The organism is Thioalkalivibrio sp. ALE14 (assembly GCF_000376845.1).
Classification (GTDB): Bacteria; Pseudomonadota; Gammaproteobacteria; order Ectothiorhodospirales; family Ectothiorhodospiraceae; genus Thioalkalivibrio.
The window spans coordinates 112965-224502 of the sequence record NZ_AQXY01000031.1 but is presented as its reverse complement, the minus strand read 5'-3'; the positions used below and the strand labels follow the sequence as shown (position 1 = coordinate 224502).

The 111538-nt window shown below is 66.0% G+C and carries 109 protein-coding genes, 3 tRNA genes and 2 pseudogenes (1 of these 114 running past the window's edge); 58 read left to right on the top strand and 56 right to left on the bottom strand.

The features are described from left to right. The 10 genes from F572_RS0113930 to mgtE (F572_RS0113885) all read right to left on the bottom strand — a co-directional run. Positions 1-165: the 5' portion of a CcdB family protein gene (locus tag F572_RS0113930; RefSeq protein WP_017942081.1), read on the bottom strand. Its footprint begins 150 nt before the window's first position; the window shows 165 of its 315 coding nt (coding positions 1-165); the start codon lies at positions 163-165; its stop codon lies beyond the left edge, outside the window. After that, positions 165-446 carry a type II toxin-antitoxin system CcdA family antitoxin gene (locus tag F572_RS0113925; RefSeq protein WP_017942080.1) on the bottom strand — a complete coding sequence of 94 codons (282 nt, stop codon included), beginning with the start codon at positions 444-446 and terminating at the stop codon, positions 165-167. Before F572_RS0113925 ends, F572_RS0113930 begins: the two co-directional genes overlap by 1 nt. Before the next feature lie 347 nt (positions 447-793). Continuing rightward, positions 794-1216: a type II toxin-antitoxin system VapC family toxin gene (locus F572_RS0113920; RefSeq protein ID WP_017942079.1), complete on the bottom strand. Its 423-nt coding sequence runs from the start codon at positions 1214-1216 to the stop codon at positions 794-796. Continuing rightward, positions 1216-1458, bottom strand: a complete 243-nt coding sequence (locus F572_RS0113915) for a type II toxin-antitoxin system Phd/YefM family antitoxin (protein ID WP_017942078.1) — start codon at positions 1456-1458, stop codon at positions 1216-1218. Before F572_RS0113915 ends, F572_RS0113920 begins: the two co-directional genes overlap by 1 nt. 260 nt (positions 1459-1718) lie before the next feature. After that, complete coding sequence (locus F572_RS0113910) at positions 1719-2228, bottom strand: pilin (protein WP_017942077.1); 510 nt, start codon at positions 2226-2228, stop codon at positions 1719-1721. 386 nt (positions 2229-2614) lie between these two features. Beyond that, on the bottom strand, positions 2615-3133 hold the full coding sequence (locus F572_RS0113905) for a pilin (protein ID WP_017942076.1): 519 nt from the start codon (positions 3131-3133) through the stop codon (positions 2615-2617). A 385-nt stretch (positions 3134-3518) separates the two neighbouring features. After that, complete coding sequence (locus tag F572_RS0113900; protein WP_017942075.1) at positions 3519-3941, bottom strand: putative toxin-antitoxin system toxin component, PIN family; 423 nt, start codon at positions 3939-3941, stop codon at positions 3519-3521. Next, the gene (locus tag F572_RS0113895) at positions 3934-4182 is read right to left on the bottom strand and encodes a type II toxin-antitoxin system Phd/YefM family antitoxin (protein WP_017942074.1); all 249 of its coding nucleotides are present in this window, start codon (positions 4180-4182) and stop codon (positions 3934-3936) included. Before F572_RS0113895 ends, F572_RS0113900 begins: the two co-directional genes overlap by 8 nt. Positions 4183-4783: 601 nt before the next feature. Then, entirely contained in the window at positions 4784-6142 is a 1359-nt protein-coding gene (gene mgtE, locus F572_RS0113890; RefSeq protein WP_017942073.1) for a magnesium transporter, read from the bottom strand. A gap of 283 nt (positions 6143-6425) precedes the next feature. Next, on the bottom strand, positions 6426-7784 hold the full coding sequence (mgtE, locus tag F572_RS0113885; protein ID WP_017942072.1) for a magnesium transporter: 1359 nt from the start codon (positions 7782-7784) through the stop codon (positions 6426-6428). Between the two features lie 482 nt (positions 7785-8266). On the opposite strand from mgtE (F572_RS0113885), the gene F572_RS0113880 reads away from it, so the two are divergent. The 3 genes from F572_RS0113880 to F572_RS0113870 all read left to right on the top strand — a co-directional run bounded on the left by F572_RS0113880 (position 8267) and on the right by F572_RS0113870 (position 12785). Further along, positions 8267-8983: an ABC transporter ATP-binding protein gene (locus tag F572_RS0113880; protein WP_017942071.1), complete on the top strand. Its 717-nt coding sequence runs from the start codon at positions 8267-8269 to the stop codon at positions 8981-8983. After that, a complete protein-coding gene (locus tag F572_RS0113875) occupies positions 8980-11523 on the top strand; it encodes an FtsX-like permease family protein (protein WP_017942070.1) in 2544 nt (847 codons plus the stop codon). The genes F572_RS0113880 and F572_RS0113875 overlap by 4 nt, the downstream gene beginning before the upstream one ends. A 119-nt stretch (positions 11524-11642) precedes the next feature. Beyond that, positions 11643-12785, top strand: coding sequence for a lipocalin-like domain-containing protein (locus tag F572_RS0113870; RefSeq protein ID WP_017942069.1), 1143 nt, complete (start codon positions 11643-11645; stop codon positions 12783-12785). Between the two features lie 283 nt (positions 12786-13068). On the opposite strand, the gene F572_RS0113865 is transcribed toward F572_RS0113870, so the two are convergent. Then, complete coding sequence (locus F572_RS0113865; protein ID WP_017942068.1) at positions 13069-13269, bottom strand: hypothetical protein; 201 nt, start codon at positions 13267-13269, stop codon at positions 13069-13071. A gap of 216 nt (positions 13270-13485) precedes the next feature. On the opposite strand from F572_RS0113865, the gene msrP reads away from it, so the two are divergent. Together msrP and F572_RS0113855 are read left to right on the top strand one after the other, a co-directional pair. Then, positions 13486-14454 carry a protein-methionine-sulfoxide reductase catalytic subunit MsrP gene (msrP, locus tag F572_RS0113860; protein WP_017942067.1) on the top strand — a complete coding sequence of 323 codons (969 nt, stop codon included), beginning with the start codon at positions 13486-13488 and terminating at the stop codon, positions 14452-14454. A gap of 12 nt (positions 14455-14466) precedes the next feature. After that, positions 14467-15114 carry a sulfite oxidase heme-binding subunit YedZ gene (locus tag F572_RS0113855; protein ID WP_017942066.1) on the top strand — a complete coding sequence of 216 codons (648 nt, stop codon included), beginning with the start codon at positions 14467-14469 and terminating at the stop codon, positions 15112-15114. A gap of 164 nt (positions 15115-15278) precedes the next feature. Here F572_RS0113855 and argF read toward each other — a convergent pair whose 3' ends face one another. The 3 genes from argF to F572_RS0113840 form a co-directional block, all read right to left on the bottom strand. Continuing rightward, entirely contained in the window at positions 15279-16208 is a 930-nt protein-coding gene (gene argF, locus F572_RS0113850; RefSeq protein ID WP_017942065.1) for an ornithine carbamoyltransferase, read from the bottom strand. Beyond that, complete coding sequence (locus F572_RS0113845) at positions 16205-17401, bottom strand: acetylornithine transaminase (protein WP_017942064.1); 1197 nt, start codon at positions 17399-17401, stop codon at positions 16205-16207. Before F572_RS0113845 ends, argF begins: the two co-directional genes overlap by 4 nt. A 103-nt stretch (positions 17402-17504) precedes the next feature. Further along, a complete protein-coding gene (locus tag F572_RS0113840; protein ID WP_017942063.1) occupies positions 17505-18086 on the bottom strand; it encodes a superoxide dismutase in 582 nt (193 codons plus the stop codon). 161 nt (positions 18087-18247) lie between these two features. Here F572_RS0113840 and F572_RS0113835 point away from each other — a divergent pair, with 161 nt between their 5' ends. Both F572_RS0113835 and F572_RS0113830 read left to right on the top strand, forming a co-directional pair. After that, positions 18248-19756 carry a DASS family sodium-coupled anion symporter gene (locus F572_RS0113835; protein WP_017942062.1) on the top strand — a complete coding sequence of 503 codons (1509 nt, stop codon included), beginning with the start codon at positions 18248-18250 and terminating at the stop codon, positions 19754-19756. Between the two features lie 177 nt (positions 19757-19933). Further along, positions 19934-21844: a methyl-accepting chemotaxis protein gene (locus tag F572_RS0113830; RefSeq protein ID WP_017942061.1), complete on the top strand. Its 1911-nt coding sequence runs from the start codon at positions 19934-19936 to the stop codon at positions 21842-21844. A 422-nt stretch (positions 21845-22266) separates the two neighbouring features. On the opposite strand, the gene F572_RS0113825 is transcribed toward F572_RS0113830, so the two are convergent. The 3 genes from F572_RS0113825 to F572_RS0113815 all read right to left on the bottom strand — a co-directional run bounded on the left by F572_RS0113825 (position 22267) and on the right by F572_RS0113815 (position 24427). Beyond that, a complete protein-coding gene (locus F572_RS0113825; RefSeq protein ID WP_017942060.1) occupies positions 22267-23094 on the bottom strand; it encodes an amidohydrolase family protein in 828 nt (275 codons plus the stop codon). 28 nt (positions 23095-23122) lie between these two features. Beyond that, a complete protein-coding gene (locus tag F572_RS0113820) occupies positions 23123-23557 on the bottom strand; it encodes a glutathione S-transferase N-terminal domain-containing protein (RefSeq protein ID WP_017942059.1) in 435 nt (144 codons plus the stop codon). A 306-nt stretch (positions 23558-23863) separates the two neighbouring features. Then, a complete protein-coding gene (locus tag F572_RS0113815) occupies positions 23864-24427 on the bottom strand; it encodes a DsrE family protein (protein ID WP_038034417.1) in 564 nt (187 codons plus the stop codon). A gap of 257 nt (positions 24428-24684) precedes the next feature. Between F572_RS0113815 and F572_RS0113810 the strand changes: the two genes are divergently transcribed. Beyond that, the gene (locus F572_RS0113810) at positions 24685-26580 is read left to right on the top strand and encodes a sensor domain-containing diguanylate cyclase (protein WP_017942057.1); all 1896 of its coding nucleotides are present in this window, start codon (positions 24685-24687) and stop codon (positions 26578-26580) included. A gap of 59 nt (positions 26581-26639) precedes the next feature. Here the strand turns inward: F572_RS0113810 and phoU are convergent, their stop codons facing one another. From phoU to F572_RS0113770, 8 genes are all read right to left on the bottom strand, one after another. Continuing rightward, positions 26640-27362 carry a phosphate signaling complex protein PhoU gene (gene phoU, locus F572_RS0113805; RefSeq protein ID WP_017942056.1) on the bottom strand — a complete coding sequence of 241 codons (723 nt, stop codon included), beginning with the start codon at positions 27360-27362 and terminating at the stop codon, positions 26640-26642. Positions 27363-27388: 26 nt separating this feature from the next. Continuing rightward, positions 27389-28219, bottom strand: coding sequence for a phosphate ABC transporter ATP-binding protein PstB (gene pstB, locus F572_RS0113800; protein ID WP_017942055.1), 831 nt, complete (start codon positions 28217-28219; stop codon positions 27389-27391). A gap of 216 nt (positions 28220-28435) precedes the next feature. Beyond that, complete coding sequence (gene pstA, locus F572_RS0113795) at positions 28436-30103, bottom strand: phosphate ABC transporter permease PstA (protein ID WP_017942054.1); 1668 nt, start codon at positions 30101-30103, stop codon at positions 28436-28438. Between the two features lie 27 nt (positions 30104-30130). Beyond that, a complete protein-coding gene (locus F572_RS0113790) occupies positions 30131-32401 on the bottom strand; it encodes an ABC transporter permease subunit (RefSeq protein ID WP_017942053.1) in 2271 nt (756 codons plus the stop codon). A 256-nt stretch (positions 32402-32657) separates the two neighbouring features. Next, positions 32658-33623, bottom strand: a complete 966-nt coding sequence (locus F572_RS0113785; protein ID WP_017942052.1) for a PstS family phosphate ABC transporter substrate-binding protein — start codon at positions 33621-33623, stop codon at positions 32658-32660. Between the two features lie 422 nt (positions 33624-34045). Next, positions 34046-35368, bottom strand: coding sequence for a phosphate regulon sensor histidine kinase PhoR (gene phoR / locus F572_RS0113780; protein ID WP_017942051.1), 1323 nt, complete (start codon positions 35366-35368; stop codon positions 34046-34048). Positions 35369-35383: 15 nt separating this feature from the next. After that, a complete protein-coding gene (gene phoB / locus F572_RS0113775; RefSeq protein WP_017942050.1) occupies positions 35384-36073 on the bottom strand; it encodes a phosphate regulon transcriptional regulator PhoB in 690 nt (229 codons plus the stop codon). A 108-nt stretch (positions 36074-36181) separates the two neighbouring features. Then, positions 36182-36967, bottom strand: coding sequence for a 3',5'-cyclic-nucleotide phosphodiesterase (locus F572_RS0113770; protein ID WP_018158513.1), 786 nt, complete (start codon positions 36965-36967; stop codon positions 36182-36184). A 248-nt stretch (positions 36968-37215) separates the two neighbouring features. On the opposite strand from F572_RS0113770, the gene F572_RS0113765 reads away from it, so the two are divergent. After that, a tRNA-Ala gene (locus F572_RS0113765) sits at positions 37216-37291 on the top strand. A 48-nt stretch (positions 37292-37339) separates the two neighbouring features. On the opposite strand, the pseudogene F572_RS14840 reads toward F572_RS0113765, so the two are convergent. From F572_RS14840 to F572_RS0113720, 9 genes and pseudogenes are all read right to left on the bottom strand, one after another. After that, positions 37340-39792: pseudogene (locus tag F572_RS14840) on the bottom strand (putative bifunctional diguanylate cyclase/phosphodiesterase). Positions 39793-39922: 130 nt separating this feature from the next. Then, a complete protein-coding gene (cynS, locus tag F572_RS0113755; protein WP_017942047.1) occupies positions 39923-40369 on the bottom strand; it encodes a cyanase in 447 nt (148 codons plus the stop codon). Positions 40370-40407: 38 nt separating this feature from the next. After that, on the bottom strand, positions 40408-41331 hold the full coding sequence (locus F572_RS0113750) for an ABC transporter ATP-binding protein (RefSeq protein WP_017942046.1): 924 nt from the start codon (positions 41329-41331) through the stop codon (positions 40408-40410). A gap of 28 nt (positions 41332-41359) precedes the next feature. Beyond that, positions 41360-42208, bottom strand: coding sequence for a nitrate ABC transporter permease (gene ntrB / locus F572_RS0113745; RefSeq protein ID WP_017942045.1), 849 nt, complete (start codon positions 42206-42208; stop codon positions 41360-41362). 3 nt (positions 42209-42211) lie between these two features. Further along, entirely contained in the window at positions 42212-43666 is a 1455-nt protein-coding gene (locus F572_RS0113740; RefSeq protein WP_017942044.1) for an ABC transporter substrate-binding protein, read from the bottom strand. Between the two features lie 186 nt (positions 43667-43852). After that, positions 43853-45502, bottom strand: a complete 1650-nt coding sequence (locus tag F572_RS0113735) for a sigma-54-dependent Fis family transcriptional regulator (protein WP_017942043.1) — start codon at positions 45500-45502, stop codon at positions 43853-43855. 186 nt (positions 45503-45688) lie between these two features. Further along, positions 45689-46528, bottom strand: a complete 840-nt coding sequence (locus tag F572_RS0113730) for an ABC transporter permease (RefSeq protein ID WP_017942042.1) — start codon at positions 46526-46528, stop codon at positions 45689-45691. Continuing rightward, entirely contained in the window at positions 46525-47808 is a 1284-nt protein-coding gene (locus F572_RS0113725) for an ABC transporter substrate-binding protein (protein ID WP_017942041.1), read from the bottom strand. The genes F572_RS0113730 and F572_RS0113725 overlap by 4 nt, the downstream gene beginning before the upstream one ends. A 43-nt stretch (positions 47809-47851) precedes the next feature. Further along, positions 47852-48712 carry an ABC transporter ATP-binding protein gene (locus F572_RS0113720; protein ID WP_017942040.1) on the bottom strand — a complete coding sequence of 287 codons (861 nt, stop codon included), beginning with the start codon at positions 48710-48712 and terminating at the stop codon, positions 47852-47854. Positions 48713-49125: 413 nt separating this feature from the next. On the opposite strand from F572_RS0113720, the gene F572_RS0113710 reads away from it, so the two are divergent. From F572_RS0113710 to F572_RS0113695, 4 genes are read left to right on the top strand one after another with little or no spacing between them, the layout of a single operon-like run. Beyond that, entirely contained in the window at positions 49126-49674 is a 549-nt protein-coding gene (locus tag F572_RS0113710) for an OsmC family protein (protein ID WP_017942038.1), read from the top strand. Positions 49675-49707: 33 nt separating this feature from the next. Then, positions 49708-50847 (top strand): acyl-CoA dehydrogenase family protein, encoded by a 1140-nt coding sequence (locus tag F572_RS0113705; RefSeq protein WP_017942037.1) that lies wholly within the window; start codon positions 49708-49710, stop codon positions 50845-50847. Positions 50848-50905: 58 nt separating this feature from the next. Beyond that, complete coding sequence (locus F572_RS0113700) at positions 50906-51286, top strand: DUF302 domain-containing protein (protein ID WP_017942036.1); 381 nt, start codon at positions 50906-50908, stop codon at positions 51284-51286. Then, complete coding sequence (locus tag F572_RS0113695; protein WP_017942035.1) at positions 51286-52719, top strand: FAD-dependent oxidoreductase; 1434 nt, start codon at positions 51286-51288, stop codon at positions 52717-52719. Before F572_RS0113700 ends, F572_RS0113695 begins: the two co-directional genes overlap by 1 nt. A gap of 62 nt (positions 52720-52781) precedes the next feature. Here the strand turns inward: F572_RS0113695 and F572_RS15825 are convergent, their stop codons facing one another. Both F572_RS15825 and F572_RS0113685 read right to left on the bottom strand, forming a co-directional pair. After that, entirely contained in the window at positions 52782-52946 is a 165-nt protein-coding gene (locus tag F572_RS15825) for a hypothetical protein (protein WP_017942034.1), read from the bottom strand. 3 nt (positions 52947-52949) lie between these two features. After that, complete coding sequence (locus F572_RS0113685; RefSeq protein WP_017942033.1) at positions 52950-53996, bottom strand: folate-binding protein YgfZ; 1047 nt, start codon at positions 53994-53996, stop codon at positions 52950-52952. Between the two features lie 176 nt (positions 53997-54172). Between F572_RS0113685 and sdhC the strand changes: the two genes are divergently transcribed. From sdhC to F572_RS0113650, 7 genes and pseudogenes are all read left to right on the top strand, one after another. Beyond that, the gene (gene sdhC / locus F572_RS0113680) at positions 54173-54553 is read left to right on the top strand and encodes a succinate dehydrogenase, cytochrome b556 subunit (RefSeq protein WP_017942032.1); all 381 of its coding nucleotides are present in this window, start codon (positions 54173-54175) and stop codon (positions 54551-54553) included. Continuing rightward, on the top strand, positions 54550-54888 hold the full coding sequence (sdhD, locus tag F572_RS0113675; protein ID WP_017942031.1) for a succinate dehydrogenase, hydrophobic membrane anchor protein: 339 nt from the start codon (positions 54550-54552) through the stop codon (positions 54886-54888). The genes sdhC and sdhD overlap by 4 nt, the downstream gene beginning before the upstream one ends. Before the next feature lie 10 nt (positions 54889-54898). Then, positions 54899-56674, top strand: coding sequence for a succinate dehydrogenase flavoprotein subunit (sdhA, locus tag F572_RS0113670; protein WP_018158512.1), 1776 nt, complete (start codon positions 54899-54901; stop codon positions 56672-56674). Positions 56675-56906: 232 nt separating this feature from the next. After that, positions 56907-57269, top strand: a pseudogene (locus tag F572_RS14835) (TraR/DksA family transcriptional regulator). 56 nt (positions 57270-57325) lie between these two features. Next, the gene (locus tag F572_RS0113660; protein WP_017942027.1) at positions 57326-58027 is read left to right on the top strand and encodes a succinate dehydrogenase iron-sulfur subunit; all 702 of its coding nucleotides are present in this window, start codon (positions 57326-57328) and stop codon (positions 58025-58027) included. A 136-nt stretch (positions 58028-58163) separates the two neighbouring features. Then, positions 58164-58418, top strand: coding sequence for a succinate dehydrogenase assembly factor 2 (locus F572_RS0113655; protein ID WP_017942026.1), 255 nt, complete (start codon positions 58164-58166; stop codon positions 58416-58418). Positions 58419-58425: 7 nt separating this feature from the next. Continuing rightward, complete coding sequence (locus F572_RS0113650) at positions 58426-59328, top strand: NifU family protein (RefSeq protein ID WP_081602022.1); 903 nt, start codon at positions 58426-58428, stop codon at positions 59326-59328. 19 nt (positions 59329-59347) lie between these two features. Here F572_RS0113650 and F572_RS0113645 read toward each other — a convergent pair whose 3' ends face one another. Further along, entirely contained in the window at positions 59348-60274 is a 927-nt protein-coding gene (locus F572_RS0113645; protein WP_017942024.1) for an AraC family transcriptional regulator, read from the bottom strand. 193 nt (positions 60275-60467) lie between these two features. Between F572_RS0113645 and F572_RS0113640 the strand changes: the two genes are divergently transcribed. The 4 genes from F572_RS0113640 to F572_RS0113625 all read left to right on the top strand — a co-directional run bounded on the left by F572_RS0113640 (position 60468) and on the right by F572_RS0113625 (position 63150). Further along, positions 60468-61088 (top strand): DoxX family protein, encoded by a 621-nt coding sequence (locus F572_RS0113640; protein ID WP_017942023.1) that lies wholly within the window; start codon positions 60468-60470, stop codon positions 61086-61088. Positions 61089-61162: 74 nt separating this feature from the next. Next, the gene (locus tag F572_RS0113635; protein WP_017942022.1) at positions 61163-61513 is read left to right on the top strand and encodes a hypothetical protein; all 351 of its coding nucleotides are present in this window, start codon (positions 61163-61165) and stop codon (positions 61511-61513) included. Further along, on the top strand, positions 61503-62387 hold the full coding sequence (locus F572_RS0113630; protein WP_017942021.1) for a DUF692 domain-containing protein: 885 nt from the start codon (positions 61503-61505) through the stop codon (positions 62385-62387). The genes F572_RS0113635 and F572_RS0113630 overlap by 11 nt, the downstream gene beginning before the upstream one ends. Continuing rightward, positions 62380-63150 (top strand): DUF2063 domain-containing protein, encoded by a 771-nt coding sequence (locus F572_RS0113625; RefSeq protein WP_017942020.1) that lies wholly within the window; start codon positions 62380-62382, stop codon positions 63148-63150. Before F572_RS0113630 ends, F572_RS0113625 begins: the two co-directional genes overlap by 8 nt. Before the next feature lie 60 nt (positions 63151-63210). Here the strand turns inward: F572_RS0113625 and F572_RS0113620 are convergent, their stop codons facing one another. Further along, the gene (locus F572_RS0113620; RefSeq protein ID WP_017942019.1) at positions 63211-64230 is read right to left on the bottom strand and encodes a serine/threonine protein kinase; all 1020 of its coding nucleotides are present in this window, start codon (positions 64228-64230) and stop codon (positions 63211-63213) included. Positions 64231-64290: 60 nt separating this feature from the next. On the opposite strand from F572_RS0113620, the gene F572_RS0113615 reads away from it, so the two are divergent. The 11 genes from F572_RS0113615 (at position 64291) to F572_RS0113560 (ending at position 74068) form a co-directional block, all read left to right on the top strand. Then, the gene (locus F572_RS0113615) at positions 64291-64995 is read left to right on the top strand and encodes a TVP38/TMEM64 family protein (RefSeq protein WP_026143028.1); all 705 of its coding nucleotides are present in this window, start codon (positions 64291-64293) and stop codon (positions 64993-64995) included. Positions 64996-65157: 162 nt separating this feature from the next. Further along, on the top strand, positions 65158-66141 hold the full coding sequence (locus F572_RS0113610; protein ID WP_017942017.1) for an MBL fold metallo-hydrolase: 984 nt from the start codon (positions 65158-65160) through the stop codon (positions 66139-66141). 150 nt (positions 66142-66291) lie between these two features. After that, positions 66292-68208 carry a threonine--tRNA ligase gene (gene thrS, locus F572_RS0113605; protein ID WP_017942016.1) on the top strand — a complete coding sequence of 639 codons (1917 nt, stop codon included), beginning with the start codon at positions 66292-66294 and terminating at the stop codon, positions 68206-68208. Positions 68209-68229: 21 nt separating this feature from the next. Then, a complete protein-coding gene (infC, locus tag F572_RS0113600; protein ID WP_081602021.1) occupies positions 68230-68748 on the top strand; it encodes a translation initiation factor IF-3 in 519 nt (172 codons plus the stop codon). Between the two features lie 102 nt (positions 68749-68850). Then, positions 68851-69048 carry a 50S ribosomal protein L35 gene (rpmI, locus tag F572_RS0113595; RefSeq protein ID WP_017942014.1) on the top strand — a complete coding sequence of 66 codons (198 nt, stop codon included), beginning with the start codon at positions 68851-68853 and terminating at the stop codon, positions 69046-69048. Between the two features lie 20 nt (positions 69049-69068). Beyond that, entirely contained in the window at positions 69069-69428 is a 360-nt protein-coding gene (rplT, locus tag F572_RS0113590; protein ID WP_017942013.1) for a 50S ribosomal protein L20, read from the top strand. A gap of 183 nt (positions 69429-69611) precedes the next feature. Next, positions 69612-70640: a phenylalanine--tRNA ligase subunit alpha gene (gene pheS, locus F572_RS0113585; RefSeq protein WP_017942012.1), complete on the top strand. Its 1029-nt coding sequence runs from the start codon at positions 69612-69614 to the stop codon at positions 70638-70640. After that, positions 70640-73000, top strand: coding sequence for a phenylalanine--tRNA ligase subunit beta (pheT, locus tag F572_RS0113580; protein WP_017942011.1), 2361 nt, complete (start codon positions 70640-70642; stop codon positions 72998-73000). The genes pheS and pheT overlap by 1 nt, the downstream gene beginning before the upstream one ends. A gap of 3 nt (positions 73001-73003) precedes the next feature. Then, positions 73004-73303 (top strand): integration host factor subunit alpha, encoded by a 300-nt coding sequence (locus F572_RS0113575; protein ID WP_017942010.1) that lies wholly within the window; start codon positions 73004-73006, stop codon positions 73301-73303. Then, positions 73287-73643: a MerR family transcriptional regulator gene (locus tag F572_RS0113570; RefSeq protein ID WP_017942009.1), complete on the top strand. Its 357-nt coding sequence runs from the start codon at positions 73287-73289 to the stop codon at positions 73641-73643. Before F572_RS0113575 ends, F572_RS0113570 begins: the two co-directional genes overlap by 17 nt. Positions 73644-73991: 348 nt before the next feature. After that, a tRNA-Pro gene (locus F572_RS0113560) sits at positions 73992-74068 on the top strand. 71 nt (positions 74069-74139) lie between these two features. Here F572_RS0113560 and F572_RS0113555 read toward each other — a convergent pair. From F572_RS0113555 to flgA, 4 genes are all read right to left on the bottom strand, one after another. Further along, positions 74140-74856: a flagellar brake protein gene (locus F572_RS0113555; protein ID WP_017942008.1), complete on the bottom strand. Its 717-nt coding sequence runs from the start codon at positions 74854-74856 to the stop codon at positions 74140-74142. An 83-nt stretch (positions 74857-74939) separates the two neighbouring features. Beyond that, positions 74940-75425 (bottom strand): flagella synthesis protein FlgN, encoded by a 486-nt coding sequence (locus F572_RS0113550; protein ID WP_017942007.1) that lies wholly within the window; start codon positions 75423-75425, stop codon positions 74940-74942. Positions 75426-75735: 310 nt separating this feature from the next. After that, positions 75736-76050 carry a flagellar biosynthesis anti-sigma factor FlgM gene (gene flgM, locus F572_RS0113545; RefSeq protein WP_017942006.1) on the bottom strand — a complete coding sequence of 105 codons (315 nt, stop codon included), beginning with the start codon at positions 76048-76050 and terminating at the stop codon, positions 75736-75738. A 106-nt stretch (positions 76051-76156) separates the two neighbouring features. Next, positions 76157-76849: a flagellar basal body P-ring formation chaperone FlgA gene (flgA, locus tag F572_RS0113540; RefSeq protein ID WP_017942005.1), complete on the bottom strand. Its 693-nt coding sequence runs from the start codon at positions 76847-76849 to the stop codon at positions 76157-76159. A 305-nt stretch (positions 76850-77154) separates the two neighbouring features. Here flgA and F572_RS0113535 point away from each other — a divergent pair, with 305 nt between their 5' ends. The 14 genes from F572_RS0113535 (at position 77155) to F572_RS0113470 (ending at position 90994) form a co-directional block, all read left to right on the top strand. Beyond that, positions 77155-78093: a chemotaxis protein gene (locus tag F572_RS0113535; protein WP_017942004.1), complete on the top strand. Its 939-nt coding sequence runs from the start codon at positions 77155-77157 to the stop codon at positions 78091-78093. Positions 78094-78297: 204 nt separating this feature from the next. Further along, positions 78298-79113, top strand: a complete 816-nt coding sequence (locus tag F572_RS0113530; RefSeq protein ID WP_026143027.1) for a protein-glutamate O-methyltransferase CheR — start codon at positions 78298-78300, stop codon at positions 79111-79113. Positions 79114-79331: 218 nt separating this feature from the next. Further along, positions 79332-79739 (top strand): flagellar basal body rod protein FlgB, encoded by a 408-nt coding sequence (gene flgB / locus F572_RS0113525; protein WP_038034406.1) that lies wholly within the window; start codon positions 79332-79334, stop codon positions 79737-79739. Between the two features lie 297 nt (positions 79740-80036). Continuing rightward, positions 80037-80456: a flagellar basal body rod protein FlgC gene (flgC, locus tag F572_RS0113520; protein WP_026143084.1), complete on the top strand. Its 420-nt coding sequence runs from the start codon at positions 80037-80039 to the stop codon at positions 80454-80456. Between the two features lie 11 nt (positions 80457-80467). Continuing rightward, the gene (locus F572_RS0113515) at positions 80468-81142 is read left to right on the top strand and encodes a flagellar hook assembly protein FlgD (protein ID WP_017942429.1); all 675 of its coding nucleotides are present in this window, start codon (positions 80468-80470) and stop codon (positions 81140-81142) included. Between the two features lie 37 nt (positions 81143-81179). Beyond that, a complete protein-coding gene (gene flgE / locus F572_RS0113510; RefSeq protein WP_017942430.1) occupies positions 81180-82427 on the top strand; it encodes a flagellar hook protein FlgE in 1248 nt (415 codons plus the stop codon). 32 nt (positions 82428-82459) lie between these two features. Further along, on the top strand, positions 82460-83200 hold the full coding sequence (gene flgF / locus F572_RS0113505) for a flagellar basal-body rod protein FlgF (RefSeq protein WP_017942431.1): 741 nt from the start codon (positions 82460-82462) through the stop codon (positions 83198-83200). A 45-nt stretch (positions 83201-83245) separates the two neighbouring features. After that, positions 83246-84034 (top strand): flagellar basal-body rod protein FlgG, encoded by a 789-nt coding sequence (gene flgG / locus F572_RS0113500; RefSeq protein WP_017942432.1) that lies wholly within the window; start codon positions 83246-83248, stop codon positions 84032-84034. Between the two features lie 4 nt (positions 84035-84038). Beyond that, on the top strand, positions 84039-84737 hold the full coding sequence (gene flgH / locus F572_RS0113495; protein WP_018158511.1) for a flagellar basal body L-ring protein FlgH: 699 nt from the start codon (positions 84039-84041) through the stop codon (positions 84735-84737). Between the two features lie 123 nt (positions 84738-84860). Continuing rightward, a complete protein-coding gene (locus tag F572_RS0113490) occupies positions 84861-85982 on the top strand; it encodes a flagellar basal body P-ring protein FlgI (protein WP_017942434.1) in 1122 nt (373 codons plus the stop codon). Further along, complete coding sequence (gene flgJ, locus F572_RS0113485; protein WP_017942435.1) at positions 85982-87010, top strand: flagellar assembly peptidoglycan hydrolase FlgJ; 1029 nt, start codon at positions 85982-85984, stop codon at positions 87008-87010. The genes F572_RS0113490 and flgJ overlap by 1 nt, the downstream gene beginning before the upstream one ends. Before the next feature lie 62 nt (positions 87011-87072). Further along, complete coding sequence (gene flgK / locus F572_RS0113480; protein WP_017942436.1) at positions 87073-88950, top strand: flagellar hook-associated protein FlgK; 1878 nt, start codon at positions 87073-87075, stop codon at positions 88948-88950. Between the two features lie 21 nt (positions 88951-88971). Next, a complete protein-coding gene (flgL, locus tag F572_RS0113475) occupies positions 88972-90228 on the top strand; it encodes a flagellar hook-associated protein FlgL (RefSeq protein ID WP_017942437.1) in 1257 nt (418 codons plus the stop codon). Positions 90229-90304: 76 nt separating this feature from the next. Beyond that, positions 90305-90994 carry a hypothetical protein gene (locus F572_RS0113470; RefSeq protein ID WP_017942438.1) on the top strand — a complete coding sequence of 230 codons (690 nt, stop codon included), beginning with the start codon at positions 90305-90307 and terminating at the stop codon, positions 90992-90994. A gap of 380 nt (positions 90995-91374) precedes the next feature. Here the strand turns inward: F572_RS0113470 and F572_RS0113465 are convergent, their stop codons facing one another. From F572_RS0113465 to F572_RS0113455, 3 genes are all read right to left on the bottom strand, one after another. Further along, positions 91375-92124, bottom strand: a complete 750-nt coding sequence (locus F572_RS0113465; protein ID WP_017942439.1) for an SIMPL domain-containing protein — start codon at positions 92122-92124, stop codon at positions 91375-91377. A gap of 12 nt (positions 92125-92136) precedes the next feature. Then, on the bottom strand, positions 92137-93321 hold the full coding sequence (locus tag F572_RS0113460; RefSeq protein WP_017942440.1) for an SUMF1/EgtB/PvdO family nonheme iron enzyme: 1185 nt from the start codon (positions 93319-93321) through the stop codon (positions 92137-92139). Between the two features lie 283 nt (positions 93322-93604). Beyond that, complete coding sequence (locus F572_RS0113455; RefSeq protein WP_017942441.1) at positions 93605-94387, bottom strand: class II glutamine amidotransferase; 783 nt, start codon at positions 94385-94387, stop codon at positions 93605-93607. Positions 94388-94470: 83 nt separating this feature from the next. Here F572_RS0113455 and egtD point away from each other — a divergent pair, with 83 nt between their 5' ends. From egtD to F572_RS0113435, 4 genes are read left to right on the top strand one after another with little or no spacing between them, the layout of a single operon-like run. Further along, positions 94471-95493 (top strand): L-histidine N(alpha)-methyltransferase, encoded by a 1023-nt coding sequence (egtD, locus tag F572_RS0113450; protein WP_017942442.1) that lies wholly within the window; start codon positions 94471-94473, stop codon positions 95491-95493. Between the two features lie 5 nt (positions 95494-95498). After that, on the top strand, positions 95499-96011 hold the full coding sequence (locus F572_RS0113445; protein WP_017942443.1) for a histidine phosphatase family protein: 513 nt from the start codon (positions 95499-95501) through the stop codon (positions 96009-96011). Continuing rightward, positions 96008-97513, top strand: coding sequence for a Ppx/GppA phosphatase family protein (locus F572_RS0113440; protein ID WP_017942444.1), 1506 nt, complete (start codon positions 96008-96010; stop codon positions 97511-97513). Before F572_RS0113445 ends, F572_RS0113440 begins: the two co-directional genes overlap by 4 nt. A 34-nt stretch (positions 97514-97547) precedes the next feature. Next, positions 97548-98138, top strand: a complete 591-nt coding sequence (locus tag F572_RS0113435) for a hypothetical protein (protein WP_017942445.1) — start codon at positions 97548-97550, stop codon at positions 98136-98138. A 286-nt stretch (positions 98139-98424) separates the two neighbouring features. Here F572_RS0113435 and F572_RS0113430 read toward each other — a convergent pair whose 3' ends face one another. Further along, positions 98425-99636, bottom strand: coding sequence for a response regulator (locus F572_RS0113430; protein ID WP_017942446.1), 1212 nt, complete (start codon positions 99634-99636; stop codon positions 98425-98427). Positions 99637-99765: 129 nt separating this feature from the next. Then, entirely contained in the window at positions 99766-101850 is a 2085-nt protein-coding gene (gene ppk1 / locus F572_RS0113425) for a polyphosphate kinase 1 (protein WP_017942447.1), read from the bottom strand. 495 nt (positions 101851-102345) lie between these two features. Between ppk1 and F572_RS0113420 the strand changes: the two genes are divergently transcribed. Continuing rightward, on the top strand, positions 102346-102963 hold the full coding sequence (locus F572_RS0113420) for a hypothetical protein (protein WP_017942448.1): 618 nt from the start codon (positions 102346-102348) through the stop codon (positions 102961-102963). 49 nt (positions 102964-103012) lie between these two features. Further along, a complete protein-coding gene (locus F572_RS0113415; protein ID WP_081602044.1) occupies positions 103013-103333 on the top strand; it encodes a DUF2007 domain-containing protein in 321 nt (106 codons plus the stop codon). Position 103334: 1 nt separating this feature from the next. Here F572_RS0113415 and F572_RS0113410 read toward each other — a convergent pair whose 3' ends face one another. Next, a complete protein-coding gene (locus F572_RS0113410) occupies positions 103335-104114 on the bottom strand; it encodes a lytic transglycosylase domain-containing protein (protein WP_017942450.1) in 780 nt (259 codons plus the stop codon). Between the two features lie 74 nt (positions 104115-104188). Here F572_RS0113410 and F572_RS0113405 point away from each other — a divergent pair, with 74 nt between their 5' ends. Genes F572_RS0113405 through F572_RS0113395 form a run of 3 tightly spaced genes read left to right on the top strand, consistent with a single transcriptional unit; the run spans position 104189 to position 105976 of the window. Beyond that, positions 104189-104995, top strand: a complete 807-nt coding sequence (locus tag F572_RS0113405) for a biotin--[acetyl-CoA-carboxylase] ligase (protein ID WP_026143087.1) — start codon at positions 104189-104191, stop codon at positions 104993-104995. Beyond that, on the top strand, positions 104988-105767 hold the full coding sequence (locus tag F572_RS0113400) for a type III pantothenate kinase (RefSeq protein ID WP_017942452.1): 780 nt from the start codon (positions 104988-104990) through the stop codon (positions 105765-105767). The genes F572_RS0113405 and F572_RS0113400 overlap by 8 nt, the downstream gene beginning before the upstream one ends. Beyond that, on the top strand, positions 105755-105976 hold the full coding sequence (locus F572_RS0113395; protein ID WP_017942453.1) for a hypothetical protein: 222 nt from the start codon (positions 105755-105757) through the stop codon (positions 105974-105976). Before F572_RS0113400 ends, F572_RS0113395 begins: the two co-directional genes overlap by 13 nt. A 7-nt stretch (positions 105977-105983) precedes the next feature. Here the strand turns inward: F572_RS0113395 and F572_RS0113390 are convergent, their stop codons facing one another. The 8 genes from F572_RS0113390 to F572_RS0113350 form a co-directional block, all read right to left on the bottom strand. Further along, positions 105984-106511 (bottom strand): DUF2062 domain-containing protein, encoded by a 528-nt coding sequence (locus F572_RS0113390; RefSeq protein ID WP_017942454.1) that lies wholly within the window; start codon positions 106509-106511, stop codon positions 105984-105986. 13 nt (positions 106512-106524) lie between these two features. Continuing rightward, positions 106525-106878 (bottom strand): ArsC family reductase, encoded by a 354-nt coding sequence (locus tag F572_RS0113385; RefSeq protein WP_017942455.1) that lies wholly within the window; start codon positions 106876-106878, stop codon positions 106525-106527. Further along, positions 106871-107692, bottom strand: a complete 822-nt coding sequence (dapD, locus tag F572_RS0113380) for a 2,3,4,5-tetrahydropyridine-2,6-dicarboxylate N-succinyltransferase (protein ID WP_017942456.1) — start codon at positions 107690-107692, stop codon at positions 106871-106873. The genes F572_RS0113385 and dapD overlap by 8 nt, the downstream gene beginning before the upstream one ends. Before the next feature lie 38 nt (positions 107693-107730). Continuing rightward, a complete protein-coding gene (gene dapC, locus F572_RS0113375; protein WP_017942457.1) occupies positions 107731-108924 on the bottom strand; it encodes a succinyldiaminopimelate transaminase in 1194 nt (397 codons plus the stop codon). Between the two features lie 84 nt (positions 108925-109008). Then, a complete protein-coding gene (locus F572_RS0113370; protein WP_017942458.1) occupies positions 109009-109743 on the bottom strand; it encodes a glycosyltransferase in 735 nt (244 codons plus the stop codon). A 13-nt stretch (positions 109744-109756) separates the two neighbouring features. Further along, positions 109757-110077, bottom strand: a complete 321-nt coding sequence (locus F572_RS0113365; protein ID WP_026143088.1) for a rhodanese-like domain-containing protein — start codon at positions 110075-110077, stop codon at positions 109757-109759. Between the two features lie 560 nt (positions 110078-110637). Further along, positions 110638-110714: transfer RNA gene (locus tag F572_RS0113355), tRNA-Arg, on the bottom strand. 81 nt (positions 110715-110795) lie between these two features. After that, complete coding sequence (locus F572_RS0113350; protein ID WP_017942461.1) at positions 110796-111503, bottom strand: MBL fold metallo-hydrolase; 708 nt, start codon at positions 111501-111503, stop codon at positions 110796-110798. Positions 111504-111538 lie beyond the last annotated feature (35 nt).

The window sequence follows — 111538 nt, the reverse complement described above, 5'->3', positions numbered from 1 at the left end:
CGGGTTGAGGATGCGGGCGGGACGACCAAACGCCTCAGCGTCTACGAGTGGGGCGACCACCACCGTGTCCAGTTCGGAGAGCAGATCGTCCTGAAGTACGAGCAGATAGGGTATCCAGCGCGCGGTGGCTGCGTGCGGGTTGCGATGTACCGCGAACTGCGCCATCAGAAGCGCCGCATCTGATCGCCAAAGCTGCCCTGTTTGGCTACGCGCTGGTTGTATTCTTCGAGGGCCTCCCGATTCTCGGTCAGCCATGCGTCGCGACGGGCGTCGCGCACGGCACGCGCCAGCGATTCCTCGAACAGGCCCGAGAGATTGATGCCGAGCTCTCGCGCCTGGGCCAGAAGGTCGGTATTGACGCTGAGGTTGGTGGCCTTGCGCGGTGCGTCTGTGTTGTACGGGGTCTGGTACACAAAGGCCTCCTGATGCTGCCGATGATAGCGCATATCGTATGCGCATCAGTGATGCGCATCAAGAAGATCTGCTTGGCGACCATCGAGGATGGCATGACAAAGGGCGACAAAGTGGGGCTCGCAGAGAACTCTCCTGGTCTTGATGGCACCGAGTGTCTGCGAATCCCGGCCGTTGGCGTCTGTATGGCGGTCAACGGTGTCAGGCCGCAGGATTGCGGAAGAGCTTGCGGGCGGCCCCGATGCCCCGCAAATAGCGGGTCTGGCGCGCGTCGCACCGTGACAAAGTGGGTGTCCCGGAGAGTTTGGTGTCCCGGAGAGTTTTAGCGCACGAGGCCGATTTTCGGGACGGGGAAAATCAATCTGTCCCCGGTTTCGATTGATTACAGCAGCGTCGCATTCACGCCCATGGGTTCTGCAGCAGCCATGAGCGTCTTGTCGAGTGAGCAAAGTTCCACGCCGTGGTTGTACGCAATGGCCAGGTGAAGTGCGTCGCCCGCGCGCAACCCGGAGGCATGATCGTCGGCGAAGAGGGCAGCGGTGTGGTAATCGATAGACGAGACCGGCACGGTCGAGAGTGACGATTCCCGCAACGCCGCAAATGCACCAAGCACGGTCGCCCGTTCCCGGGGTGTCAGGATCTCCATTCGAACCTTCATGGACAAGGCTGCGGAGAACTCCGTAAGCACCCAGTCACTGATGCATAGCGAATCGGCGCCCTGTGCCGCTAGCCAATCTTGCATATCTGCGGTGCGGGGCTCGCGGGTGAGCGCCGCGACCAGGATGCTGGTGTCCAGATAGCGCATCAGTAGCGAGCGTTGTCGCGGATGTGCCGCATGAAGGTCTCATCGGAACCGTGTTGCTGGGCATCGGTGACTGCACGGAGCGCATTTGCATCAATGGGTTTTTTGGGTGCCGTGGCGCTGGAAAGGCGTACGACGGCCTTGCCTCGCTTGGTGATGAGAATGGATTCACCTGCAGCAGCTCGTTCCGCCAGTTCGCTCAGGTGGGCTTTGGCGTTCGCCAGGCTAACCGTCGGCTCGGGCATTTCGCACTCTCCTGACCATGTAGATGGTCATATCATACCCTGGCCATAACCGTTGCGGAAATGGCCTGGCGCGAGGGACGGGGTGCAGATGCGGGGCTTGAGGCCGATTGCGGCGGCGAATCCGGCTTATCAACAACGTGGGTGTCCCGACGCTATCGGACAGACTCGTGCCCCTGCAAAACGGGGTCGTCTGGAAGGACGTAGCCGCGGCAACAAAGTGGATGTCCCGGCCGACAAAGTGGGTGTCCCAGAGGATTCCCTTAGATTTCGCTGCACCCGGATGGAGTAAAGCTTTCTTTCCATCCGGCTGGAGTGTCCGCGATTTCACATAACCATTGGCCATTGGGCTGCCGGCGCAGTGACAGCATGACACCATTGACGCCTGGACCCACGCGGGCGCTCGCGCCTTCGCCAAGGGTCATGGTGAGGACGAACTCGGTTCCATTGCCAGCCGCGTTGTTATCCTTTGATATTTGACCGAAAGAGGTGTCGACGGTCTGGTCGGACGGTGCCGCACCCGGTACGCCCAGATCCGCCATGTCGGGTGAGTCGGCGCTGGTGACCTGGCCACGCGCGAGTGTATCTTCGACGGCGGTCTTGAGACCGGAGATTTCGTAGAGTGCTGAGTGGATCTGGCTGCGTGCGACATAATCCTGATACAGCGGGATTGCGATGGTGGCCAGGATGCCGATGATCGCAACGACAATCATAAGTTCGATGAGGGTAAATCCATGGGTGCTGTGTTTTGGGGGCATGGCCGGATCTCGCATTGCTTTTGAATCGTCCAGAAATCCTGCAAAATTCGAACCAAGTCAATGTAACATATGGATTTCCTCGGCGGTGCACCCGACCAAGTGATTGTCCGATAGTCGTGGCCCTGGGAACATCGGAATTAAAAAGCGGTTAAGAGATTGGGTCGCCCGTGTGGTAGATAAATCGGGACGTCCCATGGCTGCGACAAAGTGGGTGTCCTAGAGCTTCTCGGTTCCCCGAGCTAGACGCTCTTCAATCGCAAGGAAACTGGGTGTCCTGCAGGGCCTTCAGAGGATGTTCCGTCGGAAGGGTTTCTTTAACGAAAAAGCCCCGGCACGATGGCCGGGGCTCCAGTACTAGGTGGGTGTCCGTACCCGTTGTTTCCTTCGTTTCCTTTGCTCTTTTATACTTCTTCGCAGTTTGAGGGCGTGTAGTTGCTCTTCCAGCCCCCAGGGGTGTTGGAAATTTCGCAATCCCAGCCACCGTTTGTCTGACGCTGAAGAGTGATGATGGCCCCATTTACGGCCGGACCAACAGAGGCGTCAGCGCCGCCACCGAGGGTGATAATGAGTTCAAAGTTGTCGCCATTGTTGCCGTCATCATTGTCTTTAGAGATCTGGCCGAATTGCGTGTCGACGGTTTGCTCGCCAGCCGCTGCACCTGGGGCTCCCAAATCTGCCATGTCTGGGTCATCTGCAGCATCGACGCCGCCGCGGACGATAATTTCCTCAGCTGCCGTTCGGAGTGGAGTGATTTCAGCTAGAGCTGAGCTGACCTGAGATCGTGCTGTATAGTCCTGATACTGCGGAATCGCAATGGCGGCCAGGATGCCGATGATCGCAACCACGATCATCAGTTCGATCAGCGTAAAGCCCTGCTGGGCCTTCGGTTTGTTGATTCCGGTACGCATGGCTTGATGCATGGTGATACTCCCTTGATGTGATGAAAGCGGGGCCGGAGGCCCGGCCGCCCCGTGGGCAGCTGTCTGGGTAGATGCAATGGGTGTGCCAGGGCGAGGGGAATCCGAAGAAACGGCGCTGTGTGGCCATTCGGTGTGGGGTTTGGGTCACAACATGCGGGACATCCAGATGTGTCACGTGACAAAAATGGTCACCCCAAGTGACGCGGGTGGTCAGTTTCTATGGGGGTTTTGTCACTGAAGGCGACCCCGGCTCTTCGCAGCGCGGTGGCCGGTATGGGGGGGTGCGACGGGGTGGATTACGCGCTGGCCGGGGCTTCGCCGCCAAGGCGGCTCCTACAGGGTGGGCAACGCTCTGCCCGACAAGTGGATTGGGTGCGGGTGCGGTTCAGCGCCGGGTGAGGAGATCGGCGGGGCGGAGGATGCGGATGCCGTGGAAAGGATCGAGCTCGAGCAGGTCGGCGTCTCCGGTAACGATGGCATGGGCCTCGCCGTGGACGGCGACTTCGAGGAACTTGTCGTCTTTCGGATCGCGACAGGCCGTGATTGGGGTGGTGATCGTAACGAAGCGTGCAATGCCCCCCAGCAGGCGGATGAACTGCTGTCGCTCCGCCTGGCTGATGTAGGGATCGAATTTGGGGCGCGAGAGAACCTGGACGAGCTCGTCGAGGGTGGCCTCCGAGACCAGGAGGATGCCTCGGTCGAGAGCGTGGTCAACGGCCCGCGCCGCGGGGCCGGATGGAACCAGGAGGCGACTGACGAGCAGGTTCGTGTCCAGTACCCACCGACGCTGCCGGTTGGACTCAGTCATCCGCGAGCAGTTGGTCGAGCTTTTCCTGGGTCAGGCCGGCCGCTTCGGCCTTGCCGCCGATCTGGTCGCAGAACCGGCGGAACTCATTCACGTTCAGGTGGACCAGGCGCTCGTATTCTTCGGGCGAAAGGACCACGGCCACATCGCGTTTCTGGCGCTGGATGATGACGGGCTCCTTGCGCGCGGATTCGATGACGCCGGCCAGGCCCTGCTTGGCTTCGCTTGCACTGACGGTACGCATGCCGGTTTCCTTATGTCTATTAGGTACAGATTGTACAAAATAGTTAGGGGTGGCGCTATCGCCGGCGGTATCGGGTTCAGGCGGTCGGCTCGTGGATTGGACCGCTGATATGTGTCTCGGGGGCTGTTGCCGATTTGGTCGTTGTTCCGGGTGGTCCTCGGTGGTGGTCCGGGATGCGGTGGGTTTCGCTCACCGGTGGAGATCCCGGCTCTTCGCTTCGCTGCGGCCGGGATGACGTGGGCTGCCGGTATGAAGGGGGCAGGCTCGGGCTCGTCGCGGGCCTGGTGGGGCGGTGCTCGAGAGCGGTAACGCGGGGGTGGCGCGGTGCGGGTGTCACACTTTGGCGAGGGCTTCGCGGGCAGGCCTGCTCTCACGAAGGGCGCTCGCCCAGGGCTCTGCCTCCCCAGAGGTCGTTTGCACAGGGGCTTCTTCTACGGTGGTGCGGTGCTGGCATCGCACTCTGGCAGGGGCTTCGCGGGCAAGCCCGCTCCCACGAAGGGCGTTGCCAGAAGGGGGCGCCCGCGGGGAGGGTGATGTTTTGGTGCCGGCCAGGCGTTGGCAGGGGCTTCGCCTGCAAGCAGGCTCCTACGGAGAATGCGAATCAGAGGCCGAGGATGGCGACGGCGGTGGCGAAGTAGATGGTGATGCCGACGACGTCGACGACGGAGGTGATCAGCGGGGCGCTGGCGACGGCGGGGTCGACGCCGAAGCGGGTGAGGGTGAAGGGCAGCAGCAGGCCGAACATGGAGCCGAACAGGACGACCAGAAACATGCCCAGCGCGATGGCGTTGGCGACCTCGAAGCTGCCCAGCCAGTTGCCGGAGAGCCAGATGGCGCCGGCCAGGGTGGCGCCCAGCGCGGACGAGACGAGGATTTCCTTGCCGCCCAGGCGCCACCAGTCCTGGAGCTTGATGTCGTTGGTGGCGAGCGAGCGCACCACCAGGGTGGAGGCCTGGGCGCCCGCGTTCCCGCCGGAGGCGATGACCATGGGGAGGAAGAAGATCAGTGCGACCACGGTCTCGATGGCGGCCTCGAAGTGGGCGATGGCCATGCCGGAGAGGATGTTCACGGCAACCAGGATCACCAGCCAGCCGATGCGCTTGCGGTAGAGCAGCTGCATGCTGGCGTCGCGCAGGGAGAGCACGACGTCGCCGACCGCGGCCATGCGGTGGAAGTCCTCGGTGGTCTCCGCGCGCAACACGTCCATGACGTCGTCGACGGTGATGATGCCGAGGAGGTGGCCGTTGTCGTCCACCACCGGGAGGACGTCCAGGTCGTAGTGGGAGATGCGGTGGGCGGCCTCTTCGCGGTCTTCCTCCGCCGCGATGCTGACGACGTCCGTGTGCATGCGCTCGCGCACGCTGGTGCTGGGGCGTGACAGCAGGAGTTCCTTCAGGCGCACCCAGCCGAGCAGCTCGCCATTGGGCGTGGTCACGAAGATGGTGTTAATGGTCTCGGCGAGGTCGCTGTGTTCGCGCAGGTGGTCCATCGCCTCCGCCACCGACCAGTCTGGCTGCACCGTCGCGAACTCGGGTGTCATCAGGCGCCCGGCACTCTCCTCTGGGTAGCCGAGCAGGGTCTCCAGGGCCTCCTGGTCGTCGTCCGGGAGCGTCTCGAGGAGGGATTCGGCCTGGTCGTCTTCAAGCCCGTCGATCACGGAGACCGCGTCGTCGTAGGACAGTGCCGCCACCAGGCGGCTGGCGTTATCGTCGTCCAGCGCCTGGAAGACCCGCGACTGGTGGTCGGGTTCCAGGTGGGCGTAGATATCCGCCGTGCACTCGACGTCCAGGCGCTGGAAGAACGCCTCCATCTGCTCGGCCGGCAGCGCCTCCAGCGCGTCGGAGAGGTCCGGCGCGGCGTGGCTGGCACAAATCGCCTGCAGGACGTCCGCATCCGGTTCGTCCAGGGCGTCGGCAATGACCTGCCGCAGGGTGTCGAGATCGGGTTCGGTGGCGCTCATGCGCGGGTTCCCCTCAGGGAGACACTGCCCCATGTACACGCTCGCGCTCGAGTCGCTTTTGTGTGCGAACAAGGCGCGGTGACTGCCGTGCAGTCATTCTGCACAAGGGAACCGCAACGCCGTGCGCACGCAAAAGGGGCCGAGCCCCTTCGGGGTTGGCACCCCAGGTTCACCGATCCTGCGTTGCGGCCCTTGCCGGTAGAACCACTACCGGCTGCGCACCGCGCCTTGTCTCGGAAAACCTGGGGTGTCAACGCGAGCGTGTACATGGGGCAGTGTCTCCCTACGGAGTCGCCAGGCCAAGAATAGCCACGGCCAGCGAGAAGTAGATCAGGATACCGCCGATGTCGGCGAGCGAGGTGACCAGTGGGACGCTGGCCGTGGCCGGATCGAGACGGAGCTTGTTCAGGACCACCGGCAGAAGCATGCCGAGGATGCTGGCCACGGTGACGATGACGGTCATGGCCAGGGCGACCAGAAGTGCGATCTCCGGTCCGCCGCGCCAAAGGCCGACGAGTGACACGGCCACCCCCATGCTGACACCCAGGGTCACGGAGACGCCCATCTCCTTGGCCCACAGCTTGAGCCAGTCGCGGGCGGTGACCTCGCCGGTGGCCATGGCACGCACCATCAGCGTGGAGCTCTGCGCGCCGGCGTTACCACCGGAGGCGATCAGCAGTGGCAGGAAGAACACCAGCACCACCACGGCCTCGATGATGTCCTCGTACTGGGAGATCATCAGGGCGCCGATGGTGTTGAAGGCGACCAGGCCCAGCAGCCAGCCAATGCGCTTGCGATAGAGCAGGAACGGGCTGGCGTCCTGCGGCGACAGGGGCAGGGTGCCCACCGAACCCAGCTTGTGGAAGTCCTCGGTGGATTCGGCCTCGATCAGGTCCATCACGTCGTCCACTGTGACCACGCCCAGCAGCTCGCCGGTCTCGCCCACCACCGGGAGGGTCTCGAGGTCGTAGTGCTGGATCCGGCGAGCGGCTTCGACCGCGTCTTCGGAGACGGTGATGGTGATCGGCTCGGCCTCGCCCAGCAGCTCGCGCACCGGGCTGTCCGCACTGGCACGCAGGAAGTGGCGGATGGGGACGGCGGCCAGCAGGACGCGATCCGGGTCGACCACGAAGATCACGTTGTTGGAGTGCTCGTCGGCGTTGCGGCGGATGAACGCGAGCGCACGCTTGAGCGTCCAGTCCGGGTCCACGGCGACCACGTCCGGGGACATCACGCGACCGACCGAGTCTTCCGGGTAGTTGAGCTGCTTGAGCGCGCGGCGGATGGCGCGAAACGGCAGCAGGCGCAGGTAGCCGCGCAGGGTGTCCGGATCCAGGGTCTGCAGCAGGGCGGTGAGGTCGTCCGCCTCCATCTCGGAGAGGATGAAGCGGGCGTCGTCCTTTGGCGAGGCCTCCAGCAGGCGGATCTGGTGCCCGGTGTCGAGGTAGGCGAAGACGTCCGCCTTGCGCCCCGGGGGCAGCAGGTTGAAGACGGCGCACAGGTCCTCGTCGCCCAGCTCCATCAGCGCGTGGGCGATATCCTGCACGCGCATGTAGTCGAGCAGCTCGTGGAGCCCGTCGCGGTCGTCCAGACGCAACAGCTCCTTCAGCTCGATGATGGACTGTTCGAGGTGAAGCTCCATGCCCTTCTCCCGGCGGCATCGGGGCGCTACCAGTGGTCTGTGTTCAGGCACAGGCCCGCGTGGCGCCGCACGGATGCGGTGAATGGTCCAGGGTCGGGTCGGGCTGGTGAGGCCCGGCCGCTCCCGGCTCTTTGATCAAAGAGGCCTGACGGAAGCGACCGGTTGGGGAACGGGCGCTTGCCGCTAGGCGCGGATAGATCGACTGCGTGATCGACGTTTCAAGGCGCGTTCCCGTGTGTGGAGATGCGCCTTATTCTAACGGATGGCGGCCGTCAATCAACCGCTTGTGCAGGGTTTTGAAACATTCATCTACTCTTCATGGTCTGTGTTGGGCCGGAACGTGTGGGGCGTTCGGTGAGCGCTGTTCGCCTGCGAGCAGGCTCCTACAGGGGGCTTCCCCTGCCTTGTAGGAGCCTGCTTGCAGGCGAACAACTCGGCGTCTCTCTGACGCCACCATTGGTGTATCAATAAAGGCGTATACGATGGAGCAACAAGGCTCGGTAGAAGACGCGGTGTTGTCGCTGACCGATGTGGCGTTTGCCTACCCCGGCGAGGGCGAGGTGCTGCACGGCGTGGATTTCGAGCTGGGCGCCGGGGAGCGCGTGGCGATCGTCGGCGAGAGCGGGAGCGGCAAGTCCACCCTGTTGCACCTGGCGGCCGGCCTGGAGGCGGCGGATCGTGGCGAGGTGCACCTGGCGGGCGAAGCGCTCGCGGGCCTCGACGAGGCGGCGCGCACGCGGCTGCGGCGGGCCCGCGTGGGGATCGTGTTCCAGTCGTTCCACCTGATCCCGACGCTCACGGTGCTGGAGAACGTGATGCTGCCGCTGGAGCTGGCGACGAAGGCCGGCGCGGCCGAGCGCCGTGAGCGCGCCGCCCGACAGCTGGCGGCGGTGGGGCTTGCAGACAAGGAGGCGCGGTATCCGGAGGCGCTGTCCGGGGGCGAGCAGCAACGTGTCGCGATTGCCCGGGCGCTGGTGCACGAGCCGGCGCTGATCCTGGCGGACGAGCCCACCGGCAACCTCGACTCGCGCACCGGCGAGACGGTCTTCGCCTTGCTGCTGGAGCAGGTGCGGGCGACCGGGTGCTCGTTGTTGCTGGTGACCCACAGTCACGAGCTGGCGCGCCGGCTGGACCGGGTGCTGACGATGCGTGATGGCATCCTGCAAGCCGTGGATTCGGCGGAAGCGGCTTCGGCATGAGCGGTCTGGTTCTGCGCGCGTGGCTGCGCGACTGGCGTCGGCGGCCATTGCAGCGCTTGCTGACGTTGGTGGGGGTGATCATCGGCGTGGCGGTCGTGCTCGCGGTGGACCTGGCGAACCAGTCGGCCCAGCGGGCCTTCGACCGCTCGATGGACGAGGTGGCGGGGGCCGCCACGCACCAGGTACTGGGGCCGGCGAGTGGGTTCGACGAGGCCTTCTATCGCGATCTGCGCATGGCCGGGTGGCGGGACACGGCGCCGATCGTGGAGGGGCCGGCGCGGTTGCCGGATGGCACCACGATCTATGTGCTCGGGGTAGATCCCCTGGCCGAAGGGCCGTTTCGCGGGACCGCGTCGGATATCGGTGATGCGCCGGTGCAACGCCTGGTGACCGAGCCGGGGACGATCCTGCCGCCAGCGAGCTGGTTCCGCGACTCGGGGCCTGCACACGAGGCCCGTGTGACGCTGGAGGCGGCAGGCGGCACGCGCGAGGTGACCGTGATCGACCGGGCTGCTGAACGCGAGGCGCCGGACGCGGAGGAAGACAGGATCGCGGGCGGTTCGCTCTGGGTGACGGATATGGCCACGGCGCAGGTGCTGCTGGATCGGCTGGGGCGTCTGGACCGGATCGACGTGCGGTTGGCGGAGGCCGAAGTCGACGCGCTCCGCGACGCCCTGCCCGCCGAACTGGAGCTGGTGCCGGTGGAGAGTCGCGGGCAGGCCGCGCGCGAGCTGGCGCAGGCGTTTCGCATCAACCTGACGGCGATGAGTTTGCTGGCACTGCTGATCGCGGCGTTCCTGATCTACAACACGCAGACCTTTGCCGTACTCCGGCGGCGCGAAGTGATCGCCAGCCTGCGCCTGGTGGGTGTGGGCCGGCGGGCAATCTTCGGCGTGGTGCTGCTGGAGGCGTTGCTGGTCGGCGTGATCGGCACGCTGCTTGGCGCGTTGCTGGGTATTGCACTGGCGCAGGTGCTGGTCGCACAGGTGGCCCAGACGGTCACGGACCACTTTTTTGCGGTGGCGGTGACCGGGGTGACGCCGCGGCCGCTGGCCCTGGCGGCGGTGTTCCTGCTGGGGGTGGGGCTTTCGCTGGCGGCGGCGATGGCCCCCGCCTGGGAGGCGGCCCGCACGGCCGGCCCCGGCGGCAGTGGGCGCGGCGGGCTGGAGCGCCGCGCGCGTAGCTGGGCCGCATGGCTGGCACTGGTATCCCTCGTGCTGCTGCTTGCCGGGTCGGGCCTGATCGTTACCGGGGCGGGGGCGCTGGTTGGCGGCTTCGTGGCGCTGTTCCTGCTGATCGCCGGTTTTGTTCTGTTGCTGCCCTGGGTGCTGGTCTGGACCCTTCGTGGTCTGGCGGTGCTGGTGCGCGGGGTGACGCTGCCGCGTATTGCGGTGCGCAGTCTGGAGCGCAGCCTGTCGCGCAGTGCGCCCGCGACCTCGGCACTGACGCTGGCGCTGGCCGCCGCCATCGGCGTGGCGGTGATGGTCGGCAGCTTTCGCGGGAGCGTGGAGCAGTGGCTGGGGCAGGCGCTAACGTCGGATCTGTACGTGGTGCCCGCCGCGCCGGCATCGGCACGCGCCGGCGCGCGTCTGCCCCAGGACTGGACCGCCGACCTGGTGGCCCGGTCGGGGGCGGTGTCGGTGAGTACGGGTTCCAGCCAGGAGGTCGTCAGCGATCACGGGCTGGTCGATCTCTACGTGGTTCGTCCGCATGCCGACTGGCTGGAATACTTGCCGTTGCTGGAGGCGGAGGCGCCTCGCGAGCCGCTGGGGCACCGGCTGGCGACGGAGGACGCGGTGCTGGTGACCGAGCCATTTGCCGCGCATCACGGCGTGGAACCGGGGGATCGGTTGTCGCTGGCGGTGCCCGGTGGGCAACGCGCCTTCGAGGTTCCCGGGATCTACCGCGACTATGGCAATCCCAGCGGGACGGTGTTGATGACGCAGGCGGCCTTCGCGCGCGGGGGCGTGCCCCCGGACGGGGTGGGCTCGTTCGGGCTGCGCCTGCCGGACGGGGCCAACGCGGAGCAGGCGGTGGAGCAGCTGGAGGCGTGGCTGGCGGAGCAGGACCATGCGGCGCTGGTGACCCGGCCGGGGGATATCGAGCAGGAGTCGATGGCGATCTTCGACCGGACCTTTGCGATCACGCATCTGCTGCGGGTGATCACGCTGGTGGTGGCCTTCATCGCGATCCTGGGCGCCCTGATCGCGTTGCAGATGGAACGGGCGCGCGAATTCGCCACGCTGCGCAGCCTCGGGCTGTTGCCCGGGGGCGTGCGCGCCCTGGTGGTCCTGCAGGGCGGGGTGCTGGGGGCGTTTGCCGCCCTGTCGGCGATCCCGCTGGGGCTGGGGATGGGCTGGTTGCTGATCGAGGTGATCAACCGCGAGGCCTTTGGCTGGGGCATGGACCTGCGGCTGTCCTGGGCCGAGGTCGGGGAGACCGTCCTGCTGGGCGTAGGGGCTGCATTGCTGGCGTCGGTGATCCCCGCCTGGCGGATGGCGCGGATGCGGCTGGTGCCGGCGTTACGGGAGACGCCGTGATGCGGTGGTTGAATCCTGTAGGAGCCTGCTTGCAGGCGAATGTTTTGGGTCAGGGTCCAGCGCGGGCAGGGGCTTCGCCTGCAAGCAGGCTCCTACGGGGGCTGCGCCTGAGGGTGGTTATGGTGTTGATGATGGTGGGGGTGCTGGCCGCGTGCGGGGGTGGGGAGCCGCCGGAGTCGGATGATTCGGGGGTGACCGGACTGCGGGTGAGCGAGGCCCTCGGGGGTGAGGACACCACGGGCTTTCGCCGCGCGGATGCGCCGCGGGCCTTCGAATTTCCGCGCGATCACGGGCCGCATCCGGGGTTTCGCAACGAGTGGTGGTATGTGACCGGGAATCTCGACGGGCCGGAGGGCGAGCGCTTCGGGTTCCATGTGACGTTCTTCCGTGTGGGGCTCGCGCCGGGGCTAGCAGGGGATGCGGTCTGGCACGCGTCGGCCTGGGCCAGCCCCGATCTGTGGATGGTGCATACGGCTGTGCTGGACCGTGACGCGGGGTTTCACGCATCCGAGGAGCGGTTCGTGCGCGATGGCGGGGGGCTGGCCGGAGCCACCACGCCGGTAGGGCGTGTCTGGGCCGAAGACTGGGAACTGGCCGGGCTGGACGGGGAGCGCTGGACGCTGCGCTTTACCGTGGAGGACTACGTGCTGTCTCTGGAACTGGAGCCGGTTCGCGAGCCGGTGCTGCAGGGCGATGCCGGCCTGAGCCAGAAGGGGTCGGAGCCGGGCGATGCGTCCTATTACTACTCGATGCCGCGTATCGCGGTGGTGGGCGAGGTTCGCCGTGCGGCCGGGACGGAGCTGGACGTGACCGGGCAGGCGTGGATGGACCGCGAATGGAGCACCAGTGCGCTGGCGGAGGATCAGGAGGGTTGGAATTGGTTTGCGCTGCAGCTGGATGACGGGCTGGACGTGATGTACTACCAGTTGTGCCGGCCCGATGGCACGCCGCATGAGTTATCGAAAGGTCGCTGGATGCCGGCGGATGCCCGGGACGCCCTGCTGGAGCCGGAGCAGGTGCAGCTCGAACCCACCCGCTACGCGACCCAGCCGTCCGGCAACCGCTATCCGGTGGAATGGTCCATGCGCATCGAGCCTTCGGACGGCGGGCCTGTGCGGGAGTGGACCGTGGTTGCGGTGCGCGACGAGCAGGAGATGGACACCGTGGTCCGTTATTGGGAAGGGGCGGTGGATATTCTCGACGCGGATGGCGAGCCGATCGGCCGGGGCTTCGTGGAGCTGACTGGGTACGAGGGCAACTAAGCCGTTTTCACCACAGAGGACACAGAGGACACGGAAACAGCCAGGTCAAAATCGATTAACAGGAAGACGGGAAGCCTGGAAGGGTTGTTGTGGGGAGCCCGGGCACCCCCAGCGCCCGAGGGCTGAGCCTGCCTCCGACGCAGCACTGCCGGACCTAAAAAACCTTCCGATCTTCCAATCTTCCTGTGAATGCTTTTCGCTTCTGACCTGGCTGTTCTCCGTGTCCTCTGTGGTGCAACAGGGCTGCTTGCAGGAGAGGGGTGGCGCGAGGCCACCCCGGGGGTTACCAGTCGAGGGCTTCGTGGCTCGGGTCGAGGTCGAAGTCGTCCTGGGGGTGGGCGCGCAGGGCGCGTTCTTCCATCAGGCGTTCCAGAGTGCGGCGGGCGGCGTGACGCGCCGGGCCGCGGTCGTTGACGAGCTGGTTGTCGAACAGGCTGGCGATCTCGTCGGCACCATCGGCCGCGTAGTCGATCGTCGGATCCATTGTCGGGTCTCCTGACAAGCCGGCCGGGCCACCCCGGACTGCGGTATCAGAAAAGCCTTATATATCGTTCCGGCCGGTTCGCAAGCAGAAAATTCTTATTGTTCTGCGAATCGGCTTATGGTTCTCGGGTGGCGAACTCGGGCGTCCGTGGCTGGTCCATCGTGCACGAGTGGCGGCGCTTTCCGTCGCCACCAGAATCATTCGCGAGGGCAGGCCATGCTGATCCGCACCCGACGTCGTTCCGATTGTTCCCGCAGCGAGATTACCCCGCCGGAGGTCTACGCGCTCCGGCGCGAGTTCCTGCGCACGGGGATCGGGCTCGGCGCGGGCCTCGCGCTCGGGGGGCTGGGCATGGCGTTGCCGGCATCCGCTGCGCTGCGGGGCTATCCGCTGGAGTTCGAGGCCAGCGATTTCTCGACCGACGAGTCGAAGACCTCCTATGACGAGGTCACCAGCTACAACAACTTCTTCGAGATGGGCCCGGGCAAAGGAGATCCGAAGACCTACGCCGACCAGCTCAAGACCGATCCGTGGACGATTACGGTGGACGGGTTGTGCGACAACCCGGGTGAATACGCGGTGGAGGACTTCATCAGCCCGTGGTCGTTGGAGGAGCGCATCTACCGCATGCGCTGTGTCGAGGGCTGGTCGATGGTGATCCCGTGGATCGGCTTCGAGCTGAACCGCATCATCGAGAAGGCCGCTCCCCGAAGTGATGCGCGCTACGTGGCCTTCGAGAGCATCTACGACCCGGACAACCTGCGCGGCCAGCGCCGGCGGGGCAGTGGCGGGCTGGAATGGCCCTACACGGAAGGTTTGCGCCTGGACGAGGCGATGCATCCGCTGACTATCCTGTCGGTGGGCCTGTACGACGAGGTGTTGCCCAACCAGAACGGTGCGCCGATCCGGCTGGTGGTGCCGTGGAAGTACGGGTTCAAGAGCATCAAGTCGATCCAGCACATCCGGTTTGTCGAGGAGCAGCCACCGACGCTGTGGAATCAGGCGCAGCCCGACGAGTACGGCTTCTACAGCAACGTGAACCCGGACGTGGATCATCCGCGCTGGTCGCAGCGTACGGAGCGCCGTATCGGTGAATTCCGGCGTCGGCGCACGGAGATGTTCAATGGCTACGGCGATGAGGTGGCGTCGCTGTACGAGGGCATGGACCTGCGCGAGCATTTCTGACGGGATGATGGCATGACCGCCACAACCCGCCGGGCACGGGCCCGCCCGCCAACCGGCGTCTGGTGGGCGGTTCTGATGGTGGCGCTGCTGCCGGCCATGTGGATCGGCCTGCGAACCCTTGGCTGGTTTGGCGGACTGGGTGTGAACCCGATCGAGAAGCTGCTGGAGCTGTCCGGAACCCACGCGATGATTGCGCTGCTGGTGGCACTGGCGGTGACGCCAGTGCGACAGATGACGGGGGTCGTGTGGATTACCCGCCTGCGGCGGATGCTGGGGCTGGTCGCGTTCGGCTACGTGACTGCGCATGCCCTGATCTGGCTGGGCGTGGACCTTTTCTTCGACTGGGAGCTGGTGCTCTACGACCTGACGGAGCGCCCGTTCGTGATGGTCGGCTTCGCCGCCTGGGTGATCCTGCTGATGCTAACGCTGACTTCCACCGACGGTGCCCAGCGCTGGCTGAAGAAGCGGTGGGTGTGGCTGCACCGCGGGGTGTATATGGCCGGCGTGCTGGCGGTACTGCACTTCCTGTGGCTGGCGCGGGCGGACTATGCCGAGGTCGCGTTGTACGCGGCCATCCTGGCCTTCCTGCTCGGTTGGCGCATCGTCTACCGCTGGCAGACCCGCCGCCGTATTCACGCCCACCGCCGCGCGCCTGCCTGAAGGTCTAGGTCAAGGGCGTTTCACAGGAAGATGGGAAGACAGGAAGGTTTTGATTGCGGGGGCCGAGATTTCGCCCACCGCGCGATGCTAGCCGCCGCGCCGGGGATGCCACCTCACCAATAACCCTTCCTAACTTCCCATCTTCCTGTTAACGCTTTTCGCCCTTACGACGTGCGCTGGCCGGCGTTGAGGGTGATGAGGAACTCCAGCAGGGCCTTCTGGGCGTGGAGGCGGTTTTCAGCCTCGTCCCAGACGACGCTTTGTGGGCCTTCCAGGACGTCGGTGGAGACCTCTTCCTCGCGGTGCGCCGGCAAGCAGTGCATGAACAGGGCGTCGTTGTTGGCGAGCTGCATCAGGTCGGAATCGACGAAAAAGCCGGAGAAGGCCCGGCGCCGGGCGCTCTTTTCCTGTTCCTGGCCCATGCTGGCCCAGACGTCGGTTACGATCAGATCGGCGCCCTCGGCGGCGGCGCGGGCGTCCCGGGTCAGCTCGAAGTGCTCGCGGGTGGTCTCGACCACGCTCGGTTCCGGGTCGTAGCCCTCGGGGCAGGCGGCGACCAGCTGGAAGTCCAGCAGACGGGCGGCGTACATGTAGCTGTGGCACATGTTGTTGCCGTCCCCGATCCAGGCCACGCGCTTGCCGCGGATGTCGCCGCGATGCTCGAAGTAGGTCTGCAGGTCGGCCAGCAGCTGGGCCGGGTGTTCGAGGTCCGTCAGGCCGTTGATGACCGGCACCGTGGCGTGCTTGGCGAACAGCTCGATCTTCTCGTGCTCGTAGGTGCGGATCATCACGCAGTCGACCATGCGCGAGAGCACGCGGGCGGTGTCCTCGATCGGCTCGCCACGGCCCAGCTGGGTGTCGCGCGGGGACAGGAACAGGGCATTGCCGCCCAGCTGCTGCATGCCCACCTCGAACGACACCCGGGTCCGGGTGGAGGACTTCTCGAAGATCATGCCGAGCGTCTTGCCGCGCAGCAGGTCGTCGTGGTGCTCGCCGGCCTTCAGTTGCTGCTTGAGCTCGATGGCGCGCTGCAGCAGGGCCCGGGTTTCGTCGCCGGAGAGATCCAGGAACGAGAGGTAGTGGCGTGGATTCATGCGGAGACCTCGTTGGCTTGCGGGGATGCGAGGAAGGCATCCACCAGGTCGGCTACGGTGGTGGCGATCTGTTCCACCTGGTCGTCGTCGATGATCAGCGGCGGCAAGAGCCGGATCACCCGATCGGCCGTTACGTTCAGGATCAGGCCACGCTCCAGGGCCGCCATCACCAGTTCGCCGGCCGGACGGTCCAGCTCGACGCCGATCATCAGCCCGCGTCCGCGCACGGCGACCACGCCCGCGTGGTCCGCCAGCCGGTCGCGCAGGCGGTTGCGCAGGAGCTCGCCCTGGCGGGCGGCCTGTTCGCAAAGGGCCTCGTCCTGCATGACGTCGAGCACGGCCAGTGCCGCCCGGCATACCAGCGGATTGCCGCCGAAGGTGGTGCCGTGCATGCCCGGGCTGAACAGCTCGCGGGCCGCTCCGGCGACCAGATTGGCGCCGATGGGGATGCCGTTGCCGAGGCCCTTGGCCAGACTGACCACGTCCGGGGTGATGCCCTCGTGCTGGAAGGCGAACCAGTAGCCGGTGCGGCCGATGCCGGCCTGGATCTCGTCCAGTATCAGCAGCCAGCCGTTCTGGTCGGCCAGTTCGCGCAGGCGCCGCAGGTAGCCGGGCGGCGGCACGTGGATGCCGCCCTCGCCGGTGACCGGCTCGACCAGGATGGCGACCACGTCGGGGTCCTGGGCGAGGGCCTCGACTGCTTCGGCATCGCCGTGCGGGACATGCACGAAGCCGGACACTAACGGCTCGAAGCCCGCACGGACCTTCGCGTTGCCGGTGGCGGACAGGGTCGCCATGGTACGGCCGTGGAAGCTGCCCTCCATCACCACGATCTTCGGTTCGGCGATGCCGCGGGCGCGTCCGTGCAGGCGCGCCAGCTTGATCGCGGCCTCGTTGGCCTCGGCGCCCGAGTTGCAGAAGAAGGCGCGGTCCATGCCGGCGAGGGCGCACAGGCGGCGCGCCAGCTGCTCCTGCAGCGGGATGCGGTAGAGGTTGGAGGTGTGCACCAGGGTGCTGGCCTGGTCGCAGACGGCCTGGGCCACCTTGGGATGCGCATGCCCGAGGCCGCACACGGCAATGCCGGACAGGGCATCCAGGTAGCGCTTGCCGTCCGTATCCCACAGCCAGGCGCCTTCGCCGCGCTCGAAGGCAATGGGCAGGCGCTTGTAGGTGTTCTGCAGGGCATCGCTCATGGGGTTCTCCGAAACCAAAGAGCCGGCGGAGGACCGCCGGCTCGATGAAAGGCGCGGCCGCGTCATGCGGCCAAAGGCGCCAAGTATATCGCCGCTTGGGGCGTTACTTCATCTGCTGGGCCACAAAGTCCCAGTTCACCACGGCCCAGAAGTTCTCGAGGTACTTCGGGCGCGCGTTGCGGTAGTCGATGTAGTAGGCGTGTTCCCAGACGTCGCAGGTCAGCAGCGGGGTCTTGCCGTCACGCAGCGGGTTGGCGGCGTTGGAGGTGTTCACGATCTCCACCGAGCCGTCGTCGTTCTGCACCAGCCAGGTCCAGCCGGAGCCGAAGTTGCCGACTGCGGATTCGTTGAACTTCTCCTTGAAGGCGTCAAACGAACCGAAGGTGCTGTTGATGGCGTCGGCCAGCTTGCCGGACGGCTCGCCGCCCGCGTTCGGGGCCATGCAGTTGAAGTAGAAGGTGTGGTTCCAGACCTGGGCGCCGTTGTTGAAGATGCCGCCGGCCGGGGCCTTCTTGATGATGTCTTCCAGCGAGGCGTTTTCGAACTCGGAGCCCGGCAGCAGGCCGTTCAGCTTGGTCACGTAGGTCGCGTGGTGCTTGTCGTGATGGTATTCCAGCGTCTCGGCGGAGATGTGCGGTTCCAGCGCGTTCTTGGCGTAGGGCAGTTCGGGCAGTTCGTAGGCCATGAAAGACTCCTTGGACAGTGTCGTGAGAAACTGCAGCGGCGGCGCTCCCGGGTCGGGATCGCCGCGTAACGCGACAACGATAGTCACGTTGCCCGGGTGATGCAATTCCCGATGTTGCGGGTTGGTTTTAACCGGGCGAGCTCTTTTGAATGCAGGGGCCCATGGCGGATACCGAAGACACGGAACGACAACGCGACGCGGACGCGGTGAAGGCCGGGCCGGTGAACTGGCGCGGGCGCATCGGTCTCCTGCTGGGTCCGGCGATCTTCGCGCTGTTCCTGCTGCTGCCGGCGCCGGCGGGTTTCGAACCGGCGGCCTGGCACGTCCTGGGACTGACCCTGTTCATGGCGACCTGGTGGATCAGCGAGGCGTTGCCGTTGCCGGTCACGGCGCTGCTGCCGATTGCCATCCTCCCATTGCTCGGCGTCGTCTCGATGGACGACGCGACCGCGCCCTACGCCAATCCGATCATCTTCCTGTTCATGGGCGGCTTCGCCATCGCCCTGGCGGTGCAGCGCTGGGATCTTCACCGGCGTATGGCGCTGGCGATCGTGGCCCGCGCCGGCAACCGGCTGCATGTCCTGGTGGGAGCCTTCATGCTGGCCACGGCGGGGCTGTCGATGTGGGTGAGCAATACCGCGACCGCCGCCCTGATGCTGCCGATCGCGCTGTCCGTGCTGGGCCTGATCGAACGTGGCGCCCCCGCGCAGGGCCAGGGGGCAACCGCCGAGTCGCGTCGGCCCGCGCTGGCGCTGCTGCTGGGGATTGCCTTTGCCGCGAACATCGGGGGCATGGCCACCATCATCGGGTCGCCGCCGAACGCCTTGACCGCAGCCTATCTTGGGGATCGCCACGGGATGGAGATCGGCTTCCTGGAGTGGATGACCCTCGGGCTGCCCCTGGCCGCGATCCTGCTGGGCCTGGCCTGGTGGCTACTGACCCGCTGGGTATTTCCGGTGCACCGGGTGGAACTGAACGGTCTGCGCGCGCTGCTGGACGAGCAGCGTGTCACCGTAGGGCGCTGGTCGAGCGCGGAGAAGCGGGTCGCCGCGGTGTTCCTTCTGGTGGCGCTGGCCTGGCTGACCCGGCCGCTGCTGGAGGACTGGCTGCCGGTGACCCTGACGGACGCCGGTATCGCGATCCTTGGAGCCGGGCTGTTGTTCCTGATCCCCTCGGGCTCCGCGGATCAGCGGCGGCTGCTGGCCTGGGACAATACACGCGAGCTGCCCTGGGGGGTGCTCCTGCTGGTTGGAGGTGGGCTCAGCCTGGGCGCGGCCATCGAGTCCAGCGGGCTGGCGGAGCTGGCGGCGGACGCCCTGGTGGTCGCCCAGGCCTGGCCACTGATCCTGATCATGGCCGGTGTGGCCCTGCTGACCATGACCCTGAGCCACGTGACCAGTAACACGGCCACGGCGGCGACGCTGTTGCCGCTGGTTACCGCGTTTGCGCTGCGCATGGATGTGGCGGTGCTGATACTGGCGCTGCCCGTCGCCTTCGCGGCCTCGGTGGCCTTCATGCTACCGGTGGCCACCCCGCCCAATGCGATCGTGTTTGCCAGCAACCGACTGCGGGTGCTGGACATGGTGCGGGGCGGGGCGCTGCTTTCGGTGGTGGCGCTCGTCCTGATCAGCGTGGTGGTGTATGCCTTTGCCGAGCACCTGTTGCTGTAGCCGGTCCGGGGCCGCCTGCGACGGAGCAGGGCGGGGCGATGTTGTCCCCTGAGAACCTGTGGGGAAGACCGGGCTTCCGTATTCAAGTTTTAGGATTCGCCGCCGCTAGAAATGGCGAATGACCTGAATCTTGATTCCGAAGCCGGCGTTACCCGCCGCAGGGAAGGACGCGCAGACATGTTTGACAATATCCGGATTGGTGTACGGCTCATGGTGGGCATCATTGGCGTGGTGGTGCTCGCCGTGGTGCTGACGCTGGTCGTGGTGATGAATGCCCTGGACACGATGGCGGACCGCGCCGAGCAGCGCGAGTTGAACGACCTGGCCGGGCAATTGCTGGATCGGCTGGACCAGGAGGCGGCACGGGCCACGGCGATGGCCGAGACCGTGGCACGAATCCCCGACGTCCAGGAGGCCCTGGCCAATGGTGATCGCGATCGACTGGCCGCGATGACCGTGCCCGGTTTCGAGGCCCTGAGCACGGAGTACGGGGTTCGCCAGTACCAGTTCCATACGCCGCCGGCGACCTCCTTCCTGCGGGTACACCGCCCGGAACGCTTCGATGACGACCTCTCCGGTTTTCGCCAGACGGTCGTCGACACCAACAACAACCAGGCTCCGATCTCGGGCCTGGAGGAAGGGGTGGCCGGTCTCGGCATCCGGGGCGTGGTCCCGATTGCCTTCGAAGGCGAGCATGTCGGGTCGGTGGAGTTCGGCCTCTCGTTTGGTGACCCCTTCTTCGAACAGTTCACCGCGGAACTGGGTGCGCCGGTCGCGCTGTACCTTCGGGATGATGGCCGATTCAGCCGCTTTGGCGGCACCATCGAGGCCGATGCAACCTTCAGCGCCGCCGAGATGCGTCGGGTCCTCGATGGCGAGCATCTGGTCCGCAATGTGACCTACCAGGGCACGCCGATGGCGGCGATCGCACGGCCAGTTCGCGACTTTTCCGGCGACGCGGTGGGGGTCCTGGAATTGAAGGTGGATCGCAGCACCTACGTGGCCATGACTCGCAACGCGACCGGTACGGTCGTGATGGTGGGCGTGATCGCCGTGGTCCTGGGCGCGCTCCTTGCCTGGTTCCTGACCCGTAGCATCGTGCGGCCGCTGCGTCAGACCGTGGCACGGCTGGACGACATCGCCAGTGGCGAGGGCGACCTGACTCGTCAGCTGGAGGTGTCCGGCAGGAACGAGCTGGGCGACCTGTCCCTGGCCTTCAACCGCTTCGTCGAGAAGATACGCGTGCTGATCCAGCAGGTGGCGGCGGGCTCCGACCAGGTGGCGGCCGCGGCCAACGAGCTGTCCGCGACCAGCGAGGAGACCAACGAGCAGGTGCGGCGCCAGAAGGCCGAGACCGATCAGGTCGCCACGGCGATGAACGAGATGACCGCCACCGTGCAGGAAGTCGCGCGCAACGCGGCCGACGCGGCGGCCGCGGCCCAGACCACGGACCAGGATGCCAATGCCGGTCAGCAGGTGGTGCAGAAGACGGTCACCGCGATCAACGGCCTGTCTTCGCAGGTGGACAACGCCGCCGAGGTCGTCGGCCGCCTGTCGCAGGATGCCGAGGAGATCAACAAGGTCCTCGAGGTGATCGGCGATATCGCCGACCAGACCAACCTCCTCGCGCTGAACGCCGCCATCGAGGCCGCCCGCGCCGGCGAACAGGGCCGTGGCTTCGCGGTCGTGGCGGACGAGGTGCGCACGCTGGCCAGCCGCACCCAGGACTCCACCCACGAGATCCAGCAGATGATCGAGCGGGTGCAAAGCGGCACGCGCGAGGCCGTGCAGGCGATGGAGGACGGCCGCAACAAGGCCCACGAGAGCGTCGAGCAGGTGAATCTGGCCGGCGAGTCGCTGGTCGCGATTACCCAGTCGGTGACCCGCATCAGCGACATGAACACGCAGATCGCCAGTGCGGCCGAGGAGCAGTCCACGGTGGCCGAGGAGATCAACCGCAACGTGGCCAATATCACCGAGGTTCTGGATCAGACGGCGTCGGGCTCCGAGCAGATCCGAAACGCGTCCGAGGAGCTGTCCAAGCTCGCCTCCGAACAGCAGCAGCGCGTGGGCCAGTTCAAGGTCTGATCACGATCAGATGCCCGGAGCCGAGCCCGCCATCCCCTCGGGGTGGCGGGCTTTTGCATGCGTGTGTGGTTGAAAGGCTTGATTCACCACGAAGTGCACGAAGGCACGAAGAAGGGCTGGGTCGAGGGCGAAAACCGGTCTACAGGAAGCGGGGAAGATTGGAAGCGAGATTGATGGGGTAGTGGATCGGGCACGGTCTGACGGGGAGGGTTGGTCGGAGGGCTGGTGCTCGAGCGGACGCGGGCGGGGGCTTCGCGGGCGAGCCCGCTCCCACAGGGGGCTCGGCCGGCGGGCTGGACGGGTCACGGCGTCGGCTAGGCCCCGGGCGGTTTTAGCCGATTCATCCTTCGAATCTTCCGGTCTTCCTGTGAACCGCCCTTGTCCTGGCCTTTCTTCGTGCGCTTCGTGGTGAATCCAGGCCCTCACTGGGCGGGGAAGAGCCGTTCGCCGTTCTCGAAGGCGATGGCGCGAGCGACGTCCTCGGGGAGTTGTTGCAGCCAGGCGCGGGTTTCGTCCTTCAGGCGGGTGTACTGTTCCCAGCGGGTGCGCGTGAAGGTATCCACGCCGATCATGAAGCGGTCGGGGTGGGCCAGGAACAGCTCGAACCAGTCGTCGTCGATCTGCCCGCCGGCGTTGATCCGCGGGTTGCGCATGGAGACGTCCATGTTCATGTGCGGGTGGCGTTCGAGGTAGTCCTGCACCAGCGGCGGGTAGGCGTAGCTTCCGGCGTGCGCCCAGAGGATGCGGACCTCGGGATGGGTCGCGTAGGCGTGGTCGATCACGGCGGGGTCGCCGTGGATCATCACGGTCAGGTCACGGGCCACGGCCAGGTCCAGCAGCTGTTCGAACCCGGGGCCGAAACGGTCGTCGGCGAGGATGTGGAATTCGCCCAGCCCGCGCCACGTGATGTCGGATTCATCCAGCATCGCGGTGATGCGCTCGCCCAGATCCTCGACGTGCATCCAGTCCATCTTCTTGCCCAGACGGTTGGAGACCTCCAGGAACGGGACGATGCGGGTGTCGGAGCCGGCCTTCAGACGGCGGATCAGGTCGTCCTCCGGGGACATGACGATAGCGCTTCGGACCTCGTTGGAGGCCAGCGTTCGGGCCACATCACTGATGCCGAAGTGCTCGGCCACCGCTGGTCGGTAGTGCAGGTGGGCATCGAAGATCGGCGGCTCGGCGCTGGCGGCCGCGAAAGGCAGGGCCAGCACCAGTGCGAGCAGGGAACGACGGAGGCAGTGGTTCATAAGGGGCCCTCCCGAGGCGGGTCCGATATCAGGACCGCGGCGTGCTGCCGGTGGCGGCTGTCGCTTCGGCCTGTTGCGGATCAAAGCGGTCGCGCAGGTAGCGGATGATCGCGTCGGATTCGTACAGCCAGCGCACCGAGCCGTCGTCCTCCTCGATGCGCAGGCAGGGCACCTGGAGGCGCCCACCCTCATTCTGCAGTTCCTCGCGCCAGGGCCCGGCGGCCTGGGCATTGCGCAGTTCGATGTTCAGCGACAGGCGCTGCATCGCGCGCCGGGCCTTGATGCAGAACGGGCAGGCGGGGAAGTGGTAAAGCGCCAGCGCGCGGGTTTGTTCGTCGACCCGGGCCTGTTCGGCCGGGTCGCGCTCGATGCCGCGCGGGCGCGAGACGCGCTCCCCGATCAACATGAACGGGGTGAGGATCAGGCGTACGCCGCGGAAGAAGGTTCGGATCAGGAATCGCATCCGGAAAGCATGCCACAGGAGCCCGACGACGTTACAGCATCCAGATAACCCACGGCGTTAGTCATGCCGGAGCCAAGGGCGGTTTCACGATGAAATTCCAGGGCGTTTAACAGGAAGGTTTGAAGATGGGAAGGTTCTTGCAGTGGGGCGCCGGGAAGAACGAGGACGATGGAGGCCGCTGCGATGTCCCGGAGTATTTCCGGACCCCAATCAAGAAATCTTCCTGACTTCGCGTCTTCCTGTTACGGCTGTTGATCTGTCCTTTTTCGTGCTTTCGAGGTGAATAGCTTCCTGCATTAGGAAAGTTCAGGGAGTGTCGAAGTCGAACTCCCACGGGTCTTGCTCGGGCGCGTCGAGCAGGGAGGGACGCAGGCGGATGATTTCGAAGCCCAGTTCGCGGTAGTCATCGAGGCGATCCGGGGCGAGGTCGGCGACCTCCACGAAGTCGGCGAAGGCCTCGGCCTCGATGCCACGCCAGTCCGCGAAGGTGCCGCAGACGGACACGTCGACCCCTTCATTGCGCACCAGCGACTCGACCTCGGCGTGCAGGCCGGGATGCTGCCCGGCCTCGCCGCGAGTGAGAGTGAACTGCTCTGCGCCATGGGCGACCACGGCGACGGGGTAGTCCGGGTCGCGTTTGCGCAGGCGGGCAATGTTCGCGCGGAGCTCGGGTAACAGTGCGGAGAGTGCCGCGCGGTCATTCTCGATGATCTCGAAGACGACGCCCTCGGGGAGTTCGTCGCGCTCCAGCAGCTCGCGGACTTCCGTGGATGGCTCTCGCTGTGGTTCGCCACCCGAAGCGAACGAATGCGAGGCCGCGGTGGCCAGCATCAGGGATGTCACACACAGGAGCGGGATTAATCGCGTCATACATCTTTAAGGGTAGGCAATCGGGCGATGTGACGCATGAACGCACAGGCATCGTGGGGAGGGAATGTCGGCTATGGGATCAGGCGGGAACGGGTGCCTGGAGCGAGACCTTCATCACAGTCTCTGGTTTCATGCTAGGGTTTTCCGCCAAAATGTCGCGCTCCGAATGTGGCCCAGGGATGGGGTACGGTCGATAACGAGTGCACGGTTTGAGTGTTGCCAACCGGCGCGTTGCCGCCGTCGCGAGTCGTATCTCGATGATCCAGCCATCTTTCCGGTCCCAGCGGCGGCGTCTGCTGGGCATGGTGATCCTTGCGATCCTGATGACCGGCGTGCTGGTAACGCTGGTCACTGCGTGGCCCCTTTATCAGTCGTCGCGCGAGGCAATGGAGCGGGTCACGGTGGTCGCGACCTGGGCGCGTGGCGAGGCGATCGCCCGGCTGGAGGGGCAGTTCGAGTCGGTCGCCGAGCAGTTCACCAGCCGGACCGAGATCCGGCGACGCCTGGAGTGGTATGCGGATGGCGAGCTGTCGCTGGAGGAACTGATCGCATTCACGCGCCCGCGGCTGCTGGATGCAAAGGCCAGTGCCCCCGGAGTGGCCGGGATGATTCGCCTGGGACCGAACGGCGAGGTGGTGGTCCGCGAAGGCCTGACCGAGGACGCGGAGGGGGGCCCGAACCCGTCCGAAGGTACCGGAAACGGGATGGTGCGGGTGGGGGAGACCCTGCTGTGGCGGGCGGCGGCCCCCATCCGCGACCCGGAGGGCCGCCAGGTAGGGATTGATGTGCTGTATTTCGATCCGGTGCCATTGCGTGACCTTCTGCTCGAGGCGGAGGCGGTCGACGACGACCTGTTCGGTCCGGATGGTCTGGCGCTGCGTGCGCGACTGCTGGACCGGGTGCGGGAGTCGTTGCTGGAGGTAGGCTCTGGCGGGGAACTCGTGCAGCGACCGCTGGACGCCGGAATGGCCGCGGCCCTGGGGCGTTCCGAGTCTTCCCGGGCAGGATTTCTGGAACCGGAGGATTCGTTACGGGATCGGGTCGTTGCCTTTGCCCCGGTGGGCCAGGGCGACCGGCTGCTGCTGGTCGATGCCCCGTTCTGGGACTTCTACGGGGCGGCACTGCATCGCCTGGCCTGGCCGCTGGCCCTGGTCGTGTTGCTGCTTCCGCTGGTGAGCTGGATGGCGGGGCGCACCATGCGCCCGTTATTGCGCCGACTGGTAGCCCAGGCCGAGACGCTGGAACACCAGTCCCAGGAGTTGCGTCTGGCGGCCAGCGTGTTCGAGGGTACCGGCGAAGCAATCCTGGTGACCACGCCGGATCACCGGGTGGTGCGCGCGAATGGCGCCTTCCAGCGCCTGACCGGGTATGACATCGAGCAGGTGGTCGGGCAGGTGTTGCCGGAGTTCTTTGTCAGCCTGCAGCCGGGTGAGCTCGACGGCATTTGTGACCGGGTGCGCCGCGACGGGAACTGGCACGGCGAGATCGACTACGGTACCCGCAGTGGAGAGCGTCTGACGGCCCTGCAGGGCATTACCGAAGTGCGCGATGCGGAAGGCCGTCCACTACACTACATTCACATCCTGCACGATGTGACCCGGCGCAAGGCGCAGGAGCAGAAGATCCGTCACCAGGCGCTGCACGACCCGCTGACCGATCTGCCGAATCGTGCCGAGCTGACCCGGCAGCTCCAGCAGGCGATTGACCGTGCCGCCGACGAGTCGACCTCCCTGGCGCTGCTGTTTCTGGACCTGGATCGGTTCAAGGAGGTGAACGATAGCCTCGGGCATGCGCTGGGTGACGAACTGCTCTGTCAGGTCGCCGAGCGTCTGGATGCCCTGTTGCGTCACGAAGACACGGTGGGCCGACTGGGAGGGGACGAGTTCCTCGTCCTGCTGCAGGGATTGCCGGCCCCCCGCTTCGCCGGCGAGGTGGCTGCCAAGATCATTGCGAGCCTGGGCGAGCCGTTCGAGCTCGACGGCCAGCAGGCGAACATCGGGGTCTCGGTCGGCATTGCCCTGTATCCGGAGGATGGCGGTGACGCCGGGACACTGATTCACCGGGCCGATATGGCGATGTACTGTGCCAAGGACGCGGGTCGCAACACCTGGAGCTTCTACCGCGACGGGGTCGCAGACGACCAACCCGGCTGACCGATACCCTTGGCCGCCCTGTCCGGGGAGGTGTCTCCTGGCGCTGTCGGCATGCCGTTTCAGTGGCGGTCGCCGGTGGCCTCTTCGGCCATCTGGTCGTAGCTGGTGTGGCGCACGTCCTTGCCCTTGACGAAGTAGACCACGTACTCGCAGATGTTGCGGGCGCGGTCGCCGATGCGTTCCAGGGAGCGCGTGGCCCAGATGATGTCCATCAGGCGCGGTACGGAGTCCGGCGCGGCAGTCATCTGCTTCATCAGTTTCTGGGTGATGGTCTCGTACAGGCTGTCGATCTGGATGTCCAGCTGGGCCACGCGGACGGCCTGCTCGACATCCATGCGGGCGAAGGCATCGAGGGCGCCACGCGTCATTTCGCGGGCGTGCTCCCCCATGCTGGCGATGTCCGCCATCGGCGCACTGTTGCGGTCCGCGTCCAGCAGGTGCAGGCCCATGCGGCCGACACGCTCGGCCTCGTCGCCCATGCGCTCGAGGTCGGTGATGGTCTTGATCACGGCGATCACCAGACGCAGGTCGGAGGCGGTGGGCTGGCGCCGCGCGAGGATGTGGGTGCATTCCTCGTCGATCTCGACCTCCTTGGCGTTGACCTGATAGTCCGAGGTCATCACCTTCTCGGCCAGCTCGACGTCACCCTCGACCATGGCGTGGACGGCATCGGCGAGCTGCTGCTCGACCAGGCCGCCCATCGCCATCACCTGCTTGATGATGTCCTCCAGCTCGGCGTTGAACTGCTGCGAGATGTGCTGCTTGAAGAAGCTCTTGTCCATTGTGGTATCCCCTTGCGGTCGCGACGTCAGCCGAAGCGGCCGGTGATGTAGTCCTCGGTCTGCTTTTTCGCGGGCGAGGTGAACAGGGTGTCGGTGTCGGCGTATTCGATCAGCTCGCCCATGTACATGAAGGCGGTGTAGTCGGAGACACGCGCGGCCTGCTGCATGTTGTGGGTGACGATGACCAGCGTGTAGTCCTTCTTCAGCTCGATCATCAGTTCCTCGATCTTCAGCGTGGCCAGCGGGTCCAGCGCGGAGCAGGGCTCGTCCAGCAGCAGGACCTCGGGATCGATCGCGATGGCGCGGGCGATCACCAGGCGCTGCTGCTGGCCACCGGAGAGGCCGAAGGCGTTCTCGTGCAGGCGGTCCTTCACCTCGTCCCACAGCGCGGCGCGCTTGAGCGACTTTTCCACGACCTCGTCCAGCTTGCGGCGGTTCTTCACGCCCTGCAGGCGCAGGCCGTAGGCCACGTTCTCGTAGATCGACTTGGGGAAGGGATTCGGCTTCTGGAATACCATGCCCACGCGCCGGCGCAGCTCGGGGATGTCCACGCTCTTGTCGTAGATGTCCGCGCCGTCCAGACGGATCGTGCCATCGATGTGCACAGAATCGATCAGATCGTTCATGCGGTTGAAGCAGCGCAGGAACGTGGACTTGCCACAGCCAGACGGGCCGATGAATGCGGTGATGCGGTTCTTCGGGATGCGGATGTCGAGGCCCTTGAGCGCCTGGTCCTCGCCGTAATAGAGACTGAGGTCCTCCGCGGTCAGGCAGATATCCTCGCGGTCGAGGTTCAGGCCGCGCGGGGCCTGGTTGTTCTGGGCCACGTTGACGGCGTGGGTCTGGGTGTCACTCATTTCGGGTACTCCATGGGGAATAGGGTTCGACGCACCCAGTTATCGCGACGGTACGGAAAAGCACCGTCATCGCGAGGCGCGCAGCGCCGTGGCGATCTCCCGGGATGCTCCCGGCGTTGGCCGAAGCGGGCGTCTGGATTGCGTCGGGAGGTTGCCGCGGCCCCTTTGGGGCCTCGCAATGACGGTGTATGCGAGAAACGTTCTGCATGTCGTGTGTCAGTCGCTGTCGGCGCGGTATTTCTCGCGCAGGTGGTTGCGGATGGAGATCGCCGTGAGGTTGAGCACGATGATCAGCAGCACCAGGACCAGCGCGGTGGCGTAGACCAGCGGGCGGCCGGCCTCGACGTTCGGGCTTTTGAAGCCGACGTCATAGATGTGGTAACCGAGATGCATGAACGCGCGGTCGAGGTGGAGGTACGGGAAGTTCCCGTCCATCGGCAGGTTGGGGGCCAGCTTGACCACGCCGACCAGCATCAGCGGCGCCACCTCGCCGGCTGCGCGCGCTACGGCCAGGATCAGCCCGGTCATCATGGCCGGCGCGGACAGCGGCACGATCAGGCGCCACAGGGTCTCGGCCTTGGTGGCGCCCAGGGCCAGCGAGCCGTGGCGGATGCTGCTGCCAATGCGGGTCAGGCCTTCCTCGGTGGAGACGATCACCACCGGCAGCGTCAGCAATGCCAGGGTCAGCGAGGCCCAGATGATTGCCGGCGAGCCGAAGGTCGGTGAGGGAAGGGCGTCCTGGAAGAAGATCTGGTCGATGTTGCCGCCGATCAGGTAGACGAAGAAGCCCAGGCCGAACACGCCGAACACGATGGACGGGACGCCCGCCAGGTTGTTCACCGAGATGCGGATGGTGCGCACCAGCGGCCCCTGCTTGGCGTACTCGCGCAGGTAGATGGCCGCAAGCACCCCGAACGGGGTCACCACGATGGACATCAGCAGCACCATCAGCACGGTGCCGAAGATGGCCGGGAGGATGCCGCCCTCGGTATTGGCCTCGCGCGGGAAGCCGGTCATGAAGTCCCAGAAGGTGACCACGTAGTGGCCGAGCTTCTGCGGGATGTTCATGTCGTTCGGCCACCAGGCGTTCACCACCTGGGACAGATCGATGCTGGATTCCTGGCCGTCGGCGGTCTGCAGCGTGAGGGCGTAGCGGCCGACCTCCTGGCGCAGCTGATTGCGTTCGGCCTCGAGGTCGCTGTACTCCGCGTCAAGCGCCTCGCGTTCGGCCTGAAGCGCCTCGTGGCGCTCGGCGCGCGCTTCCTCGGACAGCGTCTCGTCGCGTTCCAGCCCGCGTTCGGCCAGGCGTATCTGTTCCAGGGCAAAGTTCACCCGCCCGATCTCCACCCGCTCGATGCGCTCGATTTGCTGCACCAGGGAACGGGTTTCGGGGATGCGCGCCTCGAAGGCCTCGCGGGCGCCGCTGCCCTCGGCGACCACTTCGCCGTCGACCCGGAACTCGCTGATGTAGCCGTAGAAATTGCCCCATTGCAGGCGTTCCAGCACCACGGCGTCGCGCGGGCGCTCCCATTCGGACATGAAGTCTTCGACGTACCAGCGGAAATCACGCGAGTCGAGGTCGCGATTGCCGCGCTTGACCAGATGCCGGACCACGATCTCCTGGCCTTCCGGGACGTCGATACCGGTTTCGCGCATGGCCTGGGCGGTCATGGTCTCGGAGCGCGACAGCTCGCCCATCACCCGGACGGGTTCGGACTGCTCGGAGGTCTGGTACTCGAACTCGATGACATCCGAGGGCCAGAAGAACGACAGGCCGTTGACCGCGATCATCAGGATCAGCCCGAAGACCATCGTCAGCGACACCGCCACCGCGCCCGCGTTGAGCCAGATCCAGGGGGTGCCCGTTTTGAACCATTTATTCATCGGATCGGAGCCTGTCGTCGATGCGGGTTAGAGGGAGCTGTACTTGTTGCGCAGGCGCTGGCGCACGATCTCGGCGACCGTGTTCACGAAGAACGTCAGCGCGAACAGCACCAGGGCGGCGAGGAACAGGATTCGGTAGTGCGTGCCGCCCACCGCGGTTTCGGGCATCTCCACCGCGATATTCGCGGAGAGGGTGCGCATGCCCTCGAAGATGTTGAAATTGACCACCGGCGAGTTCCCGGTCGCCATTAGCACGATCATGGTCTCGCCGACGGCGCGCCCGAAGCCGATCATGACGGCCGAGAAGATGCCGGGGCTGGCGGTCAGCAGGACCACGCGGACCACCGTCTGCCACGGGGTGGCCCCCAGCGCCAGCGAGCCCTGGGTCAGGTGCTTGGGCACGTTGAATACCGCGTCCTCGGAGATCGAGTAGATGGTCGGGATCACCGCGAAGCCCATCGCGATGCCGATGACCAGGGCGTTGCGCTGGTCGTAGGTGTAGCCGGCGTCGGTCAGCCACTGGCGGGCGTCGCCGTTGAACAGCCAGACCTCGATCAGCGGGCTCATCGACGCGGAGAACCAGCCTACCAGGATCACCACCGGGATCAGCACCGCGGCCTCCCAGCCGGCCGGGATCACGCGGCGCACGCCCTCCGGCAGCAGCCGCGTCCAGACGAAGGCGACCACCAGCATCATCAGGGGCATCAGGATCAGGATGCTGGCGACTGCGGGCAGGTTGGACTCGATGTAGGGGGCCAGCCATAGCCCGGCGAGGAAGCCGAGGATGACGGTCGGCAGGGCCTCCATCAGCTCGATGCTGGGCTTGGTCAGGCTGCGCATGCGGCTGGACATGAAGTAGGCGCTGTAGATGGCCCCCATGATCGCCAGCGGGGTGGCGAACAGCATGGCGTAGAAGGCGGCCTTCACGGTGCCGAGGGTCAGTGGCACCAGCGAGAACTTGGGCTCGAATTCGTCGGTGGCGGAGGACGACTGCCAAACGTAATCGCCGCTGGAGCGGCCCTCGTACCAGACCTTCTGCCACAGGACGTGGAGGGAGACCTCCGGGTGGGGATTCGAGAGCCGGTGCACGGTCCAGGTCTCGTCGGTGTCGACCGCGATCAGCAGTCGATTGCGCGGGTCGATGTAGACCCGGTGCAGGGATGTATCGCCGACCTGGTGCTGTACCAGCGTGCGCTGCGAAGTCGGGTAGTGCACGGCCAGGGCGCCGCTGGCATCGGCGGTGGCGAAGCCCTTGCGGATGTATTCCGGCTGGATGTTGGTTACCGCGGCCGAGTGGCGGGGGAACTCGCGCACGCGGGTGATCCGGTTCACGTTGTTGTCGTCGCGCACCAGCATGTATTGCGCGACGGAGCCGTCCGAGCCGCCGACGATCACCGATACGGTCCCGAGCAGATATTCCAGCGATGTGACCTCGGCATCCTCGCCGTGGATCACGCGCTGGGTGTCGACCCGCTCGGCGTTTCGCGGGCTGGAGATGTCGTAGAAATGCAGCCGCCCCTGGTTGTCGCCCACCAGCATGTTGCGGCCGGTGATGTCCAGCAGGATACGCGAGGCTGTCGCGCCATCCGGCAGGGACGGGAGGTCATGCGCCGAGCGGCGTACTTCGACTTCGCCGGTCATCATCGAGGTCCGTTCCTCGAAGTTGACCAGGCGCAGGCGGCCGTCGCCGGTAGCCACCGCGACGCGGACGCCGCTGGAGCCGCGCTGGATGCCGACCACCTCGATGGCCTGGCCTTCGCCGTCCACATCCAGCAGGGAGGAGCTCTCGTCCCCCAGCGGGTAGACCAGGCCGGGGTCATAGGCGCGGCCTTCGGGGGTGAAGCGTTCGTTGTATTCGTACTCAATGGCGAGGACCTGACCATTGTCCAGGCCAATCGCGACGAGTCGGGTGCGCGGTTCGGCGGCGGTGAAGCTGGTCACCCGGGCATCCTCGGGGATCGGCAGGGACTGCTCCTGCACGATCTCACCGCTTTCCGGGCGGAAGAAGATCGCACGCCGGTCCTCGGTCAGGCGCACGGCCATCTCCCGGTGGCGGTTCACGGCGAGGTGGACCGTCCCGGTGTCGGCGCCGCCGGGGGCGCTGTACTGGGTCTGTTCCTCGATCTCCGCGCCCAGGAACATGGGCAGCGTTTCGCTCAGCAGGTAGACGAACATCAGGGTTAGCGCACCGACCACCGCGACGCCGAAAAAGCCGATCAGGTAGCGGGCCGAGGTATCCTTGGTGCGGCGCCAGCGCTGGAAGCGGCCAAGGGTGGAGATCGCGTGGAGTCCGGACATTCGGGGTCCCCCGGGGGGTCGACAGGCGGAAGGCGTCAGATGGCCCGCATGCTACGGGCGCTTCGTGACAGAACGGTTACAGCCGTGTGACGGCTGTTTGAACGCCCACGTGTTGGGATGGCTGCACAAAAAAGGCCCGGACAGAGTCCGGGCCTTCTGGTCTTGGCCGAGGCTGATAATCCTCGCGAGGACTGCTTGGGGGCGAAGCCCTGCCAGAGCTCGATGTGGGCAGGGGCGTTCGTCTGCGAGCAGGCTCCTACAGGCCGAGCGCCTCGCGCTGGCGCTGGGCGACGGTCTCGGGCAGCGGGACGAAGCCGTCACGCACGACCACTTCCTGGCCTTCCTTGGACAGCACCATCTTCAGGAACTCGGCCTGACGCGGGGCGAGCCCGTCTTCCGGGTGCTTGTTGACCGCGACGTACAGGAAGCGGGACAGCGGGTAGTCACCGGTGGCGGCGTTCTCGCCGGTCGGCTCGAAGTATTCGCCTTCATTCTCGCCCAGGGCGATGGCGCGCACGCCGGAGGTGTTGTAGCCGATGCCGGAGTAGCCGATGCCGTTCAGGGACTCGGCGACACCCTGGACCACGGAGGCGGAACCGGGCTGCTCGTTCACGGCGTTCTTGAAGTCACCGTCACACATGGCGTGCTGACGGAAGTAACCGTAGGTGCCGGAGACCGCGTTACGCCCGTAGATGGTGATGTCGCGGTTGGCCCAGGAGCCTTCCAGGCCGAGCTGACCCCAGCGGGTGATGTCTTCGGCACCACCGCAGCGGCGGGTGGAGGAGAAGACGGCGTCAACCTGGGCAATGGTCATGCCTTCGATCGGGTTGTCGCGGTTCACGAAGACGGCGATGGAGTCGATGGCGACCGGGACCAGGGTCATCTCGTAGCCGTGGCGCTCCTCGAAGGCCGCCTGCTCGCTGTCGCGGGGCATGCGGGACATCGGGCCGAAGTCGGCGGTGCCCTCGGTCAGGGCGGGGGGGGCGGTGGAGGTGCCGGCACCCTGGATCTGGATGTTGACGTTCGGGTAGAAGTCCTGGAACTCCTCGGCCCACAGCGCCATCAGGTTGTTCAGGGTGTCCGAGCCTTCGCTGGACAGGTTGCCGGAGATCCCGCTGACGGTCTGGTAGGCCGGCAGGTTGGGGTCGACATCGGCCATCGCCGGGGTGATGGCGAGGGCGGCGGCCGCGGCCGCGGCAAGAATCGTGCGCTTGAACAGCATGGGTGTACTCCCTGGTGCTTGCTTTGAGGTTTGTTCGGAGCCGATCGGTCGGTCCTTGATGCGGGATTATCGGGAGGCTTGCTTGCAGTTGCGTGACGGCCACATGACAGCGGTGTGACATCTGGTGGGCCACGCCCATAGGGCTGTAACGGTGGGTGGAGATTCGGCCGAACCCGGGGCTCTGACGCCTTGCTCGTTCCGGGCGATTGCTTCGCTGCGCTCGCTATGACGGGTAGTTGAGTTGTATCGGTCATTGCGAGGAGCGGAGCGACGCGGCAACCGGTTGGATCTGCCAGGGCACTCGGGGGTTCAGTCAGCGATAGCTTGCCTTGCTCTCTCTTGGGGGCCTTCCTCTTGGGCCGTTCCACGTGCGTCGCGCTTCGGTGACCCGCGCGCGTAGGGTCGGCGCAGTCGCAACGCGGCTAGCTTGAGAGCACGGCGGCTTCCGGCTTGCGAATGCGACTCAGGGGGAACAGGCAGGTGAAGCGGCTGCCGCGGCCGACCTGGCTCTCGATGGCGAGGTGGCCGTCGTGGCGCGCGAGGACGTGCTTCACGATCGCCAGACCCAGCCCCGTCCCGCCGCGGGATTGCGTGCGCCCGGCATCCACACGGTAGAAGCGTTCGGTCAGGCGTCCGAGGTGGTGGCTGGCGATCCCGGGCCCGGTGTCTTCCACGATCAGGCGCGCGCCGTCGTCGTCCGCGCGCCAGCGCAGAGTGATGGTGGTCCCATCGGGGGTGTACTTCACTGCGTTGAACAGCAGGTTGGCGCAGGCCGAGCGCAGCTCGTCCGGGTTGCCCTGAAACTCCAGGTCCGGGTCGGCGTCGAGCACGATTTCGTGTGCTTCCGACCCGGACAGGATCCGCGCCTCGTCGGCCAGCTTCCGGAGCATCGGAAACGGGTTGAACCAGTCCTGCGGGCCAGTGGTTTCGCCGGTTTCGAGACGCGAGAGCAGCAGCAGGTCGTCCACCAGGAGCTTCATGCGCTCGGATTGTTCGCGCAGCATCTGCACCGAGCGGATCAGTTCGGGCTGGTCCTCCAGCGCGTCCTCCAGTGTCTCCGTGACGCCGTAGAGGACGGTGAGCGGCGTGCGCAACTCGTGCGAGACATTGGCGATGAAGTCGCGGCGCATCACCTCGAGGCGATGCAGGTGGGTGGTGTCGCGCGCCAGCAGCAGGTACTGCGCATCGCCGTAGGGGAGCATGCGCATCTCCAGCTGGCGCTCGTCATCCAGCGGCGAGGGCACGGTTACGCGGGCCAGCGATTCGCGGGCGCGCTCCATGAAGGCCAGGAACTCCGGGTGGCGCAGGAGGTGCGTAACGCGCTGGCCCTCGTCGCGCGGCCAGTGGAGTCCGAGGAGCTGGCAGGCCATGTCGTTCAGCCATTCAATGCGCAGGTCGTCGTTCAGCACGATCACGGCGTCGGGCATGGCCTTGGCCGAGTCGCGGTAGCGCTCCAGCAGCTGACGCAGGCGGTGCACCCGGTTCTCGTGGCGTTTTCGGCGGCGGTAGAGGTGATCGAAGATTGTGCCCCACAGGCCGCGCACGTCCGGGGGTTCGGCACGTCCACCGCGGCGCAGCCAGGTCTCCAGCCACAGCAGGTTGGCGATGTTCCAGGCCAGGGCCGCGCCCAGCAGAAAGGCCACCGTAGGCCAGAACTGGCCGGTGGCCCAGCCCAGCGCCAGGATCGGCAGCGCGATCAGCAGGCTGGTGATGAGGATGTCGGGCCAGGTCTTGCGGTGCTGCACGGGGACCGCCGGGCGTCAGGGAGTCTGCGAGAAACGGTACCCCGAACCGCGCACGGTTTGCACCAGATGATCATGGCCGGAGTCGGCCAGCGCCTTGCGCAGGCGGCGGATGTGCACGTCCACCGTGCGTTCTTCCACGTACACGTTGGTGCCCCAGACCTTGTCCAGCAGCTGTTCGCGACTGAACACGCGTTCCTGATGGGTCATGAAGAAGTGCAGCAGGTTGTACTCGGTCGGGCCCATGCTGATGGCCTCGCCGTTGCCGGTAATGCGGTGCGAGACCGGGTCCAGGCGCAGGCCCTCAATCTCGATGGGCTCCTCGCTGGTGGTCGGCGAGGTGCGGCGCAGCACGGCCTTCATGCGTGCGACCAGCTCGCGCGGCGAGAACGGTTTGGTTACGTAGTCGTCGGCGCCGACATCCAGGCCGCGCACGCGGTCCTCTTCCTCGCCGCGTGCGGTCAGCATGATCAGCGGGATGTCCTTGGTGACGGGACTGGCCTTGAGGGTGCGCGCCCAGTCGATGCCGCTGATGTCCGGCAGCATCCAGTCCAGGAGGATCAGGTCCGGCGGGTCTTCCAGCAGCAGCGATTTCGCGCTGCGCACGTCGCCGGCCTCGCGGACCTCGTAGCCGGCCTTCTGGAACGGCAGCTGCAGCATCTCGCGGATTGCCGTGTCATCCTCCACCAGCAGAATTCGAGTGGCCATGGCCCTGTCTCGTGATTGCCTGCTCCGCATTAGATAACAGGCATGTTACAGCCTTGTGAACGCGGGCGATGTCTGAATCCGCCGAACCGGCCGGGGCCTTCGGTCTTGTTACGAGTGCGCGCCGAGTTCGAAGCGTTCGTCGCCGTGCAGGAAGATCATGCCGTCATGGTGGGGCGAACGGGCGAGTTGCTGGCGGATGGCCTGTTCATGGCCGGGCTTCAGGTGCGTGATGGCGATGCGCGGGCGGTGCTCCAATAGCGCGAGGTCCTGGCCCAGGTGCTGCGGCGTGTAGTGCTTGGCCAGGTCGGCCATGCCCTCCATCTCGTCCGGGAGACCGGTCTCGATCATCAGCAGGTCGAGGTGGGGCAAGGCGTTGAGCGCGGGCCAGAGTTGACGCGAGGAGGTGGTATCGCCGCTGAAGGCGAATGCGGCACCTTCGTGGTTGGTCACGCTGTACCCCACGGCGGGTACGGTATGCCGGGCGGGCAACACGCGGATCTCGCGGTCCCCGGCGGCGAGCGTCTGTCCGGGCTGCAGGGATTCCAGCCGGATCAGGGGCTGATCGGGACGGGGCAGGCGTGTGAAGTCCGGCCAGATCACCCAGTTGAACACGTGATCGCAAAGGGCCTTCAGCGTGGCGGGTAGCCCGTGCACGTGGATGGGTTCGGCATTCGGGCTGTAGACCATGTCCGCGAGCATGGGCAGGAAGGCGATATGGTCGAGGTGCGAATGGGTCAGGAACACGTGACGGATGCGGCGCAGTTCGTCCAGGCTCAGGTCGCCCACGCCGCTGCCGGCATCGATCAGGATGTCGTCATCGATGAGGATGGACGTAGTGCGCCGGCCGGGGCCAATCCCGCCACTGGCGCCCAGGATGCGAACGGACAAACTCATGTCGCGAAGTATATCGACCCCGCAGCGAGCCGTCCCCCCGCCTGCCCGGTGGGTTGGGGGGTGGGGCCGGTCGCCCGGCAGTGCTGGAGGTGGGTGACGGACATATGCCAATGCTAGACCGGGTCCAGCTTCGGCTTCCGTGATCTGTGGCGCGAAAAGGCAATTTCGCGAGAGGTCGGGGAAAACAAAAGTTGCATGATCGGGGCTTCCCGCCACCCGGTGGAGTTGCTAGAATGCGCGTCCTGTTTGGGGCGGTAGCTCAGCTGGGAGAGCGTCGCGTTCGCAATGCGAAGGTCGGGAGTTCGATCCTCCTCCGCTCCACCAGACACCGTGAAAAAGGCCTGCTTTCGCAGGCCTTTTTCTTTTTGCGGGTTATGGGTTCGCCCAGCGGCGGGCGGGCGCGGCAGGATGGCGGGCGAAGTGTTCTGGCGCATGCCGGCGCACGTGCTCGGCGAGGGCATCGGCCGGCAGGGGCGGGCTGCACAGGTAGCCCTGCCAGGTGTCGCAGCCCTGGGACGCCAGAAATCCGAGTTGTGCGGCGCTTTCCACCCCCTCGGCGAGAACGTCCAGTCCGAGGTTGTGCGCCATGCCGATGATGGTCACGGCCAGCTCGGCGTCGTTGCGGTCCTCGGGCAGGTCGCGCACGAACGTCTGGTCGATCTTCAGGATGTCGATGGCGAATTCCTTCAGGTAGGCCAGCGACGAATAGCCGTGCCGAAATCGTCGATGGCCAGTGCCACGCCCAGTTGCTTGAGCTGTTGCAGGGTGCCGCGGGTCGTGTCGGCCTGTTCCATCAGCGTGCTTTCGGTTAGCTCGAGGGTCAGGCGCCGGGCCGGGAGACCGGTTTCCTGCAGGACCTGTCGGACTTGGTGAAGCAGGCCCGGTGCGGAGACCTGGCGCGCCGACAGGTTGACCGAGATCTCCAGCGGCGGCAGTCCGGCCCGGTCCCAGTCAACGACTTGACGACAGGCCTCGCGCAGGACGAACGCGCCGACATCCACAATGAGCCCGGTCTCCTCGGCCAGCGGGATGAACACGTCCGGCGTGACCAGGCCGTGTTCCGGGTCGCGCCAGCGCACCAGGGCCTCGATGCCGGTGATCACGCCGGACTTCATCTGGATCTGGGGCTGGTAGAACACCTCCAGTTCGCCCTGTGCCAGCGCGCGGCGCAGGCGGTTTTCGATCTCCAGGCGCTGGCTGGCCGCATCGGTTAGGGCGGTGCGGTAGAAGCGGAAGGTATTGCGTCCGGCGTCCTTGGCCTCGTACATCGCGGCGTCGGCCTGGGTGATCAATTCGCCGGCCTCGGTGGCGTCGTCGGGATACAGGGCGATGCCGATGCTTGCACCCACCTGGAGGTCGCTCCAGCCCCCGACGGCAAAGGGTTCCGCAATCAGCGCCAGCAACTGGCGGGCGCGCGCCTCGAGTTCCCGGTGATCGGCTGCGTCTTCGATGATCACGACGAACTCGTCGCCGCCGATGCGCGCGATGGTGCGCGCCTCGAAACGCGTCTTCAGGCGCTCGCCGAGGATCTGCAGCATGTCATCGCCGACCCGGTGACCCAGGCTGTCGTTGACGGTCTTGAAGCGGTCGAGATCGACGAACAGGATGGCCAGGCATCCGTTCGCGTCACGGGCCTGCTGCATGGCATCGTGCAGGCACTCCTGCAGCAGCGTGCGGTTGGGCAGGCCGGTAAGCGGGTCGTGGCCGGCCTGGTAGGCCAGTTCGGCCTCGTGCGTGCGCAGTCGGGCCTCGGCCGCCCGGCGCTGCTCGACCTCCAGCGACAGGCGCGTGTTGAGGCGCCGGTAGTAGAGCGCGGCGAGGCCGCTCAGCAGCAACAGGCCCGCCAGAAACCCCAGCAGAACCTCGGGACGGGCCTCCCAGTAGGCGCGCAGGTCCACCACCACCGGACGGTCGTAGGGCGGACGGCCGAGTTCTTCCAGCAGGGCGTGTACCGCGGCATAGGACAACGGCGCCGACCAGCCGTGGTAGCCGCCGGCGCGCACCGCGGGATGGTCGGAAGGCAGGCTCAGCAGGGCGATGCTGACGGCCTCCGCCAGCGGGTCCGGCGTGTGTTCCAGGCGCGAGAAGGGCCATTCCGGATACAGCCGGGTGGAGTGGGCGAACGGGAACTCCGCGGTCTCCCGGGGCTCCAGCACGCGCAGTGTCCCCGGGGCGAGGGTGCCGGCCCGGAGCTGGCCCTCCAGTACGCCGGTGCGCACGATGCCGGCATCGGCGTCACCGGCGAGCAGCCCCTCGATCACGCGGTGGTGTGGCATGCCGGTGAATTCAAGGGCGGCCAGGTCGTCCTGTGGCTCCACGCCCGCGTTACGCAGCGCCTCGTGGGCCGCCAGCCAGCCGCCCAGGGAGTCCGCGTCCACGGCGAGCAGTCGCTGGCCTCTCAGGTCGTCCAGGGACTGAAGATCCGCGCGGTCGTCACGCACCAGGACGGTCCCGCCGAACTGGCGGATAGGCTGGCCCTGTTCCTCGGCGATCAGGGTGGCCAGGCGGGTAATGCCCTGTTCGGCCTCCAGGCGTACGTAATGTCCGGTGTTGGTCAGGACGAAATCGATGTCGCGCGCGGCGACGGCCCGATCCAGTTCCGGGTAGTTCAAGGCCTGAATGCGGAATTCGGCCGAGTCGATCTGCGCGCTCAGGTAGTCGGCGGTGGGCTGCCACTGGGCAGCGGTCTGGCCGGCGTCGAGGAAGGCCAGCACGCCAATGGTGTACACCTCGGCACCGTCATGATCTCCGGCCATCGCCGGCGCGGCGAAGGACAGCGCGGAGAGCAGGGCCAGCAGACGGAAGAGGGGGGACCGGAGGCGCATCGGCAAGAGCCTACTATGAGAAGGGACTTGCCGTACACGCTCCCGGCTGGAGGGCCGTACTTGACCGGCCTGTGGATGAGGGGCGATCACGCGGCAAGCAAGGTCGCCGCCGCGTGACCGGAGGGGTGGACTACCAGCTCTTGTAGGGCAGGAACTTGCCGTTCCAGGTGATCTTCACGCGGTCGCCCTTGGGGTCCTCGACCTTGTCGATGTCCATGGTGAAGTCGATCGCGCTCATGATGCCGTCGCCGAATTTCTCGTGGATCAGCGCCTTCATGGTGTCGCCGTAGACGTTGATCGCCTCGTAGAAGCGATAGATCACCGGGTCGGTGGGGATGGTCTTGTCCCAGGCCTTGTGCGGGAAGGCCTGGAGCGCCTGCGAGACCTCGGGGCCAAGGCCGAGGAAGGTCGCCAGCTTGTCGGCCTGGTCGCCCTCCAGGTGGTTCATGCCGTAGCAGGCGGAGGTTACGTAGACCTCGTGCAGCCCGGTGGCCTCGGCGATCGCGGCCCAGGTGGTTCCGCGGTTCTCCTTGGCCTCGAGGATGGTGGTGGTCATGGCGCTCTTGCTGAGACTCATCAATTGGCTCCTTAGAATGCGATGGGTAAAGGTAGGGGTCAGACCGCGCGCACCATGCGCGGCCCCGGTTGGGAACTGTGTTCCGGTTCGGCCTCGGGCCTCGCCGGGTTGACGATGCGTGGGGTGTGGCGCGGGTTGTCGCCGCGGGCGGCGGCCTCCTGGGCCTTGGCGGACATCACCTTGGCGCCCTCGACCAGGAAATCGACCAGGTGGTTGCGGATCGGGTAGTACGCCTCCTCCTGGTGGAGTGTGGCCCGGGTGCGCGGCCGCGGGATGTCGATCTTCACCGACTCGGCCACCTGGGCATGCGGGCCGTTGGTCATCAGCAGCACGCGGTCGGCGAGCAGGATCGCCTCGTCGACATCGTGGGTGATCATGAACACGGTCTGGTGGGTCTCCGACCAGATCTTCAGCAGTTCCTCCTGGATCACGCCGCGGGTCAGGGCGTCCAGGGCCCCGAACGGCTCGTCCATCAACAGCAGCTTGGGTTCGATGGCGAAGGCCCGGGCGATCCCGACGCGCTGGCGCATCCCGCCGGAAAGCTGCGACGGCTTGCGGTCCATGGCATCGTCCAGTCCGACCATGTGCAGGTACCGCTCCGCGTGCTCGCGGCGTTTCGCCTTGCTCCAGTTGGGCCAGCGGGCGCGCACCGCGAACATCACGTTGTCCCGCGCTGTCAGCCAGGGCAGCAGGCTGTGGTTCTGGAAGATCACGCCCTGGTCGAGGCTCGGGCCCTTGATCTCCTTGTTGTCCATGATCACGTTGCCGTCGGTAGGCGTGGCCAGGCCGGCGAGCACGTTCAGGATGGTGGATTTGCCACAGCCGGAGTGACCGATCAGGCAGACGAACTCGCCCTTGTCGATGGTCACATCCACGCCCTCGAACACCGTCAGCAGGTCGTTCGAATCGGGCTGCGGGAAGCGCTGGCTCAGGTTCTCGATTTCGAGGAATCCCTTGCTCATGGTTGGTCTCCTTTGGTGCCGCGCCGACTCAGTCGGCGTAGCGCACGAACTTGGTGGCCTGGGCGAGGGAGGCATCGAGCAGGAAGCCGACGATGCCGATCATGATGATCGCGAAGATCACGCTGGCGAGATCGAGGTTGTTCCACTCGTTCCAGATGTAGTAGCCGATGCCGGTGCCGCCCACGAGCATCTCGGCGGCGACGATGACCAGCCAGGCAATGCCGATGGAGATGCGCATGCCGGTCAGGATGGTCGGGGCCGCGGCGGGCAGAATCACCGTGAATGCCGTACGCAGGTTGGATAGCTGGTGGGTCTTGGCCACGTTCAGCCAGTCATTCCGCACCGAGGCGACGCCGTAGGCCGTGTTCACGAGCATCGGCCAGATCGAGCAGATGAAGATCACGAAGATCGCCGACATGTTGGAATCGCGGATCACGAACAGGGCAAGCGGCATCCAGGCCAGCGGCGAGATCGGCTTGAGGATCTGGATGTATGGATCGAACGCCTTGTTCAGCAGCGGCGACATGCCGATCACGAAACCGAGCGGGATGGCGATCAGCGCGGCCAGGGCAAAGCCCAGCAGGACGCGGTAGATCGAGTAGGCCAGCTGGATGCCGATGCCCTTGTCGTTCGGGCCCGCGTCGTAGAACGGGTTGCTCAGTTCGCTGAAGGCGTGGCTGAACACCTGGGTGGGGGCCGGGATGCCGCTGCTCGAAGTGCGGTCGGTTCCGCCCCCCATCAGCCGTTCGTATTCGCTCAGCTCGCCCTGTTGCGGTGCGAGGACGTCCGGGGCGGTGGCCAGCTGCCACACGCCCAGGAAGACCACGAGCATCACCAGCGAGAGAACGGTCGCCCGGAAGTTGAGATTGCTCAACATGGCTTAGCTCCTGCGGATTGCGAAGCTGTCGAGATAGCCTTCCGGGTCGGTGTAGTCGAACACCTTCCCCATGATCTCGAAGTTCTTGTAGGTCTTGCTTGGCGCCTCGTAGCCCAGCTCGGTCATGACCTCGGCGCACTCGCTGGCGAGGAAGACGTCTTCCGCCAGGCGGTTGTAGTCAAAGTCGCGATCCACATAGCCCCAGCGCTTCATCTGGGTGAGGATCCAGGTGGCCATCGAGTGCCAGGGGAAGGGGTCGAAGTCGATCCGGTGCGGGTCGTTCTGGACGTTGCCCAGGCCGTCGGCGTAACGACCGGTGAGGACCTGCTCGACCACCGATTGCGGCTGGTTCAGATAGGCACGCGGGGAGATGGCCTCGGCGATCTCGGCGCGGTTGTTGATATCCGAGCTGTACTGGGTGGCCTCGATCAAAGCGCGGAACAGGGCGCCGAAGGTGTTGGGATGCTCGTCGGCCCACGCCGCGGAGCAGGCGAAGGCGCAGCACGGGTGGCCGTCCCAGATGTCCTTGGTCAGCATGTGAATGAAGCCGATGCCGTCCCAGACTGCGCGCTGGTTGAACGGGTCGGGAGCCAGGTAGCCGTCGACGTTCTCGGCACGCAGGTTGGCGACCATCTCCGGCGGCGGCACGACGCGGATGCTGATGTCGCGATCGGGATCCAGCCCGTGCTCGGCCACCAGGTAGCGCAGCAGGAAGTTGTGCATGGAGTACTCGAAGGGCACGGCGAAGGTGAAGCCCTTCCAGTCTTTGGGATCGCGCTTGTCCTTGTGCTTGTTGTGCAGGGTGATGGCCTGGCCGTTGATGTTCTCCACCGCCGGCATGATGTAGTGCTCACGCGAGGAGCCGGAGCCGAGGGTCATCGACAGCGGCATCGGCGAGAGCATGTGCGAGGCGTCGTACTCACCGGACAGCGACATGTCGCGGGCCACCGCCCAGCCGGCGGTCTTGATCACGTCGACGTCCAGGCCATGGCGCTCGTAGAAGCCCATCGGGTGGGCCATGATGATCGGCGTCGCGCAGGTGATTGGGACGAAGCCGACGCGCAGCTTGGTCTTTTCCAGCGGCCCGCCGTCCTTGATTGCAGCCTTCACCTTGTCCAGCGGCAGGATGGAACCCAGCGCTGCGGCCACGGTGCCGCCCCCCAGCATCTGCAGGAAACGGCGGCGGTTGATCTCGTTGTGACCGAACATGCCGCGGACGATGGCGCTTTCCACCGCGCGATCGACCATGGCCTCGTCGCTCAGGTCTTCGCCGGTGGTGTGGGCGTCGGCCTGAACGGGCTCATGGGTGGCGCGTCGTTCCAGTTTTTCTTCCAGGTCCGGGGACGCGGTGTCGAAGCAGCTGCAGCTGCCCGGACCCGTGTGCCCGTGGCGGCAACTGGAGCCGTGGCGCAGGTCGGCTTTGGCGTCAAAGGGATCGTGAAGACTCTTGGTCGGCATGGTCGGCTCTCCTCGTGGATCGAATCGATGCGGGCGTCGTTGCCGCGCATGCCGAGGGTCTCTGCAGGTGCCATGCCAACTCCCGGAAACGGGGTGCAGGAACGCGGAGGTCCGATGGCTGTGGGGACGCTTTGACGCCATTGAGGACAAATCGGACGAAACGTCCGCAATGCCGCGTGACTCGCTCTAAGTGGTTTCTATGCCGAGTTTTTTCAGGCGATAGCGAAGCTGGCGCGGGGTCAGGCCGAGCTCCATCGCGGCGCGGGTCTTGTTGCCCCCGTTTTGTTCGATGGCGCGCGTCAGGCGCTCCGTCTCGGAGGCGTGCACGCGCTGATACGGGCGCACCGCGCTGGTGCAGGCTGCGCCGTGGGGGGGCAGCATTCCGGTGTCATTGTGCCGCGTTGGTGCCGCGACCGGGTCCGCCCCGGCGCTCCGGGGCGCATCCTCGAAGGGGCTGATGCGCGACTCCTCGTGGAGGATCTCGTCGATGAGCGGGGTGCCAATGCGGCCGTCCGTGGATAGCAGCACCGCGCGTTCCAGCACGTTCTCCAGCTGGCGGATATTACCGGGCCAGTCGAAGGCCTCCAGGCGTTCCAGCACGCCGTCATCGACGACCACGTTCCAGCCGTGCAGGTGGGTGTAGCGGTCGAGGAAGTGGCGGGTGAGCAGGCGGATGTCGCTGGCGCGGTCGCGCAGCGCCGGCATGTGCAGCGGGATCACGTTGAGGCGATAGAACAGGTCAAGCCGGAACGCCCCGGCGTTTACCGCGGCCTGCAGGTTCTGGTGGGTCGCGGCGATGATGCGCACATCCACCGGGATGTCACGCGCGCCGCCAATGGGCTGGACCACTCGCTCCTGCAGGACGCGCAGGATCTTCGACTGCAACGCCTCCGGCATGTCGCCGATCTCGTCGAGGAACAGCGTGCCACCGTCGGCCAGGGCGATCTTGCCGGTCTTGGCGCTGGAGGCGCCGGTGAAGGCGCCCTTCTCGTGGCCGAACAGCTCGGATTCCAGCAGGTCGGCCGGGATCGCGGCGCAGTTGATGGAGATAAACGGCTTGGCGTTGCGCTGGCTGATCCGGTGGATCATGCGCGCGATCTTCTCCTTCCCGGTGCCGGAGGCCCCGGTGACCAGCACCGTCGCCTGGGTGTCCGCGATGCGGTGGACCTGCTTGAGGACGTGGCGCAGGGCCGGGCTCTCGCCGAGGATGCCGTACTGCCCGCCCTGGGTATCCAGGGCGCTCTTGAGGTAGCGGTTCTCCGAGACCAGCTCGGCGGTGCGTTCGGCGATCAGCTGATGGATTCGCAGGACCTGGCCGATCATGCTGGCGACCACCCGCAGCAGGTTCAGGTCGTCCTGGAACTGGCGCGAGCGCCGGCGCAGCCGATGTACGCCCAGAACGCCGATGGCGTGTTCGTCCTGCACGATGGGGACGGCGATGTAGGCGACGGTCTCCTGCGGCAGGGTAGAGCGGTCGATGGCGCGGGCCAGGTATTCGGGCTCGTTGTCGATGTCCTGGATCAGGGCGATCTGGCCGGTCTTCATGACGCGCCCGGTGACGCCCTCGCCGAGGCTGTAGCTGCCGCGGTCGCGCTCGGCATCGGTCAGGCCGTAGGCGTGGCGGATGCGCAGCTGGCCGCTGTTCGGATCGGGCAACAGGACGCGGCCCCGATTGAGTCCCAGTAGCTGGGACATCATGCCGAGGATTCGGTAGATCGCGGCGTCCGGGTCGCCGGAACGGCCCATCAGCTTGGCGACCTCCAGCAGCAGGGTGATCTCCTGCTCCCGCGTGGCGAGGTCCGGCGGGGCCGAATCGGGTAAGGGTTGCGGTGCCATGGGTGGGGATATGCAGAAAGCCTGCCAGTGCGGAAAGCCCGGTTTTTGCGGCGGTACGGGGTGGTCGGGTGGTCCGTTCTGGTGCCGTTGCCTCGCGACGGGGCGGGGCTTCGCACCGTTAGCTTGCACGGGCACGCTTTCGGAGGGAGGGAAGTGGCCCGGCCGGGGTGGCCGGGCCGGTGTGTGTTATCCCTCGGCGTGGTAGCTGCTGCGTTTGATCAGGCGTACGCAGATGGCGTCGAGCATGTAGCCGATGATGCCGATCACCAGCACGAAGGCGGCCAGCTTGTCGTACTCCAGGGTGTCGCGGGCATCGTTGATCGCGTAGCCCAGCCCCGAGGTCACGCCCAGGTACTCGGCCGGCACCAGCACGATCCAGGCCACACCCACCGCCAGGCGGATCCCGGCGAACACATCCTGGGCGATCGCGGGCATCACGATGTAGCGCAGGGTGTGGTACGGGTTGGCGCCCAGGTTGTTGCCGACCTTCAGCCACATGGGGTCGATGCGCTGCACACCGTGCGCGGTGGCGTAGGTGATCGGCCAGACGGCGGCGATGGCGATGAGGAAGATGATGGCCGCGTCCCAGGTGGCGAAGGCCAGCACCGCGATCGGCATCCAGGCCAGCGGCGAGATCATCCGCAGGAACTGGAAGGGTACGTGGGTGACCTGCTTCAGGGTCAGGAAGTAACCGATCATCACACCCAGCGGCACACCGATGGCGATGGCGTAGCCCAGACCCCAGCCCACGCGGTACAGGCTGGATTCGATCGGCGACCATACGGCGCCGGAGCTGACGATGTCCCAGAAGGCCGCCAGCGTGGGCCCCGGAGCGAAGCTCGCGAAGGCCATCGTGTCCTCGTTATTGGCGATGGCCCAGCCGCCCCAGTACCACAGGGCGAACAGGCCGGCGATGCCCAGCAACGGGTATTGCAGCGCCCGGCGTGTGCGGTCCGCGAACCGCAGGAGCGGCATCAGCCGCTCCACGGTCCCGGTGTCGATGGATAGGGTGGCTTCGCGGTTCATAGGGCCACCACCTCCTCGCGGGCGAACGGCGAATCCATGTCCACGCCCGGGGCTCCCTGCCACGCGGTATGCGTCTCCATCGCCTTGCGCACGAAGTCGTAGTTCACCAGGTCATCACTCACGAAGTCCGGGTCCAGGCCGGCGAGGAACGTGGTGTCGCCACCGACCAGCGTCTCGTTCATCGCGCCGACCAGCATCTTGGTGGCGGACGGGTAGGGCCAGGGCGAGAAGTCGATGCGCCCGTTCTCCCATTCGGGGTGACGGATCGCGCCGCTGTCGGCGTAGGTGCTGTCATCGTGATAGTTGGTCATTGCGCGTTCCACCACGTTGGCGGGCATCGGCAGGTAGCCCTTGCCATCGCGCGAGAGCATGGTGGCGACACTCTTCTTGTCTTCCTGGATCGTGCCCTGGGCGCGGACCACCGCGTTCATCACCTTCTGCGTCCACTCCGGCTCGCGGTTGGTCAGGCGCTCGTTCATGCAGACCACACAGCAGGGGTGATTCTTCCAGATATCGCCGGTAAAGCGCAGCACGTTGCCGCGTGCCAGCAGTTCGCCGGCGGCGTTGAAGGGCTCGGCCACGATGTAGGCATCGATGGAACGGGCGGCCAGCGCCGGCGGCATGTCCGGCGGCGGCATGATCATCAGGTTGACCTCGTGCGCCTCCAGGGCCGAGCCCTGATCGCGGATCACCGGCGTCAGGCCGGCATCGCGCAGGGCCATCTGCATGACCACGTTGTGCATCGAGTACCAATAGGGGACGGCCACGCTCTTGCCGCCGAGATCGGCGAAGCTCTGCACGTCGACGTGACGTCCGGTGACCACCGCCGAGCCGTTCGTGTGGGCCCAGGACATGATCTTCACCGGGAAGTCGTTCTGGTAGCGCATCCACAGGGGGATGGGCTTGAGCAGGTGCACCAGGTTGAAGCGGTTGGCGGCGAAGGACTCGATCAGCGGCGACCAGCCGCGGATCAGGGTCGGATCGGCGACCTCCAGCCCTTCGTCCTCGAAGTAACCCTCGGAGTGGGCGACCAGCAACGCGGCCGCGTCGGTGATCGGGATGTAGCCGATGCGTACGACCCCGTCGAAGTCGCGGGTGGCAGCCTCGGGCTCGCCGAGGCTGCCGGGCTCGGCGCCGAACAGCGAGCCCGGCAGGGCCAGTCCGGTGCCGGCCAGCCCGCCCACGGCGGCGGTGCGCAGGAAGTTGCGGCGGGAAAAGCTGCGATCCAGCAGGCTGTCCAGCTCGCGGTCGATGTCGTGGTGGTTGTCGCAGTTGCACATGGTGGCGGTTCCTCGGTCGGGGTCGGGTAGTGGGGGCGGAGGTTCAGGCAGCGCGTACGCGCGCCCGGGATTCGGTTGCGGCCGGGTCGGCCGCCTGGATTTCGCTCTCGGCTTCAGGTGACGGGGGTTCGGAGCCGGCCGGTTCGGGGTCGGCCGCCGGGGTTCGGGTGGCCCCGAAGTAGCCCATCAGTTCGGCCTTGCGGTCGACAAAGGGCTGGCTGTTGCGGTCGCGCGGGTGGTCGATGTCGATGCGGAGCTCGGCCGTGATCGTGCCCGGATTGGAGCCCATGACCAGCACGCGGTCGGCCATGGCGACGGCCTCTTCGATGTCGTGGGTGACGAAGACCACGGAGATGCCACGCTCGCGGGCGAGACGGGTGACCTCGTCTTGCAGGGCCACCCGGGTGAAGGCATCTAGGGCGGAAAACGGTTCATCGAGCAGCAGCAGCTCGGGGTCGGTGGCCAGGCTGCGCGCCAGGGCAACGCGTTGCTGCTGCCCGCCGGAGAGGGACTGCACGTTGACTTCGGCCTTGTCGGTCAGGCCGACCGTCTCGAGCAGCTGATCGATGCGCTCGCGCATGTCGCGCTTGCGGCCCTGGAAGATCAGGCCCAGCGAGGCATTCTTGCGCACGGTCATCCAGGGGTAGAGCGAGGGCTTCTGGAACATCATGTTCCAGCGCGGGCTCGGCTTGATGACCTGATGGCCATTAATGCGTACGCAGCCGTCGCTGGGGATCAACAGGCCCGCGAGCATGTGCAGCAGGGTCGACTTGCCGCAGCCACTCTGGCCGATCAGGGCCACGGTCTCGCCCGGTGCGACGTTGACCTCGATGTCTTTCAGCGTGGGCTCTTCCTGCCCGGGATAGTGATGGGTGATGTAGTCGATGGAGATGGCGGCGCCCATGGCGTGTCCCTCTTGATCCTTCGTTCATGAGCCGCCGGGTGCAGTGTTTCGGCGGCGCGTTCACGGAGGTTCCTTACAAGGGGCGTGCCAAATCCCGGTCGGACCTTGGATATTTCCGTCTCCATGGTGCGGAAACGGCGTCCTGAAGCGGGATGCGGTGGGAGGAGAAGAGAGCGGCAACGCGGATCCGGAATTTCCCGCCCCCCGCGATCACGGGACAAAGTGGACAATCCGGCCGACCGGAGCGGACAAAGTGGACGGATTGTCCGTTGGGGGAGGTGGTGCATTCCACCGAATCGTCCGGAAACGGCGTGCTGGTGCGGTTTGCACGGTTCTGGCACGGCTTCTGCACTGGGATGGGCGACCCGGCCGAATGCCGGTGATCCACGAATCCCAACGCGAGGAGCATCATCATGTCTGCAGCCGAAGCCACCACCTCCCTGTCCATCAACGGCCTGGAGCCGATCGACCAGGACGGCCTGAACGGCCTGGCCGCCAAGGGCAAGGCCAACCCCGAGAGCATCGTGACCCTGAAGGCCACCACGGTCTGCGAGGGCAAGTTCCGCAACCTGACTTACGTCCGCGATCTGGACGCCCACGTGATCGACGAACCGCCGCACCTGCTGGGGGACGACACCGCGCCGAATCCCTCCGAGGCGGTACTGGCCAGCCTGGGCGCCTGCCTGTCGGTGGGGATGCATGCCAACGCGATCGACCGCGGTATCACCTTGACCAAGCTCGAGCTGACGCTGGAAGGCGATATCAACGTGACCGCCGTCTGGGGCGTCGGGGATACCGACGTGAACAAGCATCTCGGCTTTTCCGATATTCGCGTGAAGGCCCACCTGGAAGGCGATGCCAGCGAGGAACAGCTGAAGGAGCTGGTCGCCCACGCCGACTTCTGGTCGCCGGTCGCCAACACCATGCGCAATCCGGTCAACGTCAGCGTCGAGCTGGCCTGAACCGATCCCTGGATCCCGAAGGGAGTGAATCCAATGCTTGAAACCCGCACTCAAGACGTGACGGGGGTGTCGCCGGCCGCAGGGCCGGCGGATGCCGATGCCGCGCTGCAGGCGCTGGTGGAACGCGACCTCGCACCACTGACCGCCCGTATCGACCGCGAAGGCCTGTACCCCGAAGACTTTCTGCGCGAGGCCGGTCGCCTCGGCGCCTTCAACCGTCACCTGGCCAGCCAGAATGCGACCGGCACCACCGACATCGCCGGGGCGATCCGAGCCACCGAGGTGATATCGGCCGAATGCATGACCACCGGTTTTGTCGCCTGGTGCCAGAACGCCTGTGCCTGGTACGTGGAGAACAGTGCCTCGGACACCCTGAAACGTGACGCCCTGCCGAAGCTGGCCAATGCGGAGGCGCTGGGCGCCACGGCGCTGTCAAACCCGATGAAATGGTTCGCCAATATCGAGGACCTTAAGCTGTCCGCCGAACGTGTGGACGGCGGCTATGTAGTCTCCGGTGCACTCCCCTGGGTATCCAACCTGGGCGAGGACCACTACTTCGGCGCGATCTTCCGGACCACCGGCGCGAACCCGCGGCCGGTGATGGCGCTCATCAACTGCGCCGATCCGGGCTTCAGCCTGACGGCCTGTCCCGAGTTCACGGCCCTGGAGGGCTCGCGCACCTTCGGTTGCCATTTCGACCGGGTGTTCGTGCCGGATGAACACGTACTGGCGGACTCGTTGCCCGAATACATCCGCCGCATCCGTCCGGGCTTTGTGCTTCTGCAGATGGGCATGGGGCTGGGGCTGATCGATGGGTGCATCCAGACCATGCGCGAGGCCAACGAGACGCTGGCCCATGTGAATGGCTATCTGGATGACCAGGTGGGCGAGCTGGAAGAGGCACTGGAGGATGGTCGTGCCGCTTGCTATGCCCTCTCGGAGACGCCATTCGACGAGTCCGAGCGCTTCTTCGCGGACGTGCTGCAGATGCGCCTGACCGGTTCCGAGCTCTCGCTGCGGGCCTCGCAATCGGCGCTGCTGCACGCCGGTGCGCGTGGGTATCTCGCCAACGCGGCGGCCCAGCGCAAGCTGCGCGAGTCCTACTTCGTCGCCATCGTGACCCCGGCGATCAAGCACCTGCGCAAGGAGCTGGCGCGGATCCACGCGCACTGAAACCCTCACCACCCACGGCCGGGGTCCGCGTGACCCCTCGCCGAACGAAGGAATCGTCATGCTGGAAACCATTACACGACTGGATCCCGAGACTGCGGTCGCGACCCTGAAGGAGGCGATCGATGCCCAGGGCCTCAAACTGGTCTCCCACATCAATGGGCAGGCCAATGCCGCGAAGATCGGGGTAGAAGTCCCGACCGACCAGATCCTGGAGGTTTTTCATCCGAGCTATGCGGTGCGCGTCTGGGAGGCCTGCAAGCCGGCCGGCATCGACATCCCCCTGCGCATCCACGTCTCCGGTGATGGCGGCGTCCTGCGTATCAGCACGCGCTCCGCGCGGGACGTGTTCGCGCCGTGGGCCAACCCCGACCTGGACGCCATCGGATCCGAGCTGGACCCGAAGCTGAAGGCCATTCTCGACGCCGTGGAGGTCGCGTGATGAGCACTGAAACCGACGAATTCAAGCGCTATATCTGCAAGGTCTGCGGGTATATCTACGACGAGGCCAAGGGCGACCCGGATTCCGGTCTGGCACCTGGGACCCGCTTCGAGGATATCCCCGACGACTGGTACTGCCCCGACTGTAATGTGACCAAGGCGGATTTCACCGCGCTGGAGCCGCGCGCCGAGACCGCGGACGCCGGTGCCGCCGCGATGGCCTGGAGTGCCGGAGCCGGCGCGGCCGATCCGGACGCGGTGGTGATCGTCGGTGGCGGCATGGCGGGCTGGGCCCTGGCCGAGGCCCTGCGCGAGCGGGATCCGCGGCGCACGATCCGCCTGCTGACCGCCGATTCCGGGGACTATTACACCAAGCCGCGTATCTCCAACGCCTTCGCCCGCGGTGTGGCGGTCGAGGACCTGGTCGAGGAGAGCGGTCCGGCACGTGCCGCCCGGCTTGGCATCGAGCTGATGCCGTTCGTCCGTGTGCTGGATATCCATCGGGAGCAGCAACGGCTCATTACAGCGCGCGGTGGGGTGCCGTACGGTCAGCTGGTGCTGGCCACCGGTGCCCGTCCGCGCCGGGTTCCGTTCCCGGGCGGGGCCCCGGCGCCGCTGGCGGTGAACACGCTGGAGGATTATCGCGCCCTGCGTACGGCACTCGAGGGCCGTGACGGTTCACCCGCCCACACACGGGTGGCCATCATCGGCGCGGGGCTGGTGGGCTGCGAGCTGGCCGATGACCTCGCCGCAGGGGGGTACCCGGTGCATCTGGTCGAGTGCGCGCCGGGCCCGCTGTCGGGTCTGCTGCCGGCGCCGCTGGGGGACGACCTGGTGCAGGCCCTCGCGGGCCACGGTGTGCAGTGGCATACCGGGGCGACGGTCGAGCGGATCGAGCCGGTTGCCGAGGGCACGCAGCGCCTGGCCCTGGCCGGTGGCGAGTCACTGGAGGCCGAGGTCGTGATCACGGCCCTGGGCCTGGAACCGAATCGCGAGCTGGCCGAGCGGATCGGTCTGGCTTGTCACCAGGGGATCGAGGTGGATGCGCTGCTGCGTACGACCGATCCGACGATCTTTGCCCTGGGGGATGGTTGCGAGTTCGAAGGCCGGCTACGGCCGTATGTGGAGACGCTGCGCGGCCAGGCAGCGGCGCTGGCGCGCACCCTGGCGGGCGAGGCGACGGTGTACCGGCCGGATGCCGGGGTGGTGCAGGTCAAGACCGCCAGCCTGCCGCTGAATGTCTGTCCGCCGCAGACGAGTGGTGGCGAGTGGATCGAGATTGCGTCCGACGCCGAGGGCCGGCATCTGGAGTATCACGCCATTGGACAGCTCGCCGGGTTTGCCCTGTCCGGGCGTTATGCGCGGCGGGCGCGCGAGCTGGAGACCCGCCTGGGCGGGCCGGTGGCGGATACCCGCACACGTCTGGCTTCGTGATTGGGCCCGCGTGACACCGGGCCACGGGCCCGGACGGTGGTAACGCCGGCCGGGCGGGGCGGTTATATGACGCCGTCGAGCCGGAGATAGCCGATCAGGAACAGCACCGCCAGCACGCCGGCCAGCACGTAGAGCCAGTTGGACAGCGTGGGGTTGTCGGGGCGGCTGAAGAAGGCGGCCCACAGCGCCAGCAGGATCAGGACGAAAAAGAAGAACAGGAAACGCATGCGTCAGGCTCCTTCCGGGACCGCGTAGGGGAGCTCGACCACCTCGGCCTTCGCACCGTCCCGCGCGCCCCAGCGCAGTTCGCCCTCGGCGGCGTTGACCTGTACCACCGCAAGGGCGGAGTAGAGGCCGTCCGGGTGCAGCTCGGCGGCCACGATCTCGCCGTCGGACTGGTCGGGGTTGCCGTCCGCGCGAAAGACCGGCGAGCCGGGCTGAGGCGGCGTCTGGGCATGGATGGCCAGGCGGAACATACGCCGCTTGAGCTTGCCCAGGTAGTGCATGCGCGCCACGACCTCCTGACCCGGGTAGCAGCCCTTCTCGAAGCTGATCGCGCCGAGAGCGTGCAGGTTCAGCATCTGCGGGACGAACATCTCGGTGGTTTCCTCCACCACGGTGGGTACGCCGGCGAGGATGTCCAGCAGGGCCCAGTCGCGCGGGCCCACCGGGGCCGCGTGGACATTGAGGCTGTCCCAGGCCTTGCGCATCGCGTCGATCTCGCCGAACAGTTCAAAGCGCGGATGCAGCCCGCGCACCCGGACGATGGTCACGCCGCCCTTCTCGATGACCTCTTCCGGTGCTTCGGGGCAGGCACCCAGGGCGCTTTTCAGCTCCTTCTCGGCATCCGGGCCGGAGAAGCCGAAGTGGATGCGTGAATCGCCGGCCTGTTCGATGATGACGTTGGCTCGCAAGACGAACATCTGCAGGCGCTTGGCCACCGGCTCGATCCGGTCGGCGGGCATCTCCAGCAGATAGCCGTCTTGGGTGGGCAGCACGCGGAAGACGGCGTAGGCGCGTCCCTTGGGGCTGGAGTAGCTGGAGATCTGGCTATGGTTGGCATCCACGGCGTGGATGTCATTGCCGAACTGCCCCTGCAGGAAGTCGGTCGCATCGTCGCCGCGCACCTCCAGCAGGCCGCGATGGGAGAGGTCGCAGATCACCTCGCCGTTAACGGCCATGCGGCGTTCGCGCTCCGGGTTGCCGTAGTGCAGGAGGTCGTCCTCCTCGAACTCGGCGCCGGCGTCGATCAAGTGGTTTTTCCAGTCTTCGCGCATCGGAAGTCTCCCGTGGAAGCGCTCGCTGCCGTCCGCCGCCGGAGCCGATTCGGCATCGGTGTCCGGGGCGCACGGCCAAGGTTTGAGGTGGTAAGCTGAACCAAGCGGCTCGATAGTAGACGAACCATTTGCAGGGTGTCAGCCCTGGATTCTTTATCTCTGTTCAAGGGGGTGGCATGACTCGGCAGGGACGTCCCGTCTTTCTGGATTTGCGCAAGATCCGACTGCCGCTGAATGCCGTGGTCTCTATTCTGCACCGGATTACCGGTGTCTTCCTGATTCTGTCGATTCCTGTGCTGCTTTGGCTGCTGGACCGCTCGCTGGCCAGCCCCGAGGGCTTTGCACAGGTCGTGGCGATCATCCATCACCCGGCGGGTCTGGTCGCGCTGGCCCTGGGCCTGTGGTGGCTGTTGCATCACCTGTTTGCCGGCATTCGCTACCTGCTGATGGAATTCGGTATCGGCGAGGACCGCGAGGGCTCGCTGCGCACGGCGCGCGACGCCCTCTACGCGGGGATCCTCGGCACGGTTCTGGTGTGGCTGGGGCTGGTGCTGTGAGGCTCCTGAGCGGACAGCGCGCCTGGCTGCTGCAGCGCATCACGGCGGCGTACGTGGGTGTGTACGTGATCTTCGCCCTCGGGTTCTTCGTACTGGCCGCGCCAGCGGACCATGCGGCCTGGCTGGCGGTGATGGGGCACCCGCTGACCGGGTTGCTGACGGCCGTTTTCGTTTTGTTGTTGCTGTTGCACGCGTGGATCGGGCTGCGCGACGTGGTGATGGACTACGTGCATGCGCCGGGTACGCGGCTCACGGTGCTTGTACTGGCGGCCGGCGGGCTTCTTGTGACGGGCCTGTGGGCCTTCTTCATTCTGATTCGGGCGGGACTCGCATGAAGGAACTGGCATGAACGTGGCGCGACGCAAGTTCGACGCCCTGATCATCGGGGCCGGTGGCGCCGGCCTGCGCGCGGCCCTGCAGCTGTCCAACGGCGATGCCCAGGTCGCGGTGGTGTCCAAGGTTTTCCCCACGCGCTCGCACACGGTGGCGGCGCAGGGCGGGGTGAACGCCGCGCTGGCCAACGTGCTGCCGGACTCCTGGCACTGGCACATGTTCGATACCGTGAAGGGTTCGGACTATCTGGGCGACCAGGACGCGATCGAGTACATGTGTCGTGCGGCACCCAAGGTCGTCTACGAGCTGGACCACTTCGGCGTGCCGTTCTCGCGCCTGGACAATGGCAACATCTACCAGCGGGCGTTCGGCGGGCAGAGCCAGAATTTCGGCCAGGATCAGGCCGCGCGCACCTGTGCCGCGGCCGACCGCACCGGCCACGCCATCCTGCACTCGCTGTACCAGCAGAATCTGCGTGCGCGAACGCACTTCTTCGACGAGTACTTTGCGGTGGACCTGCTGCGCGACGCGCAGGGCTATGTGCTCGGCGTACTGGCGTTCGAGATCCTGACCGGCGAGCCCATCGTCATCGAGGCCAAGACCACGCTGATCGCGACGGGCGGGGCGGGGCAGCTGTTCCGCACCACCACCAATGCCCTGATCAACACCGGTGACGGCATGGCGATGGCCCTGCGCGCCGGGGTGCCGCTGGAGGACATGGAGTTCGTGCAGTTCCACCCGACCGGCATCGCCGGGCGCGGGATGCTGATTACCGAGGGTGCCCGCGGCGAGGGTGGGTTCCTGATCAACTCCGAGGGCGAGCGTTTCATGGAGCGCTACGCCCCGCGGGCGAAGGACCTGGCCTCGCGCGACGTGGTCAGCCGGTCCATCGCTACCGAGGTGCGCGAGGGGCGCGGCTGCGGGCGCAATGCGGACCACGTGCTGCTGGACCTGCGCCATCTCGGGGCCGATACGATCATGCAGCGCCTGCCGGGCATTCGCGAGACGAGCATGACCTTTCTCGGGGTCGATCCGATCGAGGCGCCGATCCCGATCTTCCCCCCCTGCCACTACAGCATGGGTGGCATCCCGACCAATCGCTTCGGGCAGGTGGTGGCGCCGGAGAAGGACACGCCGGAGGACCCGGTCCCCGGGCTGTACGCGGCCGGCGAGACGGCCTGTGTCTCGGTGCACGGGGCCAATCGCCTGGGCGGCAATTCCCTGCTGGACATCCTGGTGTTCGGGCGCGCGGCGGCCAATCACATCCTCGAGTACCTGGCCGAGAACCGTTACCACCGGCCGCTGGACGAGTCGGCCGTGGAACAGGCGATGGCCCGGCTCACGCGCTGGGACCGCAAGGATCCGGGCGATGGCTCGGCCGAGCAGATCGAGCCGCTCAAGCGCGAACTGCGCAAGGTGATGGAGGACCACTGTTCGGTATTCCGCACCGACGAGGTGATGCGCGAGGGGGTGGAGAAGGTCCGCGCCCTGCGCGAGCGGCTCGATCATGCCGTGATCGGGGACCACTCCAGCACCTTCAACACCGCGCGGGTGGAGGCGATGGAGCTGGAGAACCTGATGGACTGCGCGATCGCGACGATCCGCTCCGCGCTGGGGCGCGAGGAGAGCCGCGGGGCGCACTCGCGGATCGACTTTCCCGAGCGGGACGACCAGCACTGGCTCAAGCACAGCCTGTACTCGCTGGCGGACGACAGCCTCGACTACAAGCCGGTGCGGACGCAGCCGAACACCGTGGCCTCGTTCCCCCCGAAGGAACGCGTCTATTGATGGCTCGAGGCGACTGCAGGGAAGGATCGTAGGATGCCGATGAGCGCAGCGAATCGCATCACGAGGTGGGTGGTCCCACCGGGATCGGTGCGTTTCGCGATGGTCAACGCACCCTACGACAGCGGTGCGTCAATACAGGCCGCAGGATGCCGATGAGCGCAGCGAATCGCATCAGGGGGCATGGCAGCTCGCGCGTTCAACCATGGGCATTGTGCCCAATGGGAGACGAGCAATGAGCAACCCCACCGAACCCGTACCCGAGGCGTGGCTGCGCGAACGGCTGGAGGCACTGGTGACGGAGCTGGATGCCGCGCTGGAAGGCGGCGCCGACGGCGGTGCGACCGTGGAGCTGGACCAGCAGCGTACCGGGCGGCTCTCGAGGATGGATGCGCTGCAGGGTTAGGCAATGGCCAAGGCGAGCCAGCAGCGTCGCGAGGCGCAGCGAGCCCGTGCGCGGAGGGCGCTGAAGCGGCTGGAGGAGGGCGAGGGTGGCCTGTGCATCGACTGCCTGGAACCCATCGCGAAATCGCGGCTGGAGGTCGACCCGTCGGCCGAGCGCTGCATTGCCTGTGCCGAGGCGCAGGAACAGGGTTGATTGGAGCTTATCGACGCGTGTGACAAGGCGGCCGCGGTCGCCGACAGGAGATACGGATGGAGTTCTCGATCTACCGCTTCAACCCGGAGACGGACACGCTGCCGAAGATGCAGCGCTTTACCCTGCCCGACGACCAGGTCGAGCCGGGGATGATGCTGCTGGATGCGCTGTTGCTGTTGAAGGAGCAGGATGACTCACTGGGCTTTCGTCGCTCCTGCCAGCACGGGGTCTGCGGCTCCGACGGCATGAACATCAACGGCACCAATGGCCTGGCGTGCATCACCCCGCTGGCGGACCTGGATGCACCCGTGACGCTGCGGCCGTTCCCGGGCATGCCGGTAATCCGCGATCTGATCGTGGACATGGACAACTTCTGGGAGCAGTACCGCAAGGCCGAGCCCTGGCTGGTCAACGACAGCCCCGAGCCCGAGGTCGAGCGCAAGCAGAGCCCGGAGGATCGTGAGCAACTGGATGGCCTGTACGAGTGCATCCTTTGCGGCTGCTGCTCCGCGGCCTGCCCGTCCTACTGGTGGAACCCGGACAAGTTTCTGGGCCCGGCGGCCTTGCTGCAGGCCGCGCGCTTTATCCAGGACAGCCGCGACGAGGCCACGGAGCATCGTCTGACACAGCTGGATGATGCCTGGAAGCTTTACCGCTGCCACACCATCATGAACTGCACCCAGGTGTGCCCGAAGGGCCTGAACCCGAGCCGGGCGATCAGTGATATCCGCCGCACGATGCTGAAGAAATCGCTGTGATCGGCGCGACCCCCAAAGGTTGTTCCACCCCGGTAGGAGCCTGCTTGCAGGCGAATGCCCCTGCCAAAGTCGGACGTGGGCAGGGGCTTCGCCTGCGAGCAGGCTCCTACGGGGGACCTGGACGGGTGTTTGGGTGATGGAACCCGACAGCCGCACACGTTGGCGCTGCCGTCGCGGCATGCTGGAGAACGACTGGCTGCTCGGGCAGTTTCTCGCGCAGGGATATGCGCAACTGGACCAGGAGGGTCGCGATGCCTTCGAGCGCCTGCTCGACTACCCCGACAACGTGCTGCTGGACGTGGTTATGGGACGCCAGACCACGGTGGACGAGGGGATAGCCCGCCTTGTCCCGGCGATCCGCGCCGCCGCTCAGGCTTCGAATCCGGGCTGATCCGCTTCTGCCTCGGCTCGCGCTCGCGGGCCAGATCCTGTTGCTCGTCCTGGTAGTTGCCTATGTGCTGGCGTACAGCCCGCTGTGGACGCTGGCTCCGGTCTTCGGTCTGGCCGTGGCCGGGTGGTGGTGGCAGTGGCGGTCGCGACCGCCGGGCTGGGACTGGCTGGGGCAGACGCCCGAGGGCGTGACCTGGCTGGCCACCGCCGAGGGCCTGCGTCAGGAGCAGGTGGACTGGGTCGAAGTGCTGCCTGACTCGCGGGTGCTGCGACGCCTCGTGGTGCTGGTGGTCCGGGTGCAGGGCAGCGGACAGGTCTGGCGGCTGTGGCTGCACGCCGGGCGCATGGATGCCGAGGACCTGCGCCGGTTGCGCGTGCGTCTGCGCTGGTCGCCGGCGCGCGAGGTCGCGGATCCCGGCTGGCGGGTGCGGCTTCGCGCGGGGGTGGAGCGGGGCGTTGCTATACTGGCGAAAAGCCGAGTACCCGGAGGCCCGAACATGGCTGGACCCGACAATGCGCAGGTGATGGTGGACGTGTCGCATCTGCTGAGCGACGAGCCCGATCACGTGTACAGCGAGGAGGAACTGGACGCGATCGAGGAACTCGATCCGGAGCTCGCGCTGCGCCTGGATCGGGCCCAGACCCATGCGCAACGCGAGGCGGCGGACGTGCCGGCCGACGGCCCGATCGACGAGGATGCGGTGCGCGCCGCGATCGAGGAGGCCCGGCGAATCCTGATGCAGGACGGGGGTGACATCGAGTTCGTGGAACTGGACGGTCGCACCGTGCGCGTCCGGCTCAAGGGCGCCTGTGTCGGTTGTCCGCGTTCGACACTGGATCTCAAGAACGTGGTTGAGCGCCTGGTCCGGTCGCACGCACCGGGCGTGGCCAGCGTCGCCAATACGTTCTGAACGAGGCGCTTCTTCCCGATCACCCGGCGGCGATTCGGCGCAGCAGCTGCCGGATGCGCCCCGGCCCGAACCCGTGTACCCGCTTGAAGGCCTTGCGAAAGGCCGCCTCCGAGGTATACCCCACCGCATCCATCACGCCCGCGACCGACTCCCGTCCGTCGCGCAGCAGGCGCTCCGCCAGGACCATGCGCCACTGCGTCAGGTAGTCGATGGGCGTCTGTCCGACCAGGGTGTGAAAGCGCTCCGCGAAACTGCTGCGCGACATCGCCGCCTCGCTGGCCAGCCCTTCCAGGGTCCAGGCCGCTTCCGGGTGGGCATGCAGGGCATCCAGTGCCCGTCGGATGCGGTCGTCCGCCAGGGCGGCGATCAAGGATCCCTCCGAGTGTTCGCGTTGCGAGCAGATGTGGTGGCGCACAGCCATCACGAAAAGGGTGTCGGCCAGTCGGTCCAGGACGGGGCGGTAGCCCGAGGAGCGCTCCGCGAGCTCGATGTTCATCAGGTCGGCCAGATGCGCCAGGCGTTCGCCCGATTCGCGGCGGCGGATAATGATATGGCCCGGGAGGGCGGCCAGGATCGGGTTGCGCCGGCCGGAGTCGAACTCGAAGTGGCCGCACAGGAGCTGGGTCACCGGAGTGTCCGGCGGATCCTCGCCTTCCACCAGCGTCAGATGGTTGTCGCGGTCGGGGACAGTGTCGCGACTGGACATCAGGTGCCAGTCGTCGTGCGGGAGCAGCAACAGGTCCCCGGCCTCCATCCAGACGGGGGCGATGTCCTCCATGTGCAGATAGCAGCCGCCTTCCCCGACCAGGTGAAAGCTGGCATTGCCCGAGCCCGCCGTACTGAGCTGCCACTCCCCGCACAGGCGCGGATTGGTGTCGATGCGGGCGCGCAGGTTGTAGGCCGCCAGGACCGTCGACAGCACGTCTTCGTGGGGGCTGATGTCCATCAAACCATCCTCGTTGTCCGTTACCGGTTGATGCTCACCTTAAACGTTCTGGTCCCGGTTTTCCGGGGTTCCCGCGCACCGGGGTATGGGCTCCGGACGATCGGACATAAATGCCGGCGGATTGCCCCGCGACCCCTGGGGAGCAAGGGACTAGGCTTGTTAGCAAGTCGAGGACGGAATGGAGATCAGGACGATGAGCATGATGGCGACACTGGCAGTACGGGCTCAGGGCTGGCTGGACTGGACGCGTGGCGCGGACTTTCTGGCGCCGTTGCTGTTGCGGCTCTATCTCGCCCCGGTGTTCTGGATGGCCGGGACCAATAAGCTGGACGGGCTGCTGCCGAAAGAGAACGTGGTGATGTGGTACGGCAACGCCGACTGGGGGCTGGGCATGCCGTTCCCCTACCTGATGGTGCTGCTGTCGGCCTATGCCGAGGTCCTGGGTGCCATCGCGCTGCTGCTCGGACTGGCGACGCGCTGGTTCTCGATACCGCTGATGATCACGATGGTCGTGGCGGCCTTGACCGTACATATTGAACATGGCTGGCAACGGATCTCCGATCCGATGATGTGCCTGTTCAACTGTTCCGGGATCGAGGCGGCACAGATGCGCCTGGATCGCGCCAAGTCCATTTTGCAGGAGCACGGCAACTACAATTGGCTGACCGAGACCGGAAACTTCGCGATCGTGAACAACGGGATCGAGATGGCCGCGACCTTTTTCGTGATGCTGCTGGTTCTGTTCTTCTGGGGAGCGGGACGCTATGTCAGCATCGACTATTACATCCGTCGGAGGATGATGAGCAGGGGATAACTCCAAGAGCTGTTTCAGCAGCCATTACACAACGGGTCCAGCGGATCCATAATCGCAAGACGAGGAGTAAGACCATGAAGAACGATCTGTTTTCCACCAAGACCCTGGCCGGCGCCGTCGGCAGCGCGGCAATCGGCATGGCCATGGCGACCAGTCCGGTGTTCGCATCGGCCGATCTGAATCACGGGTACCAGCAGTCCGGGCAGTCGGCGCTCATGCTGGCCGAGGGTGCCTGCGGTGAAGGTACTTGCGGCGGGGCGGCCGAAACCAAGGACAACGAAGGCAGCTGCGGTGAAGGGACCTGCGGCGGCGCGAGTGACACCAAGGACAGCGAAGGCAGCTGTGGCGAGGGCACTTGCGGCGGCTCCGGCAACGACGACAAGGATTCCGAGGGCGCCTGTGGCGAGGGGACCTGTGGCGGCTAGGAGCGTCAGGCCCGTCAACCCGGCCCGCGTCAGCGGTGCCGGGCTCGGTCTGCGGCGGGCCCTGCTGGGCCCGCTGGCCGAGGCCCCGGAGGCGACGGAGCGCCTGGGGTTCTTCGAGGCCGCGCCGGAAAACTGGATGCACCTGGGCGGACGCCTGGGACGTATCTTTCGCGAATACACCGAGGCCCAGCCCTTTGTCTGCCATGGGCTGTCTCTCGACATCGGCGGGCCGCGCCCGCTGGACAAGACCTTCCTGCAGGACCTGCGTGCGTTCCTGGATACCCACGGGATCGAGGACTACAGCGAGCATCTCTCCGCCTGTGGCGACGCCCAGGGGCATCTCTACGATCTGATGCCGATCCCGTTTACCGAGGAGGCGGTGCACTACGTGGCCGATCGCGTGCGCCAGGTGCAGGAAATCCTCGGGCGCCGGATGGCGCTGGAGAATGTCTCCTATTACACGCCGGTGGGGGCGGAGCTGGATGAGATCAGCTTCGTGCGCGCGGTGCTGGAAGAGGCCGACTGCGACCTCCTGCTCGACGTGAACAACATCGTCGTCAACAGCATCAACCACGGCTACGAGCCGACTGAATTCCTGGATGCGATGCCGCTGGAGCGAGTGCGCTACCTGCATATCGCCGGGCACGAGGAGGAGGCCCCGGACCTGCGCGTCGACACCCACGGCCAGGCAATCTGCCCGGATGTCTGGGCGCTGCTGGAGGCGACCTATGCCCGCATCGGGCCGGTTCCGACCCTGCTCGAGCGTGACTTCAACTTTCCGCCGCTGGAGGAACTGCTGGCCGAGACCGACCGGATCCGGGACCTGCAGTTGCAGGCGCGCGCGGGCCAGGAGGAGCGGATCCTGCATGCCTGAGGCGGATTTCCAGAAGGTGCAGGAGGCCTTCGCGCGTCACCTGCGCGACCCGGAACGCTATCCGGCTCCGCAGGGGATCGAGGGCCGGCGCCTGGCGATCTATCGGCGGCTGTTTTTCAATAACGTGGCGAATCTGCTGGGCAAGGGTTTCCCGGTCCTGCGCGGGCTGATGGAGGCGGCCGCCTGGGAACAACTGGTACGCGATTTCTATCGCGATCATGGCAGCGAAACCCCGTACTTCCCGCAGCTGGCGGCGGAGTTCGTGGGTTATCTGGCGGAGGAACGCTCGGCGCAGCCCGGCGACCTCCCCTTTATGGCCGAGCTGGCCCACTACGAGCGGGTGGAGACCGAGCTGGTCTACGCGGATGCCGCGCACCCTTCGGATGCGACGCCGGACGGCGACCTGATGGTCGAGGTGCCGGTGTTTTCCGCTGCGGCGCGGCTACTCGCCTACGAGTATCCGGTACACCGGATCGGGCCCGATTTCCAGCCCGAACAACCCGGAGAGGTGCCCACCTACCTTCTGGCGTACCGCAGCGGAGAAGAGCGAGTGCGGTTTGCCGAACTGAACCCGCTGGGCGCCCGCCTGTTGTGGCGGGTGATCGAGACGCCGGCGACCGGTGACGAACAGATTCGCCGGGTGGCCGGCGATTTCGGGCTGGAGGTCACCGATGAACTGGTCGCCAGTGGGCGCCATTTGCTGGAGCACTACCGCGGGCTGGGCGCCATCACCGGGACCCGGCTTGACTGCGCGTCTTCCTGAAAAAGAGGGACGGCCCGCGCATTGGACACGCAACGTGCGCGCGCTTGAGCGCGCGTATCGCTACAGATCCCAGTAGTCGTGTGCGACGTGGGGCATGCCATCCAGTACCAGGGCGGGTTCGTCGAGGGCGGCGGCCTGCTCGCGCAGGGTGAGGATGTGATCCTCCCAGAAGCGCGGCGTGTAGAAGATCGGGAAGCCATCGACAAAGGCCGGATCGTCGGCGCGCCGTGCCAGCCAGGCGGCGTGGCGCAGGATGCGAAGGGTGCGTAGCGGGGCGATCAGACCAAGCTGGCGGCGGTCCAGCGGCACGAAGGTCTCGTAGCCCTCCAGCAGGGCCTGCATCTGCCAGGCCATCTCGGGGGGCTCGCCGGAGAGGAACATCCATAGATCCTGCATGGCCGGGCCGGTACAGGCGTCGTCGAGATCCACGAAGTGCGGGCCTTCGTCGGTCCACAGGATGTTGCCGGGGTGGGTGTCGCCGTGCAGGCGTAGCTGCGGGACCGGTCCGATGGTATCGAGGTCTCGCTGGATCCGCCCCAGCAGGTCGGCGCTGAGATCGCGATACACGGATTCCAGCTCCAGGGGCAGAAAGCCGGAGGCGAGCACGGCCTGGCGGGCCTCCTCGCCACGCGGGACGGGGTCCAGCGCCGGGCGTTCGTGAAAACGTGCGGCGCGTCCGACCTCGTGGATGCGGGCGATGAAGCGGCCGATGCGGACCAGGGTGTCGCGCTGCTCCAGATCCGGTGCGCGACCACCGCAGCGCGGGTAGACCGCGAACAGGAAGCCCGTGTGCTCGTGCAGCGTCTCGCCGTGCCCGTCCACCAGCGGGGCGACCACCGGCACCTCGTGTCCGGCCAGCTCCAGACTGAAGGCATGTTCCTCGCGGATCGCGGCCGGCGTCCAGCGCTGCGGGCGGTAGAACTTGGCGATGACCGGTGTGGTGTCCTCGATGCCGACCTGGTAGACACGGTTTTCGTAGCTGTTCAGTGCCAGCAGGCGTCCGTCGCAGCGCAGGCCGGTGGTCTCGACCGCGTCGAGGATGATGCCGGGCTTCAGTTCGTCGTAGGGGTGTGGATCCATGGTTGCAGTGTACGGGTTTGCCACGCATGGTTCCGGGCCGGGTCGCGTGGGGAGATGGATTTGAACCGCTATTACTGGGGGCTGCTGCTGGCACTGGCGGGTCTTGTCGGCGCCTGGCTGCTGGCGGGCGTGGGGCCGGGACTGGACGTCGAGCGCCTGATCGCAGGCCGCGAGCAGGTGGATGAGTGGCGGCAAGCGAGGCCACTGGTCACCGCCATGCTGTTCTTTCTGCTGTACGCGGCGGTGGCCGCGTTCTCCGTGCCGGGCATTGTGGTGATGACCCTGGCGGGCGGGGCCCTGTTCGGAGTGGTCTGGGGGACCTTGCTGTCTTCACTGGCCTCCACGCTGGGTGCAACCCTGACCTTCCTGGTGGCCCGGGCGCTGGCGCGCGATGCCGTTCAGCGTCATTACGGGCGGCAGATGGGGCGGATTAACGAAGGCTTTGTCCGCGAGGGTGCGTTCTATCTCTTCGCGTTGCGCATGATCCCGGTCTTCCCGTTCCTGCTGGTAAACGCGGGGATGGGGCTGTTGCCGATCCGGACCTGGACCTATTTCTGGGTGTCGCTGCTGGGGATGCTGCCAGCGACGGTCGTTTTCGCGAACGCGGGTACGCAGCTAGGCCAGTTGCAGGGGCTGGACGGGATTCTGTCGCCGGTCCTGGTCCTGTCTCTGGTCGCCACGGGGGTGTTTCCGCTTCTGGCCCGCTGGGTTGTGCAGCTCATGCGCGCTCGGCGGGCCCGGAGCGGCGGGCCGGGGTCGCTCTGACGCGGCTTCAGTATCTGCGAATTCGTATATAATCGGGAGTCCGTCGGACTGTGGCTCGGGAACGTGTACCGCCGGTTTCAGTCTGATGCTCAAGTCGATCCGCTGGCCATGGCACCGCGTTGGCCGCCAGGCCTTGGGCGACGGCCTCACAAGGAGTTTTCCATGACATTGAATGTTCTGGTGCGCCAGGGTCAGGCGGCATTCCTCGCGCTGGGCCTGATGGGGCTCGGGTTCGCCGCCCAGGCGGAGGAAGAGGCGCTGGATCGTCCGATCGAGAAGGTGCTGGAGTCGATTCAGCTGACCGACCGGGTCCATTATTTCTACGGGTCGCTCGAGAACCGCACGCCGGTCAATCTGGGGTTTACCAATAACACCGGCTTTGTGGTCACGGACGAGGGCGTAGTGCTGATCGATGCGGGCCCGAGTTACAAGGTCGCCCAGCGCATGGAGAAGGCGATCGCCGGGGTGACCGACAAGCCGATCACGCACGTGATCTCCGTGGGTTCGCAGGACCACCGCTGGCTGGGCAACGAGTACTTCCACGAGCAGGGCGCCGAACTTGTGGCGCTGCAGCGCACGGCTAGCACCCAGGCCGAGCGAGGCGAGGGCCAGATCGCGTCGCTGGCCAACTCGGTGGGCGAAGAAGCGATGGAGGGAACCGAGCCGGTTCCGGCGCCCAACCCGATCGACGCCGATGAGTACACCCTGACCGTGGGTGGCGTGGATTTCGAGCTGATCTACGCCGGGGATGCCCATTTCCCGGGGGACATCATGGTCCATCTGCCGGGTGAGGACGTCGTCTTCACCGGTGACATCGTCTATACCGAGCGCATGCTCGGCATTCATCCGTTCAGCAACCCGGTGGAGAATCTGGAGGCCTTTCGCCATCTGGAATCCATCGATCCGGAGATCGTCGTGCCCGGCCATGGCCGCGCGACCGATATGGCCGAGGCGCGCCGGGACACGGGTGACTACCTCGAGCTCCTGGTGCGCGAAGTGCGCGCGGGCATCGAGGACTGGGAATCCCTGGGCGAAGTGGTGGACCGGCTCGAGGATCTGGAACAGTTCCGCCACCTGCGCCACTACGATGACTGGCACCGTCCGAACGTGAACCGGACCTACCTGTTCATCGAAAGCAACATGTAAGCAGTCGCACGGGAATCCCGGCTGCAGGCCGGGAAAGCTGCCGACGGCGCGGGGCGTGTGGTACGCTTCGCGCCGTTGTCGTTTCCGGCAATTCCCAATTTTGATACGCGACGTTCGACCCCGCGTATGGGTCGGCGAAGGAGCCTCGCAATGCCCGCAGTAACCCTCCCCGACGGCAGCCGCCGCGAGTTCGATCACCCGGTCACCGTGCTGGACGTGGCGAAGGACATCGGTCCCGGCCTCGCCAAGGCCACCCTGGCCGGCAAGGTCAACGGCCAGTTGGTGGATGCCCGCCACCAGATCGACGACGACGCCGAGCTGGCGATCGTCACCGACCGCGACCCCGAGGGGGTGGAGATCATCCGGCATTCGACCGCGCACCTGATGGCGCAGGCGGTCAAGCAGCTCTTTCCCGACGCGCAGGTGACCATCGGCCCGACCATCGAGAACGGCTTCTACTACGACTTTGCCTATGACCGCGGCTTTACGCCGGAGGATCTGGAAAAGATCGAGAAGCGGATGAAGGAGCTGGCCAAGCAGGACCTGCCGGTGGAACGCTCGCTGATGGATCGCGACGAGGCCGTGAAGTACTTCCGCGACATGGGCGAGGCGTACAAGGCCGAGATCATCGCGAGCATCCCGCAGGGCGAGAACATTTCGCTGTACAAGCAGGGCGACTTCGTCGATCTCTGCCGCGGTCCGCATATCCCGTCCACCGGCAAGCTGAAGGCCTTCAAGCTGACCAAGGTGGCGGGCGCCTACTGGCGCGGCGATTCCGACAACGAGATGCTGCAGCGCATCTACGGCACCGCCTGGCCGAACAAGGACCAGCTGAAGGAATACCTGGAACGCCTGAAAGAGGCCGAGCGCCGCGATCACCGCAAGATCGGCCAGGAGCTGGATCTGTTCTCGATTCAGGACGAGGCCGGCGGCGGCCTGGTGTTCTGGCACCCGAAGGGCGCGCGCATTCGCCGCGAGATCGAGAAGTACTGGTACGACATGCACGAGAAGGCGGGTTACGACTTCGTCGTCTCGCCGCACATCGCGAACCTGGAGCTGTGGAAGACCTCCGGCCACGCGGACTTCTACGCCGAGTCCATGTATGAGCCGATGGAGGACGAGCACCAGGCCTTCCAGCTAAAGCCGATGAACTGCCCGTTCCATGTGCTGATGTACAAGGACCGGCTGCACTCCTACCGCGACCTGCCGCTGCGCTGGGCGGAGATGGGCACGGTCTACCGCCGCGAGATGTCCGGTGCGCTGCACGGGCTGATGCGCGTACGCGGCTTCACCCAGGACGATGCCCACATCTTCTGCCGCGAGGACCAGATCGAGGCCGAGGTGATGGGTGTGATCGACCTGACCCTCGAGGTCCTGCAGACCTTCGGCTTCGAGAAATTCGACGTGAATCTCTCGACCAAACCGGAGGATGCGGTCGGCTCCGACGAGATCTGGGAACATGCGACCGCCTCGCTGCGTTCGGCGATCGAGAAGAAGGGGCTGGAATACTCGGTGGACGAGGGCGGTGGTGCGTTCTACGGCCCGAAGATCGACATCAAGATCCACGACGCGATCGGCCGCGAATGGCAGTGCTCCACCGTACAGCTGGATTTCAACCTGCCGGAACGCTTCGACATGGAGTATGTCGCCGAGGACAACGAACGCCGCCGTCCGATCATGATCCATCGCGCGCTGCTGGGTTCGGTGGAGCGCTTCTTTGGTGTGCTGATCGAGCACTACGCGGGGCACTTCCCGACCTGGCTGGCCCCGGTACAAGCCGAGGTGCTGACCATCACCGAACGCCAGGACGACTACGCCCGCGAGGTCACGAAGACGCTGCGGGACAAGGGCTTCCGGGTCGAGTCCGACTTGAGAAACGAGAAGATCGGCTTTAAGATTCGCGAGCACACGCTCAAGCGCGTGCCGTATCTGCTGGTCCTTGGCGACAAGGAAATGGAAAACGGGCAGGTCGCGGTGCGTACACGAAGCGGGGAAGACCTCGGCGTCATGAGCGTCGAGGCCTTCGGCGAGCGCCTCCGGGAGGAGGTTGCCAGTCGCCAACACTGAACCTGAACTGGAGAGAAGGCTATTAGCGCAGCGAAAACGGTCCGCCTGAACGATCAGATCAACTGTCCGCAAATCCGGCTGATCGACGCCGAAGGCGAGAATCGCGGTGTCTGCAGTACTGCAGAGGCCCTGGAAATGGCCGCCGAAAGCGGTCTGGATCTGGTCGAGATCTCGCCCAATGCCGAGCCACCCGTGGCCCGGATCATGGACTACGGCAAGTTCAAGTTCGAGCAGGCGAAGAAGGCGCAGGAAGCCAAGAAGAAGCAGAAACAGATCCAGATCAAGGAAGTGAAGTTTCGTCCGGGTACGGACGAGGGCGACTACAACGTCAAGCTTCGCAACCTGCGTCGCTTCATCGAGGCGGGCGACAAGGGCAAGGTCACCATCCGTTTCCGCGGGCGCGAGATGCGCCACCAGGAGCTCGGTGGCGAACTGCTCGACAAGATCGAGCAGGACATGGCCGATATTGCGGTCGTGGAACAGCGCCCGAAGATGGAGGGGCGCCAGATGATCATGGTGCTGACGGGCAAGAAGAAGTAGGTCCGTCAGACGACAAGGATCGCGCAGGTCTCCGCATACCTGCCGGTCCTCCCATAAACGGTCGGCCCCAGTCGGGCACGGCCCCAAATGCCGGAGAGAGCAATGCCAAAGATCAAGACCAATCGGGGTGCGGCCAAGCGCTTCACCCGAACCGGGTCGGGGAAGTTCAAGCGGTTCCAGTCGCACCGCAGCCACATCCTGACCAAGAAGCCTACCAAGCGTAAGCGTCACCTGCGCAGTCCGGCGATGGTGCACGAGTCGGATGCCCCGGCCGTGCGCAAGCTGCTGCCGTACCGTTGAACTGACCGAGGAATCGAGACATGCCACGAGTCAAGCGCGGTGTAACCGCTCACGCCCGTCACAAGAAGGTCCTGAAGCAGGCCAAGGGCTATTACGGCGCCCGGAAGAACGTCTTCCGCGTTGCCAACCAGGCCGTCATCAAGGCCGGCCAGTACGCCTACCGTGACCGTCGCCAGAAGAAGCGCCAGTTCCGGTCGCTGTGGATCGTCCGCATCAATGCGGCGGCCCGCCAGTTCGATCTGTCCTACAGCCGCCTGATGAGCGGTCTGAAAAAGGCCGAGATCGAGATCGACCGCAAGACCCTGGCCGATCTGGCCGTTCATGACCTGACCGCGTTCGGCAAGATCGCGGAGAAGGCCAAGGCCGCCCTGCCGGCCTGAGGCGCGCGGTCTGAAGGACTGCCCGCCGGTGTCGTGCCGGCGGGTCCCGAGAAGGGAGGGTCGATGCCCTCCCTTTTTTGTTTCGGGTTGACGAAGGCGCCTGCAAGGCAGCGGCCCCGCATGAGGCCGCTGCCTTGCAGGCGAACATGGGGCCGGGGAGGCCCGTACCAGTCGGGGGAAGACGTGGAACAACTGCAACAGCTGGTCGCCGAGGCGCGGGAACGCGTCGAGGGCGCCACGGACCTGAAGGCACTGGACGAGGTCCGGGTGCATTACCTGGGCAAGAAGGGCGCCCTGACCGCCCAACTCAAGGAGCTGGGGAAGCTGCCGGCGGAGGATCGACCCGCCGCCGGGCAAAAGGTGAACGAGGCCAAGTCCGAGGTGGCCGATCTGATTGAGGCCCGCAAGGCGGCTTTGGCCGAGAGCGCACTGGCGGATCAGCTCGCCAACGAGCGCGTGGATGTCACGTTGCCGGGACGCCGCCCGGCCGATGGTGCCCTGCACCCCATTACCCAGACCCTCGAGCGGATCGAGACCTTCTTTGCCGGGCTCGGTTTTCGTGTCGCCGAGGGCCCCGAGGTGGAGGACGACTTCCACAACTTCGAGGCCCTGAACATCCCCGAGCATCATCCCGCTCGGGCGATGCACGATACGTTCTACTTCGACGCCCATCGTGTACTGCGTACGCATACCTCGCCGGTCCAGATCCGCACGATGGAGCAGCAACAGCCGCCGCTGCGGGTCATTGCGCCGGGTCGGGTGTATCGCTGCGACTCGGATCTGACGCACAGCCCGATGTTCCACCAGGTCGAAGGCCTGTGCATGGATACCGACATCACGTTCGCGGACCTGCGCGGGGTGCTGAGTGCGTTCCTGCAGGCGTTCTTCGATCGTGACGATCTGGCGACGCGCTTCCGGCCGTCCTATTTCCCCTTCACCGAGCCGTCGGCGGAGGTCGACATCCAGTGCGTGCATTGCGGGGGTGATGGCTGCCGGGTCTGCAGCCACACTGGCTGGCTGGAGGTGATGGGCTGCGGGATGGTGCACCCGAACGTGCTGGGTCACGTCGGGATCGACGCCGAGCAGTTCACCGGTTTCGCGTTCGGCCTGGGGGTCGAACGCATGGCGATGCTGCGCCACGGGGTGAACGACCTCCGGCTGTTCTTCGACAACGATATCCGCTTCATCGGGCAATTCGGGCAGACAGGCTAATGCGTATCAGTGTGCAGTGGCTGCAGGAATGGCTGCAGATCGACGAGACCCCGGAAGAGCTGGGTCACCGCCTGACGATGGCGGGCCTGGAGCTGGATGCCCTGGAGCCCGCCGCCCCGGACTTCAGCGGGGTACGGGTGGGGCATGTGCTTTCGGTGGAGCCGCATCCGGATGCCGATCGCCTGCGCGTGTGCCGCGTGGAGGCCGGCGAGGCGGAGCCCCTGACCATCGTTTGCGGGGCGCCCAATGTCCATGAGGGCATGCGGGCACCGGTGGCCGTGGTCGGCGCGGTGCTGCCCGGCGATTTCCGGATCAAGCGCTCGAAGCTGCGCGGGGTGGCCTCCGAAGGCATGCTCTGCTCGGCGCGCGAACTGGGTCTGGCCGACGATGCCGCGGGGTTGATGGCGCTGCCGGAGACCCTGGAGGCCGGCCAGGATCTGCGCGCGGCCCTGGGGCTCGACGACACCATCCTCGAGGTGGACCTGACCCCGAACCGGGCTGATTGCCTGGGGATGCGGGGTATTGCCCGGGAATGCTCGGCCTTGCTGGATCGGCCGCTGCAGGCAATGGATACGCCGGCTGTCCCGGTCGCCTGCGATGCCCGCGTGGACGTCGAGGTTCGTGATCCGGAGGCTTGCCCGCTGTATGCGGCGCGGGTGCTGGACGGGCTGGACGCGAAGGCGGTCACGCCCCTGTGGATGACGGAACGCCTGCGCCGCGCCGGGGTACGCCCGCTGAGCGCCATCGTGGATGTGACCAACTACGTCATGCTGGAGCTGGGCCAGCCACTGCATGCCTTTGATGCCGGGCGCGCGGGCGGGCGCATCGTCGTGCGCCGCGGGGAAGAGGGTGAATCCCTGACCCTGCTCGGGGGCGAGCAGACCGTGAAGCTGTCGCCGCAGGACCTGGTGATTGCCGGAAAGGAGGCTCCGCTGGCCCTGGCGGGCGTGATGGGCGGGGCCGCCAGTGCGGTCGACGACGCCACCACACGGGTGATCCTCGAATGTGCCCATTTCACCCCGCGCGCCCTGGCCGGCCGGGCCCGGGCGCACGGGATGCACACCGATGCCTCGCATCGCTTCGAGCGGGGTGTCGACCCCACTCTGGTGCCCCGGGCCATGGAGCGCGCCACGCAGCTCCTGCTGGAGATCTGCGGGGGGCAGTGCGGCCCGGTCGAGCAAAATGGCGAGACGCCGGCGTCGCACGGGGAGTCCGCGATCGTCCTGCGGCCTGAAAGGGTTCAGCGCCTGCTCGGAGTGGCGCTCGACGCGGCCGAGATCGAGCGCATCCTGCGCGCCCTGGACTGCCAGGTGGCCCCGACCGGCAACGGTTGGTCGGTGCACGCTCCCCGCGCACGTTTCGACCTTGAACGCGAGGAGGACCTGATCGAGGAGCTGGCGCGAGTGCATGGCTACGATGCCCTGCCGCAGACCTTGCCGAAGCCGGTGGCGCCCGTAAGCCCGGATGCTGGCCTGCGGTCGCTGCGCACGGGCCTTGCACGTCAGGGTTTTCACGAGATCATCAGCTTCAGTTTTGTCGCGCGCGAGGCGGCGCAGGCCTTCTATCCCGATGTGGAGCCGCTGGCGCTGGCCAATCCGATCTCGTCGGACCTGGCGGTGATGCGCCCGGGATTGTGGCCGGGGCTGGTAACCACTGCGGCCTACAACCAGGCGCGTCAGCAATCGGACCTGCGCCTGTTCGAGCATGGCCTGCGGTTCGTGCCGGATGCCTCCGGGCTGCGCCAGGAGGCCCGACTCGCGGGGCTGCTCGGCGGACGGGCGCGCCCCGAGTTCTGGGAAGGCGGGGCCCGGTCCCTGGACTTCTTCGATGCCAAGGGGGTCGTGGAGGGGCTGTGCCAGCACGTCGCGGGCGCGCTCGCCTTCCGCGCCGAACGGCACCCCGCGCTGCATGATGGCCAGTCCGCCCGCGTGCTGGCCGACGGTCAGGCCATCGGCTGGGTGGGGCGCCTGCATCCCGCCCTGTGCGAGCGTTTCGACGTGGATCCCGTTTATCTGTTCGATCTGGATGCCGCGGCCGTGGTTCGGGCGCCGGTGGCGCAGTTCGCGCCACTGTCACCGTATCCGTCGATCCGTCGCGACCTGGCGCTGGTGGTGGCCGAGTCGGTGCCGGCGGGCGACGTGCTCGCGGCGATCGACGAGCTGGGCCTGGAGCTGGTCCAGGACGTTCGCCTGTTCGATGTGTACCAGGGCAAAGGCTTGAATCCGGACGAAAAGAGCCTGGCTTTGGGCTTGATTTTGCGGGCTTTTGATCGCACCCTAGGCGAACAGGATGTGGCTGGCGTCACCGATGCGGTGGTGCAGCATCTCCGGGCCCGGTTCAACGCAACGCTGAGACAATAGCCGATGGCAGCTGTAACCAAGGCGGATCTTGCCGCCGTGCTAAACGAGGAACTGGGTCTCAACAAGCGCGAGGCCAAGGAATTCGTCGAGATGTTCTTCGAGGAGATGCGGCAGTCGCTGGAGTCGGGCGAGGGCGTGAAGCTCTCCGGTTTCGGCAACTTCATCCTCCGCGACAAGAACCAGCGGCCGGGACGCAATCCCAAGACGGGCGAGGAGATCCCGGTATCCGCGCGCCGTGTGGTGACCTTCCGCCCGGGACAGAAGCTGCGCGAGCGGGTAGAGAGCTATGCTGGAGGCGAGTAATCACCAGGAATTGCCCGCGATCCCGGGCAAGCGCTACTTCACCATCGGCGAGGTGGCGGAGCTGTGCCAGGTCAAGCCGCACGTGCTGCGCTACTGGGAGCAGGAGTTCCCGATGCTGGCGCCGGTCAAGCGGCGTGGAAACCGGCGCTACTATCAGCGCCAGGACGTCATCCTGATTCGCCAGATCCGGGCCCTGCTGTACGAAGAGGGCTACACGATCAACGGTGCGCGCCAGAAGCTCTCCGGTGACGAGGCGAAGGGTGACCGCCACCAGGCGCAGCAGATCATCCAGGACACCATCTCCGAGCTTGAATCGGTTCTGCGCGTATTGCGCGCCTGAGGCTCTTCGTTCCCGGGGTTCGTGAGCATTCTTGAACCACAGAGGGCACAGAGTCCACGGAGGAAATCGTCAGGGTTGGATCAGGGATGGATGCCCTGAGTTCTGAGTGGCCTTTCCGCGAGGTTGGTTCTGCGCAACTGGCGAGCACTCCTCCTCCTCCGAACCCACTTCCTATCGGTGTCCCGTCTTTCTAACGCTTTTCTCTGTGTCCTCCGTGCCCTCTGCGGTGAAATCAAACAGCCTGGCGTATGGCAATCACTGCCATGGTTACTTCATGGGCCGATAAGTTATCCATGACGGTGGTTGGCGCTTTCGTGAAGGCGGGGAATCGGATATAGTTCGCGGCTTCGGGGCGTGGCGCAGTCTGGTAGCGCATCTGCATGGGGTGCAGAGGGTCGCAGGTTCAAATCCTGCCGTCCCGACCAAAATTGAATGATTGAAAAAGGCCGCTTGATGCGGCCTTTTTCGTGTCTGGAGGTTCGGCCTGGGTCCGGGCCTACTCCATCGAGCGACGGCGGGCCTCGCGCTGGTAGTAGAGCAGGGCGATGTTGGTCTGGCGCTCCAGCCACTGGGTCATCCCGACGACCTCGAAGCCCGCGTATTCGAAGCCGTCACGCGTGCTGCGTCGACGGTTGGCCAGGCGCAGGTCGCCCGAGAGCCGTTCGCTGACGTCGGGCAGCAAAAGGTTGGCGAAGGCCAGGGTGGTACCGGTTTCCAGCGTATCCAGGATCGATGTCGGCAGCTCGATGCACATTCCCTGGCCGGACAGATCGACCAGCTCGCCGATAACCGGATCTTTCCAGGATGGAGCACGCAATTCGATCTGCGGGCGCTGGGCCATGGGGATATGGACCCGGAAGGTCTCGCGGCGCTGGAGGTACTGCAGCGTTTCGGGGTAGGGGCAGGCGTAAAGGGCGCCTCCCTCTTCGTGTTCGATGCGGGTCACCGTGGTGGTGAACCGGACCGCGACACCGCGCAGGGCCGCGAAGACCCGCAGCGATATACCCGTGGTGACGTGCTGGTGCGCGTGGGACGGGTTCAGCTCGTCGAGGAACAGCTCCCTGGCGCCGGGGTCGAGTCGGACCAGCGCGGAGGTGTACAGGGGACCGTCGGCGTCAAGACGTACGCTGACGAGAGTAAGCTTGTGATCGAGATCCTTGAGGATGCCGGCGATCCGGTCCGGCTTGTCGACCGTGTAGTCGGTTTCGTCCATGCGTCCGTGGCGTTAGTGAGGTGTGAGCACGCAAGGTACTGGTCGAGGATCCGAAATGCCAGCACCGGTACGAAAAAGCTGCATCAGGCTTGCGTGATACGGCGTCCGCCACGGCTGTTGGGACGGGTACGACCGTAGGGGTCGTAGGTCGCGGCCGGTCCGGCCTCCTCGCCGCGCAGGATCTGCATGGAGAGTTCCACGCGCTGGCGATCGCGGTCGATCAGGCGGGCGTTGCCCTGGTTGAGGGTGTTGCAGCGCTCGATGGACTGGCGGAGCGCCTGCCAGTGGTCGTTGAGTACGGCTCCATCGTCCATGCGCGACAGGAGCCGGGCCATGCCCTCCGGTGTGAAGGCGACGTCTTCTGCCTCGGCGATTTCCCGCTGCTGGCGGGTTTCGGTCTCCAGCTCCTGCAGCAGCCCCTGCTTGGTCGCGACCACTTCCTGCAGTGCCTCGGGCGTGCGCGCCTCGACGGCGCGCGTCTCCTGCATCAATGCCTCTTCCAGCTGATGAGCCAGCCGGATGGAGGTCTCGAGAGAGCGCTGCAGGCGATGGCGCGTGTCGGCATTCATGATGTCGGGTCCGGGCAGTGGGGCGTTAAGGAAACACTGATCAATGTACACACTCGCGCTCGAGTCGCTTTTTCGTGCGAACAAGGCGCGGCGACTGCCGTGCAGTCACTCTGCACAAGGGAGCCGCAACGCCGTGCGCGCGCAAAAGCGACCGAGCCCCTTGCATTCAATGGCTTGTGGGGTTGGCACCCCAGGTTCCCCGATCCTGCGTTGCGCCGCTTGCGGGTAGAACCACTACCCGCTGCACGACGCGCCTTGTCTCGGAAAACCTGGGGTGCCAACGCGAGCGTGTACATTGATCAGTGTTTCCTTAACGCAGTAGGCGCTCGAGGTCGATCATACGGTCGGCCAGCTGTTCGTTGTCCACGGGATAGTTGCCGTTGGAGATCGCCTCGCGCAGCTCGGCAACCCGTGCCGCATCGAACGGGGCGTTCTCGCCGGCACTCGCGGCTGAACTCATGGCCTGCGCGGCGCCGGTCAGGGTGAGCGAGTCGTTGCTCGACGCCGAAGCGTTCCCCGAGCCTTGAGTACGGTCGGATGCCCCGTTGCTGTCCTCGCGGCCCTTGACCGTGGAGCTCTGGCTGTCGGGGCGCAGACTGTTCGAGTTGAGGCCCTTGATATCCATGATGCCGTCCTGTCGTTGTAACTGTGCTGCAATTGTTTACGGCCGGAATCCCTGAAACTGTAGCCCTGAAAGTGACGATTCTGGAACGATCGTCACAGGCCGGGTTTCAAAGCGCGACCCGGATATGCCCGGAAGGCTGGATTTCGCCCTCCACGACACGCCCGGACGAGGTGTTCTTTACGCGGATGCGATCCCCCAGGGTGCCGTTTTCCAGCGCCTCGCCCTGCATGCGGATGGCGATCGAGCCATTCTCGGCCAAAATCGTCACGCGTTGGCCGCGGCTGACGATCTCGCGCTGCGTCACATGCTGGGTGCCAATGATCTGTCCCGGCCGGATACTGCGCCGGGTCTGCTGCCCGATCAGCGCGGACTTGTCTTCATGATAACTGCCCGCGTGACGCGACGTCTCGATACGCTGGAAGCGCAGGTCGCCACTGGTCAGCGTGTGCTGGCGCGGCAGGGTGCGGCTGGCCACCAGCACCTGGGTGTAGCGTTCCACCGTGGCGGGGACATACAGCTGCCAGGTGACCGGGCCCGCGCACTGGATGTGGACGGCGGTGTTCCCGTCGCGTCGACCACCGGGCGGGAAGCGGGCATCGAGGCCGTCGTGGCAATAGGCCAGGCGCAAACGGTTGTCGAGTTGGCCGATCTCGATGTTGATGTCGTCGGCCCGGTCGGCCTCCAGTTCCTGCAGCAGGAATGCCTGTGCCGCCTCCCGAATCTCCGAGACCGGGTGGATTTCCCCCGCGCGGGCGGCCGTGGCCAGTGCGAGCAATGCCACGAATATCAGGATCCCCATGAGGGGCGTCCGCGCTGTGCAGGTGGGTTGCAGATTCATGTGTGTGTCCTCGCCCCCCCGGGTCGAATGACTTCCGGTTGCCGCGGGGCGGTTCCGGGTTGTGGACCCGATGTCATGCAGTTTTGATGCCATTCGGGCCTGCATCCGCCATTCAAGCCCGGGCGGCCGCCGCCGTTATCCCGGTGAGGCGGCGCCAGGTGGCGCATGCACGCCATTGCAAATGACAGGCCGGGGGTGCGCGGTGCACACTTGGTCTTCGGGATCTGCCCGGAGCGCGTGGCTTCGGGACCAAGGAGAGCAGCACCATGAGTCAATTCATTGACGATGTGAATCAGCGAACGCAGCTGGTGGGTCAGAACCGGATGGAACTGCTGCTGTTTCATCTGGGCGGGTCGCAGACCTTCGGGATCAACGTGTTCAAGGTGCGTGAAGTGATCCCGTCGCCGCCGTTGCGACAGATTCCGGGTTCGATGAGCGTGGTGCGCGGTGTGGCCACGCTGCGCGGCGGTACCGTGCCCATCATCGATCTGGCCCGCGCAATGGGCCTGCGCGGTGGGGCGGGTTCGACCGACAGCGGCGAACAGAAAGTGGTGGTCACCGAGTTCAATCGTTCGGTGCAGGGATTCTGGGTGTCGGCTGTGGACCGCATCGTCAACGTGAACTGGCAGGATGTGAAGTCGCCCCCGCGCGGCACCGGTCGAGAGTCTTTCCTGGTGGCGGTCACGGAGATCGATGACAAGCTGGTGGAAATTATCGATGTCGAGCGGGTGCTATCCATCGTGAATCCGTTACCGACCGAAGTTTCGGAGTCGATTCGCGCGGACGCCACCGTGGAAGGTGGACGCAAGGTCGTGATCGTCGACGACTCGGTGGTCGCCCGCAAGCAGATCGAGGGCGCGATCCGCGGGCTCGGGTTCGAGTACGAAGTGTTCAAGGACGGCCAGGAAGCGCTGGATTTTTTGACGCAGAAAGCCGCAGAGGGGCCGGTGGGCGACCAGATCGAGCTGGTGATCTCGGATATCGAAATGCCGCGGATGGATGGCTACACCCTGACCGCGCAGATCCGCGACGACGCTGCACTGAAGGACCTCAAGGTACTGCTGCACTCCTCGCTGAGCGGCGAGTTCAACACCGACATGGTCAAGCGCGCTGGCGCCGATGCCTTCCTGTCCAAATTCGATCCCGACGAACTCGCCAATGCGGTGCTGAACCAGACCGGGCGCGAGGAACGGCAGGGCGAATGACGGGTCCGCGGAACGGGATTGCCGTCCGGCAAGGGCCGCGCGGCGGCAAATGGCCGGGAACGGGCGTGTGTAGTGTTGCAGACGCGACGCCGTATACTGAAGCCCGGGTGGCGGGGATGTACCCCGTCTTGCGGCGCCGGTGCCGCTGTCAAGGATTCGTCAGCAGGATGCTAATCACGATGGACCGTGCTTGGGGATGAACGGGTGATCGATTCCCGCGATTACGAGGAGTTTTCCCGCTTCCTGCAGGACTGCTGTGGCCTCGTGCTGGGCGACAGCCGCCAGTATCTGGTGTCCAGCCGTCTGTCGCGGTTGCTCGACGAGTTCAACTTCAAGACCGTTCCGGAGCTGCTGCATGCCATGCGGCAGTCCCCGAATCCGCGGTTGCGCACCCGCGTCATCGATGCAATGACCACCAACGAAACCTCCTGGTTTCGGGACGGATTCCCGTTCGAGATCCTGCGTCATGTGCTGCTTCCGGAACTGGCCGCGAAGGGCAGTAGCATCAAGGTCTGGTCATCGGGGTGCTCCAGTGGGCAGGAGGCCTACAGCATCTCGATGGTGGTCTCGGAGTGGGAGGAGTCGCGTCCCGCCCGCAAGGTCCCGGTGTCCATCCTCGGGACGGATCTCTCCGAGAAGATCGTTGAGGATGCCCGGCGGGCCGTGTACGACGGCCTGAGTATTGTGCGCGGGCTGAGCGAGAGCCGGCGGGCACGGTTCTTCGAAACCGTGGCCGATGGCCACAAGGTGATCCCGGAGGTCCAGCGGCGCTGCCGCTTCCAGAAGCTCAACCTGATCGACAGCTATGCTGCCTTGGGCAAGTTCGATCTGGTGTTCTGCCGCAACGTGCTGATCTATTTCTCTGGCGAGACCAAGCGACAGGTTCTTGACGGTATTGCCCGGCAGATGAATCCGGGGGGTTATCTGTTTCTTGGCGCTTCGGAGACTGCAGGGCCCTACACCAAGGCCTTCGAGGCCGTCCGCACCGAGTACGGCTCGGTTCTCCGGCTGAAGTCCTGACGCGATCCAGCTCCCGAGGCGAATGCCTCGAAACGCCCGTGCAATGCGGGCGAGACATGCGTTTCCCCGTTCTTTTGCGTATCCCTGAGCTTCCTTCCCCTTCTGGCCGGCTCGTGGGGCTGGCATAACGATTGCATCGTCTTTCTCGCAAAGGGCCGCAACGGTTGCGTCCCGGTTCACGAAGCGAGGGTCCGCCGCGGGCGGGCAGGACGGAAGCGATGAGTCTCTCTCTCGATAAGGCGATGGGCATTCTGCCCCAGGCGGTGAATGTGCGGGCGCAACGCATGGAGCTGCTGGCGTCCAACATCGCCAATGCGGATACCCCCAACTACAAGGCGCGGGACATCGACTTCCGCGCCGTGCTCGAATCCGCGGCCGGCGGCGGCAATACCTTGCCCATGGCCCGCAGCCAGGCGGCGCACATCGACCCCAATGCCGGTGCGATGAACGGGCAGGCCGAGGCGCTCTATCGCGTTCCCTCGCAGGCGTCGCTGGACGGCAACACGGTGGACCCGCAGATGGAACGCGCCGCCTTCGCCGAGAACGCGATCCAGTATCAGAGCAGTCTGGAATTCCTTAACCGCCGGGTCTCCGGCATCCGCGAAGCCCTGCGGGGCGACCGTTAAGGAAACACTGATTAATGTACACACTCGCGTTGATACCCCAGGTTTTCCGAGACCAGGCGCGGTGCGCAGTCGGTAGTGGTTCTACCGGCAAGGGCCGCAACGCAGGATCGGGGAACCTGGGGTGCCAACCCCGAAGGGGCTCGGCCGCTTTTGCGCGCGCACGGCGTTGCGGTTCCCTTGTGCAGAATGACTGCACGGCAGTCACCGCGCCTTGTTCGCACGCAAAAGCGACTCGAGCGCGAGCGTGTACATCAATCAGTGTTTCCTTAACACGGGCCTGATCGGGAGATCGATGTCGTGAGCAATATGTTCAGTCTGTTCAATACCTCCGCCTCGGCGCTGTCGGCGCAGTCGGTGCGCCTGAACACCGTGGCCTCCAACCTGGCCAACGCGAACACGGCGGCGACCAACCCGGACGAGGCCTACCGCGCCAAGCAGGTGCTGTTCCAGAGCGTGATGGACCAGGCCAGTCCCAACGGCTCGGCGACGGCCGTGCGGGTCGCCGGTGTCACCGAATCGCAGGCGGCGCCGCACGCGCATTACGAGCCGCACCATCCGCAGGCGAACGAGGAGGGCTACATCTTCCGGCCTGCGATCAGCGTGGTCGAGGAGATGGCCAACATGATGTCCGCCTCGCGTAACTACGAAGCGAACGTCGAGGTGATGGAGACCTCGCGTCAGCTGCTCCAGCGCACATTGCAGATCGGCCAAGGCTAGAGGAGCTCGCCATGACACAGATTTCCCCCGAATTGCTGGACCGCCTGGGGCTCTCGCGTCCGCAACAGCAACAGGAAGGTGGTATGGACCGCCTCGGGCAGTCGGATTTCCTCAAGCTGATGACGACCCAGCTGGAAAACCAGGACCCGATGGAGCCGATGGACAACGGTGACTTCCTTGGCCAGATGGCGCAGTTCTCCACCGTGACCGGGATCGAGCAGCTCTCCAAGTCCTTCGAGAAGCTGGCGCAGTCGCTGGGGCAGAACCAGACGCTGCAGGCCGCCTCGCTGGTCGGCAAGGATGTGCTGGTGCCGGTGGAATTTGGCGAGCTGACACCGGACGGCACGGTCAAGGGTGCGGTGGACCTGCAGCGGTCCACAGAAGAACTGCAGATTGACGTGTACAGCCCGAGCGGCGAGCGCATCCGCCGCATGAATCTCGGGGCGGCCGGCAGTGGCCTGCAGGAGTTCAGCTGGAACGGCATGCGCGACGACGGGACCTTAGCGCCCCCGGGCGTTTACGAATTCAAGGCCACGGCCCGCTCCGGGACCCAGTCCGAGGCCGTGGATACCTTTCTGGATGCCCGCGTGGAGAGCGTCGCGGTTGGCAGTGATTCCGGCCTGGCACTGACCGTGCAGGGCCTGGGCGAGATCAGCTTTTCGGATGTACGGCGGATCGGCGGCTGACGCCCCGCAACAAGAACCCTGATGGAGGAAACACCCCATGCCCTTCAATATTGGATTGAGCGGACTCAACGCGGCCCAGGCCGACCTGCAAACCACCGGCAATAACGTCTCGAACTCGGGGACCACCGGCTTCAAGCGCTCGCGTGCCGAGTTCGGCGATGTGTTCGCCCAGAGCTTTGGCGGCATCAGCCAGACGGCGATCGGTTCCGGCACGCGGTTGCAGGCCGTGACGCAGCAGTTCTCGCAAGGCCGGACCGAGTTCACCGAGAACGGCCTGGACCTGGCCATCAACGGCGAGGGCTTCTTCGTCCTGAACGACCAGGGCAGCACCGCCTATACCCGCGCCGGTGAATTCCAGGTCAATCGCGACGGGTTCTTGGTGAATAACCAGGGGCAACAGCTGCAGGGGTATCCACCGCAGAACCCCAACAGCGCGGACCCGAGCTTCAACACGGGGCAGCTCGAGGATATTCGCCTGCAAACGGGCGATGCAGCCCCGCAGGCAACAAGCGAGATCGAGGCCCTTGTTAATCTGCGTTCCGATGCCGAGGACCTTGACCCCGCGTTGTTCGATCCGGCGGACCCCGAGACTTATAGCTTCTCAACGGCCCTGACAGCGTATGACTCGCTCGGGACTGCCCGCGATGCGAATGTGTTTTTCGTCAAGACCGGCGATCTGCAGTGGGAGGCCCACACTCGGATCAATGCAGGGGTAGATGCTGCGGGTGACCCAGTGGTCTTCGATGCGGGGCCGTTCGACCTAACGTTTAATGATTCTGGAACGCTGGACGATCCGACCGAATTCGGTTTCACCACGCCTGATTTTCCGAATGGTGCGGCGGGTCTGGACGTTGATATCGACTTTGCCGGAACCACCCAGTATGGCGGTGACTATTCGGTCAACGACCTGAATCAAGACGGCTTTGCCTCGGGGCGCTTGACCGGTGTGGACATCGACGACTCAGGTGTGGTGTTCGCCCGCTTTACCAATGGTCAGTCGACGGTGCTGGGTCAGGTGGCGATGGCCAACTTCACCAATCCGCAGGGGCTGGAGCAGCTGGGGAACAACAACTGGGCCGAGACCTTTGCCGCTGGTGAGCCAGTGTTTGCGGCGCCCGGGACCGGCAACCTGGGGACCATCCAGGCCGGTGCGCTTGAGGCCTCCAACGTGGATATCGCCCAGGAGCTGGTGAATCTGATCACTGCGCAGCGCAACTTCCAGGCGAACGCGCAGACGATCTCGACGGCCGATCAGGTCACCCAGACGATCATCAACATCCGTTAAGTCGCGGATGACACGCTGAAGAGGGCTTGAGCATGGATCGATTTCTGTACATCGCGATGTCCGGTGCGAAGGAGACGATGCACGCACAGGCCATCAACAACCACAACCTGGCCAATGCCAACACCGATGGCTTCCGCCAGGCGCTGGCCACGGCGGATACCGTACCGGTGCGCGGCCCGGGCTATGCCTCGCGCGACTACACCCAGGTGGGCAACGAGGCGGTGGACTTCAGCAAGGGCAAGATGCAGAGCACCGGGCGCGATATGGATATCGCCATCGAGGGCGAAGGCTTTATCGCGGTGCAGGGCCCGGACGGGGAGGAAGGCTACACCCGCGCCGGCTCGCTGCATGTGGATGCCTTTGGGCTGCTGCGCACCGCGCAGGGTCACCAGGTACTGGGGGATGGCGGTCCGATCGCCATCCCGCCGGCGGAGCAGATCGAGATCGGCACCGACGGCACCATCAGCGTGCGGCCTTTGGGCGTGGGTCCGGAGGCCCTGGCGGCAGTGGAGCGTATCCGGCTGGTCAACCCGGACACGGATCAGCTCCAGCGTGGGGATGACGGCCTGTTCCGCCTGGCGGAAGGGGGCGAGGCACCGGCCGATGCCGAGGTGCGTATCGTCTCGGGGATGCTGGAGGGCAGCAACGTGAACACCATCGAGGCGCTCACGCGGATGATCGAGCTGTCCCGCCACTTCGAGATGCAGGTGAAGATGATGGACAGCGCCAACACGCTGGAACAAAGCAGTAACCGCTTGCTGGGCCTCGGGTAATTTCCCGGGACTCGCGCGGCACTTGAGAGAAAACAGGAGAACACCATGAACCAGGCACTGTGGATCGCCAAGACCGGCCTCGACGCGCAGCACACGCGCATGTCGACGGTCTCGAACAACCTGGCCAACGTGAATACCACGGGCTTCAAGAAGGACCGGGCGGTATTCGAGGACCTGATCTACCAGACGGTGCGCCAGCCCGGCGCCCAGGCCACCCAGGATCAGCAGCTGCCCTCGGGCCTGCAGATCGGTACCGGCGTGCGCGCCGTGTCCACCGAGAAGATGTTCGCGCAGGGCAACCTGCAGCAGACGGACAACTCGCTGGATATCGCCATCGAGGGTCGCGGCTTCTTCCAGATCCTGCTGCCCGACGGCAACGTCGGCTACACCCGTGACGGCAGCTTCCAGCTGAACTCGGACGGCCAGGTGGTGATGTCCAACGGCTATCCGCTGCAGCCGGGTCTGTTCGTGCCGGAGGACACCCAGTCCCTGGCGATCGGGAAGGACGGGACGGTGACCGCACAGATCCCGGGGCAGGCCGCGCCGGTGGAGCTGGGCAACATCCAGTTGGCGGACTTCGTGAATCCGGCTGGGCTGCAGGCGGTGGGCGAAAACCTGTTCCGCGAGACGGCGGCCTCGGGTGTGGCGCAGCAGTCCCTGCCGGGCCTGAACGGCACCGGTACCGTGGTGCAGGGCTCGTTGGAGACCTCGAACGTGAATATCGCCGAGGAGCTGGTCAACATGATCGAGACCCAGCGCGCCTACGAGGTCAACTCCAAGGCGATCTCCGCGGCCGACCAGTCGCTGCAGTTCGTCAACCAGACCATCGGGTGATGTGATGACGCGTCTCGGAACCGTTCTCCGCCCGGCCCTGGCCATGACCGCCGCATTGCTGCTGTCCGCCTGCGCCGCCACCCAGACGACCAAGCCGGACGACAACCCGGACTACCAGCCGGTGATGCCGGCGCAGCCGGTCCCGCAGTCCCAGAACAATGGCGGCATCTACCAGGCCGCGCATTCCCAGGGCCTGTTCGAGGACTACAAGGCGCGCAACGTCGGCGACATCCTGACCGTGATCCTCGCGGAGAGCACCAACGCGCAGAAGTCGGCGTCGACCTCCACCGGCAAGGATTCCAATCTCGAATTGGGGAACCTGTCGGCCTTCGGCCGCGATGCCACCTTCAACGGGCGCCCGCTGTTCGGGGCCAGCAACTCGAGCTCGCGCGACTTTGACGGCTCCGGCGATTCCTCGCAGAGCAATCAGCTGGATGGCGAGATCACCGTGACCGTCGCCGAGGTGCTGCCGAACGGCAATCTGGTGGTGCAGGGCGAGAAGTGGCTGGGTATCAACCAGGGCGAGGAGTACGTGCGCTTTCGCGGCATCGTGCGCCCGGTGGATGTGACTACCAACAACACTGTGCTTTCGACGCAGGTGGCCAACGCCCGCGTGTACTACGGCGGCTCCGGCGTGCTGGCCGACAGCAATACCCCCGGCTGGATCACGCGCTTCTTCAACAGCCCGATCTGGCCCTTCTGACCCGGCATGCCCGCGGCGAGGTACGACATGGATCCCAAATCCCCGAAGCAACGCAACCCGGACGTTCCCGCGACGCCTTTTGGCGGTTGGCGGCGGCTGGGGCTCTTGCTCCTGACGGTGCTCATGGTGATGGGGATCGGAAGCGCCAGCGTGTCCGCGCAGACCGCGATCCAGCAGCAAGTGGCCATGCAGGAGCGCAGCTACATGGAGCGGGTCAAGGATGTGGCCAGTGTCTCCGGTGTCCGTGACAACCAGTTGATCGGCTACGGCCTGGTCGTGGGCCTTGACGGCACGGGGGACCAGACCACCCAGACCCCGTTCACGGTGCAGAGCCTGAACAACATGCTCGGGCAGCTGGGCCTGACGCCGGATGCCGGCAACCCGCAGCTGCGGAACGTGGCCGCCGTGATGGTGACCGCCGAATTGCCGCCGTTCGCCAAGGCCGGGCAGCGCATCGACGTGACCGTGTCGTCCATGGGTAACGCGACCAGTCTGCGTGGCGGAACGCTGCTCATGACGCCTCTCAAGGGCGCGGACGGCCAGACCTACAGCATTGCGCAGGGCAACCTGGTGGTCGGGGGCTTCGGGGCCGAGGGCACCGATGGCTCGCGCATCACCGTGAACGTACCGAGTGTGGGGCGCATCCCCAACGGGGCGACGGTCGAGCGCGAGGTCCCCACGGCCTTTGCCCAGGGCGATCACGTGACCCTGAATCTGCACCGCCCGGATTTCACCACCGCCAATCGCCTGGTGCAGACGGTGAACGATACCTTCGGCCAGGGCGTCGCCCATGCCCTGGACGGCTCTTCCGTGCGCGTGCGCGCGCCCTCCAACCCGGATCACCGGGTCGGCTTTGTGGCGGAGCTGGAACGGCTTCCGATCGAACGTGGCGCACCACCGGCGCGGGTTATCGTGAACTCGCGTACCGGGACCGTGGTGATCGGCTCCAGTGTTCAGGTGACGCCGGCCGCCGTCTCGCATGGCAGCCTGACAGTGACCATCAGCGAGGCGCCGCAGGTGGTGCAGCCCGCCCCCTTCGGCGAGGGCGAGACCGCGATCCAGCCGGATACCGACATCGCGATCGAGGAGGGTGACAACACCATGTTCCTGTTCGACCCGGGCACCTCGCTGGACGAGATCGTCCGCGCGGTGAATAACGTGGGGGCCGCCCCCGGCGATCTGGTCGCGATCCTGGAGGCCCTGCGCGAGGCCGGTGCGTTGCGCGCGGAGTTGGTGGTCATCTGATGATCGGGCCGGGCGTCGATACCCAGATGCAGGCCCGCGCGGCCATGGCCTCGGACCCCAGCGGTCTGCAGGACCTGGCCCGGGGCGCGCGTGCGGGGGATCAGAAGGGCCTGGAGGCCGTCGCCCGCGAATTCGAGGCGATGCTGATCGGGCAGATGCTCAAGCAGATGCGCGAGGCCTCGCTGGGTGACGGCCTGTTCGACAATGACCAGAGCAAGATGTACCTGGAGATGCAGGATCAGGAGTTCGCCAAGGCCATGAGCCAGGGCGACGGCATCGGCCTGCGCGATGCCCTGATGCGCCAGCTCTCCGCGCAGCAGCCCGCCGACCCGGAGACGCTGAACGACGATCCGGACAGGCAGGCCGCGCTGGAGCTGCCACGCCGACGCTCGGAGCTGGATACCCTGAGCGTATTGCAGGGCGACTCCGGACCGGAGTTGCAGCCGGTTGGTCCACAGCGGCCCGAGCCCACCGGACTGCAGGGCGCCCGGCCGGCCCCGATTGCCTGGCCACCGAGGGATGCCGCCGAGTTTGTGCAGACCCTGGAGCCGCTGGCGCGCGACGCCGCGGCCGAGCTCGGGGTTGAGCCCGGGATCCTGCTGGCGCAGAGCGCGCTGGAGACCGGCTGGGGGCAACATGTGCCGTCGCGTGCCGACGGCCAGCCGAGCTTCAACCTGTTCGGGATCAAGGCGGACAGTCGCTGGAGCGGGGATCATGTCTCCGTGGGTACGCTGGAGTTCCGCGACGGGGTGGCCCAACGGGAGCAGGCGCGCTTCCGAGCTTATGCTGATCCGTCGGAGTCGTTCTCCGATTACGTCGAGTTCATTCGCAACAATCCGCGTTACCAACGGGCCCTGCAGGCCGGGGATGACGCCCAGTACATCCGCGAGCTGCAGGATGCCGGGTATGCGACGGATCCGACCTATGCGGACAAGGTTCTGCGGGTGCGGGATCAACTGGCCGCCCACCAGGGCAGTGGATCGACTCAAGTCGCGGCCGAGGCGGCCGTTACCCGTACCGAGGGGTAGAGCATGAAGCACAAATGGCCTAATCCGGTTAGTGAGCGAGCGGCATTGCGGGAGGCGCAGGCATGAGCGCGTCCGGGATCGGTACATCCGCGCTGCTGGCGTTCCAGCGCGCGATCGGCACCACCAGCAACAACATCGCGAACTCGGCGACCGAAGGCTACAGCCGCCAGCGCACCGAGCTGTCCAACCTGACGCCGCAGTTCCTTGGAGGCAGCTTCCAGGGCCAGGGCGTGCAGGTGGACACGATCCGGCGGATCTCCGACGACTTCGTGAACACCCAGCTGCGCAACTCGATCTCCGATCAGTCGAATGCCGAGCTGAAGGCGTCGCTGGCCGGACGCATCGATGACCTGCTGGGCAGTTCCAGCTCCGGGCTGACGCCGGTGCTGCAGGACTTCTTCGACGCCGGCCAGGATCTGGCCAACGACCCCACCTCCAGCGCCGCGCGCACGGTCTTCCTGACCGAGGCGGAATCCCTGGCCGAACGCTTCGCCTCCATCGACCGGCGCATCGAGGAGCAGCGCGACATCATCAATGGCCAGATTCGCACCAACGTCGAGGAGATCAACTCCCTGACCGATGCGATCGCCGGGCTTAACCGCGAGATCGTGTCGAAGTCCACCCAGGGCACTCCGAACGACCTGCTGGACCAGCGCGACCGCGTGTTGAACCAGCTGGCGGAGAAGGTCAACGTCCGCATCACCGAGCAGGATGACGGCGCGGTCAACGTATTTGTGGGCAACGGCCAGGCGCTGGTGCTCGGGGGCAATAACCGCGAACTGGTGGCGGAGTCACTGACTGGTGATCCGCGTTCTCCTGACATCGGGCTGGCCACCAGCGGCGATCCGGTCAACATCTCCCGCTTCATCCAGGGCGGCGAGCTGGGTGCACTGCTGGAGACCCGGACCGGGATCATCGACGAGGCCCAGAACACCCTGGGCCGGCTCGCGATCAGCATCGGGGCGGAATACAACCAGCAGAACCGGCTCGGCCTGGACCTGAACGGCCAGCAGGGCGCGGATATCTTCGGGATCGGCGATCCGGCGGTCCGTGGATTCCCCGGCAATGAGTCTGATGATGTTCCGTCTGTCGAATTCGGCGACGTGCGCGACCTGACCACGTCCGATTACCGCCTGAATTATAACGGTACGGACTATGAACTACGGAAGCTGTCGGATGGTGGGGTCGTAGCGAGTGGCAATGGAGTTCTTGAGGCGGACGGGATCATTGTGGATACCGCAACGATTGGCGGACAGGAGGAAGGGGATGGCTGGTTGATCCAGCCGACTCGCAATGGCGCACGGGATCTCTCGGTGGAGATGACGGACCCTTCGGGTATCGCCGCAGCCAGCGCCGTTAGGGCGGACCTTGGCGAGGACAATGTTGGAGACGCATCGATCGCGTCTGTTCGGGCTGTGGATCGGGATAACCTGGATTTGGCTGAGGTCACCGTTGAATTTGACGGTAATACGGATCAGTTTGAGATCAATGGAAGCGCTTTCCCACTAGATCCCGATGGTGACGGGATAACAACCATCGAGTTTAACGGCTGGGAAATGGAGATCAGGGGCACCCCCGAGGACGGGGACACCTTTGTGGTGAGCAGCAATGTTGATCACCCGGGCGATAACCGCAACATGCTGGCGATGAATGACCTGTCGGACGAACGCCTGGTCGGCGGCGATCGGACATTCGGGGATGGTTATAACAGCCTGCTGGCCAATGTTGGTACACGCACCCGCCAGGCCCAGGTCGCACAGGAATCGGCCGATGCGCAGCTGGCACAGGCGCGCGCCCAGCGCGAGGCGGTGTCCGGCGTAAACCTGGACGAAGAGGCGGCCGATCTCATCCGCTACCAGCAGGCCTATCAGGCGGCGGCCCAGGTCATATCGGTCAGCAATTCGCTGTTCGATACATTGCTCGGTGCGGTCCGCCGCTAACGTCGATCCGGAGACACGAACATGCGCATCTCGACCACCCAGATCTTCCAGAGCGGGATCGACCAGATCCAGCGCGGGCAGACCGAGCTGAACCGGACCTCGCTGCAGATGGGCCGGGGGGAGCGCATCCTGTCGCCATCGGATGACCCGAGCGGTGCCACCCAGGTCAATCAGTTCGAGCGCATTATCCAGGCGACCAAGCAATACCAGCGCAACATCGACAACACCCAGCCACGCCTGCAACAAGAAGAATCGGCCCTGCAGGGCGGGACCGACCTGCTGCAGCGTGCGCGCGAACTGGTGGTAGCCGGCAACAACGACAGCCAGACCAACGAGACCCGCAGTTATATCGCCGGCGAGCTGCGTCAGCTGCGTGACGGGATGTTCGACATCGCGAACACCAAGGACCCGAACGGCGAATACCTCTTCGCCGGTACGAAGTCGTTGCAGCAGCCCTTCCAGCAGGATGGCACGGGTGCGGTGCGCTACGAGGGGGCGGAAGGCACGGGCAGCATCCGCGAGGTTGCCGTCTCGCCCAACCGGAAGATCCCGGTGGGCGACACCGGCGCCCGGGTGTTCATGGACATCCCGGAGAATGACGGGCGTGTCGGGGCCGAGGTGCTCAATCGGGAACCGGGCAGTACCCTTGTTGTGGAGCAAACCGGCGTAAGCGACGTTGGTGGGCTGGATGAGCGCGACTACACTATTGAATTCTCTGAGGACGCCGACGGGAACGTCCAGTTTTCCGTCACCTATGAGGACGAGAATGGAGATACCCAGTTCGCCGAAGACGATTCCGGGACTCCGATGGAAGATCGGCCTTTTGTGGCCGGTGAATCCGTCCTTTTTGAGGGGCGGAGTATCACCCTGAGTGGCACACCTCAGGTGGGGGATCAGGTCTTGTCCCGCGCCGCCGAAAACAAGAGCGTGTTCGAGACCCTGGACGCGATCATTGCGGCCCTGGAAGAGGGTGGCGCCAGCGGCAATAGCCGGGCCAACCTGGCGACGGCCAGCAACACCGCGCTGGCCGATCTGGATGCCGTGCTGGGCAACTTCAGCGACATCCGGGCCGAGGTCGGTTCGCGCCTGAAGAGCTTTGACCAGCAAAAGGATCTGAACGAGGACCGCCTGGTGGACCTGAACAGTGCGGTCTCCGAGATCCGCGACCTGGATTATGCCGAGGCGATCAGCCGCTTCAACCAGCAGCAGGTGGCGTTGCAGGCCGCGCAGCAGACCTATACCCAGGTCAATCGACTGTCCCTGTTCGACTTCCTCTGATCAGCGCCCCGGCTGGGCGGATCATGGTCGTGCCTTTGTGCGACCATGACGTCATTGTGACCTGCGAGAGTCCGGCATGGCGAAGAACAACGAACCTTCCGCACCCATCCAGTACCGTTCCACCGGACGGCCCCCGCGCTACCTGATTGTCCTGTTGATCCTGGCCGCGTTGTGGGCGGGTTTCTGGGGGGTGATCCACCTGCAGTCGGGCGAGCCCGAGGCGGTCACCCTGAACGTTCAGGAGCAGGCCGAGCTGGAGGCCAAGCTGCGGGCACTGGGTCCGCGTGATGCCGAGCCTCGCCCCGATGGTGCACCGGGCGAGCCGATCATCGATCTCGATGCCGAGGCCGAGCCACTGGTGCCGGAACTCTACGAGGAGCGGGCCGAGGCGCGGGTCGTACGTTTCAGCGAGCGCGAGCTGAATGCGCTGATCGCCCAGGACCCGGGCCTTGCAGGGCGGGTGGCGATTCGCCTGACACCGGGGCAGGTCAGCACGCGGGTGCGCATCCATGTGCCGGCCGATATCCCCCTGCTCGGCGGGCGTGTGCTCAACGTGCGCTCGGGCGTGCGTTTCGGAACCGAAGATGGGCGGGTACATGCGCGGCTGGTGGGCGTCAGCGTCGCCGGAATCCCGTTGCCGGACGCCTGGCTCGGTGGGTTGAAAGACGAGGACCTGCTCGCGCTGGAGCCCTTCCAGCAACTGCGCGCCGGGATCGAGTCCATCGAGGTGCGCGACGGCGAGCTGGCCCTGGAGCTCGCCCGCTGAGGGGGGTAGCGGGGTAATGCACCTCGTCCGAGACTGATGGCTTCTTTGGGGCGGGCGCGACGCTGAGGGGGCTTGGGCCTCGCATGTGACACCCGCTTCGCGAACTCGACACGGTGTGTCATCCCGGAAACCGCGAAGCGGTGATCCGGGATCTACAACGTTGGAGTTGGCAAGGGGTTGGGGGTGTTCGGGGGGGGAATCCCGGTTCTCCGCTTCGCTCCGGCCGGGATGCCCTTCGTCGGGCCGGGTTGTATCGGCTAGATTGGGTCTCTCGATCGGTCCTCGACGGGGCGAGCCGAAGGATACGGCAGGGTCGCCGATCCCCTCGGAAGAATCCGCGCCGGGCCGCCTTCAGGGCAACGGGTGCGCCAGCGACGGTGTCAGCGCGGGCCGACGCGCAGGGTTTCGGCGCCCAGGGCCTGCAGACGGCCGCGTACGCTGAGGCTCAGGGTGGAGTGTCCCGCCTCCAGCGCTGGCTGGCTGGCCGATTCGTCCATCGCCCGCATGGCCATCATGGGCTGCGGGCCGCTGTAGGGGTCTTCCGGCAGTTCCACTTCCAGAACGCGCAGGTGCGTGGCCCCCAGTGAGCGGGCGATCACGCGCGCCTGTTCCTTCAGGTCCTCCATGGCCTCCTCCATCATGGCCTCGCGGTGTTCCTTGCGTGCCTCTGGACTCAGCGAAAAGCGGATCTGGCTGACGGTGAGATCGTGTTGCTGCAGGCTGCCGACCAGCTCGCCGAGGCGGTCGAAATCGCCGCTGGTCAGTTCCAGGTTCTGGCGGACCTGCCAGGCGTTGATGCGGCTTCGATCATCGGAGTCGTGAATCGCGTGGGTGGAATAGCCGATGGTCCGGGCGTCGATGGCGTCGTGTTCGGCGGCGCGTTCCAGGGCGGCCTCCATGTTGCGGTTGACGGTCGCGGCCGCAGTCGCGGCCTCGGGGGCTCGAGCCTCGGTGGTCATCAGGACCGTCATGTGGTCGTTGGCGACTTCGCGTTCGGTCTTGCCCGTCACGGTCAGGGTGGTGCTGCCATCGGCGGCGAGCGCGGCGCCCGGTAGTGCCAGGGTCAGCGCGGCCAGGGCCGCGAGGAGCCAGGACGGCCGGGGAGCGAGTGGAATGCCTTTCGGTTGCATGATCAGTAGCCTCTACAGGTCGCGCGCAAGCCGGACCCCGGCGAACACGTGGCGTTTTTCCGGGGTAAAGAAGTTTCGCATTGTAGATCGTTTGAGCAGCGGGTCGCTCCAGGCACTGCCGCCGCGCAGGACGTAGTGCTCGCCGTCGAACCAGGGCATGGAGTATTCATCGTATGGGTAGGGGCGAAACCCCGGATACGGACGAAAGTCGTTTCCGCACCATTCCCATACTGCCCCCGTGCCTCGCAACCGGCCGGCCCGGGCGGCGTGTTCCCATTCGTGTTCGTGGGGCAGTCGGGCACCCACCCAGCGGGCGTACGCCGATGCCTCGAACCATGAGAGGCCGACGGCGGGGGCCTGTGGATCCAGCAGCCGGGTTCCCTCCGGCAGGGTCTGTACCCGTGTGCCGTCGGGCAGGCGCGACCAGCCCAGCGGGGCGGTGATCCCCGTGTGTTCCAGCCAGGCCCGACCAGCGGCGTCCCAGTGTGGCCCCGGGCGATAGCCTCCGGCCTCGACAAAGGCGGCGATCTCGGCATTCGAGACTGGCTGCGAGCGGAGGGCGTGGGGTGCCAGGCACACCGTGTGCCGCCCGCGCTCGTTGTCGAAGGCCGTGGCAGCCTCGCTGCCGACGATGTATTCGCCCCCCATGCACTCGATCCAGTCACCGCTGGTATGGGGAGCGGGTCCGGGCGTCTGCACCCCTGGGGGTTCGGGACGTCGCAGACGTGCGAACCAGCGGACCTGTTCGAGGCTTTCCAGGTGCATCGCGTGGTGCTGCGCGAGAAAGCCGCTCAGGTAGTCGTTTTCGAGCAGAGGGTGACGGCGCACGTCCGGGTGGGCGCGCAAGAGCTCCATGTGGTGGTGCTGGCACGCCAGGCCCCACTCGAGCAGGGCGTCACGGGGCGGGAGCCGGCCACCCCGTCGCCATTTTGGGCTTTGTTCCGGAAAGTACAGGTCGTGCCAGTCGCGCCGGGTGGGCGTCGGTTCGCCCAGGATGCGTTCGTGCAACCACACGGCCTCGATGAAATGGCAGTGGGCGTAATGCCAGCCGATGGGGCTGAGGTCCCGGTGGTACTGGTTACGCCACTCGTACGCCGGCGTGGCCCTAAGCGCCGCGTTCAGGCGGTCGTGCTGGGCGGCCAGGCATTCCAGGAGGTCCGATTCGGGCGAGTGTGACAGCGGATGGACGGCGTTCATGTCCAGTGGAGCACTCTAGGGGCACACTGACTAGTGTACACACTCGCGCTCGAGTCGCTTTTGCGTGCGAACAAGGCGCGGTGACCGCCGTGCAGCATTCTGAACAAGGGAGCCGCAACGCCGTTCCCACGCAAAAGCGGCCGAGCCCCTTGGGGTTGGCACCCCAGGTTCCCCGATCCTGCGTTGCGCCGCTTGCGGGTAGAACCACTACCCGCTGCGCGACGCGCCTTGTCTCGGAAAACCCGGGGTGCCAACGCGAGTGCGTACATTAGTCAGTGTGTCCCTAGAGCGCCAAAAGTTCCGGCGGTTCGTCGGGATCGAGGATCAGCAGGTGGCCGGGCGGGACGGGGCGCCAGCGTTCGCGGTCGGTCAGGGATTCGGAGGAAACGACCACACCGCCATCGGGGAAGGTCTCGTCATCCGTGGTGTAGTAGAGGCTGGGGCAGGGCGCATTGACCGCGTGGCGGCTGGCGATGAGCCGGCGCCCGTCGGAGAGGATGACATTCAGCAGCGCGGTGTCTTCGCCCAGCCAGGCCTCGATCGTGGAGAAGGCCTCACCCAGGGCCCCTTCCAGTGTGGCGTTGTCGTCGTCGGCGAGGTATTGCCGTACCAGCGCGAACAGGTATTCGGAGTCGGTGGTGCCCTCGATGCTGGCCTCGATCTCCTGGCTGAGGATGTTCTGGATCTGGCGCCGGATATCCGGGCGGAAGCGACCGATCAGACCGTTGTGGCTGTACAGTAGACCGTCGCGCGCGAAGGGCTGGGCGTTGACCGTGTCGCCACCAAATCCGGGAGTGGCGCTGCGGATGGCCGCGACCCACAGGGGCTGGATCATGTCGCTGGCCAGATCCATGAGGTTCGGGTCCTGCCAGAGCGGGTCGGCCCGCCGGTAATGACGTGCCACGCCGCCTTCACCGAACCAGCCGAAGCCGAAGCCATCGACATTGACCCGGGCATACACCAGCTCCTGCGGGGCCATGGCCTGTTCAACCAGGTTGTGCGGCGGGTCCAGGATCAGGCGGCGCAGCGTGATCGGAGGACCCAGATAGGCGAGATGTCGGCACATTGATCAGCGCTTCCCTGGGGGCAGTTGGGGCGTCGGGGGTTTCGTGCTAGCGTGCCGCAAACCCACTCGATACGGAAGCCCGCATGTCCGCCGACCCCAGCTCTGTGTCCGCCTTGCCTCGCTACAGCCGCCGGGTGGTGGAGGAACGGGACGCCCACGCCGAGTTACTGGCCGATTTCCGGGCGGGCATGCTCGAAGCCCCGCGGACCCTTCCGCCCAAGTACTTCTACGATGCGCGCGGATCCCAGTTGTTCGATGCCATTTGCGACACCCCGGAATACTACCCCACGCGCCTGGAGGCGGATCTTCTGGAGCGCCACGCGGACGCGATCTTGGAGGCCTCAGGGGCGCGCACACTGTTCGAGCTGGGCAGCGGGACCTCGCGCAAGACCGAATACCTGCTGGCGGCCCTGGAAGGCCGAATCGCACAACCCCACTACATCGCGAACGATGTCTGTGCCGAGATCCTGGACGAGGCGGGCGGGCGTCTGTTGCAGCGCTTCGGGCACTTGCAGGTGGACAGCCTGTGCGGGGACTACGCGGCGGCACTGGCGCACCTCGGGGATGTGTCCGGTTCGCCGGCCGACGGCCCGCGGCTGTTCGCCTTTCTCGGCAGCAGCCTGGGGAATTTCGAAGATGCCGAGGCGGCCGGGTTGCTCCAACGGATCCGCGAGACCATGAATCCGGAAGACCGGTTGCTGCTGGGACTGGACCGGGTCAAGCCGCGTCCGGTGCTGGAGGCGGCCTACAACGATGCGGCGGGGGTGACGGCAGCGTTCAATCTGAACCTGCTGTCGGTGCTGAATACCGAGCTCGGGGCGGATTTCGATGCCGATGGCTTCGAACATCGGGCGCCCTTCGTGGAGGAACACTCGCGGATCGAGATGCACCTGGTGGCGCGACGCGACCAGGTGGTGCATGTGTCGGAACCCGAGGCACGGCTCGAGATCGCGGAGGGCGAGGCGATCCGTACCGAGATCTCGCGCAAGTTCAGCCGCGAGGCCGTCGATCGCCTGCTGGCCGCCGCAGGGCTGGAACATGAGACCGAGTGGTCGGCCCCCGAGGAGTGGTATTCGTTGTTTCTGCTGCGGCCGGGCGCGGGCTGAGTCCAATGCGGGCCCCGCGTCTGGTGCTGGTCCGGCACGCCCAGGCCGGTAATCCCGGCGACTGGGACGGCGCGGACCGCGACCGCCCGCTTACCGCGAAGGGTCAGGTCAGTGCGGTCCGCATGGCACAGGCCCTCGGCGAGCTGCTGCCGGAATCGGTGGAACTCCTGAGCAGTCCCTACCTGCGGGCCCGGCAGACGGCCATTCCGCTCTCGCAGGCGCTGGATGTGCCCGTGCGGCAGAAGAAATGGCTGGCGCCCGGGCAACCGGCTGGGCTGGAGATCGAGGCCCTGGCCCGCAGCCTCCCGGGGCATGGCGGTCTGGTGCTGGTGGGGCACGAACCCGATCTGTCGCTGCTGGCCAGCTGTCTCCTGGGCGCGACGGGCGGCCGGAGTCTCCTGCGCATGGGCAAGGGGGATGCCTGTGGGTTGACGGGCCCACTGCCGGGGCCGATGCAACTGGAGTGGCATCTGCCCCGAAAGGTACTCGAACGGATGGCCGGGGGAGAGCGGCATTGACGGCACAGTCGGAGAATGATGCGCAGACGGTCGCGGCCGTTGATCTGGGTTCCAACAGCTTCCATATGATCGTGTCCCGGCGCGAGGATGGCGAAGTCCTGAAGGTCGACCGGCTCAAGGAGATGGTGCGGCTCGCCAGCGGTCTCGACCCGGAGGGTCGGCTGGATCCAGAGGTTGCCCAGCGGGCCCTGGACTGCCTGGACCGCTTTGGCCAGCGATTGCGCCAGTTGCCGCGGGGGCACGTGCGTGTGGTCGGGACGAACACCCTGCGCCAGATGCACGACAGCCGTGGGTTCCTGCACGCCGCGGAGGAGGCGCTGGGGCACCCGGTGGAGATCATTGCCGGGCGCGAGGAGGCGCGGCTGATCTATCTTGGTGTGGCGCATACGCTGGCGGATGACAGCGGTCGCCGGCTGGTGATGGATATCGGCGGGGGGAGCACGGAGTTCATCATCGGCGAGCGCTTCGAGCCGATCCTGGCCGAGAGCCTCGAGATGGGCTGCGTGACCTTCACCCGGCGTTTCTTTGCCGACGGGAAATTGAGCCGCAAGGCCTTCGCCGCCGCACAGCTGCGGGCCGAGCAGGAGCTGCAACCGATCGCCAGTGCCTACCGCCAGCAAGGCTGGGATCAGGCGCTGGGGGCCTCCGGCACCATCCTTGCGCTGGACAGCATGGTGCACGAGGCGCGGCTCGAAGAGGCGCCGGGTATCGGCCGCGAGAGCCTTGAGGCCCTGCGGGACGGTCTGATTGAACACGGCACCGTCGAAGGGTTGAAGTTCCCCGGGCTGGCGGAGGATCGGGCACCCGTGATCGCGGGCGGGCTGGCCGTCCTGCTGGGCGCGTTCGAGGCCCTGGGCATCGAACGCCTGCACCCCTCGGACGGGGCTCTGCGCGAGGGGGTTGTGCACGATCTGCTGGGCCGTTTCCGGCATGAGGACGTCCGTGGCCAGACCATTCACAACTTGCGCCGGCGCTTCGCGGTCGACGCCGCACAAGCCGAGCGGGTCCAGGCGACGGTGGCGCGCCTGGTGACCGCGGTACGCGCGGCCTGGGGGCTCGACGAAGAGGATGCCGAACGCCTGGAGTGGGCGGCCGAACTGCATGAGATCGGGCTGGCGCTGGCGCACAGCAAGTACCACAAGCACGGCGAATACATCCTTGCCTGGGCCGACCTGCCGGGGTTCTCGCAGCCCGAGCAGGCCGAACTGGCGCTGCTGGTGAGGATGCACCGGCGGTCTTTTAAACCCAAGCTGCTGTCCGGCGTCCACGAGGGGCGCTCCGGGAGCTTACTCTGCATGGCGTCTCTGTTGCGCCTGGGGGTGTTGCTGCATCGCTCGCGGTCGCCGGATCCGGTCCCGCTGGAGCGCATCGAGGCGACGGCGGAGGGCCTGACCCTGGCCTTTGCGAGCGGCTGGCTGGATGCGCACCCGCTCACGCGTGCGGATCTGGAGGCCGAACGCGAGGAGTGGGTGCGGCACGAGCGGGTGCTGGAGTTCCAGTGATGCCGTGTGCGGGAACGAATGAAAGGGAGGCAGGATGCTGACGCTGGTGGTCTGGATCTACGTGCTTGCGGTGCCGGTATGGATTGGTATCTGGTGGTCGGCGACCGGTTTCCGGTTGATGCGCCACAACCGGTTGCTGGCACTGCCCTTCCTGCTCAGTCTGGTGTATGTGGTCGGAAACGCCCTGCTGGTGGCCATGTTCGGCGGACTCAGCGAAGCCACCTACGAGGAAGGCCGCTACGTGTTCATCACCGACCGGGCCATGATCGCGGTTCAGGCGACAGCGAGTGTACTGATCGTGGCCACCATTGTGTACGGCCTGAGCATCCGGCGGGTACCGGTGCACTTCATCCGCTTCATGGTGTATGCCTTCGTGGCGCTGTTGGGGGTGATGGCGCCGATCCTGTGGATTCCGGCGCAGGAGGCGGAGTTCTTCTTTGTGCTCCGCCATGTGCAGTCGATCGGACTGAACTTCGGGCTGTTCCTCTGCGTGGCCGGGATCGTGGTGCTGTTGCAGGACCTGCTGCGTCATGGCGACGCCGAGGTCACCCTGCTGGGCGGGCTGCATGATGTGCCGCGCTCCGAGCGTCCAAGTGAAGTGGATACAGAAAACCGCGGGAGCTGAGGCGCTTACCGGGGGTGTTGTGAACGGGTAGGGAACCCAGCGACCCTCTGCATCGGGAACAAGAGGATTGGGTTCAGGAGCGCCTCGGTTCCGGGAGGATGCCGCACGCGTGTGCGGCCCGATGGTGTGCGGCGCGTTTGCCCCTGTATTCACTCACGTTTGGGGCTTGTACTCCAGGTTCCCCGACCCTGCATTGCGCCCCGAGTGTTTATAGAACGGGGGGTAGAGGCGCTAACGGCTGTGTGACCCCTGCCTCGGGGGGCTCGGGGTGCCCACGCGAGCGTGTTCACCCATCAGCATTTCTCTGGAGCGAGACCTGCTGAGCGGGTATGTCGCCTGTTGTGTCCTGGTCCGACAGACCAAGGCGCCCCAGTAGCTTCTGGCATTCGGCGGAGTCCGCCGCCCCATTGGTCAGCAAGAAGGCGGTGCGCATGATGGGGAGATGAATGTGGCCGCTGCCCAGACCGAAGCCGTGGGCGGCCCCAATCATCTGCTTTAACGGGAGAGAAAGCCGCAGACGCGATTTCAGCGCTACGGCCATTCGAGCGGGCCAGTCCCCCGCAAGCGCCGTATCCAGGGCGGCTGGGTCGAGGCTGCAGCCCTGAAGGACGCAGCGCTGTGCCGTGGCGATGACCGCGAGCTCGCCCAGGCGATGCATCAGTCCGGCGGTAAAGCAAAGGCTGGCGTCCGCCCGCAGGCTGCGACCCAGGGCTGCGGCCTGGTGGGCCATGCGCTCGCTCTGTTCCTGGTAATGCCGGGCGCGGGTCTGGAGGGTGGGGTCCTGAAGTGTGGTGGTGAGATCGAGGGCCATGGCCATTGCCAGATTCAGGGCGGTGGGGATGCCCAGAACCTGCAGGGCGTCGCGTAGCGAGGTATTGGGGGTGTCGGTGCGCCGCAGTGCACTGCCGTTGGATGCATCGATCAGGCGCGTGACCAGGGATGGAATGTCCTGCCAGGCCTTCTCCAGTTCGGACAGCGAGAGTGTGTCGGCCCGCGCCCTCAGTTCCCGCAGTGCGTCAAGATCGATCGGTGTAGGCAGTCTCAGCTCACCGGATTCGGCTTGTTGCAGGGCGTTTTCCAGGGCGGGCGCCTCTGGCTCGCCCTCGGCTTCTTCGCGGGACTCGGCGGTAGTCGCTCCCGTGGCCAGTATCGCTTGCAGACGGTCATGCACCAGTTCCGCCTCGAACGGCTTGGAGATAAAACCCCGGACGCCGTAGCGAGCGGCGCGCTGGACGCTCTTACGGTCCGGGTTTGCGGTGATGATGACGATGGGCGTGACGCGGCCATCGATGGCCGCCCGTCGCAGGAAGTCCAGCCCGTTCCCGTCGGGCAGCGACAGGTCCGACAGCACGAGGTCGTGGTGTGTCTCGCGCCACCGTCGCAGGGCCTCGGTAATGGAGCGCGCGTGGAAGATGTCGGAATCGGGATAAAGGCCGCGAACGAGCGTCTTCAGGAGATCCGCCATGAGATCTTCGTCTTCCAGTATCAGGATCTTCATAGGGGGTCCGGATGCTCGCGCCCACAGGGAGGTTGTGATTCTCAGGTTCGGTTGTCCGAAGAACGGGGTCAAGCGGGGACCGGCGCAATCCCGGGCCCAGGTGCCCCCGCGTTGCCCATGGGTGTCGCGTCAGCCAGAGGTAGACCCCGCCAGTCCGGCTGTCAGGGCCTCCTGCGCGGAGTAGGGTGCCTGGTCGTCGGCGGGTCGAATGCGGGTGTAGCTGCCGTCCGGTTGAAGGGACCAGGCGGTGGAGGTGTCGCGCAGGTAGTTGAACAGGGATTCCTCTGCCACCCGGTCGCGCAGTTCCGGATCGCGAACAGGGAAGGCGACCTCGACCCGGCGGAAGAAATTGCGCGGCATCCAGTCCGCGCTGGAGAGGAACACCTCGGGATCGCCGCCGTTCTCGAAATAGAACACGCGGGAGTGCTCCAGGAACCGGCCCAGCACCGAGCGGACCTCGATGGTTTCCGAGATGCCGGGGACGCCCGGGCGCAGGCTGCAGATGCCGCGCACGATCAGCTGGATGGGCACACCCGCCTGCGAGGCCTCGTACAGGGCCTGAATAATCCGCGCCTCGTTGAGCGAATTCATGCGTGCGACGATGCGCGCGGGCTTCCCGGCCCGGTGATGGTCGATCTCGCGCTGGATCTTCTCCAGCATCGCGTCGTGCAGGCGGAAGGGCGCCTGAATCAGTTGGCGCAGCCGGGTCACCTTGCCCAGGCCGGTGAGTTGCAGGAATACGCGGTGGACGTCCTCGGTGAGCACCGGGTCGGCCGTCAGCAGGCCGAAATCGGTGTAGGCCTTGGCCGTGCCGGAGTGATAGTTGCCGGTTCCCAGGTGAGCATAGCGGGTGATGCGGTCGCCATCGCGGCGTACCACCAGGGCCAGCTTGGCGTGGGTCTTGTAGCCGACCACGCCATAGGTCACATGGACCCCGGCATCCTGCATGCGGTTGGCCAGTTCGATGTTGTCGGCCTCGTCGAAGCGGGCGCGCAGCTCGATGACGACAGTGACTTCCTTGCCGGCCTGAGCCGCCTCGATCAGGGTCTCGACCAGCGGCGAATGGGTGCCGGTGCGGTAGAGGGTCTGCTTGATCGCCAGTACCCTCGGGTCGGCGGCCGCCTGGCGCAGGAAGTCGACCACCGGCATGAACGACTGGTACGGGTGGTGAAGCAGGAGTTCTTGCTCGCGGATCGAGGCGAAGATGCTGCTGCCGCTCGCGTCGACGCGGGGCAGGGCCGGCACCAGTGGCGGGAACTTGAGATCCGGGCGATCGACCAGCTCGTGCACCGCCATCAGGCGGTTCAGGTTGACCAGCCCGGTGACCTGGTAGAGATCCTCGGGCCCCAGGTGGAATTCCTGCAGGAGGAAATCGGCCACCTCCTGCGGACAGTTGTCGGCGACCTCAAGGCGCACGCCGGCCCCGTAGTTGCGCTGGGGCAGCTCGCCTTCCAGGGCGTTCAGCAGGTCATCGATCTCCTCTTCCTGCACGAACAGGTCGGAGTTTCGGGTCAGCCGGAACTGGTAGCAGCCGGTGACCTTCATGCCCTGGAACAGCTCGTCCACGTGGGCGTGCAGGATGGAGGACAGGAGCACGAAGTCGTTGTCGCCGCTGGCGACCTCGCGCGGCAGGCGCACCAGGCGCGGGAGCGAGCGGGGTGCCTGCACCACGGCGCGCCCGGATTCGCGACCGAAGGCGTCCTTGCCCTTGAGGGTAACGATGAAGTTCAGGCTCTTGTTGAGGATGCGCGGAAAGGGGTGCGCGGGGTCCAGGCCGATCGGGGTGAGGACCGGCTGTAGCTGTTCGCGGAAGTATTCCCGCACCCATTCCTGCTGCGCCGTGTCCCAGTGAGTCCGGCGGACGAAGTGGATGCCCTCGGCGGCGAGCGCGGGGATGAGTTCGTCGTTGAGGGTCCGGTACTGCGCGTCGACGAGTTCGTGGGCGCGCGGCGCGATCTGGCGCAGTTGTTCGGCGGCCGAGAGGCCATCCGGTCCCGGTGCCTGCACATTGAGTTCAACCTGCTGGCGCAGGGAGCCGACGCGGACCTCGAAGAACTCGTCCAGGTTGGTGGAGGAGATGCTGAGATAGCGCAGGCGTTCCAGCAGAGGGAAGGTCGAATCCTGCGCGATGGAGAGCACCCGCCGGTTGAATTCCAGCAGCGACAGCTCGCGGTTGAGGAACAGTTCGGTTTGGGTCACGTCGGCATCCGGCATGCACGACTCGCGGCAGGAATGGACCCGCGAGTCTAGGGGAACACTGGTTAATCTACACGTTCGCGCTCGAGTCGATTTTGCGTGCGAACAAGGCGCGGTGACTGCCGTGCAGCATTCTGCACAAGGGAACCGCAACGCCGTGTGCGCGCCCGTTTTTGATTACAACGGGCGGCCGAGCCCCTGCGTTCAATAGTTTGTGGGGTTGGTGCCCCATGTTCCCCGATGCAGCGTTGCGGCCCGAATCAGTCAACAACGGGCCGGTAGCCCCACTACCGGCTGCGCACCGCGCCTTGTCTCGGGAAACATGGGGCACCAACGCGAACGTGTAGATTAACCAGTGTTTCCCTCCGGCATTATGTCAGTTCCGTGAATGGGGGGGCAGGCCTGGCCGAAGTCCCCGGGCGACGTGCCTGAACTGCGGCCCGGGTCGACGGACGGCTATAATTCAAGGCTTGATCATGCAGCGCGATATCCGCTGCCGTAAGGAGAAGTCCGTTGGCCGAATTTTCCCTGACACTGCATGCGCGCGACGAATCGCAGCCGGAGCTGCGCAAGGTCTCGGTAGCTGCTGAAGGCGAGCTGCCCGAATACGGTCAGGTATGGATGTGGGACATCGTCTACGCCCAGCAGCTGTTCGCCCTCGGCGAGGTGCAGGCGGCCCAGAACCTCAAGGAGACCATGGAGCTCTGGGCGGTGAACATGTCCAGCAAGGTCTTCCAGCCGCATGGGCATATCCTGGCAAAGGGCTACCTGGATCTGTCGGAGAACCTGCAGCTGGTGAGCGGCGACGAGGTGCCGGCCGCCGCCGAAGGGGATCGCCAGGTGGTGGTATCCGTCGACGGTCAGGCCGGTCAGCTGCCGGATGTCCGGGTATCCCCGGAAAGCCTGGCCGCCGACGAGCGCCAGGATCTCGTGCTGGGCCTCGGCCAGTACTTCAACTTCGAGAATCCCATGTTTGCGCGCGAGCTGCCGATCCATGTGCTGGCCATGCGCAAGTACCACGCGGACATCAACCTGCCGCACACCCGGGAGGCGCTGGACGAGGCTCCGTTTTTCGCCATCCAGAAAGCGATGGAGTACTTCCAGGCCGCCAACGAGGGCACCGTGCAGTAGGCAGCGCTGTCGCTGTGTGTACCCGGTGGCCCGTGCTACGGTCACGGCCATGAGGACTGTCTATTCCGCTGCCGACCCGGTTATGGCCGGGTTTATCGAGGATCTGCTCAAGGAGGCGGGGATCCCGGCCTACGTGAACCAGGCCGGGCTTCTGGGGGCCGCCGGCGAGATCCCTCCGACCGAGACTTGGGCGCGCATTATGGTGGTGCATGAGGAGCAGGCCGAGGAGGCCCGCGCCCTGATCCTGGAATATCTGGAAGGCGAGCCGGAACACGACGGCCGCGAGTGGAAATGCCCGCGCTGTGGCGAGCGGATCGAGCCGCAGTTCACCCAGTGCTGGAACTGCGGGCGGGAGAAGCCCAAAGCCTGAATCAGTCCGGCCGTCCGTTGCCGGCGTACTGTGCGCGGATGCGCTGGATGTAGTTCTGCGTCTCGCGAAACGGGGGGACGCCGCCATGGCGTTCCACCGCACCGGGCCCGGCGTTGTAGGCGGCCAGCGCCAGTTCCAGATTCCCCTCGAAGCGGTCGAGCATGGCGGCAAGGTAGCGCGTGCCGCCGTCGATGTTCTGGGCGGGGTCGAAGCGGTCGGTTACACCGAGATCGGCCGCGGTCGCGGGCATCAGCTGCATCAGCCCGTACGCGCCCACCCGCGAGACTGCCTGCGGATCGAAGCAGGACTCCACGTGGATCACCGATTGCACCAGCGCCGGGTCGACCCCCTGGCGATTGGCCGCCGCATGGATAAGGTCCGCGAACTCGCCGCCCCCGGTGGCCAGTGCGTGGCGGGCGCGCGCGCCGCAGCGCGCGCGCGCGGTGGGGCGCCCGTAGGTCGCGACCAGCTCCATGCCGTTGTCCTGGCGGTGCTGGTTGGTGACCAGGCGTTCGCCGTCGGGGCCCTGGAAGACGAAGATCTGGCTGGGGGACCAGTCGCCACCGCGGGTTGTCGTGGCGGCGGTGCCGGTGCGGGCGGGCGAGCGGATGGTCTCGTACGGGACGCCGTGCGGGCGCTCGTCGGTCAGGACCCGGGCGCCGGAGGCGTCCCGGTAGCTGTAGAGCTCGGCGGCACTGTTGCCGGCCAGCACCAGGCCTGAGAGCAGTGCGAGCAGGCGCAGCGCCGACCGGGCGGAATGCTTACCATGGCTTGGATGCAACCCCTGTTCTCCCTGGCTCTGTCGAGAGCCGAGTACCGATCCCGATGACCGAGACCCCGTTCACAGTCTGCATTATGGCGCCCGAAAGCGCACGGCTTAAAGAGCGTGTGGACGAGTTGCTCGCGGGCTGCGATGTTGCGGTACCGGAAATCGAGGTGCTGGAGTCGGTGGACTCGACTAATCGTTACCTGCTGGAGACGGCGCCTGACGCCGGGGCAACGCCGCGAGCTTGCCTCGCCAGGTGCCAGACGGCGGGTCGCGGCCGGCGAGGCCGGACCTGGCAGGCTCGGCCGGGGGCGAGTCTGGCCCTTTCGCTGGCGTGGCCGATCCGGGAGGGGCGGGTGCCGCCGGCCTACCCGGTTGGCGTTGGGATCGGGGTCATCCAGGCTCTGGAGGAACTGGGCCTTGAGGGCGTGCGCCTCAAGTGGCCCAACGACGTGATGGTGGACGGTGCCAAGCTGGGCGGGATTCTGATGGAGCAGCGGATGGCGGGAGCTGACCGTCCGGGCTGGCTGGTCGCGGGCATCGGGATCAATCGGGAGGCCGCGGATACGCTGGGGCTGGAGCGCGCGGTAACCGATCTCGCGAGCCATCTCCCGGGAAAGGTACCGGAGTGGCTGGAACTGGCCGCCCGGGTGGTCGAGCGGCAATGCCGCCTGCATCCGGTATTGTTGCAGGAGGGGATCACGTCGCTGCAGGACGATCTGGAACGCCTTGACCTGCTGAAAGGTCGGACGATCGAGGTCCTGGACGACGGGTCGAAGGGCCGGGCGCTCGGGATCGATTCGGCGAGCGGTTGCCTGGTGGCGGCGTTCGAGGACGGTCAGGTGCGGCACCTGCATTCGGGCGAGGTTTCGATACGGGGATATGAACATGGCTGACATCGCGCTGGTGGATATCGGCAGCAGCCGGGTCAAATGGCAGGTCCGCAGCCCGGACGGGGACGTACTGGGTTCCGGCGCGACGCGCGAGCCCGCCGGCTGTGCGCGAGCCCTAGCCTCCATGACGCAGGAGTCCCCCATCGACGCTGTGTGGGTCTCGCGGGTGACAGGCGAGCGGGGGGCCGCGTTTTCCGCGGAGCTGGCGGCGGCTGGAGTGGAGGCCACGCTGCACGAGGCGCAGGCGGCGGCAACGGGGCCGAACGGGCTGTACAGCGACTATGCGGCGGGGCAGCTGGGCGCGGACCGCTACTGTGCGCTGGTCGCCGCGCGGGCGCTGTGCGATACGCCGGTCATCGTGGTCGACGCCGGGACGGCGGTGACCGTGGATGTACTGGAGGGGAGCGGACGCCATGCCGGCGGTTATCTGCTGCCGGGGCGCCAGCTCGGCTGGGAGACGCTGCAGCCCCGCCTGGCCGACCGCATCGCGCCGCGCGAGGCCACGCAGTGGCCGGAGGATCTGGACCCTGCGCCAGGCCTGAACAGCGCGGATGCACTGGAGCGGGGCTGGGGCCTGGGGCTGGCCGGCGCGCTCGACGGCCTCATCGGGCGTTCACGCGACGCCTTGGGCGAAACCGCGCCGTGCTGGCTGACGGGTGGGGATGCCTACTGGCTGGCGCCGCTGCTGCGCGAGGACTCGCGGATCTTCCCCAATCTGGTGCTCGACGGCCTGTGGGAGCTGTCGCGTGTGGAGGGCGTCGGATGCGCTGGCTGATCCTGTCGCTCGCACTGCTGAACCTGGGCTATTTCGCCTGGGTCTGGCACGACGGGCGTCTGGATCCGGACCCCTACGCCGATGTGCCCCCGGTGGAGCGCAATGGTGGGGATGTGGAGTTGCTGGATGTGTGGTTGGAAGTGTCCGCAGAGGGTCAGGGACCGGACGATGTCGCAGGGCGTGAGCGGCCCGCAAGCGGGGCTGATTAACCGTTCGCTATGATTTAGGGCGGCCTGCGCGCTCGGCCCGGCGACGGTCACGGTGGCGTTGCCAGGCGGCCGATACCCGTCGAGATGCCCAGTAGCCGGCCATCGCCGTGGGTGTGGCGATCAGGAGGCTGCCGAGCAGGGTATATGTGATCTCGTCCCCGATCCCTTGCAGATACCAGGCGTCCATGTCGCGGGCCAGCAGCGGGGTATAGCGGAAGACCGCTTCGCCGAGCTGGTGGAAGACCCAGTACAGGGGCGCTGCGGTGAAGGGGTTGCTGACGAACGAGGCCACGAAGGCCGTTGGAAAATTCCCGGCCAGCGCGATGCAGAGGATGATGATCAACACGGTCTGAAACCCGACCGTCGGCGTCAGTCCAATGAACAGACCGATGGCGACCCCGCGGGCCATCGCCTCCGGGCCGCTCTTCATGCTCCCGGCGGCATGCAGCCCGGAATGCAGTCGCGGATGACGGGCCAGCCAGTTGTGGGCGCGCCAGCGCAAGGCCCGCCAGCGGATGCTGGCCCACCTCAGCATGGCCGCGGGTGCCTCAGGCCGCTCCCCACCGGGCCGCGGTCTCGGGCGTCCAGCCGACGGTGATCGCGGAGTCCTGTTCGATGACGGGCCGCTTGATGAGCGCCGGGTGTTCGAGCATCAGCGCGATGGCACGTTCCGCATCCAGTCCCTCGCGCTGATCGTCCGGGAGTTGGCGCCAGGTCGTGCCGCGCCGGTTGACCAGGGTTTCCCAGCCGACGGCGTCGACCCAGGCGCGCAGCCGATCGGCCTCCAGCTCGTCCTTGCGAACGTCCACGAAACGATAGCTCACGCCGGCCGCATCGAGCGCCCGGCGGGCCTGGCGGATGGTATCGCAGTTGGCGATGCCGTAGAGCGCGATCTCAGACATCGCGCAGCAGGGCGTTCAGGCCCACCTTGGCCTTGGTCTTCTCGTCCACGCGCTTCACGATCACGGCGCAGTACAGCGAGTACTTGCCGTCTTTCGACGGAAGGTTGCCCGAGACGACCACGGAACCGGCCGGCACGCGGCCGTAGAGGATCTCGTCGTTTTCGCGATCGTAGATGCGGGTGGACTGGCCCAGGTACACGCCCATGGAGATGACCGCGCCTTCCTCGACGATCACGCCCTCGACCACCTCGGAGCGCGCGCCGATGAAGCAGTTGTCCTCGATGATGGTCGGGGCGGCCTGCAGCGGCTCCAGTACGCCGCCGATACCCACGCCGCCGGAGAGGTGCACGTTCTTGCCGATCTGGGCGCAGGAGCCGACCGTGGCCCAGGTGTCCACCATCGTGCCTTCATCGACATAGGCGCCGATGTTCACGTAGGACGGCATCAGCACGGTGTTGGGGGCAATGAAGCTCCCGCGACGGGCGGTGGCCGGGGGCACGACGCGCACGCCCGCCTCGCGGAAGTCGCGGCTGGAGGTGTCCGCGTACTTGGACGGGACCTTGTCGTAGTAGTTGGTGAAGCCGCCCTTGATGAACTCGTTCTCGGAGATACGGAACGACAGCAGCACGGCCTTCTTGAGCCATTCGTTCACCACCCAGTCGCCGTCCTTTTTCTCGGCGACACGGGCGCGGCCGGTGTCCAGCATCTCCAGCGCCTCGTTTACGGCATCGCGGACGTTGGTTTCCACGTTGCGCGGGTTGATCTCGGCGCGGCGTTCGAAGGCGGTTTCGATGGTGCTCTGGATATCGGACATTAATAGTTCCCTTTAAGACGATGAAAAATGGTTATAAGTTATTGATAGAGTGCCGCGATCCGTTCCGCGGCCTCGATACAGGCAGTGGGTTCGGCGACCAGTGCCATGCGCACATGGCCGGCGCCGGGATTGTGCCCGCTGGCCGGGTCGGTACGGGAGAGGTAACGCCCGGGCAGGACGGTGATACCTGCCTCGCCATACAGGCGTCGGGCAAAGCCCTCGTCATCGCCATCCGGCACGCGCGGCCACAGGTAGAAGCCGGCGGCCGGCGTCTGCACGTCGAGGACCGGTTTCAGGATGGGTACCACCGCGGCAAATTTCTCGGCATACAGGGCGCGATTCTCGGCCACATGCGCCTCATCCGACCAGGCCGCGCGGCTGACCGCCTGGGTGGGTGGCGGCAGGGTGCAGCCGTGGTAGGTGCGATACAGCGCGAAGCGCTCCAGCAACGCGGCGTCCCCGGCCACGAACCCGGACCGCAACCCCGGCAGGTTGGAGCGCTTGGAGAGGCTGTGGAACACGACACAGCGTTGGAATTCGGTGTTGCCCATGCGTGCGGCGGCGCCCAGTAGCCCGGCTGGCGGTTGCGCGTCCGGGTGATGGATCTCGGAGTAGCACTCGTCCGCCGCGATCACGAAGTCGTGGCGCTGGGCGAGACGGATCAGGTTCTGCATCGCGGCCTCGGACATGCAAGCCCCGGCCGGATTGCCCGGATTGCATATGTAGACGAGTTGTATCGCATCCCAGGTGGCGGGCTCTACGGCGGAGAAGTCGGGCAAATAGCCGTTCTGCGGAGCCAGATCGTAGAAGGCCGGCTCCGCCCCGGCGAGCAGCGCCGCGCCCTCGTAAATCTGATAGAAGGGGTTCGGCATCAACACGCGCGCACCGGGCTTTTGCTCGACCACCGCCTGGGCGATGGCAAACAACGCCTCGCGGGTGCCACTGACGGGCAGCACCTGTTTCTCGGCGTCGACTGTATCCAGATCGAAACGCCGCTGCAGCCAGGCCGCGATGGTCTCGCGCAGGGCCGGTTCGCCGCGCGTGGTTGGGTAGTGGTTGTAACCCTGTACGGCTTCGCGCAGGGCGGGCTCGACGAAACCCGGAAGCGCGTGGCGCGGTTCGCCGATCGACAGCGCGATCGGCTCCAGCCCTTCCGGCTGGCGCAGGTCCGCGAACAGGGCCCGCAGGCGTTCGAACGGGTAGGGCTGTAGCCGGTCCAGGCGGGGATTCATGGCGTCCGGGGATTCCTGTGCAGGGCGCGAACCGAAAGACCGCGCAGTATACCGAACCCGGCGGGGCGACGGCACCGCGATCGTTCAGTCGCGATGGCGCGGCCGGGTGTACCAGAACCAGCTGAGGCGACGGGAGCGCAGGCTCCAGGGGAACAGAAGGACCTGCAGCACGACCAGGATGTGGCGCGCGGGGTGAAACCAGTCCGCCTTGCGCCCGGAGGTCAACACGGGGGTGTCCAGGATTTCCACGCGCTGGCCGTGTGCCCGGCCCCAGCGGCGCAGGGCGCGCGACAGGAAGACCTCTTCCCCGGCGTACACGGTTTCGCTGAAGCCGCCGACGGCGGTGAAGGCCTCGCGGGTACAGAAGACGTAACAGCCGGCGGCTAGCTTCAGGCGCGCCGCCAGCGCGTTCCAGGCGCCGGCACCCCAGCGGTAGATGTGGTGATTCAGGTGGTCGAAATCTACCCGGGCACCGCCGCCGCAGACGCGGCCGCTGTCCAGTGCCTTCAGGGTGTCCTGCAGCAGGTCGCGATCCGGCCAGGTATCGGCATCCACGAACAGCAGGTAATCCCCGGTGGCGGCCTCCGCCCCTGCATTGCGGGCGCGGCTGATCCTGCGTTCCGGCTCGAAAATCACGCGACAGCCCGCGCGCTGCGCGATCTGCGGGGTCGCGTCCGTGGAGGCGTTGTCGACCACGATGATCTCGGTGGGCCGATCGAAGCCCGCAAGCGCGTCCTGAACGGCCGCCAGGGTGCGGGGCAGCCACTCGGCTTCGTTCCAGGCCGGGACGATGACGGACAGGGCGGGGGCGCGGGTCACGCCGGGGCGAGGCTCAATAGGTCGCCATGTGAGGATCGACCTCGCGTGCCCAGGCATCGATGCCGCCGGACAGATTGACCACGTTGTTGAACCCGACGCGGGCGAGGAAACCGCACACCTGCTGGCTGCGCACGCCGTGGTGACAGATCACCACGATTTCGTCCTCCGGGTTCAGATCCTGGTATGCCGTCGGGATCTGGCCCATCGGGAGCAGCTGCGAGCCTTCAATGCGGCAGTGACGAAACTCCCAGGGTTCGCGCACATCCAGCAGCTTCGGCGGGTTCGTTGCCTGCGAGAGATAGTCGTGCAATTCCCGGGGAGATATTTGGCGCATGGGTCGATCCGTGCCTGAGTACGGAGATCACGCTATGACCAGGGCCGGGGGCTGGCAAGAAGGCGGATGGTGGGTAGGGCAAGGTTGTCACGGGGCGTCGGCGGTGGAGTCTCACAAGGTTGTCCTCAGGTATCCCGATCCCGCGGATCGGCGCCGCATACGGGTTTCGCTGACGGAAAAGGGCCTGAACCTGAAGGCGATGCGTGACTACCTGGCATCGTTGCCGTAAAGCGTTTGGAGGACGCCGCACGGCGGCGTGTGGCCGACGCTTCATAACACCAATTCGGGTCTAACCGGAATATCCGATTAAGGCTTGCAGCCTTCATACAGTCCGGAACGAAAAAGGGCGCCCGAATGCGGGTGCCCTCTCTCAGGAATATGGCGCGCCCGGAAGGATGGCGGCGACGTTGCGCGTCTTGCCCTTCCGGGTGTCGGCCGTGGGCCGACACGTTCCTCGCTGCGCTCGGGATCGAACCGTATTGTTGGACGGAGGTTCGAATCCTTTGTGCTGGCCCAAACGAAAAAGGGCACCCGGATGTGGGTGCCCTCTCTCAGGAATATGGCGCGCCCGGAAGGATTCGAACCTCCGACCACCTGGTTCGTAGCCAGGTACTCTATCCAGCTGAGCTACGGGCGCATCGTCTGAAGGCGCGCATTATCGCGATTGACCCCGGGGGATGCAAGCCGTCGGGAAGGATTCTGTGTCTTTCGATCGTTCTCACCGTCGCGGGATGGGCTGATAAGGCGTGCTGCGCACGCGGTCGTGCTCGACCATGCGGTAGTGGACGAAGTCGTCCTTGTCGTGGAAGTGCAGGAAGGGGTTGCCCGCGTCCTCCTCCTCCAGTGTGGATTCCGGCTTTTCCGCGTAGTTGTGACCCGGGTGGATGCACGTGTGGGCCGGAAGCCCTTCACGAAGACCGTTCAGGGTATGGAACATCTGTTCCGGGTCGCCGCCGGCCAGGTCGCAGCGGCCGCAGCCGAACACGAACAGGGTGTCGCCGGTAATCAGGTCGTCGCCGGCCGGCATGTGGAAGCAGGCGGAACCGGGGGTGTGGCCGGGGGTGTGCAGGAAACGGATTTCGGTGTCGCCCAGGCGCATGTCGTCTCCGCCGTGGTGTAGCTCGGGGCGTTCCAGTGCCTTCCCCCAGAACTCCGCTTCGGGTTTGAGCAGGTGCAGGCGAGCATTCGGGTACTGATCGAGGATCGCCTCGACCCCGTTGATGTGATCGTGATGGCTGTGGGTCAGCAGGATGTCGGAGATCTCGACGTCGTTCTCGCGCGCCTGGCGGATGATCGCCTCGGGTTCCCAGGCGGGGTCGACCACGGCGCCGCGGTGGCTGGCGCGATCCTCGATCAGGTAGACGAAATTCTCCATCGGGCCGAGTTCCTGGCGGTGGATTCGGTAGGGAAGGTTATGGCGGTCCATCGGCGCGTCTCCGGGAATCGTTCGGGGTTTGGTAT

Excerpts from the sequence above, each read along its gene's own strand:
- F572_RS0113910 (WP_017942077.1), bottom strand. The coding sequence starts at position 2,228 with ATGCGAGATCCGGCCATGCCCCCAAAACACAGCACCCATGGATTTACC.
- F572_RS0113785 (WP_017942052.1), bottom strand. The coding sequence starts at position 33,623 with ATGCTGTTCAAGCGCACGATTCTTGCCGCGGCCGCGGCCGCCGCCCTC.
- F572_RS0113655 (WP_017942026.1), top strand. The coding sequence starts at position 58,164 with ATGGAACCCGACAGCCGCACACGTTGGCGCTGCCGTCGCGGCATGCTG.
- F572_RS0113750 (WP_017942046.1), bottom strand. The coding sequence starts at position 41,331 with ATGAGCAAGGGATTCCTCGAAATCGAGAACCTGAGCCAGCGCTTCCCG.
- F572_RS0113915 (WP_017942078.1), bottom strand. The coding sequence starts at position 1,458 with ATGCCCGAGCCGACGGTTAGCCTGGCGAACGCCAAAGCCCACCTGAGC.
- F572_RS0113840 (WP_017942063.1), bottom strand. The coding sequence starts at position 18,086 with ATGGCCTACGAACTGCCCGAACTGCCCTACGCCAAGAACGCGCTGGAA.
- F572_RS0113845 (WP_017942064.1), bottom strand. The coding sequence starts at position 17,401 with ATGAGCGATGCCCTGCAGAACACCTACAAGCGCCTGCCCATTGCCTTC.
- F572_RS0113400 (WP_017942452.1), top strand. The coding sequence starts at position 104,988 with ATGGCTGACATCGCGCTGGTGGATATCGGCAGCAGCCGGGTCAAATGG.
- flgA (WP_017942005.1), bottom strand. The coding sequence starts at position 76,849 with ATGGGGATCCTGATATTCGTGGCATTGCTCGCACTGGCCACGGCCGCC.
- flgH (WP_018158511.1), top strand. The coding sequence starts at position 84,039 with ATGACGCGTCTCGGAACCGTTCTCCGCCCGGCCCTGGCCATGACCGCC.
- mgtE (WP_017942073.1), bottom strand. The coding sequence starts at position 6,142 with ATGAGCGCCACCGAACCCGATCTCGACACCCTGCGGCAGGTCATTGCC.
- F572_RS0113620 (WP_017942019.1), bottom strand. The coding sequence starts at position 64,230 with ATGGATCCACACCCCTACGACGAACTGAAGCCCGGCATCATCCTCGAC.
- F572_RS0113720 (WP_017942040.1), bottom strand. The coding sequence starts at position 48,712 with ATGGGCGCCGCCATCTCCATCGACTACATCACCCATCACTATCCCGGG.
- F572_RS0113640 (WP_017942023.1), top strand. The coding sequence starts at position 60,468 with ATGAGCATGATGGCGACACTGGCAGTACGGGCTCAGGGCTGGCTGGAC.
- phoU (WP_017942056.1), bottom strand. The coding sequence starts at position 27,362 with ATGGACAAGAGCTTCTTCAAGCAGCACATCTCGCAGCAGTTCAACGCC.
- thrS (WP_017942016.1), top strand. The coding sequence starts at position 66,292 with ATGCCCGCAGTAACCCTCCCCGACGGCAGCCGCCGCGAGTTCGATCAC.
- mgtE (WP_017942072.1), bottom strand. The coding sequence starts at position 7,784 with ATGGAGCTTCACCTCGAACAGTCCATCATCGAGCTGAAGGAGCTGTTG.
- F572_RS0113405 (WP_026143087.1), top strand. The coding sequence starts at position 104,189 with ATGGCGCCCGAAAGCGCACGGCTTAAAGAGCGTGTGGACGAGTTGCTC.
- F572_RS15825 (WP_017942034.1), bottom strand. The coding sequence starts at position 52,946 with ATGCGTTTCCTGTTCTTCTTTTTCGTCCTGATCCTGCTGGCGCTGTGG.
- F572_RS0113570 (WP_017942009.1), top strand. The coding sequence starts at position 73,287 with ATGCTGGAGGCGAGTAATCACCAGGAATTGCCCGCGATCCCGGGCAAG.
- F572_RS0113790 (WP_017942053.1), bottom strand. The coding sequence starts at position 32,401 with ATGTCCGGACTCCACGCGATCTCCACCCTTGGCCGCTTCCAGCGCTGG.
- F572_RS0113490 (WP_017942434.1), top strand. The coding sequence starts at position 84,861 with ATGGTGATGGGGATCGGAAGCGCCAGCGTGTCCGCGCAGACCGCGATC.
- F572_RS0113810 (WP_017942057.1), top strand. The coding sequence starts at position 24,685 with ATGATCCAGCCATCTTTCCGGTCCCAGCGGCGGCGTCTGCTGGGCATG.
- pheT (WP_017942011.1), top strand. The coding sequence starts at position 70,640 with ATGCGTATCAGTGTGCAGTGGCTGCAGGAATGGCTGCAGATCGACGAG.
- F572_RS0113435 (WP_017942445.1), top strand. The coding sequence starts at position 97,548 with ATGCTGACGCTGGTGGTCTGGATCTACGTGCTTGCGGTGCCGGTATGG.
- F572_RS0113875 (WP_017942070.1), top strand. The coding sequence starts at position 8,980 with ATGAGCGGTCTGGTTCTGCGCGCGTGGCTGCGCGACTGGCGTCGGCGG.
- F572_RS0113770 (WP_018158513.1), bottom strand. The coding sequence starts at position 36,967 with ATGAGTTTGTCCGTTCGCATCCTGGGCGCCAGTGGCGGGATTGGCCCC.
- F572_RS0113895 (WP_017942074.1), bottom strand. The coding sequence starts at position 4,182 with ATGCGTACCGTCAGTGCAAGCGAAGCCAAGCAGGGCCTGGCCGGCGTC.
- F572_RS0113610 (WP_017942017.1), top strand. The coding sequence starts at position 65,158 with ATGACATTGAATGTTCTGGTGCGCCAGGGTCAGGCGGCATTCCTCGCG.
- pstB (WP_017942055.1), bottom strand. The coding sequence starts at position 28,219 with ATGAGTGACACCCAGACCCACGCCGTCAACGTGGCCCAGAACAACCAG.
- cynS (WP_017942047.1), bottom strand. The coding sequence starts at position 40,369 with ATGAGTCTCAGCAAGAGCGCCATGACCACCACCATCCTCGAGGCCAAG.
- flgG (WP_017942432.1), top strand. The coding sequence starts at position 83,246 with ATGAACCAGGCACTGTGGATCGCCAAGACCGGCCTCGACGCGCAGCAC.
- F572_RS0113870 (WP_017942069.1), top strand. The coding sequence starts at position 11,643 with ATGGTGTTGATGATGGTGGGGGTGCTGGCCGCGTGCGGGGGTGGGGAG.
- F572_RS0113825 (WP_017942060.1), bottom strand. The coding sequence starts at position 23,094 with ATGAACCACTGCCTCCGTCGTTCCCTGCTCGCACTGGTGCTGGCCCTG.
- F572_RS0113900 (WP_017942075.1), bottom strand. The coding sequence starts at position 3,941 with ATGACTGAGTCCAACCGGCAGCGTCGGTGGGTACTGGACACGAACCTG.
- flgE (WP_017942430.1), top strand. The coding sequence starts at position 81,180 with ATGCCCTTCAATATTGGATTGAGCGGACTCAACGCGGCCCAGGCCGAC.
- F572_RS0113385 (WP_017942455.1), bottom strand. The coding sequence starts at position 106,878 with ATGTCTGAGATCGCGCTCTACGGCATCGCCAACTGCGATACCATCCGC.
- flgM (WP_017942006.1), bottom strand. The coding sequence starts at position 76,050 with ATGGATATCAAGGGCCTCAACTCGAACAGTCTGCGCCCCGACAGCCAG.
- F572_RS0113710 (WP_017942038.1), top strand. The coding sequence starts at position 49,126 with ATGTCTGCAGCCGAAGCCACCACCTCCCTGTCCATCAACGGCCTGGAG.
- F572_RS0113470 (WP_017942438.1), top strand. The coding sequence starts at position 90,305 with ATGGCGAAGAACAACGAACCTTCCGCACCCATCCAGTACCGTTCCACC.
- F572_RS0113350 (WP_017942461.1), bottom strand. The coding sequence starts at position 111,503 with ATGGACCGCCATAACCTTCCCTACCGAATCCACCGCCAGGAACTCGGC.
- F572_RS0113705 (WP_017942037.1), top strand. The coding sequence starts at position 49,708 with ATGCTTGAAACCCGCACTCAAGACGTGACGGGGGTGTCGCCGGCCGCA.
- ntrB (WP_017942045.1), bottom strand. The coding sequence starts at position 42,208 with ATGTTGAGCAATCTCAACTTCCGGGCGACCGTTCTCTCGCTGGTGATG.
- F572_RS0113835 (WP_017942062.1), top strand. The coding sequence starts at position 18,248 with ATGGCGGATACCGAAGACACGGAACGACAACGCGACGCGGACGCGGTG.
- F572_RS0113740 (WP_017942044.1), bottom strand. The coding sequence starts at position 43,666 with ATGCCGACCAAGAGTCTTCACGATCCCTTTGACGCCAAAGCCGACCTG.
- F572_RS0113465 (WP_017942439.1), bottom strand. The coding sequence starts at position 92,124 with ATGCAACCGAAAGGCATTCCACTCGCTCCCCGGCCGTCCTGGCTCCTC.
- F572_RS0113695 (WP_017942035.1), top strand. The coding sequence starts at position 51,286 with ATGAGCACTGAAACCGACGAATTCAAGCGCTATATCTGCAAGGTCTGC.
- dapC (WP_017942457.1), bottom strand. The coding sequence starts at position 108,924 with ATGAATCCCCGCCTGGACCGGCTACAGCCCTACCCGTTCGAACGCCTG.
- F572_RS0113515 (WP_017942429.1), top strand. The coding sequence starts at position 80,468 with ATGACACAGATTTCCCCCGAATTGCTGGACCGCCTGGGGCTCTCGCGT.
- F572_RS0113815 (WP_038034417.1), bottom strand. The coding sequence starts at position 24,427 with ATGACGCGATTAATCCCGCTCCTGTGTGTGACATCCCTGATGCTGGCC.
- F572_RS0113395 (WP_017942453.1), top strand. The coding sequence starts at position 105,755 with ATGCGCTGGCTGATCCTGTCGCTCGCACTGCTGAACCTGGGCTATTTC.
- F572_RS0113550 (WP_017942007.1), bottom strand. The coding sequence starts at position 75,425 with ATGAATGCCGACACGCGCCATCGCCTGCAGCGCTCTCTCGAGACCTCC.
- F572_RS0113660 (WP_017942027.1), top strand. The coding sequence starts at position 57,326 with ATGGAGTTCTCGATCTACCGCTTCAACCCGGAGACGGACACGCTGCCG.
- F572_RS0113725 (WP_017942041.1), bottom strand. The coding sequence starts at position 47,808 with ATGTGCAACTGCGACAACCACCACGACATCGACCGCGAGCTGGACAGC.
- F572_RS0113445 (WP_017942443.1), top strand. The coding sequence starts at position 95,499 with ATGCGGGCCCCGCGTCTGGTGCTGGTCCGGCACGCCCAGGCCGGTAAT.
- F572_RS0113700 (WP_017942036.1), top strand. The coding sequence starts at position 50,906 with ATGCTGGAAACCATTACACGACTGGATCCCGAGACTGCGGTCGCGACC.
- F572_RS0113880 (WP_017942071.1), top strand. The coding sequence starts at position 8,267 with ATGGAGCAACAAGGCTCGGTAGAAGACGCGGTGTTGTCGCTGACCGAT.
- F572_RS0113685 (WP_017942033.1), bottom strand. The coding sequence starts at position 53,996 with ATGCGCGAAGACTGGAAAAACCACTTGATCGACGCCGGCGCCGAGTTC.
- F572_RS0113430 (WP_017942446.1), bottom strand. The coding sequence starts at position 99,636 with ATGAAGATCCTGATACTGGAAGACGAAGATCTCATGGCGGATCTCCTG.
- F572_RS0113415 (WP_081602044.1), top strand. The coding sequence starts at position 103,013 with ATGAGGACTGTCTATTCCGCTGCCGACCCGGTTATGGCCGGGTTTATC.
- F572_RS0113865 (WP_017942068.1), bottom strand. The coding sequence starts at position 13,269 with ATGGATCCGACGATCGACTACGCGGCCGATGGTGCCGACGAGATCGCC.
- F572_RS0113820 (WP_017942059.1), bottom strand. The coding sequence starts at position 23,557 with ATGCGATTCCTGATCCGAACCTTCTTCCGCGGCGTACGCCTGATCCTC.
- flgB (WP_038034406.1), top strand. The coding sequence starts at position 79,332 with ATGAGTCTCTCTCTCGATAAGGCGATGGGCATTCTGCCCCAGGCGGTG.
- egtD (WP_017942442.1), top strand. The coding sequence starts at position 94,471 with ATGTCCGCCGACCCCAGCTCTGTGTCCGCCTTGCCTCGCTACAGCCGC.
- F572_RS0113575 (WP_017942010.1), top strand. The coding sequence starts at position 73,004 with ATGGCAGCTGTAACCAAGGCGGATCTTGCCGCCGTGCTAAACGAGGAA.
- F572_RS0113460 (WP_017942440.1), bottom strand. The coding sequence starts at position 93,321 with ATGAACGCCGTCCATCCGCTGTCACACTCGCCCGAATCGGACCTCCTG.
- ppk1 (WP_017942447.1), bottom strand. The coding sequence starts at position 101,850 with ATGCCGGATGCCGACGTGACCCAAACCGAACTGTTCCTCAACCGCGAG.
- F572_RS0113455 (WP_017942441.1), bottom strand. The coding sequence starts at position 94,387 with ATGTGCCGACATCTCGCCTATCTGGGTCCTCCGATCACGCTGCGCCGC.
- flgJ (WP_017942435.1), top strand. The coding sequence starts at position 85,982 with ATGATCGGGCCGGGCGTCGATACCCAGATGCAGGCCCGCGCGGCCATG.
- F572_RS0113905 (WP_017942076.1), bottom strand. The coding sequence starts at position 3,133 with ATGCATCAAGCCATGCGTACCGGAATCAACAAACCGAAGGCCCAGCAG.
- pstA (WP_017942054.1), bottom strand. The coding sequence starts at position 30,103 with ATGAATAAATGGTTCAAAACGGGCACCCCCTGGATCTGGCTCAACGCG.
- flgK (WP_017942436.1), top strand. The coding sequence starts at position 87,073 with ATGAGCGCGTCCGGGATCGGTACATCCGCGCTGCTGGCGTTCCAGCGC.
- F572_RS0113645 (WP_017942024.1), bottom strand. The coding sequence starts at position 60,274 with ATGGACATCAGCCCCCACGAAGACGTGCTGTCGACGGTCCTGGCGGCC.
- F572_RS0113920 (WP_017942079.1), bottom strand. The coding sequence starts at position 1,216 with ATGCGCTATCTGGACACCAGCATCCTGGTCGCGGCGCTCACCCGCGAG.
- F572_RS0113735 (WP_017942043.1), bottom strand. The coding sequence starts at position 45,502 with ATGGCACCGCAACCCTTACCCGATTCGGCCCCGCCGGACCTCGCCACG.
- dapD (WP_017942456.1), bottom strand. The coding sequence starts at position 107,692 with ATGTCCGATATCCAGAGCACCATCGAAACCGCCTTCGAACGCCGCGCC.
- F572_RS0113365 (WP_026143088.1), bottom strand. The coding sequence starts at position 110,077 with ATGCGCCAAATATCTCCCCGGGAATTGCACGACTATCTCTCGCAGGCA.
- argF (WP_017942065.1), bottom strand. The coding sequence starts at position 16,208 with ATGAATCCACGCCACTACCTCTCGTTCCTGGATCTCTCCGGCGACGAA.
- F572_RS0113390 (WP_017942454.1), bottom strand. The coding sequence starts at position 106,511 with ATGCTGAGGTGGGCCAGCATCCGCTGGCGGGCCTTGCGCTGGCGCGCC.
- flgF (WP_017942431.1), top strand. The coding sequence starts at position 82,460 with ATGGATCGATTTCTGTACATCGCGATGTCCGGTGCGAAGGAGACGATG.
- F572_RS0113830 (WP_017942061.1), top strand. The coding sequence starts at position 19,934 with ATGTTTGACAATATCCGGATTGGTGTACGGCTCATGGTGGGCATCATT.
- F572_RS0113635 (WP_017942022.1), top strand. The coding sequence starts at position 61,163 with ATGAAGAACGATCTGTTTTCCACCAAGACCCTGGCCGGCGCCGTCGGC.
- F572_RS0113925 (WP_017942080.1), bottom strand. The coding sequence starts at position 446 with ATGCGCTATCATCGGCAGCATCAGGAGGCCTTTGTGTACCAGACCCCG.
- F572_RS0113855 (WP_017942066.1), top strand. The coding sequence starts at position 14,467 with ATGACCGCCACAACCCGCCGGGCACGGGCCCGCCCGCCAACCGGCGTC.
- msrP (WP_017942067.1), top strand. The coding sequence starts at position 13,486 with ATGCTGATCCGCACCCGACGTCGTTCCGATTGTTCCCGCAGCGAGATT.
- sdhA (WP_018158512.1), top strand. The coding sequence starts at position 54,899 with ATGAACGTGGCGCGACGCAAGTTCGACGCCCTGATCATCGGGGCCGGT.
- rpmI (WP_017942014.1), top strand. The coding sequence starts at position 68,851 with ATGCCAAAGATCAAGACCAATCGGGGTGCGGCCAAGCGCTTCACCCGA.
- phoB (WP_017942050.1), bottom strand. The coding sequence starts at position 36,073 with ATGGCCACTCGAATTCTGCTGGTGGAGGATGACACGGCAATCCGCGAG.
- F572_RS0113625 (WP_017942020.1), top strand. The coding sequence starts at position 62,380 with ATGCCTGAGGCGGATTTCCAGAAGGTGCAGGAGGCCTTCGCGCGTCAC.
- F572_RS0113535 (WP_017942004.1), top strand. The coding sequence starts at position 77,155 with ATGAGTCAATTCATTGACGATGTGAATCAGCGAACGCAGCTGGTGGGT.
- F572_RS0113555 (WP_017942008.1), bottom strand. The coding sequence starts at position 74,856 with ATGGACGAAACCGACTACACGGTCGACAAGCCGGACCGGATCGCCGGC.
- F572_RS0113730 (WP_017942042.1), bottom strand. The coding sequence starts at position 46,528 with ATGAACCGCGAAGCCACCCTATCCATCGACACCGGGACCGTGGAGCGG.
- flgL (WP_017942437.1), top strand. The coding sequence starts at position 88,972 with ATGCGCATCTCGACCACCCAGATCTTCCAGAGCGGGATCGACCAGATC.
- rplT (WP_017942013.1), top strand. The coding sequence starts at position 69,069 with ATGCCACGAGTCAAGCGCGGTGTAACCGCTCACGCCCGTCACAAGAAG.
- sdhC (WP_017942032.1), top strand. The coding sequence starts at position 54,173 with ATGACTCGGCAGGGACGTCCCGTCTTTCTGGATTTGCGCAAGATCCGA.